Genomic DNA, 115,343 nt, shown 5'->3' with positions numbered 1-115,343 from the left:
AAGAAAAGTAGCAGAATATATTCAAGACATATTCATGACACCCAAACTTAGAGTATATACGAATCCAGATGTAGTAGGGGTAGAAATGGGTGGAGCGTTAAAAAATATAATAGCTCTTGGAGCGGGAATATCAGATGGACTTGGATATGGAGATAATACAAAGTCAGCTCTTATGACTAGAGGTATCACAGAAATAGGAAGACTAGGATGTAAGATGGGTGCAAGAGAAGTTACCTTTGCAGGGTTATCTGGTATAGGAGACTTAATAGTTACTTGTACTAGTATACATAGTAGAAATAGAAGAGCAGGGATACTTATAGGAGAAGGTAAAAATCTTGATGAAGTGTCAACTACCATAGGAATGGTAGTTGAAGGAACTAAAACAACTAAGGCTGCCTATGAATTATCAAAAAAATATAATGTAGAAATGCCTATAACTCAAGAAATATATAATGTTCTATACAGTGGTTCGGATGTAAAAAACTCTGTTGTAAATTTAATGATGAGAAACAAAAAGTATGAAATGGAAGATGTATATAAAGGAATAGAAATAGATTGGTAAACTGTAAAAGGACTTTCAATTTTATTAAGTAAAATAAATTGAAAGTCCTTTTTTATTATAAAAATATATAAATAAAATAGAATCATTATAAAAATTATCTATAAATAAGTAAAATACGATAGATATTATTTATTGGAGAGTGTAGTGTATTAATGGTAAAGTTAGAATATATCAGAATAATGTACAATTGGAGGAATACATATGAAGAAAATATCTAGCTTATTTTTATGCCTGTTGTTAGTATTTACATTAACTTTGACAGGATGCTCAAATCCCAATACTGATAAACAAAATAATATACCGCAAGAAAATGTAAAACAAGATAATGAGTTTAATGCTCAAGTTACATTTAATGGTTCATCAACTTTAGCACCTGTCATATCAGCTATATCTACGGATTTTATAGAAGAATATACAACGTGGAATAAGGTGGACTCTAAATTTCCAGAAAAAAATATAGCCATATATGTTTCAGCAGGAGGTTCTGGTGCTGGTGCTAAATCGATAATTGAAGGAACTAGTGACTTTGGAATGCTTGCAAGAAGTGTAAAAGATGAGGAAAAAAGAAAAATAAAGGATATAAAAGAGTTTAAACTTGGAATAGATGCATTGACTATATCTATAAATCCAGAAAATCCACTATATAAAATAAAAGATGATTTAAGTACAGAAGAAATCAAAAAAATATTTTCAGGCGAGTATAAAAAATGGAATGAAATAGACAGTAGCTTACCAGATAGAGAGATAGTAGTAGTTATAAGAGATTTAGGCGGTGGAGCTCACGAAGTTTTTCAAAAAAGTATTATGGGAGATACTGAAGTAAGAAAAGATGCAATACAATCACCTTCAATGGGTGCGCTTGTAACGAAAGTAATGGAAAACAAAGATGCCATAGGCTATGCTTCGTTTGGAATGGTAAATCAAAATCAAGGGAAACTACTTACACTAAAAGTTGATGGAGTAGAACCAACTAAAGAAAACATATTAAGTGGTTCATATAAAATATCTAGACCTCTTATAGTAGTCAAAAAAGGGGAACTAACAGCAGAACAAAAAGCTTTCATGGATGTAGTTACATCTGAAAAAGGATCAGAAATTATTGAAAAGATGGGATTTGTTCCAGTTAACTAAGGGGTTGTCTTAAATGACAACCCTTTTTATTGAGGTGATTTTATGCAAAATATGAAAGAAAATATATTTAAATATATAATAAGGTTACTTACACTAATTTCTTTATTGATACTTGTTTTTATAATTATATTTATATTTAAGGAAAGTTTTAAATTTTTTAAAGAAGTCTCTATATTAAGATTTATAACGGGGGAAACATGGAATCCATTAGGGTCACCAGAAAAATTATCCATACTTCCAACAATATTAGGAACCTTATATGTATCGTTAGTAGCCATTACTATAGCATTACCTATAGGTATAGGAAGTTCTATAGTAATATCAAGTTATATAGGTGGAAGTGGAAAAATATTTATAAATTTATTATTGGATATATTAGTGGGAATACCGTCTGTAGTATATGGATTTATAGGACTGATAGTTTTAGTGAAATTTTTAGAAACTAATTTTTCTTTTTCATCAGGGGAGTCGATATTAGCTGGAGGTATACTTCTTTCAATAATGATAATTCCATATATAATATCCACTTGTAGTGAGTCTATGAATAAAATAAATAAGAAATATTCTAAAGATTCAAGTGTATTAGGAGTTTCAAAGAGTTACATGTTAAGAAAGATATTGATTCCTCAAAGCAAAAAAAGTATAGTAGCAGGTGCAGTTTTAGCATTAAGTAGAGCAATGGGAGAGACTATGGCAGTTATGATGGTTATAGGAAATGCACCTATAATACCCAGACTATTAGGAAAAGGACAAACTATTCCTTCACTAATTGCACTTGAGATGGGCATGGCAGAAGTGGGTAGTTTGCATTATCATGCACTTTTTGCATCTGGATTTATACTTATGATTATATTGATAATAATTAATATGATATTTTATTCAATTAGAAAAAATATAGATATATAAAGAACTGAGGATTGAAGATATATGATTGAAAAAGTAAAAGAGTATTTATTTAAAATATGGATTACATTGAGCATATTAGTCTTATTTATTGCAATAAGTTATGTTATTATATACATAATAAAAAATGGCATAAATTCTATTAGCTTAGAGTTTATATTTGATAATCCTAAAGGTTTTCCATTAGGTTCAGAGGGTGGAATATTTCCAGCTATAGTAGGTAGCTTACTTCTAATGACTATAGCTTGTATATTTTCATCAATTTTGGCTATATCAACTGCCATATATATAGTATTCTATTGTGAATCTAAAAAAATAGAAAGTTTAATACATATGGTGATTCAATGTATGGCTGGAATACCGTCTATAATATTGGGACTATTCGGATATACTTTGCTAGTATTGTATATGAGGTTAGGAAGATCAGCATTAGCTGGTGGAATAACTTTAGGCATTATGATACTTCCTTATATTCAAGTAAGAATAGAAAAAATTCTAAGAGAAGTTGATATTAATATAATAAATTCATCTTATGTACTAGGAATATCTAAATACTATATGATTTTTAAACTTATACTTCCAATATGCAAAGAAAATATCATATCTACAATAACTTTAGCAGGAAGTTTTGCAATAGGAGCATCTGCGCCAATAATACTAACAGCAGCAGTTATATCTGCTCCGGTACCAAATTCGATACATTCCCCAGTTATGGCTTTACCATTTCATTTGTATATATTAACAGGAGAAGGTATTTCCTTGGAAAACTCTTATGCAACATCGCTTGTTCTTATAATGATAGTGTTAGTTATAAATATCATATCGGTGATTTTATTCATAAAGAAGAAAGGAAGATAGATGGATGGATATAATTAAAATAAAAAATTTAAATACTAAATACGGCAATAAGGTAATATCAAAAAATTTATCTATGGATATAAAGAAAAATAAAATAACTGCAATAATAGGTCCGTCTGGTTGTGGAAAATCAACTTTACTTATGAGCTTAAATCGCATATTGGAGGAAAATGGTGGAGACTCTAAAGGTGATATAGTATTTAAAGATAAAGACATACTATCTTATTCTAAGAATGAGATAAGAAAAAGTATAGGAATGTTGTTTCAAAAACCTGTGCCTTTTCCATTATCAATATATAAAAACTTAACATATGCTCCTATATATTACGGAATAAAAGATAAGGATAAATTAGATGAAATAGTGAAAGAAACTCTGAAGAAAGTACATCTGTTTGATGAAGTCAAAGATGATTTAGACATGTATGCTACGAATCTATCAGGAGGACAACAACAAAGACTATGCATGGCTAGAGCACTTACTGTAAATCCAGAGGTTTTATTACTGGATGAACCATGTTCAGCATTAGATGTAAAAAATACAGCTAATGTAGAAAAAATACTTTTGGAATTTTCTAAAAGCTATACGATAGTCATAGTTACACATAACCTATCTCAGGCAAAAAGAATATCCGATTATACTGCATTCTTACTTGATGGAGATATTGTGGAATATGGAGAGACAGAACAGATATTTAATAATCCAAAAGATATTAGAACTAGAGAATATATAGAAGGCATATATGGATAATTTAAAATAAAGGAGAATTGTATATATGATAGTATATGATATACCGGGAAGAGGAAAAGTTGAAATAGAAAATATAATATTAGACTATAATGGAACTATAGCAGTGGAAGGTCAATTAATAGAGGGAGTCCAAGAAAAACTATTAGATATGAAGGATAAACTTAAAATACATATAGTTACAGCAGATACTTATGGGACAGTAGAGAAACAATGTAAAGATATAGGGATAAATATAATAACTTTTCCAAAAGAAAACGCAGGAGAATCTAAGAAACTTATATTAAAAAGTTTAGGGAAAGAAAAAACAATATGTGTTGGAAATGGATTTAATGATATAGAAATGTTTAAAGATTGTAAAATATCTATAGCAATAATAGAAAAAGAGGGATGTTCAGGGAAGCTTCTACCATATGCCGATATAGTTACAAAATCTATAATAGATGCTCTAAATATAATATTAAACAAAAATATGATGAAAGCTACACTTAGAAATTGATGTATAATTCAGTATAAAATAGGGGGCACAATAACAGCTAACAGAACATTATAGAAGTTTATATAGCTATATTGAGTTTATATAATGATTGTATTATAATAAATTCAAGAGGTGATAAAGATGAAATATTATTCAATAGGAGAATTTGCAAAACGTATAGGTAAAAATCCTCAAACATTAAGAGAGTGGGATAAAAAAGATATATTAAAGCCACATCACGTTGCACCAACTGGATATAGGTATTATTCACAAGAGCAACTTAATCATTTTTTAGGTATTAAAGGTATTCAAACAAAAACTAAAAAAATAATAGGATATTGTAGAGTTAGTTCTCACAAACAAAAAGACGATTTGGAACGTCAAATTGAAAATGTTAAAACATATATGATAGCAAAAGGTTATCAGTTTGAAATAATACAAGATATAGGAAGTGGAATTAACTACAATAAAAAAGGATTAAATCAACTAATAGATATGATAACTAATTCAGAAGTTGAAAAGGTAGTAATTCTATATAAAGATAGGCTGTTAAGATTTGGCTTTGAAATAATAGAAAATTTATGTAATAAGTATGGAACTACTATTGAAATTATAGATAATACTGAAAAGACAGAAGAACAGGAATTAGTTGAAGATTTAATTCAAATTGTTACAGTCTTTAGTTGTAGACTTCAAGGTAAAAAAGCAAATAAAGCAAAGAAAATGATTAAGGAGTTGTTAGAGGATGATACTGGCGAAGAAGATTAGAATTATACCTAATACAGAACAAGAACAACAACTTTGGAAATCCGTTGGAACTGCAAGATATATATATAACTGGGCACTTGCAAGAGAAGAAGATAATTATAAAAAAGGTGGTAAATTTATAAATGATGGAAATTTAAGAAAAGAAATCATTTTAATGAAACAAGCAGAAGAATATAAATGGCTTAAAGAAGTGTCCAATAATATAGCAAAACAGGCTGTAAAAGATGCTTGTAATGCTTATAAAAGATTCTTTAAAGGGTTAGCAGATAAACCAAGATTTAAAAGCAAAAGAAAAAGCAAACCATCATTTTATAATGACAATGTAAAGCTAAAAGTTAAACATAAACAGATTCTTATAGAAAAAGTAGGCTGGATAAAAACATCAGAACAAATACCAATGAATGTGAAATACACTAATCCAAGAGTAAGTTTTGATGGGAAGTATTGGTATATATCGGTAGGCGTTGAGAAGCAAAATCCAAAAGTAGAATTAACTGATGAAAGTATAGGAATAGATATTGGAATTAAAGACCTTGCTGTATGTTCTAATGGAATGATTTTTAAAAATATTAATAAAACAGGGTCAGTAAAAAAATTAGAAAAAAGATTACGTAGGTTGCAACGTAAAGTATCAAGAAAATATGAATTAAATAAAGAAGGGAGGAAGTTCGTCAAAACAAGCAACATTATAAAACTAGAAAAGCAAATTAGATTACTTCATAGAAGACTATCTAATATTAGAAACAACCACTTACACCAATCAACTACAAAGATAGTGAAAACCAAGCCATCAAGAGTAGTAATGGAAACACTTAATATAAAAGGAATGATGAAAAATAAACATTTATCAAAAGCTATAGCCAAACAAGGACTATATGAGTTTAAAAGACAACTTCAATATAAAAGTGAATTCTATGGAATTGAGTTTGATGAAGCAGATAAATGGTATCCATCGTCAAAGACATGTAGTAAGTGTGGACATATAAAAGCTAAATTATCACTATCAGAAAGAACTTATATCTGTGAAGAGTGTGGTGCAACTATTGACAGAGATTTAAATGCATCAATTAATTTAAGCAGATATTCAGCATAACTACCGAAACAGTTATGTTTGAGGTGTAGGAGTCGTTGTATCCGAAGTTAAGCCCTCGGAGTGTTATATCAAACGAAAGTAGTAAGTTCTTAGAACAACAAAATCGGACATAATGAACAGGGAATTAAACAAGCTTTATAGAGTTTTATAAGGTTTTGGCAACGGTAAATAGATGAAAGATGAATCAAATAGAGAACACTGGTCAGAAAAGTATAGACAGCGTGATAATGAACTGAAGGAGCCATCGTTTTATATTAAAAACAATATTAGCTTTCTAAACAAAGGAAGCTTACTTGATTTAGCTTGTGGTGATGGTAGAAATGCAATATTTTTATCTAAGTATGGCTTTGATGTTACAGGAGTAGACTTTTCTGAAGAAGCTATTAAAAGATTACTATATTTTAGTGAACTAAACCATGTTTCTATTAATACAAAAATATTTGACTTAGATAATATAAGTGAGATCACAAGGTTAGGTAAATTCGATAATATTATAATCAGTTGCTTTAAGCCTACACTAGAGATGTTTAAAATATTACCTCAGCTATTAAATAAAAATGGAATTATAATACTGTGTTCTTTTAATTTCAGACAGGCAGAGGAAAAAGAATTTCCAAGAAAATATTGCTTAGAAGAAAACGAATTTATTAATGTAAGTGATGAATTAATACTGATTAAATATGATCATCTAATAGAAGAACGAGGATATTTAGATGGATATATCTTCAAACTTAAATAGTATAAAAGCTATGAAAAAATTAGCCTGATTTTTTATAATGGCTTATAAAAAAGATTAAAGTTCAAAGAGTTAGTGGTGGTAAAATGACATACAAAGGTTTATAATTTTTATATTAGAAAGATATGTTAAATCAAACTATTGTAAGTAACAAAAAATAGAAATACAAAGCTTGTAAGATATTTAAATAAAGAGGTGTAATTATGGCAGAAATAAAGTATGAAGTAAAAGAAGGTTTTGGAGTGTTATCTGAATCACCAAAAGGTTGGACAAAAGAATTAAGAAGTATAAGTTGGAATGGTAGAGAAGCCAAGTATGATATAAGAGATTGGGCACCACAAGATGAAAAGATGGGAAAAGGAGTAACACTGTCCACAGAAGAATTAAAGAGTCTTAGAGACATACTTAATGAAATGAAATTATAAAATCAATAAAAAAACGTAAGAAGTATTTTATTTTTAAAACTTCTTACGTTTTTTTATTTTAATCTGTCATAAACAGAACTATAAGACATATATATAAACAAGTAAAACTTTTTTGAACTAAAGTTATCCATATTTATATTACGAGGAGGGAAAATTTTGGATAAGTATAATATATATAAAGATATATCAGAAAGAACAGATGGAGACATTTACATAGGAGTTGTTGGACCAGTTAGAACGGGTAAATCGACACTCATAAAGCGTTTCATGGAAAAACTGGTTTTGCCAAACATTGATAACAAATATAAAAAGGAAAGAGCTAATGATGAGCTACCTATAAGTGGATCCGGTAAAACTATAATGACTACAGAGCCAAAGTTTGTACCAAATGAAGCGATAGAATTGACATTAAAAGATAATGTGAAGTTTCAAGTACGAATGGTAGATTGTGTAGGTTATTTAGTAAGTGGAGCATTAGGACATGAAGAAAATAGCACACCGAGAATGGTAACTACACCTTGGTATGAAAAGGAAATACCTTTTGAGGAAGCGGCAGAAATAGGAACTAGAAAGGTAATAGCAGATCATTCTACTATAGGTATAGTAGTAACTACTGATGGATCTATTACAGATATAGATAGACAAAGTTACATAAGTGCAGAAGAAAGAGTAATAAATGAATTAAAAGAAATAGAAAAACCTTTTGTAATTCTTTTAAACTCTAAACATCCAGAACTAGATAGTACTATAGCACTTAAAGAAAGTTTAGAAGATAAATATAAAGTTCCTGTAGTAATAATGGATTGCTTAAATCTAGAGATAGAGGATATTAATCAATTACTGGAAAAAGTATTATTAGAGTTCCCTATAAAAGAGATAAATATAGAATTACCAGAGTGGATAGAAGGACTGCCAAAAACTCACTGGGTAAAGTCAACAATACTAGACTCTATTAAAGACACAATACAAAATTTACAAAGGCTTAGTGAGATAGAAGATTCGTTATCGGGTCTTCATGATTTAGATATAGTAGAAGATGTACTAGTTAAGGAGATAAAACTGGGAGAAGGAGTTGCTGATATACAAATGAAAGTACAAAGCAACTTACTGTACCAAATATTAAACGAACTTACAGGATATGAAATAGAAGGAGAACACGAGATATTAGGACTTGTTACAAACTTAGCAAGATCTAAAAGAGAGTATGATAAAATAGAAAGTGCGCTGTTAGATGCTAAAATGTCGGGATATGGATTAGTACCTCCAAGTTTAGAAGAACTTGATTTAGCGGAGCCTGAGATATTTAAACAAGGAAATAGATTTGGGGTAAAATTAAGAGCTATGGCTCCAAGCTTACATTTAATCAGAGCGGATATAACTACAGAAGTTTCTCCATTGATAGGAACTGAAAAGCAAAGTGAAGAGCTTGTAAACTATCTATTGGAAGAGTTTGAGACAGATCCTTCTAAAATATGGGAGTCGAATATGTTTGGAAAGTCACTTCATGACTTAGTTAAAGAACAGCTAGAAGGTAAATTAAATATGCTGCCAGAAGATGCAAGAGGCAAAATGCAAAGAACTCTTCAAAGAATTGTCAATGAAGGAAGTGGAGGACTTATTTGCATAATAATATAGATTATTAATTGTAACTAAAGTTAAATAATAGCATAGAAAATAAAGTAGGATAGATTTTTATATTAACATAAAAGTCTATCCTACTTTATTTTTATATTCCAAATTTAAACTTATAAAAATTGAACATGTAAATGTATTTATGCTATACTGTAACTATATAACATAGAACTATAGAAAGTGGGTAAATGGGATGATATTTTTTGAATTACAGATATTTTTAATAACTATGTTTTTAGTCTGTATAATTGGGTATGTTCTTGTTGTGATAAAAGAAAAGATAAATTTAATGGATAATACCATAATAATAGATAAGAAGTCAGTTACTCAGGATTGCATAGATGAAGCTGAAATAAAAATATTTATGCTAGGTGGGCAAGAAATTAGATCTGGAGATGAAGTTAAAATAACACTACCTGGGAATGAAATGATAGAGGGAATCGTAATTGGTGCTAAGATTAAGCAAAATGAATTAATGCTGGTAACTCATAGGGATGAAGTGAAAAAGTTTAAGGTGGATAAAATAAAGAGGGTAAAGATTATAAGTAAGTATGGAAGATTTTTCAAAGCTTTTTAACTTTAGCTGAAAAAAATAAAGGAATATAAAAACTTGTGAAGAAATAATTTAAATAGGATGAGGTGACAAATCGGTGGACAAAAAAAAGAAGAAAAAAACTAAAAAGAAAAATATATTAAGACTTCTTCTAATTATAATAATATTAGTATATTTCACCATAAGGTCAATACCGATATTGATAGCTTCAAAGGCTAAAACAACCCCTATAGAGAATGGAACTATAGTAGAATCAGTAGATTGCGAAGGAATAGTGTTAAGAGATGAAGTTGTCTATAGGGCAGAATCGCAAGGTGACATATCACTTAAGGTGAAAAGCGGTACAAAGGTAAGCAAAGGAATAAACATTGCTGAAATCAAAAATGAAACTTTTAATAACTATAAAAAAGAACTTGAAGAAGTAGATAGAGAAATTGAAGAACACAAAAAAAGACTATCATCTCAAAATGATATGCTAAAGGAAGATATTAAAAAGAATCAAGATGAGATTGATTATATAATGGTGTCGTTACAAAACAATATATCAGAACAAAATTATGAGGAAGTAAAAAGACTTAAAGATAGATTATTAATCGTAACAAATAAAAAAGATGCAATATCTAGTGAAAAGAAACTAGTGGCTGATCAAATAGATACCCTGATGAAAAAAAGAAATGATATTGTTCAGAAAATGAAAAGCTCTAGTTTAACGTACTACTCACAAACAGCAGGTATTGTTAGTACTACCATAGATGGGTTAGAGAGCAAGTTTTCATCTAAAGAATTGGACAAGTATAAAATATCAGACTATAAGTTGTTAAAAGAAAATAAGACGACCGTAAAAGATAAGAATGCTGTGAAAATAGGAGATCCTATTTTTAAAATAGTAGAGGAACAAGAATGGTTCGTTATGTTTAAAGCTGACAATAAGCAGATAGATGAAATAAAAGAAGGAGATAATGTTTCAATAAACTTAGTTAAAAGCAATGAGAAACTAAAAGGAACTGTAGTAAAGTTAGATAAATCAAAAAAAGAAACGCTTTTAATAGTTAAATTTAAAGACTATTTACATAAATTTTATAATGAAAGATATATTGACTTGCAACTAATAAAAGAAAGTTATGAAGGACTTAAAATTCATAATAGTTCAATAGTAGAAAAAGATGGGGTGCAAGGAGCTTTTATAAAAGATGTAAGTGGTATAGTAACATTTATTCCAATAAAAATTATAGGAAAAGATGATGAATATAGCATAATAGAAGAAGGACTGAATAGTCAAATTGAAATAATGAATAATGGAAAAAAAGAGTTGGTTAGAACACTAAAACTTTTTGATGAAGTTTTTTTAGATGGGAGTAAAGTTAAAGAAGGACAAATAGTAGACTACAATGGAGGCGATTAAGATTAGCATAAAAGAAAACTTATTATATATAAATGACAAAATAAATGAAATAGCTAAAAACAAGGGCATTAGCTCTGAGGATATAACTTTAATAGGGGTTACAAAAACTATAGACGTTGATAGAATAAATGAATCAATAAGTCTAGGAATAGCAAATATAGGTGAAAATAAAGTTCAAGAAATTCAGGAAAAGTACGATAAAATAAAAGGAGATGTTAAGTGGCATATGATAGGGCATCTTCAAACAAATAAAGTTAAGTATATAATTGATAAAGTTGAGCTTATACATTCGCTTGACAGAAAGAGTTTGGCAGATGAGATACAAAAGAGAGCAAGTCAAAATAATATCGTGGCAAAAGTATTGGTACAAGTTAATGTAGCTGAAGAAGAAAGTAAATTTGGACTTAAGCTAGAAGAAGCAATATCTTTTATTGAGTCTATACAAAATTATAAAAATATAAAAATTAAAGGCTTAATGACGATGGCTCCATATGAAGAAGATACAGAGAAGGTAAGATTTGTATTTAGAGAGTTAAAGAAATTATTTGAAACTATAAAAGAAAAAATTAATGAAAATGTAGATATGAAATACTTATCAATGGGAATGACTAATGACTATGATATAGCTTTAGAAGAAGGGGCAAACATGATAAGAGTAGGAACAGGAGTTTTTGGAGAGAGAATATATAAATAATTAACAAAATAAAAGAATGGGGGAATAAAAATGAGTAACGGTATACTAAATAAAATCAAATATCTTGCAGGATTAGAGGATTTTGAAGAAGAAATTGAAGAGGTAGAAGAAGAGGTAGAAGAATTAGAGGTTCCTGTTACAAGAGGTATGGTTAAAAATAACAAGATAGTAAATATACATACACATACAAATAGTACTATAAAATTAGCAATTTATGAACCTAAAAAATATGATGAAGTAACAAGGATAGTTGAAGATTTAAAAGTCAAAAAACTTGTAGTTTTAAACTTAGAAAGTACTCATATAGAAATAAAAAAACAGGTATTTGACTTTGTGAACGGAGCAATATATGCGCTTGAAGGAAATATACAAAAAGTAACTAAGGATATATTTATAGTAGCACCAAGCAATGTAGAAATAGATTCAAATTTAAAAGAAGAACTTAAAAGCAAAGGAATATTTCCTTGGCAAAAACTATAGTGTAAAAGAAAATTCAGCTGGAATATTCCAGCTGGATTTTTAAAATATTCTAAATTCACTTTATGGGGTGTAAAATGATAGGAGATAAGACAAAATATATAGAACACATACAAGATAAAGAACAACATATAGTGATGAGAAAAATACTTGACAAAATTGAAAGTGTTCTGAGACATCACGACGTAGAATATACTGATTTTTTAGATCCTTATCAAAGAAAACTTTCCCACTCAATATTAAATAGATTAGACGTATCTTATTATGAAGAAGGTGGACTTGAAGATTCGGAAAGGAAGTCCATAATAATATTTCCAGAATACATGAGTAAAGAAAATATAGAAAATCCTATAAAAGCAATAAAAATTGAAGGAAATTTTAAATTTACAAACTTAAGACATAAAGATTACCTTGGTGCAATTTTAGGATTAGGGATTAAAAGGGAAAAGGTTGGAGATATAAACATATATGAAGATTTTGCTATTATATTATTACATAAAGAATTGTTGGATTTTGTAATTTATAATTTAAAAAATATTGGAAGAGAAAACGTTACTGTTAGACAAATAAGTTTAGGGGAAATAGAGAAAACTAAAGAGGAATTTGAAGATATACAAACTACCATTTCTTCTCTAAGACTAGATGCATTAATAAGCGGAGTATGCAATTTATCCAGAAGCAAGAGTGCTAATCAAATAGCTCAAGGTAAAGTAAAAGTGAATTGGCAACCTATATTAAATGCATCTTATGAAATAGGTGAAGACGATGTTATATCTATAAGGGGATTTGGAAGAATAAAAATAATAAGTGAACTAGGTAAAAGTAAAAAAGGAAAAGATAAAGTAACCGTTAGAATTTATAAATGATAGGGAGATGATAAAATGCTTACACCATTAGATATTCAAAATAAAGAGTTTACTAAAGGGCTAAGAGGCTATAAAGAAATAGAAGTAGATAGCTTTTTAGACGAAATAATAGTAGACTACGAGCAGGTGTATAAAGAAAACTTAGAACTTAAAGATAAAATATCCATGTTAAATGATCAGATAAAGCATTACGCAGCACTAGAAGATACACTTCAAAAAACATTAATAGTTGCTCAAACTACTGCAGAAGAAGTAATAGTAAACGCTAGAAAAAAAGGTGATCTTATAATAGAGGAATCTGAAGAAAAAGCTAAAAATGTTAGAAAAACAGCAGAAGAAGAATTAGTAGATGCAGGTAAGAAAGCAAATAATATAATAGAAGAATCTGAAAAAAGAGCTAGAAGCATGATTGAAAAAGCACAGGATGAAGTTGTAAAAATTAAAAATGAGTATGAAAGTACAAGAAAAGATATGATTGTTTTTAAGACAAGGTTTAAAGCTCTTTTAAATTCTCAAATAGAAACAATAGAAAGTTATATTGAAGAAGATGATGGAAGTAGAAAAAATCTTAACCATAGAGACAGAGATGATGAATTCGAATTTAAAGGTATTAATAGGCAAATAGATGGAGATATATTAGATACATACAAAACTACAGATGAAGAAAGAGTATTTAAAAATATTGAAATTGATAATTATGACCTAGATACTAAGGATAAAATACTAGATGGATCTATAAAAGAAGATGTCATTTAGTGCAAAAAACTAGAAAACAAACGTATAGTTTTCTAGTTTTTTTATATGAAAATGAATTAAAAATGAACTTATATGTTAATTACATACACTAATAAAATATATATTATAGGGAAAATTAATATTGTTAAAGGGGGATTTTTAGTAGTGAATAAGGAAGATGAACTTAGAAAAAAAATCGATGAATTAAATATAAGACTTGAAAAATCTAAGATTTTTGAATATGTAGATTTAGTAAGTAATACTAGAAGATTATTGTATGTAAACTTCTTAGGAGGAATAGCAAGAGGATTTGGAATGGCGATAGGATTTACTATACTTGGAGCTATAGTTATATATATGCTTCAGCATATTATAGCTTGGAATATTCCACTTATAGGAGATTTTATAGCAGAGATAGTAAGAATCGTTCAAAAAAATATATAGGAGGGAATATATGCATAAGGAAAAAACAAGTAAGTTTAGAAAAATACTATTAGAAGAAAGAAATAGTATATTAGAAACTATAGATCTTATGGATAAAAACTCTGGAGATAGACAAGAATTTAGTACGGAATTATCCCTTTATGATAATCATCCAGCAGATATAGGCACGGAAGTATTTATCGCAGGACACAATGCTAATCTTAGGGGAAACGAAGAAGTTCTTTTATCTAAAGTTGAAAATGCATTATCAAAGATTGAATCTGGTGAGTACGGAAAGTGCCAAGAATGTGGAAAAGAAATAGATGAAGAGCGATTAGAGATAATTCCTTATGCATCAATGTGTATAAAATGTGAAAATGAAGATAAAAAGAACGATACTTTTAGAGATAAATTAGGATATAGACCTATAGAGGAAGAAAATCTCAGATATCCATATGGAAGAACATTCAAAGACTCTTCCAGGAAAGAAGAAGTAATATTTGATGGTGAAGACAGTTGGCAAGCAGTGGATAGGTTTAATAGAGTAGCAGGAGATCCATCTTATGGAACAGGAGACCAACTTGGTATTTTAGATGAAGATGAAGATGTAGGTGCAGTTGAAGAAGTTGAAAAAATATCTGAAGATTACTATAAGCAACAACTATAAAACGACATAGATTTAAAATTAAAATAAGGTTGATTATAATATTAAATTAACCTTATTTTAGCTTTATATTGTAAATAAAACTAATATACCTTAAAATTATATAGTATAATGTATCAATAATATACTATTTCGAGGAGGGAAAAAATGTTAGCTACTTTACTTGTATTAGGAACTATACTTGTTGATCAAATAAGTAAGTATTTTGCGGTTATGTATCTAGAGAATCAAGAGCCTTTTGTTATAATAGATAACTTTTTAAAGCTAAATTATGTTAGGAACCCAGGAGCAGCTTGGGGAATACTTCAAAATCAAAGAACTTTTTTTATCATACTAACATCTTTAGTGATAATAGGAATATTAGTGTACATAAAAAGTAATAAGAATTTGACTAAACTAACAAGATATTCTCTTTTTATGATTATAGGGGGAGCTATTGGTAATTTAATCGATAGAATAAGACTAGCATATGTAGTAGATTTTATAGATGTGACATTTGGAAAGCTTTATGATTTTCCAGTGTTTAATTTTGCCGATACATTTATAGTGATAGGAACTTTTCTTATGATTTACTTAATCATGACTAATAAATATGAAATAGAGGTAGAGAAAGAGTGATTTTATTATGGAGATAATAGAGATATTCGTAGATGAAGAAGATGATGAAAGGATAGATGCTTATTTAACCCAACAGTTAAATGAAACGTCTAGAGCACATATACAAAGGCTAATAAAAGATGAACTAGTTAAGGTAAATAACAAAAATGTAAAGCCTAGATATATAGTTAGGACAGGAGATCATATAGTAGTATCTCTCCCACAAGAGCAAGAATTAGAAATAATTTCAGAAAATATACCTATAGACATGGTTTATAATGATGAAGATGTGGCTGTAATAAATAAACCACAGGGAATGGTTGTTCACCCTGCTCCTGGTAACTATAGTGGGACACTAGTAAATGCACTATTATATCACTTTAGGACATTATCCAATATAAATAACAAAATGAGACCAGGAATAGTTCATAGGATAGATAAAGATACATCCGGACTTTTGATGATAGCGAAAAATAACTTTGCTCATGAAGATTTAGCACAACAGTTGAAAGAACATAGTACTACGAGAAAGTACTATGCACTAGTAGAAGGAAATATAAAAGAAGATAGTGGAACGATAAATGCACCAATAGGAAGACATCCTATTGATAGGAAAAAAATGACGGTTACTGATAAAAATAGTAAAGAAGCTATAACCCACTTTAAAGTTTTAGAAAGATTTGAAAAATACACTTTAATAGAAGCACAACTAGAGACTGGAAGGACTCATCAAATAAGAGTTCATATGGCATTTATAAATCATCCTGTGGTAGGAGATCCTGTTTATGGATATAAAAATCAGAAGTTTAAATTAAAAGGACAGTTATTGCACGCAAAAACTTTAGGATTTATTCACCCTAGAACTAAAAAATATTTGGAATTTGACTCTGAAATTCCAGAATATTTTAAAAATATAATATTAAAATTAAGAAAATAAATAATTGTTGGACAAATATGTCGAACTATGTTAGTATTTTAATGACGGAGAAATGGACCTTTAAATTGACCCGAGAGGTTGATAAGGAATACGGCTTTATAGTAGGGAATTAATGCTATAATGTAACTTAGCTTCTTATCAACCGATAAGAAGCTTTATTTATTATATTGATTGGAGGACTATAAATGAAACCAAAGACAATCATAATGGATGAAAATGCTATAAGTAGAGCAATTACTAGATTAGCACATGAGATTATAGAAAGAAATAAAGGTACAGAGGATCTAGTATTAGTAGGAATAAGAACTAGAGGTATACCATTTGCCAATAAGCTAGCAGATAGGATAAGTCAAATAGAAGGTATACAAATACCAGTTTTAACACTTGATATAACTCTCTATAGAGATGATTTAACAGAAGTTAGTGATACCCCTATACTGAATGAAGAATTTGATCATGATATTACAAACAAAACAGTAATACTTGTAGATGATGTATTGTATACAGGAAGAACTGTAAGAGCAGCTTTAGATGCACTAGTAGATAAAGGTAGACCAAAAAAAGTACAATTAGCAGTCCTTATAGATAGAGGACATAGAGAGTTTCCTATAAGACCAGATTTTGTAGGAAAAAATGTACCTACTTCAGTAGAAGAAATAGTAAATGTTAAGTTTAAAGAAGTGGATGATGTAAGTGAAGTAGTTATAGAAAAAGATTGATAACTTTATACAGTTACCTTTTAAATCAGTCCAGAGAGGCTGAAAAGGGGAGATAATGTCTCCCTCCTAAAAGAATAAGGAGGTTTTTTTATGTCCAAAATAGAAAAAGTGAAAAGGTTAGTACTAGGAATTCAGCATGTTATTGCTATGTTTGGAGCTACAGTTTTAGTTCCTATTTTGACAGGCTTAGATCCATCAATTGCACTTATAACAGCAGGTATAGGAACTCTTATATTTCACTTATGCACTAAAAGAAAAGTACCAGTTTTCGTAGGATCAAGTTTTGCATTTATAACAGTTATACAGGTAGTAGCAAGCCAATTTGGAGATTTAAGATATGCACAAGGTGGAATAATAGTTGCTGGTCTTTTATATATATTACTATCTTTTATAGTTATGATATTTGGAGTAAATAGAGTAAAAAGTTTCTTTCCTCCTGTTGTAACAGGACCTATGATAATGGTGATAGGACTTAGCTTAAGCCCGGTAGCCTTAAGTATGGCATCAAAAAACTGGCTGGTATCATTTGTAGTTATAGTTACTGTAGCAATAACTTCAATATTTGCAAGAGGATTTTTAAAGATAATACCAATACTTGTTGGAGTTATAGTTGGATATGGTCTTTCTGCAGCATTAAATTTAATAGATTATGCACCAATTGTACAAGCTAAGATGTTTAGTTTAGCAAACTTTACATTACCTATATTTGATATAGGTGCAATAGCTATAATAGCACCAGTAGTGTTGGCAACGTTTATGGAACATATAGGAGATATAACAACTAATGGTGCAGTTGTTGGTAAGAACTTTTATGAAGATCCAGGACTTCACAGAACACTTATGGGAGATGGTTTAGCAACCACGTTTGCAGGATTAATAGGTGGACCAGCTAATACTACTTATGGTGAAAATACGAGTGTACTTGCAGTTACAAAAGTATATGACCCAAGTATACTAAGATTGGCTGCAATGATAGCTGTAATCCTTGGATTTTTAGGTAAATTTGGAGCTATATTACAAACAATACCTGAACCAGTAATGGGTGGGGTAAGTGTAGTTCTTTTCAGTATGATAACTAGTGTTGGGATGAGAACAATTGCAAGCTCAGATATAGACTTTACAGACAATAGAAATTTATTAATATCAGGACTTATATTAATAATAGGAATAGGATCTGAGATATTAAAAGTAGATCCAAACTTTCAAGGTGTAGTTGGAATTCAGTTTGGACAAAACATTAGTATCACAGGAGTAAGTTTAGCGGCACTAGTAGGAATAATTGTAAATAAGCTTTTACCAGAGACAAAGAAAATAGATGTAAAAAATATGGATTAATAAAAATAGGCATTCTATCAAAGAATAAATCTTTATAGAATGCCTATTTTTTATTAGTGTCTATGATGTCTAATCTAGTTTCTTAATCTTACTTATATTTTCTATTGAAGGTGTGATGTAAACAGTATTGTTAGTATCATAGATTACCATACCAGGTTTAGCACCACTAGGTTTTCTTACATGCTTTCTCTCAGCATAATCTATAGGAACATTGCTTGACATTTTTCCTTTACTATAGAATCCAGCTAAAAGGGCAGCTTCTAGTAAAGTGTCTTCAGGGATATCCTTGCCTTCAGATTTTATAATAACATGAGAACCAGGTATATCTTTAGTATGAAGCCAAATATCTTCTTTAGATGCAAATTTAAGAGTGAGATAGTCATTTTGTTTATTGTTTTTACCTACGTAAATATTAAATCCATCTTTAGAAATATAGTGATGAGGGCTAGAAGCATCTTTATTACTTTTCTTGACTTTTGAAGATGATTTTCTAATATAACCCTCACTCACTAACTCCTCTCTTATTTCATCTAGTTCTTCAACCTCAGTTGATGTATCAAGTGCTAATAATATATTCTCAAGATAATTTACTTCTTCTTTAGTCTTTAACAATTGTTCACTAACAACTTCATGTGCATTCTTTAATTTGTTGTATTTTTTATAGTATCTCTGAGCATTTTGGGAAGGTGTGCGATTTTTATCTAATCTTATTTTTACAGGTTCAAGGTCTTCGCTATAAAAATTTTCTAGCTCAACCTCCTCTAAGCCTTTCTCAAGTCTATAAATATTAGCAGTTAATAGTTCACCGTAAATTTTAAACTTTTCTCTTTTTTCAGCATCTAAAAGTTCTTGTTTTTGTTTAGATAGTTTGTTTAAAGCTCTTTCTAATTTAATGGATATAGACTTCCTTAAGTCATTAGATTTTTGCTTTATTCTGTCTATTTTATCTCTAGTTAAATAAAAGTAATCTAGAAGCTTACTTACAGAGTCAAAATAGTTTTTTGGAAGATCTCCAAATTGCATTAAGTTTAAACTTGAAAATTCTATAACTTCATAATCGCTTTTATCCTTTATAATAACAGGATTATATTTGTTATTCTTAACTAAGTTATAAATACTATTAAAATTATTAAATAGATTTTCTTTATCCTCATTTGATAAAAAATCTAATTTTACATTATCATCTATATTGGATAGAAAACATATTTCTTTTGCCACTAGAGGGCTTAATCCAATAAAGTTACTATATAAAAACTTATAAACTGCTGGATTATTACTAGAACTATCTATGAGATTAAAAAACTCTTGTTTAGTTATATCTATAGGATATAATTTGTTTTGAGAAGGTGGAAGACTATAGTTAAGTCCAGGGAGAACTTGTCTAATACTACTTACAGACAAGGGAATCCTTTTAATAGAATCTATTATTTTACCACTATCTCTATCTACCAAAATTATATTACTATGTTTACCCATGATTTCTACTATAAGTTCTTTTATAGTTAAGTCACCTAGCTCACTTAAAGATTGAATACTAATTTTTATTATTCTTTCCAAAGAAACTTGCTCTATATCTACAATTTTACCACCTTGAAGATGTTTTCTAAGTAACATGCAGAACATAGGAGGGTTTGATGGATTTTGTTTAGAAAAATCAGTAATGTATATTCTAGGATTATTACTACTAGCAGATATTAATAGTTTAATATTCTGCCCTTTGCTTCTTATACTAAGAAAAATTTCATCATTTTCTGGTTGATGAACCTTATCTATTTTTCCCTCAATTAATGTGCTTTTTAACTCAGCACAAATATTTTTTAAAACTATGCCATCTAAAGCCATATATATTCCTCCGTATTTAATATTTAATACTTGAATAATACTATATCTATTATATTATCATAAATAAAGAAAACACAAGGAAATAATAGTTTTTTCGAAAAAACATAAGTTAATTGACACTAGATTAATTTGTGGTAAAATTGATTATAATAGTTTAGGAAGGATGAGAAAATGTTAAGAAGTATGACTGGCTTCGGTCGTGGAGAAAATAACGATGGAATAAGAAACTTTACTGTTGAAGTGAAATCCATAAATCATAGATATAATGATATAATAGTAAAAGTGCCCAAACATATAAGTTATTTAGAAGAGAAGATAAAAAAAGAAGTTAAGAAATATGTTACTAGAGGTAGGGTAGAAATATACATAGGATTAGAGTATGTGAAAGACATAGAAATGGAGGTGAAAGTAAATATACCACTTGCACAATCCTATAAAAATGCTCTTGAAAAGATATGTACTGAGCTTAATATAGACAGTAACTTGAATATAGATTTAATAACAAAATTTCCAGACATACTTAAGACTGAAAGAAAAGAAGAAGATGAAGATGAAATTTGGAATACTCTAAAAGAAGGAGTTAGAATAGCATTAGAAGAATTAATAGCTATGAGACAAGAAGAAGGAGAACTTTTAAGTAAGGACATTAAAGAAAAAACTAATAAAATAGAATCTTTAATAAATGATATAGAAGAGAGAGCTCCGAAAGTAGTTTTAGAATATAAAGAAAAGTTAGAGAATAGAATTAACGAGCTTTTAGAAAATAAATATGATATTGATGAGAGTAAATTAGCAAATGAGGTTGCATATTTTGCTGATAAAACTGGTATCGATGAGGAAATAGTTAGATTTAATAGTCATATTATTCAGTTAAGAAAATCACTTGAGGGCAATGACTCTATAGGAAGAAAACTAGACTTTATGCTTCAAGAAATGAATAGAGAAGTTAACACTATAGGATCGAAAGTTGGAGATGTAGAAATCACTAATAAAGTAGTTGATATAAAGACAGAGTTGGAAAAAATACGAGAACAAATACAAAATATAGAGTAATCGGGAGGATAAACTTAAATGGGAATTAAACTTATAAATATTGGATTTGGAAATATAGTTTCTGCAAATAGAATTGTAGCTATAGTAAGTCCAGAATCAGCGCCTATAAAAAGAATAATTCAAGAAGCTAGAGATAGAGGGATGCTTATAGATGCTACTTATGGTAGGAGAACTAGAGCTGTAGTGGTCACAGACAGTGACCATATTATATTGTCAGCAGTTCAACCTGAAACAGTTGCACATAGACTAGGAACTAAAGAAAATAATGATGCAGAGTAAAATTTAAGAAAAAGAGGCGAATGAAAATGGGAAAAGGATTACTTTTAGTTATCTCTGGACCTTCTGGTGCTGGAAAGGGAACTATATGTAAGGAACTATTAGAGAGAGATCAGAATATAAACTTATCTATATCTGCAACAACTAGAAGTCCAAGAGTTGGAGAAGTAGATAAGGTAAACTATTTCTTTTTAGATAGAGATAAGTTTCAAGAAATGATTATAGAAAAAGAATTTTTAGAGTATGCAGAAGTATACGGAAATTATTATGGAACACCTAAAGAATATGTGCTTCAAAAATTAGACGAAGGAAAAGATGTATTGCTAGAAATTGATATACAAGGAGCACTAGATGTTAAAGATATATATCCAAATGGTGTATTTATATTTATAATGCCTCCTTCAATGGAAGAACTTAAAAATAGAATAGAAAAAAGAGGAACTGAAACTAAGGAAGCAATGATAAGAAGACTAGAAAGTGCATATAGAGAAATAGAATATGTATTTAAATATGATTATGCAGTTCTGAATGATGAAGTAAATTTAGCAGTAGATAAGATAGAATCAATAATAAAGGCAGAAAAGTGCAAAGTAAATAGACAACAAAATATTATAGAAAGAATATAAAAAAGGGGGAATTTTGGTATGTTATATCCTTCAACAGATGATTTATTAAAAAAAGTAGATAGTAGATACACTTTAGTGGTAATGGTGTCAAAAAGATCAAGACAATTAGTAGATGGAGTAGATCCTTTAGTAAACACTAAATCTATAAAGCCAGTTACAATAGCAGTTGAAGAAATAGCAGCTGGTGAAGTAACTTACTTTAGACCAGAAGAAGCTATGGATGAAGCTATAGAAGAAGCTAAAGAGGTGTAACAATTGTTAAAGGGAAAAAATATAGTATTAGGAGTAACTGGAGGAATCGCAGTATATAAGGCTGTAGATATAGTAAGTAGGCTAAAAAAATTAGGCGCAAATATAAATGTGATAATGACAAACTCGTCTACAAAGTTTGTAACTCCACTTACATTTCAATCTATGTCACAAAATCATGTTACTGTAGATATGTTTGAAGAACCTAAACAATGGGAAATAGAGCATATATCTCTTGCCAGTAAAGCAGATATATTTTTAATAGCTCCGGCTACTGCAAACATTATAGGAAAAGTAGCTAATGGCATAGCTGATGATATGCTATCTACAACTATAATGGCAACTAAAGCTAGGGTTGTATTTGCACCTGCAATGAATACTAATATGTATGTAAATCCTATATTTAAACAAAATGTTGAAAAGCTAAAATCACTGGGATATGAATTCATATCTCCAGCTAGTGGAAGGTTAGCTTGTGGAGACTATGGTGAAGGTAAATTAGCTGATCCAGTAGATATAGTAGAATATGTAGTTAATATATTTAATAATAATGAATTAGAAGGAAAAAAAGTATTAATAACTGCAGGCCCAACTATAGAGCCACTAGATCCAGTAAGATATATGACTAATTTCTCTAGCGGAAAAATGGGATATGCATTAGCTGAAGAAGCTAAAAGAAGAGGCGGAGAAGTAGTACTTATAACAGGACCTACAAGCTTAACTCCACCATCAGGTGTAAGTGTAAAAAAAGTAAATACTACTAGAGAAATGTACAAAGCTATAGAAGATGAGTTTGATACTTGTGATGTCTTAATAAAGTCTGCAGCACCACTAGACTATAGACCAGAAAGTGTAAGTGATCAAAAGATTAAAAAGAGTGATGACGACTTATGTGTAAGATTTGTAAGAAATCCAGATATAGTGGCTCACTTTGGAAATATAAAAAAGCATCAACTAGTAGTTGGATTTGCAGCTGAAACACAAAACATATTAGAAAATGCTAAGAAAAAAATAAAATCTAAGAATCTTGATTTTATTGTAGCAAATGATGTTACTAGTGAAAATGCTGGGTTTAGAACTGACAATAATACAGCTACAATTATAAATAAAAATGGTGAAGTGAAAGGCTTACCTAATATGAGCAAAGCAGACTTGTCTAAAGTTATATTAGATGAGATAGGTTCATTACTTAGAAGATAATTTTTAAAATCACGTAAGGGAGAAGGGATAAACTCTTCTCCTTTACGTTTTTATATTTTCGAGCAAACTGCTATAATATAATTAGCTTAATTCTGAAAGGTTGATTTAATGGAGAAATTCTTATATGCGGAAATTATAGTAGATAATACAAGCTTAAATACTGACAGACTATATACTTATAAAGTTCCAGAAAAATATATAGAAAAGATAAAAATAGGTATGAGATGTTTAGTTCCGTTTGGAAAAGGTAACAAACTTTTAGAAGGAATAATAATAAGTCTAAAAGATAATATAGACTTTAACCCTAATAGAGTAAAAGAAATAAAACGTTTAGTAGAAGATACACCGATAATATCTGAAAATATGATAAAATTAAGTTCATGGATGAAAGATGAGTATCTATGTACACACCTAGAAGTGTTAAAAACTATAATTCCAACAGGTATAACAAATAAATCTATAAAGTGTGTAACTATAGGAAAAAATATAAATAAATTAGATTATTTTAGTTTTCTTAATGATAATCAAAAAAAAATAATAGATTACTTAAATAAAAATAAGGAAGTAGAATTACAAGAACTCAAAAAACAATCTGATATAAAAAACATAGATAAGAACTTAAATGACTTAATAAATAAAAATATAGTAGAGATAGTTGAAAAGATAAGCCAAGAGATAAATAAAAAGTATGAAAAATACATATTTAAAAACTTCTCTGAACAAGAAACAGATAAGGTAATAGAGACACTGAGTAAATCAGCACATAAGCAAATTGAGGTATTGAAATATATCTCTAATAGAGAAAGTATATCTTTGAAAGAGGTAATGGAGAAAAACAATATACCTCTGTCATCAATAAAATCTTTAGAAGAGAAGGGCTATCTAAGGGTAGAAGAAAGAGAAGTAAGTAGAGAAGCTATAAATAAAGAAATAAAGGTATATGAAAAAGCAAAATTAACTTATGAGCAGCAGATATGTGTAGATACTATTTATAATAATTATATAAATAGCAAAAATAATAAACATCTTTTGCATGGAGTAACGGGCAGTGGTAAAACAGAAGTATATCTTCAGATGATAGAAAAAATTCTTAAACTAGAAAAGCAGGCCATAGTACTAGTTCCAGAAATATCATTAACTCCACAAACTGTTGAAAGATTTGCAGGAAGATTTGAAGGAAATGTTGCGGTACTTCATAGTGGACTTTCACTAGGAGAACGATATGATGAATGGAGAAAAATAAAAGAGGGTAGAGTACAGATAGTGGTTGGAGCAAGATCAGCTATCTTTGCACCTTTTGACAACTTGGGAATAATTATAATTGATGAAGAGCATGAAACTAGCTATAAGTCATCTACGAATCCTAAATATAATACTATAGAGGTAGCAGAAAAGAGATGCGACATAGAAGATGCCATTCTGATATTAGGATCGGCAACTCCCTCTATAGAAACTTATTATAACGCAAAATTAGGTAAGTTAAATTTATTAACTTTGCCTAGTCGAATAAATAATAGAGAATTACCTCCAATGGAAGTAATAAATATGAAAGAAGAATTGGAAAATGGAAATAAAACTATATTTAGCAAGAGACTCTATGAAGAAATTATATTTAACTTAGAAAATAGAAAGCAAACTATATTATTTTTAAATAGAAGAGGATTCTCCACTTTTATATCATGCAGAAAATGTGGTTATGTATTAAAATGTGAAAGTTGTGATATATCTCTTACCTATCATACAAGCAGTAATAATCTTAGATGTCACTATTGTGGACTATCTAGAAAGTTACCAGAGACTTGTCCTGAATGCGGAAGTAGTTATATAAAGCATTTTGGAATAGGAACTCAAAGAGTAGAAGAATTAGTAAAGAAAAGCTTTCCAAGCGCAAAGGTAGCAAGAATGGATGTAGATACAACTACTAGGAAAGGAAGTCATGAAAGAATATTAAATAAATTTAAAAATGGTCAAATAGATATATTAATAGGAACACAAATGATTTCAAAAGGATTAGATTTTCCTAATGTTACTTTGGTAGGAATTATAGCTGCCGATACTAGTTTGAATCTACCAGATTTTAAAGCATCAGAAAGAACATTTCAACTTTTGACTCAGGTAGGAGGAAGAGCGGGTCGAGGAGAACTTGAAGGAAAGGTAATATTACAAACCTATGAGCCTGACCACTATAGCATAAAAGCTGCGCAAAAGCATAACTATATTGAGTTTTTTAATGAGGAAATAGGTATCAGAAAAGCTTTTGAATACCCACCATTTATAAGTTTAATAAATATAATAATTTCATCGAAAAATGAAAATGAAGTATTTAAAGCATCAAATAAGGTCTTTCATGAAATAAGGGATGAAATTCATAAAAGATTAAGTACGTTTTCACATAAAAATATATTAGGGCCAAATCAATCTTTAATATATAAAATAAGAGATAGATATAGATGGCAAATTTTAATTAAATGTAGTCAAGAAGAATTAAAAAAAATTAAGAAAATTATAGAAAAAGTATGTATAATAGATAAAGAGAGCAATATTAAAGACATAAGAATAAATATAGATATTAATCCAGTATCGATATTATAGGAGGAATGAACATGGCGATTAGACAGTTAAGATTTGAAGATGATGAAATACTAAGAAAAAAATCTAGAGTCGTAGAAACTATAGATGAAAAGATAAAGATACTAGTAGAAGATATGATAGAAACTATGTATAAAGAAGAAGGAGTAGGTCTTGCAGCACCTCAAGTAGGTATATTGAAAAGAGTTGTAGTTGTAGATATTGGAGAAGGTCCAATAACTATGATAAATCCAGAAATATTATCTGAAGAAGGTGAAACTATAGATTTTGAAGGATGTTTAAGTGTTCCAGGAAAAAGAGGAAAAGTAAATAGACCTTTCAAAGTAAAAGTAAAGTTTACAGATATCAATGGAGAAGAGAAAACTCTAGAAGGTGAAGACTTCTTAGCGAGAGCTTTTTGCCATGAAATAGATCATCTAGATGGAATACTATATATAGATAGAGTAATAGGAGAAATTGAAGAATAGGAGTGTTAAAATGAAGGCAATATTTATGGGTACACCAGACTTTGCAGTGCCTACTCTTGAAGCACTTAATAAAGAGCATGAAGTATCATTAGTAATAACACAACCAGATAAACCTAAGGGAAGAGGAAAGCTATTATCTCCTCCACCAGTTAAAGAAAAAGCTATGGAGTTAGGAATAGAGGTATATCAACCGAAAGATATAAATACCGAAGAAAGCATAGCTAAAATAAGAGAAATATCTCCAGACATAATAGTTGTGGTTGCTTATGGGCAATTATTAAAAGAAGATATTTTAAATCTACCAAAATACAAGTGTGTAAATGTACACGCATCTCTTTTACCAAAATACAGAGGTGCAGCACCTATAAATTGGGTAGTAATAAATGGAGAAGAAAAAACAGGTGTAACTATTATGGAAATGAGCAAAGGACTTGATGCTGGAGATATGATTTCAAAAAGAGAATTGTTAATAGACAGCAATATGACAGCAGGAGAGTTGCATGATAAGCTCATGTATATAGGATCAGAACTTTTAGCAGAAACATTAAAGGAAATTGAAAATGGAACTGCTATCAAAGAACCGCAAGATCATAGTTTATCAACTTATGCTCACATGATGGATAAATCGCTAGGAAAAATAGATTGGAATAAAAAAGGAATAGAAATAAAAAACTTAATAAGAGGAACTCAACCTTGGCCAAGCTCTTATTTTCAATATGAAAATAAAAATATAAAAGTTTTAGATGCAGAAGTAGTTGATAAGTTTAAAGATGGTGAGAATGGAAAAGTTGTAGAAGTGAGTGAGAAAGGAATCGCTGTAAATGTAAATGACAGCTGCTTAATACTAAAGAAAATACAATTTCCTGGGAAAAAGCCTATGACTATAGAAGAATTTTTAAGAGGAAATGAATTCAAGACTGACATAACATTAAGGTAAATATTGGATGTGAATTAAATGATTAATGATAAAAAGAATTTTACCATGGCTATAGGAATAATTTTAATAGTACTGATGACCTTGATAACACTAACAGGAATGTTTTTAATACAAAAAGATATAGTAACATTAAAAGCAATATTAATAATTATACTTGTTACTTTAAGTTTATATATAATAAGTATTATACTAAGTTTAATATTACTATTTAGAGTAAAAAATGAGAAGAAAATAGAGGACTATAGCTATAAATTTGTGAAAGTAACTATGACATCTATATATCCACTACTAATTACAGTGGCAAAGTTGTTAGGAAAAGATAAAGATAGCATAAGAAGAATGCATGCGAATATTAATAATAAATTAGTAAAAACTAAATATATAAAATCAAATAGAGATAAAATACTAATATTACTCCCTCACTGCTTACAAAATGATAAATGTGCTATAAAAATAACTAATAATATAGAAAACTGCAAGTCATGTGGAAAATGTGATATAGGAGATATATTAAAACTAAAAGAAAAATATGGTATAAATATAGTTGTAGCTACAGGAGGAACTTTGGCAAGAGAATGGATAAAGAGAATAAGGCCTAAGTGCATAATAGCAGTAGCTTGTGAGAGAGATTTATCTAGTGGAATAAACGATGTTAAACATATTCCTGTTATGGGTGTATTAAACGACAGACCTAATGGTCCTTGCTTTAATACAAAGATTGATGTAGAAAAGATAGAAGAGGCAATAAAACTTTTTTTAAAGGAGGAGTAAAGTATGTATGGAATGGGGTATGGAGGCTTTGGGCCTGAAATATTACTAGTCATCTTTGCTATGATACTCTCAGTGTATGCTCAAGGAAAAGTACAATCTACTTTTAATAAATATTTAAAAGTAATTAGTGGCTCAGGTTATACTGGATCTGAAGTAGCAAGAAAGATATTAGATAGAAATGGGCTTTACAATGTACCTATAGAAATGACCCCTGGAAGATTATCAGATCATTACGATCCGTCTAAAAGAGTACTAAGGCTATCTTCAGAAGTATATAATGGAAGATCTGTGGCATCGTTAGGGGTAGCAGCTCACGAAGTTGGTCATGCAATACAACATGCTAATAATTATGCACCACTTTCTATCAGAAATAGTATAGCTCCTATGGTTATATTTGGGTCTAAATTTGTTTTTGCTATAATCTTCTTAGGATTTATGCTAAGAGCAACTGGGCTCATTCAATTAGGAATACTAATATATGTAGGTATTGTAGCTTTTCAACTTATAACATTACCAGTTGAGTTTGACGCTAGTAAAAGAGCTATAGTAAACTTACAGAATGGGATAATATCACAAAGTGAAGTAGAACCAGCAAAGAAAGTTCTAAGTGCAGCAGCATTAACATACGTAGCAGCAACGCTAGTTTCAATAGCTGAATTACTTAGACTTATAGGAATATCTAGAAGAAATGATTAAGGGGTTGAATACATCCCTTAATTTTTTTGCTTAAATTAAATCATAGGAGGAAATTTAATTGGCTAATAATTCAAGAGAAATCGCATTAAAAATTTTAAATGAAGTAAACGAAGAAAATGCATATTCTAATATATCTATAAACAGAAATATGCCTAAGGGCATTAATGATTTAGACTCATCTTTAATAAGAGAGTTAGTTTACGGAGTATTAGAAAATAAAATCTATATAGATTATGTAATAAAAAACTTTTCTACAGTAAGGCTAAAGAAGATAGCTCCAGTCGTAATGAATATTTTAAGGCTTGGAATATATCAATTAATATTTATGGACAGAATACCAGATAGTGCAGCTGTAAATGAGTCAGTAAAACTATCCAAAAAATATAGTCATAGAGGTAGTCAAGGCTTTGTAAATGGACTCCTTAGAAATATATCTAGAAACAAAGATAATATAAAGTTACCTAATAAAAACAAAGAAAAAGTAAAATATCTATCTGTAAAATATTCACACCCAGAATGGATGATAGAAAGATGGATAAAAGAATATGGTTTTGAGTTCACTGAAAGCTTATGTATAGCAAATAATAGTACTCCTAAGTTAAATATAAGAGTAAATACTTTAAAAATAGATAGAGATACCTTAGTAAATATATTAAATCAAAAAAATATAGATTGCAAAAAAACGAGATATTCAACAGATGGAATAATAGTTGAAAATCCAATAAATATAACAGAGCTAGATGAATTTAAAAAGGGACTATTCCAAATACAAGATGAAAGTTCCATGTTAGTGTCACAAATTATGGATCCAAAAGAGGGAAGTTTAGTTATAGATATATGTAGCGCTCCAGGTGGCAAGACTACACATATAGCTCAAAAAATGAATAATAAAGGCAAAATTATAGCAAGAGATATATATGAACATAAGATCAAGTTAGTAAAAGAGAACAGTGAAAGATTAGGGATAAATATAATACAATATGAACAGTTTAATGCTTTAGACTTAGACGAAAGCTTGATAGGGAAAGCAGATTACTGTCTAGTAGATGCCCCTTGTTCAGGACTTGGACTTATAAGACGAAAACCTGATATAAAATGGAATAAAGAGAGTTCAGATATAGAGGGTATATCAGAGCTTCAATACAATATACTTCAAAGTGCCAGTAAATATGTAAAAAGCAATGGAGTATTAGTATATAGTACATGCACTATAGAAAAAGACGAAAATATTAATCTAATAAATAAATTCTTAAGAGATAATGAAAATTTTGAATTGGCAAACTTCAATGACTTAATAGATAATTCGGAAGAAATAATAAAAGAAACTGGATATTTAGAGCTATATCCTAATATTAGTGGGACTGATGGTTTCTTTATAGCCAAGCTATTGAAGAAATAAATTTTTAATACTATGAAGTTGTATAACCACTTAAATCGAATATTATGGTATAATATTTAGTATTGTACTTGGAGGGATAATTTGAATAAGATAGATTTAAAGTCACTTGAAATAGATGAACTTAAAAAAGTATTTATAAATCTAGGAGAAAAAGAATTTAGAGGAAAACAGACTTTTGGTTGGATACATGAAAAATGTATAAATGATATAGATAAAATTACAGTTTTATCAAAGCCATTAAAACAGAAGTTGAATGAAAACTATAAAATTACCAACCTAAAAATAGTCAAAAGATATGATTCAAAAATAGATGGAACTAAAAAATACTTATTTTCCTTGGAAGATGGGAATATAATTGAGAGTGTAATGATGAAGCATAGGCATGGAGTAACTGTTTGTTTATCTACTCAAGTAGGTTGTAGAATGGGATGTTCTTTTTGTGCATCAACGAAAGAAGGACTTGTAAGAAACCTAGAGCCTTCTGAAATATTAGAACAATTTTATTCAATACAAAAAGATATAAATGAAAAAATAAGCAATATAGTGCTTATGGGAAGTGGAGAGCCTTTAGATAACTATAAAAATGTTTTAACATTTTTAAAACTTATACATGATGAAAATGGACAAAACTTAAGTTATAGAAATATAACTCTTTCAACTTGTGGAGTAGTACCTAAAATATATGAGCTAGCAGACGAAGGAATACCTGTGAACTTATCTATATCTTTACATTCACCATTTGATGATGAAAGAAAAAAGATAATGCCTATATCTAATAAATATAGTATAGAAGAGATTTTAGAAGCTTGTAAATACTATATAGATAAGACTAAAAGAAGAATAACATTTGAATATACACTGATAGATGGCGTGAATGATAGTGAAGAATATGCAATAGAGATTACCAAACTTCTAAAGGGAATGCTAAGTCATGTAAATCTAATACCTCTTAATACAATAAAAGAATTTAAACATACTAAATCACTGGATAAATCTATAGAGAAGTTTAAAAACATATTAGAAAAAAGAGGCGTGAATACTACCATTAGAAGGGAAATGGGATCAGATATTAATGCCGCATGTGGACAATTAAGAAGAGATTATATTAATTAAAAATATAAAACTACTTAAAAAATAAGATGAGGTGAAATATATGTTTATCTGTGCTTGTTCAGATATTGGAAAAGTGAGAGAAATCAATCAAGATTCTTACTTTTACTTTGATGATGAAAAGTTACCTATTTTTATAGTAGCAGATGGAATGGGTGGACACAAAGCAGGAGAAATTGCAAGTAACTTGGCAATATCTGTTATAAAAGAATACTATGAAAAAAATAAAGAAAATATAATAAATGGTGAAATGTTTGTGCCTAAGTTTATAAATGAGTCGATAGATTTAGCTAATGAAGAGATAATAAAAGAAGCTAATGAAGACGAAAGCTTAAAAGGCATGGGAACTACTGTAACTATGGGAATAATGTTTGAAAAGGATATATATGTAGGGCATGTAGGAGATAGTAGAGCATACTTACTTAGAGATAATAAACTTATACAGCTTACACATGATCACTCTTTGGTAGGTGAACTTCTTAGATCAGGAAGTATAACTAAGGAAGAGGCATTTAATCATCCTAAGAAAAATATAATTACTAGAGCATTAGGTACAAATTCTAATGTGAATGTAGATATAGTAACTAAAGAAGTAACAACTAAAGATATAATTATCCTTTGTACAGATGGACTAACTAATATGGTTAGTGAAGAAAGAATAGTAGATGTAGTAAATAACACAGAAAATATGACGGATAGTTGTAATATATTAGCTAATACAGCTAATGAACTAGGTGGAATAGACAATATCACCATTATGATTATGAGAATTAAGGAAGAATAGAGGTGACAAAATGAGTGATAAAATGATAGGTAGAGTCTTAGGTAATAGGTATGAAATAGTTGAAAAAGTTGGCTCAGGCGGTATGGCCTCAGTTTATAAAGCTAAGTGTAGCCTACTTAACAGATTTGTAGCAGTAAAGATATTAAAAGAAGAATATATAAACGATGAAGAATTTATAGAAAAATTTAGAAGAGAAGCGCAGGCTGCAGCTAGTTTATCACATCCTAATATAGTAAATGTATATGACGTAGGGGTCGAAGATGATATATACTATATAGTAATGGAGTATATAAATGGAAAAACGCTTAAAGAAATTATAGTAGATAAAGGAAAACTTGATACTAAAGAAACAATAGATATAGGGATGAAAGTAGCAGATGCGATAAGTCATGCTCATGCTAATAAAGTAATACACAGGGATATAAAACCACATAACATTATGGTTACAGAAGATGGAAGAGTAAAAGTGACAGACTTTGGTATAGCTAGAGCTGCTACTAGTTCAACTATTACTAGTACGAATAGTGTAATGGGATCTGTACATTATTTTTCACCAGAACAAGCTAGAGGAGGCTATACAGACGAAAAATCAGATATATATTCTCTAGGAATTATGATGTATGAAATGTGTACAGGAGTTTTACCATTTCAAGGGGATAGTCCAGTAGCTGTTGCAATAAAGCATATACAAGAAGAAGTAGTACCTCCTACTCAAATTGATAGCTCTGTTTCACCAGATTTAGAAAGAGTAATAATGAAATGTATTGAGAAGAATCAAAGTTTAAGATACAGTAGTGCAATAGAGCTATTACAGGATCTTAAAAATATAAGAGATGGTGTCAGAAACGTAAATACAGAAAAAGCATTAAATTTAAATGATTCCCCTACTCAAATAATACCTAAATTAGATGAAACTATGATAATGAACAGTGATAATGATAATGAGGGTAAAAATAATATGGATAATAAGAAAACTATAAATAGTAACAATAATAAGAAGAAAAAACCGAAAAAGAAGTCTAACAAGTGGGTAACCATAAGTGCAGTACTTTTAGCTTTTTTAGTTGTAGCATTAGGAGCTGGAGTAGCTTTAGGATTAAGCGGTATGCTATCAAATAACGATATACCTACTCCAGATTTAGTAGGCAAAACAAAATCTGAGGCCGAAATTGAAGTTCAAAAGCGTGGACTAAAACTTAAAGTTGAAAGTGAAAAAGAAAGTGACAAAAAGGAAGGTACTATAATAGAACAAATAGATGAAAAAGGTAAAAAAGTTAAAAAAGGCTATCCGGTAAGGGTTATTATAAGTAAGGGGAGATCTGTGGACTTAACAAAAGTTCCAGACGTAAGAGAAAAATCTATAGGTAAAGCAGAAGATATGATAGAAGAAGCTGGATTAGAGGTATTAAGAGTGGACTATGAATATAGTGATAAACCTGAAGGTATTGTTATAGACCAAACACCAAGAGCAGGAAAAGAAGTAGAACAAGGAACAGAAGTAATTATAGTGGTAAGTAAGGGTAAGAAAACGACTACTACAACGGTACCTAGTCTTAGAGATTTAAAGGAAGAAGAGGCTATAATAGAGTTATCAGCATATGGTCTTGGAGTAGGATCAGTAGATTATGAGAATAGTGATATTGAAAAGGGTAAAGTAGTATCCCAGAATCCTAAAGCAGGAAGAGAAGTAGAAGAAAATTCTAAAGTAAACATAGTTATAAGTAAAGGTCCTAAAGAAGAAGAAAAAGATAAAAATAAAAACAATGAATCAAATAACAATACGAATAATAATTCAAATAATAACTCAAATAATAAAGAAAAAACAATTATGGAATCTATAAAGTTACCTACAGCTAATGAAGAAGTAAATGTAATGATAGAAATGGAGCAAGATGGTGCATCTGGTATAATCCATAATCAAAATTACAAGACTTCTAATCCAAATATAAAGGTTCCGATAACGGGTAAAGGAACAGCCAAAATAAATATATATATAGATGGAGAATTGTATGGAAGTAGAGAAATAAAATTTTAGGAGGATATTAGATGCTAGAAGGAACTATAATTAAGGGTATTGGTGGATTCTACTATGTAAAAGTAGAAAATATAACTTATGAATGTAGAGCTAGGGGTTTATTTCGAAAAGAAAAGATAAAGCCACAAGTAGGAGATCGAGTTTTGATAAGAGTTAACGATCAAAATAAAACTGGATATGTAGAAAAAATATTTGAAAGAACTACAGAACTTATAAGGCCACCGGTTTCAAACGTAAATCAAGCTATTATAGTATTTGCAATAAAGAAGCCAGATCCTAATTTATGGTTGCTAGATAGATTCTTACTTCTAGCATCGTGTCAAAACTTAGATGTTGTAATATGTTTAAATAAAATAGATTTAGCTACAGAAGAAGAAGTAAAAGAGATATATGATATATATAGTAAGTCTGGATATAAAATAATTACAACAAGTAATAAGGACAATATAGGAATAGATGAAATAAGAGAAATATTAAAAGATAAGATAACGGTATTTGCAGGTCCTTCAGGTGTGGGTAAATCTACATTATTAAACAGTATACAGCCAAATTTAAAATTAAAAACTGGAGAGATCAGTACAAAAACTAGTAGAGGAAAGCATACTACTAGACACACAGAACTTATAGAACTCGATAAAGGAGGATTTGTATTGGATACTCCAGGATTCAGTTCATTAGATTTAGACTTCTTAACAGAAGAGACTTTAGAGGAACATTTCCATGATATACATGAAGCTAGTGAGATGTGTAAATTTGCAGGATGTAGGCATGATAAGGAACCATCTTGTAAAGTAAAAGAAAGTGTAGAAAGTGGAGAAATAAGTAAGTCAAGATATGATAATTACATTATGTTTTTAAAAGAAATATCAGAAAGAAAGAGGTTTTAATTAATGATAAAAATAGCACCTTCAATTTTATCGGCAGATTTTAGCGATTTAAGAGAACAAATAGGATTAATAGAACAGGGTGGAGCGGATCTAGTTCACCTGGATATTATGGACGGGCACTTTGTTCCTAATATTACATTTGGAGCACCTGTTATAAAAAAACTAAGAAAAGTTACTAAAATACCATTTGATGTTCATCTAATGATAAAAAATCCTGAGAACTATATAAAAGATTTTGTAGATGCTGGTGCAGATATAATAACAGTTCATGAAGAATCAACAATACATTTACATCGTGTTATACAACAAATAAAGAGTTATGGTGTAAAAGCAGCTGTTGCACTGAATCCTTCAACTCCTTTAGAAAGTTTAGAATACGTTATAGATGATCTAGATATGGTTCTTATAATGACAGTTAATCCAGGGTTTGGAGGTCAATCTTTTATACCACAAACTAAAGAAAAAATTAAAAAGCTTAAAAAAATGATAGAAGACAAAGGATTAGAAATAGATATACAAGTAGATGGTGGAATAAAGCTTGATAATATAAAAGAAGTAGTAGAATGTGGTGCAAATATAATAGTGGCAGGATCTGCTATATTTGATACAGAAGATATAGTAGGTACTACTAGAAAATTTAAGAATATATGATATAATGTAAATTAATATAATATAAATATAATATTTTAAATTACGTCCTAGGGGAGCTATTTAGCTGAGAGGAAACTGAAAGTTTTGACCCTTTGAACCTGATCTAGTTAACACTAGCGTAGGGAAGCGATGAGTTTGTGTTATTTACTCAGCTATATTAGCCTCCTTAATAAATTTGGGAGGTTTTATTTATGGAAAAAAGTAAAAATAGTGTAAGGTTTCTAACAGAAGCTGGTATAATGATAGCTTTAGCGACAGTTTTAAGTATGATAAAAGTCTTTAAAATGCCACAAGGAGGATCTATAACTGCAGGAAGTATGATACCAATTATACTTATAGCGTTAAGATGGGGAACACTAAGGGGAATTTTAGTTGGACTAGCTTATGGTGTATTGCAGTCAATTGTTGAACCATATGTAGTTCACCCAGTACAATATATTTTAGACTACCCTCTAGCATTTGGACTTTTAGGATTAGCTGGCTTAGGAAAAGAACTAGCTTTAAAATTAAACGCAAAAAAAGATAGTTTTAAAGAATATATATTTATAATAACAGGTATTTTCTTGGGGATATTAGGTAGATTTATATCGCATGTGTTAGCTGGAGTAGTATTTTTCTCGGAAAATGCAGAATCATTAGATTCTTGGACATACTCAATGGGTTACAATGGAAGCTACTTAGGTGTGGAGCTATTAATATCTATATTAATAATAATACTTATATGGGGACCATTAAAAAGACATCTTCCTAACTAACAGAAAATCAAAGAAAGTTGGAATAATTTTTGAGAGGGATAATAATATCTAGTGGAAACTTATGTATAGAAGTTTTAAAAAAGATAAAAGAAAATTCAGATATATTAATATGTGCAGACGGTGGAGCAAAGCATCTTTATAAGGCTGGTTTAGTGCCTAATGTGATAGTAGGAGATTTAGATTCCATAGATAAAGAAACTTTAGAATACTATAATAAGCTAAAAGTTCAATTTCATAAATTTCCTTCTGAAAAAGATAAGACAGATACAGAGATAGCTATTGATTACGCTGTAGAAAAGAATGTGAGTGAGATAATTTTTTTGGGAGTAACTGGAACTAGACTAGATCATACAATAGGAAACATAATGTTATTATTTAGATTATTAAATCAAAATATAAAAGCTAGGATAGTAGATGAGCATAATGAAATATATATAACGAATGGTGACTTGAAATTAGAAAAAGAAGATGGGGCATTTGTATCAATAATACCTATATATAAAGATGCTAAAGAGGTAACTTTAAAGGGATTTAAATATGAAACAAATAAATTAGAATTTAAGTTAGGAACAACGATTGGAATAAGCAATGAAATAGTATTAGAATATGGGAATATAAACATAAAAGATGGAACATGTTTAGTAATAAAGTCGAGAGACTAAGAAATATTATATTATTAATATTATATTATTTAAGTTATTTTATAAAAGAAATCTTAAAGTTAGACATAAATGCTAATAGTAAAGAGTATTTATGTACTTAAGGTTTCTTTTTTTCTCTTTGGAACTAAATTGAGCATTAAGGAATATAGTATCAATATACTATATTTTCAAAGAGGTGATACAAATGAAACGATTTATTTACAAGTGTAGAAAATATAATAGTTTAATAAAAATACTAGGTATTATACTAGGCATAATAGGAGCTATTTTAGTCTTAAAAATAATACCAGTAAAGATATGGCTATTTATATTAGGCTTGACTTTAATTGGGGTAGGATGGACTTTCTTTAGATTATATTAAAAAGGCTTCCAATCGTTAGGAAGCCACGTAATTATAAAGCTCTTTCTACTTTACCAGATCTTATGCATCTTGTACATACATCTATTCTTTTAGGAGCACCGTTAACGATAGCTTTAATTCTACGTACGTTTGGAGCCCAAGTTCTGTTACTTTTACGGTTAGAGAAAGTTACTAGATGTCCAGAAACTTTACCTTTACCACATACTTGACAATATTTTGCCACCTTCAACACCTCCTCGACAAAACTTTAAATTCAATGCATTGAACTTAAATAAATTACACTTTATTGTATCAAATATAAAACTAATTTGCAACATCAACATTTTAATTATATTAAATATAAGTATGTTTTTAAGTTGAAGGTAATAAAATTATAATGTAGAATAAATACTATAGCTTTAAATAAATCTTACTTCATTATAGTGTTTACTAAATAAATTAACAAGTTATAATAAACTTATTAATTTTTGTACTAGATACATAAATAGCTTCAATAATTTTGTCCTATAGCTTATAATAAAAAAATAGATAGCAATTGGATAAGTGAAACTTAAAGGAGGATAAGTACTAATGGCTGGAAAAACAATTAACAAATATGGAACTATAAATATCGATGATAGTGTTTTAGCTTCTATCGCTGGTTTAGCTACTATGGAGTGTTACGGGTTGGTTGGAATGGCTACTAAAAATGCTACTGACGGTATAGCAGAGTTGTTGAAAAGAGAACACTTAACTAAAGGTGTAAAAGTATATAGTGAAGATGATAAAATTATGATAGACTTATATGTTGTAGTTCAATTTGGAATAAGCATCTCTGTAGTTGCTAGCAATATAATAGAGAAAGTTAAATATACAATTGAAAACATAACAGGGTTAAAAGTAGATAAAGTAAACGTAAACGTGCAAGGAGTACGAGTTCAAAATTAGCAAGGAGGTACTAAATTGAAAATTGAATATGTGGATGGTTCTTTGTTAAAGAAGATGTTTATAGGGGCCACTAATTCACTAGAAAAAAACAAGGAAATGGTTAATGCCTTAAATGTTTTTCCAGTACCTGATGGGGATACTGGAACTAACATGTCTTTAACTATGCAATCTGCCACAAAACGTCTTAAAAGTTCAGACGTTGAAGATATAGAGGCAGTGGGTACTTTAGTATCTAATGGATCTTTAATGGGCGCAAGAGGAAACTCTGGAGTTATTCTTTCACAACTTCTAAGAGGACTTGCAAAAGGTTTAAAAGAATCTAAGAAAGTAAATACCAAAGTATTAGCATTAGCTTTTAAAGAAGGTGCAGATACTGCTTATGGTGCAGTTATGAAACCTATAGAAGGTACTATTCTAACAGTGGCCAGAGAGTGCGCAGAGAAGGCTGTAGAAGTAGCTAAAACACAAGATGATATAGTAGAGTTTTTAATACAAGTAATAAAACATGGAGAAGCTGCCTTGGATAAAACACCAGAAATGCTACCTGTATTAAAAGAAGCAGGTGTAGTCGATGCTGGAGGTAAAGGGTTAATAGTTTTATTAAATGGTGCTTTATCAGTATTGACTGGAAAAGAGGATATAACTTATGAAATTCAAGAACCTATAAAAGACGTAAGCTTAAATGAAATAAATACTGAAATAGAATTTGGATACTGCACAGAATTTATAGTAAATAAAAACAAAGAAGATAGTGAAGTTTTTGCTAAAAGAATAGGCGACTATGGAGATTCTATGCTAGTTATAGGTGGAGATGGATTTATAAAAGTTCATATTCACACAAATAATCCAGGATTAGTTTTACAGAAGGCTACTGATATAGGGGAACTTATAGATATAAAAATAGATAATATGAGATATCAGCATAGTAATAATATAGAAAGTGGACAAAAAATAACAAAAAAATATGGCTTTATAACTGTTGCAATGGGAGACGGGATTAAAGCAGTATTCGAGGATTTGAATGTAGACCATATAATATCAGGTGGACAAACTATGAATCCGAGTACAGAAGATATATTAAAAGCAGCACAAAATATTAATGCTGAAAACATAATAATACTGCCTAATAATAGTAATATTATACTTGCAGCTAAGCAAGCTAAAGAGCTTAGTAGTAAAAATATAGAAGTATTACCTACAAAGACTATACCACAGGGAATAGCAGCATTACTAGCATTTAATGAAGATATAGATCTGCAAGACAACGTGGAAAACATGACAAAGTCTTTTAGTGAAATAAAAACGGCTCAAGTTACGTTCTCAGTAAGAGATACTACTATAAATGAAAAAGAAATAAGAAAAGATGATATAATAGGAATCTGTGAGGGTGATATAACTTCTGTAGGTAAAGATATAGAAGAAGTTACCTTAGAATTAATAAAAAATTCTTTAACTGAGGAAAACGAACTTATAACTCTTTTTTATGGAGAAGATGTGTCTGAAGAAGATGGTAAAAAAATAGTAGAGACCTTGGAGGACAATTATCCAGATATAGACATAGAGCTATTATATGGAGGTCAACCTATTTATTATTACTTAATAGCAATAGAATAACTGTATTTAACTTTACAAACAATTTTAATTTTATATAATAATATCTATAATTCAAAATGCCAGGAGGATTAAAATGAAAAATAATGAACTTAAAGAAATAATAGAATTTGCAGTTAACAATGAGGTTGACTCATATCAATTCTACAAAGATGCTGCAGGAAAAATAGCTGATGAAAATCTTAGAAAAACTTTTGAAGAGTTAGCAGATGAAGAGTTAAAGCATCAGAAGTTTTTAGAAGATTTTTTAGCTAGTGGTGTTAATGAAATAGAAATAGATGAATTTAACGACTATAAAGTATCTGAATCAGTAGATACTGCACCACAACTTAGTATAGAAATGAGCTTTGCAGATGCTATTGGATTAGCAATGAAAAAAGAGGAAGAAGCTATGAATATGTATAAAAGTTTAGCAGAAGTTTGTTTAGATAAAGAAAAGAAAGAGATATTTGACGGACTTGCTAAAATGGAACAAATGCATAAAGCTAGACTTGAAGAAATTTATACTAATGCTTCATATGCAGAAGTTTGGTAATAAAAAAAGGTTCCGTTATTTGGAACCTTTTTTTATTATTTAAAAAAGCTACACAAAGTAGGTGAATTTATGGAAAAACTTAAAACATCAGTTCAATATTTAAAAGGAGTAGGCCCGAAAAGATATAAACTTTTAAACAGATTGAATATAGAAACTATAGAAGATTTAATATATTTTTTACCAAAGGCATATGAGGATAGAAGAGAATTAAAAAAAATCATGAGTTTGCAAGATGGTGAAAAGACTAGTGTTAAAGTTATAATAGAAAACGATCCATATGTATATAGGCCGAAAAGAAACATATCGATAACTAGAGTACTAGTAAAAGATGACACTGGAGTGGCACAACTAATATGGTTTAATCAGGACTATATAGTTAAAAGCTTAAAAAAGGGTGAAACTATAAAAGTAAATGGAAAGGTTAAAAAATCCGGAAAAATTATAGAAATTCATAATGGCGTATACGTAAAGGAAGGAGAAGAAAGTGATAAAATAGGACAAATTCTTCCTATATATAGCTTAACAGAAAAGCTTAAAAATAATGATTTAATAAAGATTATGGATACTGCATTGTATGAATACTTAGAATATGTTGATGATAAACTACCAGAATATATAATAGAAAAATTCAACCTACCTAATCTACAAGACTCATTAAGAAACATACATTTCCCTAAAAATAGAAGCCACTATATAAAGTCAAGAAAAAGGCTTGCATTTGAAGAGTTATTTACTCTTCAACTAGGACTTTTGCTAATAAAGAATAAATATAATATAAAAAAAGACTATATAGAATATCCACAAACACCAGAACTAGAAAATTTTATACAAGATCTTCCGTTTGAACTCACTAATGCTCAGGCAAAAGTATTTAAAGAGATATGTAATGATATGGAGTCTACTAAACAAATGAATAGGCTAGTGCAAGGAGATGTTGGATCAGGAAAGACTATCATTGCTGTCCTTGCTATGTATAAGGCCTTTAAGGGTGGATATCAGTCTGTAATGATGGCTCCGACAGAAATACTAGCAACACAGCACTACGAAAGCATAAGTAGCTTATTTAAAGGCTATGGTGTAAAATGTGAGCTTCTTATAAGTAGCATTAGTAAAAAGAAAAAGAAAGAAATAATTGAAAGAGTTAAAAATGGAGAAACTCACATATTAATAGGAACACATGCACTTATAGAGGACTATGTAGAATTTAAAAGCTTAGGGTTAGCTGTAACTGATGAGCAACACAGATTTGGAGTAAGGCAAAGAGCAAAACTATCTTCCAAAGGAGAAAGCCCAGATATCTTGGTTATGACTGCTACTCCAATACCTAGAACACTTGCACTTATACTATATGGTGATCTAGATATCTCTATAATAGATGAATTACCACCAGGGAGAAAACAGATAAAAACATACGTTAGAAATAACAGTAGCAAATATAAGATATATGATTTTATAAAAACACAGATTAAAGAAGGAAGACAGGCTTATATAGTATGTCCTCTAGTAGAAGAATCTGAAACTTTAAATATAAAATCTGCAACTGAATTATACGATGAATTAAAGGAAAACGAATTTAAAGACTTTAATATAGAACTACTTCACGGAAAAATGAAGTCGAGTGATAAAGATGAAATAATGATGAGATTTAAAAATGGAGATGTGGATATACTTATATCTACGACAGTAATAGAAGTAGGTGTTAATGTTCCAAACGCTAGTATAATGATGATTGAAAATGCTGAAAGATTTGGATTAGCTCAGCTACATCAATTAAGAGGTAGAATTGGAAGAGGAGAATATCAATCATACTGTATACTTATAAATGAGAGCAATAGTAAAGTTGCAAGACAGAGAATGGACATAATGGAAAAGACTAATGATGGATTCATAATATCAGAAAAAGATTTGGAAATAAGAGGTCCTGGAGAATTTTTTGGAACAAGGCAACATGGATTACCAGAATTAAAGATAGCTAAATTACCATCAGATATAAAAATTTTAAAAGTAGCTCAAGAAACTTGTTTTGAAATTTTAAAAATTGATCCCAATTTAGAACGAAAAGAACATGAAGGAATTAAACAAAAGATAAAAGAAATGTTTGATAAAGAAAATCTAATTATATTTAACTAAGTATAGAAATGATTATAAGATGGTTAAAAAATTGCGCAATTAAACTAGGATCACTATAAGAAAATATAATGACTATATGAACTGGATATAATAGAAAAAATTACTAGTTTAAAAACGCTTTCTTTTGCAGATATTAATACTACAAAGCAAAAGGAGGTGTAAAACATGCCAAGTACAAACAGTAGTAATAAAATAGTTGTTCCTGAAGCTCGTCAAGCTTTAAATCAAATGAAAACTGAGATTGCAAGTGAGTTAGGATTAAGTAACTATGAGTCAATAGACAAGGGAAACCTATCTGCTAGACAAAATGGTTACGTTGGTGGATACATGACAAAAAGACTAGTAGAGCAAGCTCAAAGATCATTATCTGGAAAATAGTTTTAAAATATAATTTTGTGTAAAAACAAAAAAAGAAGGATCTCTTTAAATAAAGGGATCTTTTTTTATGAGAAATTTTAGAACATTACTATTTAAAAAAGTAATAAGTAGAAAATTTGTTATAGATTCAATTTATACAACTATATGAAAACATATAAAAAGTAGTTATTTAATTAACATGACTGAGTGAAAATGATATTTACATTCTCATATAACGGTGATAGAATAATTATCGAATAGTTAGTTTATGAATAACGGAAACTGTTGCAAAATACACATAAAATACGCAAAAGTACTATTGTGATAAATAACGATATATTCTATAAAAATAACGATATTCATAATACTCCAAATACTATGAAAATTTTTCGGAGGTGCAAAAAGAATGATAAATATCATAATAGACGGAAAAAAAGTTCAAGTGGAAGAGAAAACTAGTATAATAGAAGCGGCTAACGGAATTGGAATAGATATACCAAATTTTTGCTATGATAAAGAACTTACATCTTTTGGGGGCTGTAGAATATGTGTAGTAGAAGTAGAAGGAGCTAGAAATCTTATGGCTGCTTGCTCCACAGAAGTAACAGAGGGTATGATTATACAAACAGAATCTAAAAAAGTTATAGAGACTAGGAAAAACCTACTAGACTTGATACTATCTAATCATCCACAAGACTGTTTAACATGTAGTAAAGTTGGAGAATGTAAACTTCAGGAGTATTGTATTAGATATGGAATCAAAGAATCTTCATTTATAGGGGAAAAGAAGAATCATCAAATAGATGACTTAAATCCTGTTATGGAAAGAGATCAAAATAAATGTATTTTATGTGGAAAATGTGTGAGAGTGTGTAAAGAAGTTCAGGTTACAGGTACTATTGAATTTACAGGAAGAGGATTTAATTCCAAGGTTACAACTGCATTCGACGACTCTATTGATTACAAGAATTGTAGAATGTGTGGACAATGTATAAGTGTCTGTCCAACTGGAGCACTTGTAAATAAACAATTAAAGAATGTAAGACCATGGGAAGTAACAAAAGTACGTACAACATGTCCATTTTGTGGTACTGGATGTAATTTTGATTTAAATATTAAAGGTGGAAAAGTAGTAGGCGTTACTCCTACAGATAATGCACCTGTTAATGAATCTGCGATGTGTGTTAAAGGGAGATATCATATAGATATTATGAATAGCCCAGATAGACTAACTAAACCATTAATAAAAAAGGATGGAACATTTATTGAATCAAGTTGGGATGAGGCTCTAAGTCTTATAGTAAGAAAAATAAATGATATAAGAGAAAAGCATGGTGCAGATGCATTAGCAGGATTAAGCTCAGCACGTTGTGTAAATGAAGATAACTATGTATTTCAAAAAGTTATGAGAGTAGCTATGGGAACAAATAATGTAGATCATTGCGCGAGAACTTGTCATGCACCGACTGTTGCTGGACTTGCGACTACACTTGGAGATGGAGCTATGACAAACTCTATTGGTGAAGTAGTAGATAATGAGGTGTTATTTATTATAGGTTGTAATGCTACAGAAGCCCATCCAATCATAGGAAATAAAATGAAGCAGGCTGCTAGAAAAGGGTCTAAGTTAATAGTAGTAGATCCTCGTCGTACAGAACTTGCAGAAATGGCCACTCTATACTTACCCTTACAATCAGGAACTGACGCAGCTCTTGTAAATGGTATGATAAATATTATAGTAAATGAAGGATGGCACGATGATGAATATATAAAAACTAGATGTGAAGGGTTTGAAAATATGTGGGATACCGTTAAAGGATATACACCAGATGTCGTAGAAAGAATTACTGGTATTCCAAAAGGCGACTTATATGAAGCTGCTAGATTATATACAGGTACTAAAAAGGCGGGTATATTCTATACGTTAGGAATTACCGAGCATACTACAGGAACTGCAAACGTTATGAATCTTGCAAACCTTGCTATGGTAACTGGACATCTAGGTATTGAAAATGCAGGTATAAATCCATTAAGGGGACAAAATAACGTTCAAGGATCTTGTGATATGGGTGCTTTACCAAATAATTTTCCAGGATATAAAGATGTTAGTGATTTAAAAAACTTAGAATTCTTTGAAAAAGCTTGGGGAGCTAAATTAAGATCTGAAAAAGGACTTAGGATTCCAGAAATGATAGATGGAGCATCAGACGGAACTCTTAAATTTATGTATGTTATGGGAGAAGATCCTGTGTTGACTGATCCGGATGCTAATCATATAAAGGCAGCTCTAAAGAAACTAGATTTTTTAGTTGTGCAAGATATATTCTTATCAGAGATAGCTACATATGCAGACGTAATCTTGCCTGCAACTTGTTATGGTGAAAAAGATGGTACGTTTACAAATACAGAGAGAAGGGTACAGAGGGTTAGAAAAGCGGTAAATCCACCAGGTAGAGCTAGATTAGATTGGGAAATATTATGTGATATAGCAAATCGTTTAGGACATGATATTAATTACTCTTCAGCAGAAGATATATTTAATGAAATAAGAAGAACTATACCTAGTTATGCAGGTATAACATATGAAAGACTTGATGAAGGTGGAATTCAATGGCCATGTCCAACTGTTGAGCATCCAGGAACGAAGTTTTTACACAAAGGAAAATTCTCAAGAGGACTAGGACTAATGTTGCCAGTAGAGTACGAACCACCAGCAGAACTTGTGTGTGAGGAATATCCTACACTTCTTGCGACAGGAAGAATGCTGTATCATTACTGTATTACCACTAGACATCTAGAAACTTTAATGAAAATAAGACCTCATGAGTTAGCTGAGATAAATCCTATTGATGCAGAAAAACTTGGAGTGAAAGAAGAAGAATTTATAAGAGTAACATCTAGACGTGGTTCTATATTGACAAGAGTAACTATAACAGAGAGAGTCAAGCCTGGAATGATGTTTATGACATTCCATTATAAAGAATCTCCTGTAAATGAACTTACAAACTCAGCTTTTGATCCTGTTACAAAGACACCAGAGTATAAAATTACTGCAGTAAAAATAGAAAAATTAGATGATAAAGAAGAAGTTATAGTTTAAGAGAGAGAACAAAAAAACAATATACAATAGATAAAAGCTTTTGATATGTTAGAAATTAACAGATTAAAAGCTTTTATCTATTGTTAAATAAAAATATTAATTTTAACCACAGATAGAATAAAATTCAAAAAAGTAAATTAAATTATATTAAAAAACACAGTAGTATATTTTAGAGTTGAAAAAAACCTATATTACTTTAGAATCAACTTAACAAGATAAATTAAAAGAAGGTGAGCAAAGTGATTAAAGGTATAGAACTTGAATTAGCTAAAGAAATATTGTTATCAAAAGTAAAGACTACAGAAGTTGAAAGTATTAATATAATGGAGTCATTAAATAGAGTATTAGCGGAAGATATATATGCAACTATAAATGTTCCGGAATTTAACAGATCACCACTAGATGGATATGCAGTTAAGTCCAATGATGTAAAGAATGCTTCGAAAGAGAATCCTATAAAACTTAAGGTAATAGGAACTGCTCCGGCAGGTCGTGTTTTTAAAGGAGAAGCTAAAGAGAACACTACTATAAAGATAATGACTGGAGCTATGATACCTCATGGATATGATACTATAATAAGAAAAGAAGATACTGATGAAGGTATAGAATTTGTAAACATATATGTAAGTTCAAAGGCATATGAGAATTTTGTAGATATAGGAGAAGACGTTAAAAAAGGAGAAAAATTAATACTTAAAGGAACTACGATAAATCCAGGATGTGTAGGAATGTTTGCTGCACTAGGAATGAGAGAAGTTAATGTTTATAAAAAACCTAAGATAGGGGTTCTATCTACAGGAACAGAGCTTAGAGATATAACACAGAGCTTAGATGAGGGTAAAATATACAATAGTAATATATATAGTATATCAGCATCTATCATTCAGCATGGAGGAATTCCTATAAGCTTAGGAATCGTAGAAGATGATCTAGAAAAAATATCAGAGATATTTAGAGAAAAGGTAAATGAATGTGACTTTATAATATCTACAGGAGGAGCATCTGTAGGGGATTATGACTTAATTCAAAATGCATATGACAAAATAGGAGCAGAAACTATATTCTCGAGAGTAAAAATGAAGCCAGGAACACCAGCATTAGCCTCAGAGTACAAAGAAAAGATTTTAATAGGACTTTCAGGAAATCCTGGAGCAGCTCTTATAACATTTGAAGTTATGGTAAGACCTCTTATAAAGAAAATATGTGGTAGTAGAAATTGGGAAAGAAATAAAGTTGTAGGAGTAATGATGGATGATTTCAAGAAGACAAGTAGTCAAAGAAGATTCATGAGAGTAAAAGTTGTAAAAAAGGAAGAAAGAGTGGAGATTTACTTGTCCGGAAAACAAAATCCAGGAGTGTTAAGATCTATGATAGATTGCAATGGACTAGTAGATATTCCTTCAAATAGTTCTCCTCTAGAAAAGGGACAAAAAGTAGATGTTATATTATTAGATGAAGAAGGAGCAAAATAAAATGATACCTGTTATTTCTATGGTCGGATATTCTAATTCAGGGAAAACCACTATATTAACTAAAATAATAAGCGAATTAAAAAATAGAGGGTATAAAGTAGCTGTGATAAAGCACCATTGTGGTGACTTTGATATAGATCATAAGGGTAAGGACACTTATATGCACATGGAAGCTGGAGCCGATACAGTTATGTTATCTTCACCCAACAAATTTGCACTTATATCGAATGTAGAAAAAGAAAAGAGTTTAGATGACTTAATAAGTTATATTAATGATGTAGATATAATAATTACTGAAGGATATAAGAGTGAGAATAAACCAAAGATTGAGGTCTATAGAGAATCAATAGGAAAAGGAAGAATTAAATGTAAAAGTGAAGAACTAATATGTATAATAAGTGATAGTTATATAGACGAAAATATACCTTACTTTAACTTTGAAAACGTAAAAGAGATAACAGACTTTATAGTGAATGGTTATATTATACAATCTATAACCATTGAAAATTAGTTATTTAACTAACATACTTATTTTAAAAATACTATTTACTTTTTAAAATATTGATGTTAGAATAACATCGAGGAACCCAAAAAGGAATAACGGAAGCAGCTTCCTGTTTTTTTTATGCCATCGTGATTCCCAAAAAGGAATAACGATAATGGCTTCAATAGTTAAAAATATAAGTTATAAATGCAATGCTAGAAGATTTATGTAGTTTGAATATTATAAATTGGAGGTGGGATTATGGTTACATTCGTTATAGACGGTAAAAAAGTTACAGTAAAAAAAGGAACTACTATACTAGAAGCTGCTAAAGAAAACGGAATAGATATTCCACACTTATGCTATGACAAAGAACTCTCATCTTTTGGTGGCTGTAGAATATGTGTAGTAGAAGTAGAAGGAGCTAGAAATCTTGTTGCTTCTTGTTCTGTAGAAGTATCAGAAGGTATGGTTGTACAGTCAGAATCTAAAAGAGTTGTTGAAGCTAGAAAGAATATATTAGATTTATTATTATCAAATCATCCAAAGGATTGCTTAACTTGTGATAAAGTTGGGAATTGTGGACTTCAATCATATGCTTATAGATATGGTGTAAGAAAACCTTCATTCGAAGGTGAAAGAAAGAATTATGCTATAGAAAGCTTAAATCCCGTTATGGAAAGGGATCAAAGCAAATGTATTTTATGTGGTAAATGTGTAAGAGTATGTAGTGAAATTCAAGTTACTACAGCTATAGACTTCGTAGGTAGAGGTTTTGATTCTAAAATAGCTACAGGGTTTGATGAACCAATAGATTACAAAAACTGTAGACTTTGCGGACAATGTATAAGTATGTGTCCTACAGGTGCGATTTCAAATAAACAATTAAAAGGAATAAAGCCATGGGAAGTAACAAAAGTTCGTACTACATGTCCATTCTGTGGTACTGGATGTAACTTTGACTTAAATGTTAAAGATGGAAAAGTGGTAGGGGTAACTCCAAATCCAGATTCCCCGGTAAATGGTAGATCTCTTTGTGTAAAAGGAAGATACCATATAGATCTTATAAATAGTGAAGAAAGACTTACTACTCCTCTAATCAAGAAAAAAGGAGAGTTTGTAGAAGCAAGCTGGGAAGAAGCTATGAAACTGGTAATTGGTAAATTAAAAGATACAAAAGAACAATATGGATCAGATTCAATAGCAGGATTAAGTTCGGCACGTTGCGTAAATGAAGATAACTTTGTTTTCCAAAAAATGATGAGAGTAGCAGTAGGTACTAATAACGTAGATCACTGCGCTCGAACCTGACACGCTCCTACAGTTGCAGGTCTTGCAACTACATTAGGAAGTGGAGCTATGACAAACTCTATCGGTGAGGTAGAGGGTAATGAAGTATTATTTATTATAGGATCAAATGCTACAGAGGCACATCCTATAATCGGAAATAAAATGAAAAAAGCTGCTAAAAATGGATCAAAACTTATAGTAATAGATCCTCGTCGTACAGAACTTGCAGAAAGAGCCACACTATGGCTTCCATTAAATTCTGGTACGGATGCAGCGTTAATAAATGGTATAATGCACATCATAGTGAGAGAAGGATGGCATGATAAAGAATTTATAGAAAGTCGTTGTACAGGATTTGAAAGTGTATTAGAAGTAATAGAAAATTATCCACCTGATGTAGCAACTAGGATAACAGGAATATCAGAAGAATTATTATATGAAACTGCTAAACTTTATACTAGTACTAAAAAAGCAGGTATATTCTATACACTAGGAATCACAGAACATACAACGGGAACAGCTAATGTTATGAATCTTGCAAATCTTGCTATGATTACAGGACATCTAGGAATAGAGAATGCTGGAATTAATCCAATGCGTGGACAAAATAACGTTCAAGGCGCTTGTGATATGGGAGCACTTCCAAACACATTCCCAGGATATCAAAACGTTGAGGATGAGAAAAACTTAAAGTTCTTTGAAGAAACTTGGGGAACAAAGTTAAATTCTAAAAATGGACTTAGAATACCAGAAATGCTAGATGAAGCACATGATGGAAACGTTAAGGCTATGTATGTTATGGGAGAAGATCCTGTTCTTACAGATCCAGATGCAAATCATGTTAGAAAATCTTTAAATAATTTAGACTTTTTAGTAGTTCAAGATATATTCTTATCAGAAACTGCTAAGCTTGCAGATGTAGTATTACCAGCAACATGCTATGCTGAAAAAGATGGAACATTTACAAATACTGAAAGAAGAGTTCAAAGAGTTAGAAAAGCAGTAGATCCACCAGGAGAAGCAAGACTAGACTGGAAAATACTATGTGAAGTAGCAAAAGGTTTAGGAGCAAAAGGGTTTGACTACAGAGATTCAGAAGAAATTCATGAAGAAATTAGAAAAACTACTCCTAGCTATAGAGGAATAAGTTATCAAAGAATAGACAAAGTTGGTATACCATGGCCATGTCCAACAGAAGACCATCCTGGAACTCCAATTCTTCATAAGGGAACTTTCCCTAGAGGAAAAGGATTAATGCTTCCAGTTGAATATGAGCCACCAGCAGAGCTTACTTGTGAAGACTATCCAATACTTCTTACAACAGGTAGAATGCTATACCACTACAATGTCATGACTAGATGGTCTGATAAACTAGATGGTATAAGACCACATGAACTTGCAGAGATAAATCCAGTAGACGCGAAGAGACTAGGATTAGAAGAAGGAGACTTTGCAAGAGTATCTTCTAGACGTGGATCTATAGTGACTAGAGTAACAGTAACTGAAAGAGTTAAACTAGGAATGGTATTTATGACATTCCACTATAGAGAATCACCAGTAAATGAACTTACAAACTCAGCTTTTGACCCAGTTACAAAAACTGCGGAATACAAGGTATGTGCTATAAAAGTAGAAAAAATTGAAGATATGCAAGAAGTAGTTATATAGTATTTAAAACTCCAAAAAGATAAAGTTAAGATATTTAAGCACTATCAGTTCATTAAAATAGAATACTGATAGTGCTTTATTATATTTATAATAAATATAGATAGAAATTTTAAATATTGAACTAATTTTACTTTAATAGTCTTTGTGCATAATAATTTAATATGTTAAAATACTGTTAGTAGTAAGGAGATGATACGAATGAGAGTTATAACAGGAATAGCCAGAGGACATAGTTTAAAGTCACCTAAAGGATTAAACACTAGACCGACCTCGGACAAAGTAAAAGAATCTATATTTAATATATTAGGATATATAGATGAAAAAAGTACTGTACTGGATTTATTTTCAGGTTCAGGAGGTATCGGTATAGAATTTTTAAGTAGAGGCGCTGAGACTTGCTACTTTGTGGACAGTGATATTAATAGTATTAAAATTATAAAAGAAAATCTTTCAAACACTAGGCTTTTAGAAAAGTCCTTGGTTTATAAAAATAATGTAAATAGAGCTATAAAAATATTAGGAAGTAAGAAAATTAGATTTGACTATATATTTCTTGATCCTCCTTATGCTAAAGAACATGTTATGTCTACCTTAGAAAATATAAGTGAAGAAAATTTGCTAAATAAAGAAGGAAAAATCATAGTAGAACACGAAACAAAACTAGAGCTACCAAATCAAAGTCATGGTTTTGTAAAAGCAGATTATAGAAAGTATGGAGATACTTCAGTTTCTTTTTATACTTATGAGGAGGTTCAAAATTAATGATAGCAGTATATCCAGGTAGCTTTGATCCAGTAACTAATGGACACTTAGATATAATAGATAGATGTTCTAAAAAATTTGATAAAGTGATAGTAGCCGTATTAAATAATTCTTCTAAAAATAGTATGTTTTCAGTAGAAGAAAGATCAGAACTTCTTGAAGAAGTTTTAAAAGATTATAAAAATGTAGAAGTAGATACTTTCTCAGGGCTACTAATAGACTATGTAAGAGAAAACAATATTGATGTAATAGTAAGGGGACTAAGAGCAGTTTCAGACTATGAATATGAAATGCAAATGGCTTTAACTAATAAAAGCCTATATAACGATATAGAGACTGTGTTTTTAATTTCAAGCACACAGTATTCTTTTTTAAGTTCAAGTATAGTAAAAGAAGTAGCTATGTTCAATGGAGACATTTCTTCTTTAGTTCCTAAAATTGTAAAGGATGCTATTAAAGAAAAAACTAAGGAGGGGCAAAAATAAAATGGATATTTTCAAATTATTAGATGAGATAGAAGACATAGTAGAGAGTGGATCTAGTATACCTTTTGCTAGTAAAGTATTGGTAGATAAAAATGAACTACTAGAAATAATTACAGAAATAAGAGTAAAATTACCTGACGAACTAAAGCAAGCTGAGTGGATAAAAGAAGAGAGACAAAGAATACTTGCTGAGGCGCAGAGCGATGCTGACACTATGGTTAAAGAAGTTCAGCTACATATAGAAGAAATGGTAGATCGTCATGAAATAGTAAGCCAGGCTCAGGATAGAGCTCAAGAAATAATGGCGAAAGCACAAAGTAATGCAAAAGAAATACGCATAGGTGCAAATGAATATGCTGATGATATATTGAAAAATATGGAGAACAATTTAAGAGAATTAGAAGGAAGAATAAAGGATACTATAGACGTATTAGAGATAAATAGAAGTGAGTTAAGCGAAAATAGATAATATAAAGACAAATCAATGAAAGACTTAATCTATGTGGAATTTTTATCACATGCATTAAGTCTTTATTTTATGTAAATTTGTTATTTACTTAAGTAATGCTTAATAGTATACAGAGTTCCTGTTACAATAGAAATGGCTATAATTGTAACGACTACAGTTGCTTCTAATTTTAATGCAAATTTAAAAGTTGATAATGGGTTAGATGGATAGGAAGAAGTTATATTAGATGTAGTAGTTGAAATTATATTTAGTTTATCCTTAAAGAAGAATGTATATATTAAGTAAGTATATAAACTAGATAAAACACCGTGTAATACTTTTGAAATCAAATATAACTTTGAACTTATGTCTGTTTTATTCATCATACTTATTGCTTGACTATGAACTGAAAATCCACCCCATCCTATTATAAAGCTAACAGAACATAACTTTAATATAAGACTTATATTTAATTCAGATATGGATTTACATCCATTGGTTAACTCTATTATACCAGACAAGAGAGATTTAACTAGCTCTGAATCAATGTTTAATTGAGTCAAAGAAATCAATAAGCTAGATACATAGTTCATTATATTAGTAACATCTAAAATTTCTATAATTACCGAGTATACTATAATAAAGCCTCCTACCATAGTTATAGAATTAAATCCAGACTTTATAGAGTCACTCATCATCAAGCTAAAAGAGCTTAAATCTTTATTTTTTAAATTTAATAGTGCGTTGAAAGACTTTTTTATGTAATTTATATTAGAATTATTTTTTCTAAATTTATCATATTCTCCTAAGTATCTAAAAAGAATTCCTACGCTAATGGCACCAAGATAGTGAGATATTGATAGTAAAGTTCCTGCCAATGGATTTTTCAACATACCAATTGAAACGGCTCCTATTATGAATAATGGTCCAGAGGTACTACAGAAAGAAATTAGTCTCTGAGCCTCACTCTTAGTAATGGAATTTTCAGACCTTAAGTTGGAAACTAAGCTAGCTCCTACAGGATAACCTGATGTAACACTCATAGCAAATACAAAGGATCCCTTTCCAGGAACTCTAAACAAGGGATACATTATTGGCTCAAGTAGTATACCTATAAAGTCAACGAGTCCTAACTTTGTCAGAAGTTCAGCTCCTATAAAAAAAGGTAGTAAAGATGGTAGAACTACGAATAACCAAGTTTGAACACCTTCTAATGCAGCATCTACAGAATGTTTAGGATAAATTATTATACTTATAACCAAAAATAAGACTAAAAAAATAACAATAAAGTTCCATATATAAGATTTATTTTTTAATAATATGGAGAATAATATAATAAACATTAATATAATAATAAAAGTTAAAATAGTCATAATGACCCTCCTGTGATATATGTTACATTATATTTAAATTAATTGGTTAATATGATAATAAAATTGAATGTTTAAAAGGGGTGAATGTATTGGAAAATAAACCTACTATAGGGATAGCTTTAGGGTCAGGTGCTGCAAGAGGATTGGCACATATAGGAGTACTAAAAGCCCTAGAGGAAAATAATATAGACGTAGATGTTGTGGCTGGATGCAGTTCAGGAGCTTTAATAGGAAGCTTATACTGTTGTGATATAAAACCTTCTATGATTGGAGATATTGCAGCACGTGTAGATAGAAAACTATGGGTAGATATAACTGTTCCGAAAAGAGGAATTATAAAGGGCAAAAAAGTAGAAGAAATGATAAAACTACTTACTAAAGGAAAGAGAATAGAGCAGCTAAGCAAAAAATTTATAGCAGTAGCTACAGATTTAAAAAGTTCTGAGAAATATGTGTTTGAAGAAGGTCCAATATGTGAAGCAGTTAGAGCTAGTATATCTATACCAGGTGTATTCGAACCTGTTAAAGTAAAAGATATGATATTGGTAGACGGTGCAGTTTTAGATAGAATACCTGTATCTGAAATAAAAAAAATAGGTTCAGACATTACCATTGCTGTAGACTTAGGATATACAGTTTTTCAATCTAAAAAAAATAATATATTAGATACCATTATACAGTCAATCGACTTGCTAACAAGAAATGCAACCTTAAATAAAAAGCTAGAGGCAGATATTATTATAGCACCTGACTTATCTCATATAGGACCAACTAGATTTGATTTAGTAGAGGAGTGCGTAGAAATAGGATATAAAGCTACATTAGCAAAGATGGATGATATAGTAAAAAAGATAAATGAATATGAATAATTCATTTATCTTTTTAAAAAATATGGAGAAGTATAATAGTCTAAGCCAATATTAGAATTATTACTAAATCTATTGAGACCTGTAAAATAGATATCAGTAGCTTTTTTTGTCTAGCTCGATCATTTCATTTAAAGTTTCATTATTAAATTTATTGTAATTAGAAAATTTAGTTATTATGGGAAGATTAGATTTATATTTAATATCACTTAAAATTTTGATACCATTTTTACTAGCACCAAGAACTCGAATATATTGAGGGCCATAAGAGTTTAATTTATTAAAGGTATCTTTTTTTAGTCCTACTAATATATGAGTTAAAATTCTCTTAATTCTAGTTAAGGGATATCTTCTAGTTCCAATTTCTTTTAATACATGGTTTAAGTCATTAAAGTTATTAAAAGCTTTTAAGATTCTGTTTTGCAGTCCTTCTTCCATATCCATAATATTACAAATATTATTATAATCCATAGTTCTAACTAAATATAATAATATATCTCTGAAGTTATCTACGGAATTAAATGATTTATTTATATTTAAAAATTCTAACAGATACTTATATGTATCGTTAGGTATAGTACCTTTTATCTTATCTAAGTTTTTACTTCTAAAAAATTCTTCACGTATAGCTGTAGCACTTGCTATACTTCCGTTAATATTCTTATCATGGTAATTAGAAGAAATTCTTTTTAGGGTAAAAGGTTTTATTTTACTATTAAGTCTTTTTAGCGACTTAATATACTCTATACCTAATATATTATTAGGATTTGAAACTACACTTTCTATTTCATTATAATTAATATAATTATTATTTTTAAAAAAATTAGTTAATGCTATACTTCTAGATTTAGGATAAGACAAACCTTTATTTAAGTTACTTTTCAAATGCTCACTAAACTCTTTAGGTTCACTTAATAGAACACTAGCTATATCATCTAGAATGTCAATATTACCTGCCTCACTTCCAAAGCATATACTATCTATAATATTCAGACTATCTAATATCTTTATTGCACCATTAGAAAAGAACTCCGCACTTTGACAAGAATATATAAATGGTAGTTCTAATACTAAGTCAACTCCATTGTCTATAGCCATTTTAGCTCTAGACCATTTATCCACAAGAGCAGGCTCACCTCTTTGCAAAAAATTTCCGCTCATTATAGCTACAGAATATTCAGAGTTAGTTATCTTTTTTGACTCCAATAAATGATGCAAATGTCCATTATGGAAAGGATTATATTCAACTATTAAACCAACTATACCCATTAAAACACCTTCCTTTAAATTAAACAAAAATCATATATAGTTTTTTATATTTTATCATAAAAATATCTTTAATGTTTTTTTAGTAGATTAATATCTATAAGATATAGTGATCAAAAAAAGACATGAATTGAATCAATATGACAATAAAGTATCTTTATCAACATAAATTAAAAAAAGTGTCGACAAATACTTAAAACACAATTTGAAATATATATTGTAAATACTATTTATATATACTAGAATATTCGTTATATGACGCAAGACGTATATAAGTATATCACGGATGATTTGGGAAGAGTTATTGATGTAGAGGCAGACAATCTGATATTAAAAGAAGCAAAGAGAAAACCGGCAATGCAAAGAGTTGCTGGTAGAGAAAACATATTACCTAATGATGATGGTGGCCACTTAATAGGAAGACAATTTCACGGTTCGGGTGATATTGATAATCTTTTTGCTCAAAACAGTCAAATTAACCGTGCAGGTGGGGAATGGTATACGATGGAAAAAGAGTGGGCTAATGCATTGAAGGAAATACTACCAAGAAAGGTTTCTGTAAAAATAGACCCGATATATTCTAATGATTTATCAAGACCAGATTCTTTTGAAATAACATATGAAATTGAAGGCAAAGGAATAGTTGAGAAAATAATAAAAAATCAATCGGGAGGGTGATATACTTGGAGAAAAGACTAAATGATATATATAGACAAATTGCTGAAACAGTTAATGAAATGATTCCACAAGAATGGATAAAGTTTTACTTTTATGCACAAATATCAGAGGATGGTGGGAGTACTTATTTTTACTACCTTCCTGCATCAAATCTTGAGAGTTACGAATACAGTCTTGAAATTCCTTATAAATATAAAGTTGATGAACAGAAATTCAAAACAAATAAAAGGAAATTGTTTGCATTAGCGGAATCGATGAGAGAAGTTTTTAAAAACGAGAATCAAAAACTATGGTACTCATTTACATTAATATTAGATAGAACGGGAAAGTTAAAAGTTCACTTTGACTATACGAATTTGCTTGATAGCGACTATAGTTTTAGTGATCAACTTATTATTTGGAAATACAAATACTTAAATGAGAGACCTCAAGAGGCTGCACTACAAAATTTGATAAAAAAAATATATAGAAGAATATCCAGATAACCCAATATAATTTTTAAATACATATTTACTTAATTAGAACTAGAAATTTAGTAAAGGAACATCAGTTTCTGGTACAAAAATAAAATGTGAGATATTATTGCGTATTAGAACATAATACAGAAAATAAAAAAGAGTAGGAAGCTATTTGATATCAATAAGGAAAATATTTAATAATATTGAATAACTTTTAAATTATAGCGATTATCTTATGGTAGCCGTTTTTTTATATAGAGGTTATTAGATGTGAAATAATCCCAATGTAGCTACTTGGATGAACATAATATTATCAGAAGATAATACCTATACAGCAAACAAAGACCTTTTAGCATTTAAAAAAGCAGGAGGAACAGAAGCAGGATTACATGATATGGACCTTTTCTACTATGAAGTAGAAACAAAAGAGCAATACACAATAGGAGATCAAGTAAACTTTAGAAATAAAGAAATGTATATAAGTGAGATAAAAGCCCCTAAAGCCCTAAGGAATAAAAGTACAAGATAGATTAAACTTTAAGTAGTTGAATAAATAATCTAATACACTTTAAAACATGGGCTTTAAGGACGATAAAAGAATTTTAAAAGTTAGGATAACAAGGCTTGTAAAAACACCGTAAGCTGAAAGCAGAGAAAATCCAATATATTTACAAAAAACAGAGAAGGCAAAGAAATGTATAGGATATGAACTAAATCTATATGCATATGTAGGGAATAATCCTATAAACTATATAGACCCTAGTGGATATGGTAGTGAGAAAAAAAGAGAACTTCTATGTGAAGTCAGCTTTCAAACAGTTATTTTTAGGTAATTATACAGAGGATGTAAACGCACTAGGAAGAGGGTTGTAGATAGTCTCAGGACTTTTAGGAGCAGACATATTAGGAGATATTAGAGATATAACCCATGATATTCAAAACTGGGAATGATCATGGAAACATGTAGGGAAAACTGCACTTGATGGAATAGGATTACTACCTCTTGTTGAATCACTAAAGTATGTTGATGAAGGGGCAGATATACTAAAGCGCGGTAAAAATGCTAAGAGAACGGGTGATGTTTACACAAGTAAAGACAGTGATGAAATGAGAGATAAAATATTCTTTGGACAACGTAAAAATCCAAACAAAAAGGAGTTAATTGGTGGACATTCACCAAAAATTATAAACAATAACTCCAAGTATGCGGTTGATGTGATATCAACTAATGCTAATGGTCAAAAAGTTAAGTTTATAACTCAGTTTTCCTATGGAAATCTTGCGAAAATCAAGACAAGCATACTTTTTCCAGATACATGGTTCAATGATAAGATTATTGATAGCATAAAAAAAGCAGGAGACACTCCAAGTCTGGGTCAATGTGCATCTGATGGAGCAACATTACACAGGGGTATTAAAGATGGTGTACAAATAGAAGTTATTAAAATTGGTGATAATGTAGTAATTGGATATTCAACTGGAGGATGGGCAACGTCACTCCTATCAGGATTTAATTGACATTGAAGAAAGTGAAAATAAACTATTTATTCATTCTAGTAGATATCTTAGCAAAAGGATTATTCAGGAGGATTTTAATATGTATGAAGAATTAGAAGAATATCTATCAGGATCATTTACAATAGACTATTGGTACGATGAAGGCTTTACAATTGCTAGAGAAATGTTAGAGAAGTTTAACAAAAATGATTGGGAAAAGTTACTAGATAACATTCTTTTAAAACCTATAGCCTGGCAAATTAGATTTGCTTATTGCGTTGATAGTAATATTAATGATGAAATCATAGTACAAAGTTTGATTTTACTTTCTAGTATAGATAATGACGAGCTGTTTGAAACCTGTATGGATTCATTAAGAGTGATTGTTAATTCAGATAATATAGGACTAATTTCGGGTGATAAAACAATCATGAAACGGATTGAAACTATACTTCCAAAAAGTGGTATAGCAGTACGGAAGATATTTAAGGATTTTATAAAAAAATTGCAATGCTAAAATTATGATATTTAAAATTTAAAGATAGAGAACTCAAAAAATATAGCTAATTTAAATTAAATAAGTAAGAGGATTTTATAATATAGCTAAAAAAATAATTTAATTGATTACAAAATTTCTGGGCAATTTAAGTTTAAGAAATATTAGTATTTAAAAGGAAATTTGATAAATCAAGCATAAAAAGAATGCTGCATAACTTCAAAAATGCAGTAAAATGTAACTAAAAGAAAATAAAAAATATTATTATACCAATGAAAAAGATCAATATTTCAAGTAAGGAATATTGTACTTTTTTTATTGTAAAGAAATAAAATATAGTAAGGTTAATGAAAGGAATAGTATAAGATTTCAAAGAAAGTTTAACTGAAGATAGAAAGAGTATTAAAGTCATAGAAAGCTATGCTGATGATATAAGTTCTCCTATATCTTTTAGTAATAAAGTAGCTAATTTTAATGGTAGCTTATAAAAACTATACATAACAAACTATAAGGTTTTTTATAGTAATTCAACACATCATAGAAGGTACTATGAATATGAAACACCGAAGGGAAAAAAGTTGTGGCTTACCATACAAATAATATAGAGAAAGATTCACATACTCATGGTGGTAAAGTTCCAGATGGTGAAGATATATTAAATTATGATTTTAAAAACCCTGACTTAAGGTATGATACAGTTAAAATAGATTGTGACCATCACATATATTTTAAAAAGTAAATATGAAAGGAAGATAAGGCAGATAATGAACGATAGAAAGTTATTAATACAAAAAAAAGCAAATTATATAAAAGCAAAAAATGAAATGCAGGAGATAACAGCATTTACAGTAGTAGAGTTTTTAGAGATAGATTCGATAGATATGTTGAAATATAGGGAGAAACTAAAAGACCTGACTAGTAGGAGGATATGTCCTTCTATTGCAACAATAGATGTAAAAAGTGATGTCAAGGAAATTGTTCAATGGCTAAAAAAGGAACTGCCTTTTTTAGCTAATGAAGCTATATGGATAATTCCATGTGGGGATATGGGATTGTGGTGGGCAAAAGTAAAAGTGCTAGATTATTGTGATGCTTTGGAGCAATTGTGGAATCAAAAACATGAAATAAGTATAATTAATGTTGACAATGGATCGTTATTTCGAGTAGGCATTGATGAAGATATTATTGAAATTGCTCTTGCAAAAACTGATTAATAACTCTATCCAGCGTCTAACAAAGCAAAGCCATTAATACTATAATGCTGAAAGAACTTTTTTGCAGGACAGTTAATCATAGATCTTGAATATAAAACCTCACATTTCGTGAAAAGCTCCCATAATAAAAATGAACTTAAACAAGGTCAACATACACCAAAAATAACCCTATCTTAGAATATCTTTCATTTATACAAGCTGACATCGTTTTTCATATGGTGTCAGCTTTGCTTTTAGTTTTATATACTAATGATTATAGAAATAAATATAGTCATCTATGAGCTAACAGCTTCATAAAAACTTTTGGGTCTAGCTCTATAGATACGTTTAGATTTTAATGTACCAACAACAGGTGTGAAAGTAATAAATAAGGTTGATAAGGTAGTAGATGTTGCTAAAATAATAGATATAGTTAGTTATCGCACTGTGATTTAAATGATACTAAAAAACTTAAGATCCAGTAGAAAGGAAGAAAATCGGAATTAAATTTAGATCTGAGGGTATAAGTGAAGTTAGAAGCTTAAACAGAAGACAAGCTTTAAACTGATTTAAAATTAGATCAGGTATTTCAGGGTCATAACAGCCAAAATGTCAATGGACTGTTTGAGATGATATGATTAAAAAGACTAGAATGTAAAGATTATGAAGATCGTAGTCTAACACATCACGGGAGATATTATGAATATGATGCCCTACAAGTAAAGAGTACTGAAGTTGACTATACTAAGGATTTAGGTAATATCGATGCTGGTAAGTGAAAAAATGGTATAGATAAATTAACTTATGACTTTAAAAAAGAAATATACTTTAATCTGTATGGTTCTATTATCAAACGTCATATTTATCATAATATAATGAAATAACGGGGAGATTACATGGAAAAAAGAGCTCAATTAATTAAAAGAAAATTAGCATTAATTAATGCAAAGAAAATCATGGCTCAATTTTCAAGTATAAAGTTAATAGAATTTGAGGAACGTAATTCGAAGTGGATTGAAAAATTTAGTTTAGTGATTAAAGAATTTATAAAAATAAATTCTACGCCTACTTACTCATTAAAGATTTGCAATAAAGCTAATAGTTATTTTCGATGGTTAGAGGAAAGTTTGATATTCTTAAAAGATAACAAGGAATGGCTAATAATTGTTCCTAACTGTAATGAAACAATATGGGCAAATGTAGTGGTAGACAGTTATAGCAAAGCTTTAAGAGAATTGCATAATATTTCTAGTGGACGTGAATTTATAGTAGCAGATAAAAATACAGAAATCATTGCAGCAATTTATCATGAAGAATGTGAATATGAAATTCATATCAAAGATATGAAAGAATAGCATGCATACTATTTGCTGACTTATAACTGATGAAGCTAATAACGGTTATATTAAAATAAGTGAATAAGAATGTTGAGACAGTAAGGGAGATACTAAAAAATAGTTAAATAAAGAAAAATCTAGGGTTATTAAAAACTACGCTAGATTTTTCTTTATATAAGTAATAAATAAAAGATGAAGAAAACTAGAGCGTTTATAACTAGAATGCACATATAAGTTATTAGAAAGAGAGCTATAAATAAAATATCATATATGATACTTCAAACATACTAGAAAAAGTAAAATACCAAGACCATAAAGAAAGATTTAAATGTGATAGAGTAGGAAACAGAATATGAAATATGGTCGAGTAAGCGGAAAAGAAGAAATTTGGTTTGAAAATGGGAATCTAAAATCAGTTGGTGAATATGAATTGGGTATCTGTTTAAAGCTAAATGAATGGGATTTAGAAGGAAAATTAATCAAAGAAAAGTTAGTTCCAACAGAAGAAGATATTAAAAATCTAAATAGAGAAAGAGAGTGGAATGAAAGATTGACAAGAGAATAATTAGTAAGAAAAATATAAGTTTAAGTATAAAAAATTCATTTAGGTAAATGACAGTAAATGGTTTCATATGGAACACCAAATGCATTTGGTAGTCTACCAGGTTCTATAATAACAAAGACAAGTTTTCACAAAATGGTAAGCAATTTTGTAGTGAAATGGCATTCACCTGACCAAGACATAGCTATAAGATATCCTAGAATTGAATCTGGAGGTAACTGAATGCGTTGGATAATGGTGGTTAAAAATCAGATGACTGGATGATATAATAAATTATACAGCCCATCTAATGAACTAACACATATTATCGTAGACATGTTAGAGTAAAAAGGAGAATAAAAATGGATTCAACTAAAATGGATGATTTACCAGATTACATGGATAAAAAGAGTTTATACAGTTGGTTCAATAATGTACTGAATTATGCTGAAAGTGATAAGAAATATGAAAGAGTAGAAGAGATTACAGATTCATTATATGAATTATCTTTAAGACAATGGCATATGTATGAACAGCTAGATAAGCAAATGAAAGAAAGAATAGAGATGTGGATAAAGGAAGTTTGGACATATAGAACAACAGATTTTCTTGAAGGAATTACGGGCATTATAGGGATGCTAGGACTAGGTAATATATATAGATATATTAAAAGCTCTTTAGAAACTGAAAAGAATGATAATATAAGAGAAATGATTAGATATGTTGTTAAAGAATTAGATGGACATGAAGATGATCCATATTGGAATCTATAATTGAATTCAACAGGCAATTAAGTTGGTCTATTATTATCAACTATTGTATCTATTTTAATATCATACTATACAAATGTAATATGCTATAATAATATGAATCCAGTTGCAAAAGCTACTCTTATAATAACACCAGTTATGATTATTGCTCTTTATGCAATTACTCATTGATTTGTATCCTTAATAGTAGAATTTATAAACAGAGTTTCAAGAACTAAGCTATTGATTTCAAGTGTTATAATGATTTTATTACTAAGAAAATTAGATACTATGTATAAAGGAGTATTAACTCATAAGACGGTTATTTTTAAAAAAGTAGCTGTCTTTTTCTATATCATTTAGGAGAAGGTACGACTATAACTATAGTATTGTAAGGATAAAATGGAACTCACATTCAAATTAGGGCATTAATAAGAACTAATATTTATAAATAATGATTTTGTGAAAATATAGAAAAAAGAAGTGATGAAGAAGTTGAATAAATGAGTAGAATTTAAGTGTGTATAGATAAATTAAATCTATATGTAAGTAATGAGTTTATAAATTATATAAATTTTAAATGAAAAGAAGCTACCATTTACCACGTATCATAAGAATGTTATAAAAATGTTTTCAGGAGAATTTAATTCTCAAAAATGGTTAGAATTTTGGAGGCAAGTATGTTAATTATTGATAACGAAAACAATTTTAAAAAAATAGCTATATCAAATGATAAAGAAGTAAAAAAAGAATTTAATGAAATTTATGATAACATTAAATTAAAGGTTAAAGCAAATCAGCAGACCCTAAGAGACAAAGAATTTGCGCTTGAAATAAAGCTTCCGAAGAACAACAGTTACTATGGATTGTTAGGAATTAAGTATAGTTACTATCAAAATGAAAATCTAGATGTGACAATCAATATTAATAATAGACAGTCTGTAATTTATACAGATAGTGCATTTGATAATATTGCACCTCTAATAATAGGATTACCTATTGAATATGCAAGTGGAATTATTGAAGCATTACAAGAATATGAAGAATTAAAGAAAATTCCACAAGGAAAATAATATTTAATTTTGCAGTGTACGATATTGTTGGCTCTAGCAAGATGGTGTTTAATAAGATTACTAAAGTATTAATTGAACTACTATATATTGAGATAGGCCAAGATAATATTGATAAAATTGAAAAAGTGATATTAGAAATAGTATAAATATAATATTTTAAGTACCCTAAAGTGCAATTTGATAAGGACTTCTTAATAAAATATTATAACTATATATGCAAAATACTTAAAATTAGAGATAGATTAAGATTATAAATAATATTATGGTGTAGTTAAGTACAGTTATGCTTATGTAACTAGGGTGAGGGATAGGTGGAGATAATGGTTGATTTCTAGTCTTCAAGTAACAGAAAATACACTGAGAAAATAAGATCTCATTATCCTATAAACTTTCTATCTAATCTTATGTTATAAGTAAAAAGGTGTGAATGCGAGTATGAATTATGATATGATGCTTGGAAAATATATTTCTTATGCTGAAAGGGTTCTACCAAATGATGAATTAAATGAAGTTAAGCATTATTATAAACACTGTGAGTATGAAATGGCTCTTGAAGGTTTATTAATAGAACTTATTAATACTGGAAAATATCCAGAGAATTTTAAATATGACAAATGGGAAGAGCTTGTTGTTTACTATGACTTAAATAATGAATCGGTTTTTAATGAGGATATATGGGATAAATTTGTTTTATGGGAAAAGAAATTTAATTAACTACTATGTATTTCAAAAGTGACTGTCTCAAAATGGAGTAAAAATTTAGAACTGAGACAGTCATTTTTGTGAGAATAAAAGGGAAAAGTTTTACAAGAAGATCCTTTTGATAGTAAAATAAAGGTATAACTAGTACCAACTTCAATACTAAGTACATCAAAGAATATGGAGCTTATATACAACCATTATATTACCTTTAAAATAAGTTAAGTAATATAAATAACTTTAGTTGATCAAACTAAATCCAAATTATGTTCTAAATGTAACATAAAAAATCAACAAAACAGAGATTGACAATGAAAATATATACCACTAATAGCCTTTCGTTTTGTATAAAAACAATGATGATAGAAAGACCTAGTAAGGTTAAAAATAAGGCACAAGAATCTAAAGAAAATATTAGTAAAAAAAGAAATTAATAATTATAACTAATCAAACTAGGGGGAAGTCAAATGAGATCTTTCGCAAAATATGTTTTAGCGAGCCTATTATTGTCAACTGCTTTATCTATTTTAATAGCATATTATACAAATGTAATATGGTACAGCAATATGAACCTAGTTGCAAAATCTACTCTTATGATAACACCAGTTATGATTGTTGCTCTTTATTCAATTACTCATGGATTTTTTCCCTTAATAATAGAGTTTATGAACGGAAATTTAAAAACTAAGCTATTGATTATAAGTATAATTGCTATTTTATTTAAGCTTAAAGCATCAGGATGGTAGTAAGGGGATGCATAAAACTATTAAGATCCCATATAAAATAAAGGGTTAGTAGTGCAGTGCATTAAAGAATGATTTTGTAGATGCAATTAGGAATGATAAAAATAAAATAATAAAAGAGTTCTCAGCAACTGCAAAGAGTTATGGATTTCTAGATATAATTGATAATTATACAGGAAGTGCTGAACACATAAAATTACCATATGAGTCTGATATGTCAATTTGTGACATGTTAAGAAGTATAACTTTTACTAGACTCACTATTTGTACTGGTTTTGAGCTAATATTTAATGAAAGTTCCTATATATCTAAATTATTTTTGGTCAACTAAAAATAGAATGGAGTTTATTAACCTTGAATCTAGAAGAATTTTTAGAAACTATTTATGTAGGGGATAGATTTATAAAGTCAATTATTATAGATTCTCAACAAAAAGAAGTAAAAATACAGTTTAATTTAATATCACGAATACGAAGTAGTAGTGGAGCTTGGGATTTTTATAATAATGAAAATATAGAGAATGGACTAATAGTATTTACTGATATAGAAACGTTTAGTTTTGATCCACCAGAAATTATTCCTAATGACGAGTTATATGACTGGAGGATAACGAAGATGGATGAAAGTGGATATGAAATAGATCTATATATGGGATCATACAATAATTATGGAGACCATCAAGAAGTAAAGCTTAAGCTAAAAACTAAGGGTATATATCTAGAAGATCCATTAAATCAAGGAACTAAAATATATAATTGACTTTATAAAAAAATGAAAAGAAGTTACAGTATCATAGATTTTATACAATAAAATTCTTTATACATTCAATTATAAAGCCAAAAAATATAAGAAAACTACTTGCAAATTAAATATTCGACTTAAGTGAAAATTTGTTGATATAGGTGTATTTGATGTAAATGAAATAGATTGTGATGATTTATAGAAGGTGGGTACATGATTATGTTTAAAAATGCAGAAGTTATAAAGCAAGGAACATGGAAATATACCAACTCTATTGAATGTAAAATCAGAATTATTAAATGGCACACTTTGTATGGAAGTGGAGATTATGAAGATTTAACGGAAATCCGCAATGACAGAAAAGTAGGGTGTTATTATGTACTATATGAATCGGTCACTGAAAAGGATCGATTTCCTATAATAAGAGGTGGTTTTTTATCACTACAAGAAGCTATCGAGAATACGGAGGATTCTATGATTCAGAAAATTTGGTGGGATTAAGTATAAATATGATTACTAGGTACTTAAGAAAAAACAGTAGGTAGAAATGATATTATGATTTTAATAATACGATTAATTATATTTATATTCATTATGTTATCAAGATAAAAATACATTAAAGAAGCTTTAAGAAAACTTAGTAATGGTGAGTATTAATAAGGTAAGTATTTTTAGTTAGCTATCTTATTGATAATGTAAATAACATTAATTATGGATATGTTTCATTTGAATATAATTTGTGGGACAAGATGTAGTACGATCAATAAAAGCATTTTTAACATAAGATTTTTAATAAGCAGAAAAATTTAGTTTAAATATAGATAGCAAATCTTTTTTATCAGAGCCTGATGTATGGGATACCTGTATGCACTATTTTGTTCAAATGATAGAGGATGAGAAAGAAGAGGATTAGGCAGAAAAATAATTATAGAAGATATGATATAGGAGGGAGATATTACTTGAAAGTAAATTATATTCATGATTTCAACCTAAAAACAGAAGAAGAACTTTTAAAAGTGCAGACTAGCTTAAAAGAAAAGATTAACTTAAATAAAAATGTTAGATTAGAAGATATAAACATATGTGCTGGAGTAGATTTAGCATATTGGGATGAGGATGAAAAGTCATATGGGGTATGTAGTATCGTAGTTATAGACTATAAAACAAACGAAGTTTTAGAGAAATGCCTTTAATTATAGAATCAGCTAAAAAATTAACTATATGTCCAGACGTATTTCTGTTTGATGGAAACGGATACTTGCACTATAACCATATGGGTATAGCAACTCATGCATCATTCTTTCTAAATAAACCAACAATAGGTATAGCTAAGAGTTATTTAAAAATTAAGGGAAAAGAATTTGATATGCCTGTAAATGAAAAAGGAGCATTTAACGATATAATAATAGGAGGAGAAGTTTATGGAAGAGCTGTGAGAACACTGAAGGATGTTAAGCCTATATTTGTATCCAGTGATAACTACATAGATTTAGATACTAGTTATAAAATAGCAATGAGCCTAATAAATAGAGAAAGTAAACTACCTATACCAGTAAGACTCGCAGATCTAGAAACACATATACTTAGACATAAGTTAAATAGGACAAGGTAAAATAAAAATACCATAAATATATAAATAATAATATGGTAGTAATAGAATAACAAATATATGCAATGAGGCTTAATAAAGCTATATTAATTATGTTAGTAGGCATTAAGAATAAATTTAATGATACCAATATAGAAAAATATAAAGCTACATTTATGTTAAAGAAACAATATACAACATGTTTGAATAAGCTATACAATCTAGTTAAATTAACAAAATTTATAGAAACTCTACTGCATATAAAAATAATTAGATAAAGTATCAACCAATAGGGTAAATTAATGTGTAGCGGAGTGTATTATATGACTAAAAAAAGTTTAGACTTATAAAGTGATAGATAATAGATATAAAGAGATGGGTATAGTTAATTTAATTTAATAGATTTATTTTAGACGTTACAAATCTTTAATAAAAAAGTATTTAATGAATTTTATGAGTTCACCTTGGATTAAGTAGATTAATTTGTATAATAAAAAGACTTTATAGAAAAAATTTTCAACTTTATATCAACAATGTTTTTAATATGATAGAATAGAAGTGTTATAATCATTTCTAAACTCACATTTAAAACAATAGACTTTACTTAGGAACAACATATATTTATTAATATAATAGGTAATTAAAAACAAGTTAAAAAACACATACACTATACTAAAGAGGATATTCTTACATAAAAAGCAAGGTGCTTTTTTACAAAAATCTACAAAAACTAATAATATTATTAAAGTTCTTTATAATTGTTGATTTTTTTGTCTGATTGTAATAATATGAGTATATAGAATAAAGTATAAAGTATACACATGGAGGGAATATTAAATGAACATATTAGTCATCAACTGTGGAAGTTCATCTTTAAAGTATCAATTATTAGACATGAGTAATGAATCAGTTTTAGCTATAGGATTAGCTGAAAGAATAGGGATAGAGGGTTCAAGAATAAAACATGAGCCGGCTGGAAAGGAAAAGGTTATCTTTGAACAACCAATGAGTGATCATAAAGTAGCTTTAGAGATAATAATAAATGCATTAATAGATAAAGAACATGGATCAATTTCTTCAATGGATGAAATTGATGCGGTAGGTCATAGAGTTGTTCATGGTGGAGAGAAATTCTCTAAATCAGTTTTAATTAATGATGAAGTTATGAAAGGGTTAAAAGAGTGTGCAGACTTAGCGCCGCTACATAACCCACCAAATATAATGGGAATAGAAGCGTGCCAAGATATAATGCCAAATGTACCTATGGTTGCAGTATTTGATACAGCGTTCCATCAAACAATGCCAGAATCATCATATATATATGCTTTACCATATGAATTATATGAAAAATACGGTATAAGAAGATATGGATTCCACGGAACTTCACACTACTATGTATCTAACAGAGTTGCAGAAATGTTAGACGTAGATTTAAAAGATATAAAATTAATTACTTGTCACTTAGGAAATGGTTCAAGTATATCAGCTATTAAAGACGGAAAATGCTTAGACACTAGTATGGGATTCACTCCATTAGAAGGATTAGCAATGGGAACTAGAACTGGAGATATAGATCCAGCTGCCATTCTTTATGTAATGGAGAAAGAAGGATTAAGTACAGCTGAAGCTAATGATTTAATAAACAAAAAGTCAGGAGTTTTAGGAATTTCGGGAATAAGCAGTGACTTTAGAGATATAGAAGATGCAGCTGAAGCTGGAAATGAAAAAGCACAATTAGCATTAGATGTATTCCACAACAGAGCTAAAAAATATATAGGTTCATATGCGGCACTAATGGGTGGAGTAGATGTAATAGTATTTACAGCTGGGCTAGGAGAAAATGCTGGATTAACTAGATCAGAAATATGTAAAGGATTAGAATTCTTAGGAGTAGAAATCGACCAAGAAGCAAATAATGTTAGAGGGAAAGAAACTATAATAAGTACTCCAAATTCTAAAGTTAAGGTAGTTATAGTTCCTACAAATGAGGAATTAATGATAGCTAGAGATACAAAAAATTAATATAAATAGTGTAGCTTCATGTAAAGATTAATTCTTGACAAAGTGGCTGCACCTTTATATAATGAAAATTGGCAAAGATTAAGAGGTGAGTCAACATGAAGCTTGATTTGTCACAACTTTTCGAGGGAACTGTTTATAAACTTGAACTTGAAGAAAAATTAGACATCAATGTATTTAATGAAAATATTACTAATCAACGTAATATAAAGTTGAAAGAGCCAGTTAGCATAACCGGAAATATGTATTATACAGAAGATGGTATATATTTAGATGCTAAATTAGCATATGAATATATTGAAGACTGTGCTAGATGTCTAACTGAGTTTTCAGAAAAGATAGAAACAGTTATATCGGGAAAGATTATGAAAAAATCAAATCAACCAATTGAAGAAGATGATGATGAGATCATAATTTACTATGATGGTGAAGAATTAGAGATAGAGGATAATATAATATCTTCTATACTGTTATCTTTACCTATGAAGTCTCTTTGCAAACAAGATTGTAAAGGTCTATGCGATAAATGCGGAAAAGATTTAAATGCAGGACAATGTGACTGTACTAAGGAAGATATTGATCCTCGTCTAGCGAAACTGAAAGACTTGTTTGATTAATTAAGGAGGTGTTTATAAATGGCAGTACCAAAGCGTAAAATATCTAAATCAAAGAGAGATAAAAGAAGAGCTTCTGCTCAAGTTTTAACTAAGGCAACTATAGTTGAGTGTCCACAATGTCATGAGACAAAATTACCGCACAGAGTATGTGGTTCTTGTGGTTACTATAAAAACAGAGAAGTAGTATCAGTAGAATAAAAAGATAGTGAATTTTCACTATCTTTTTTACTTTTTAAAGAATCATTTTTTCTTGATTTTTTGATATCTGTACTATATACTTAATATTAGTATCAGGTACTAAACACAAGAATTAGCTTGAGGTGAAAAAATGGCAAACAAAAGACTCAATAAAAAAGAGCGACAGAAAAAATTAATAGATAAGCTTAAGAACGACCCATTTTTAACTGATGAAGAGTTAATGAATATGTTTAATGTTAGCATACAAACGATAAGATTAGATAGATTAGAGCTTAGAATACCAGAGCTGAGAGAGCGCATAAAGAATGTAGCTGAAGGAAATTACTCTAAAGTAAGAACAATAGGTGAGACTGAGATCGTAGGGGAACTAGTAGACATAATTCTAGGGAAAAGCGGCATATCTATATTAGAAACTAATGAAAGTATGACCTTTAAGAAGACTAACTTTATAAGAGGTCAGAATATATTTGCTCAAGCAGAATCCTTAGCTTTAGCGGTTATAGATGCAGACGTGGTATTAACAGGAGTTGCAAATATAAAATATAAAAGTCCAGTTATGCCAGGGGAAAAGCTTATAGCAAAAGCTGAGGTAGTTAGAGAAAGGGGAAATAAATACTTTGTTCATGTATTTACCTATGTAGGTGAAAAACAAGTGTTTAGAGGTAAATTCATATTAGTTTCTACAGACTAGTTTTGGGCTTAAAGGAGAGAGTTAAGAATGATAATAGCAGTCGATGCTATGGGTGGCGACGAAGGATTAAAAGTTACAGTAAAAGGAAGCATAGATGCTATAAATGAACTAGGAGTAAAAATAGTTCTTGTAGGAAAAGAAAGCTTAATTAAAGAACAGTTAAATAAATATAAATATGATGTTAAAAACATTGAAATAGTAAATGCTGATGAAATTATTACAAATGAAGATGAACCTGCTATGGCAATAAGAAAGAAAAAAGACTCTTCAATGGTAGTAGGACTTAACCTACTTAAAGAAAAAAAAGTAGATGCTTTTATCTCATCAGGAAATACAGGAGCACTTTTAAGTGGTGGACTTCTTTTGGTAAAAAGAATAAAAGGAATAGAAAGACCAGCACTTGCTACTGTTTATCCTACTAAAAAGGGAGTATCACTTTTATTAGATGTAGGGGCTAATGCGGACTCAAAACCTAAATATTTACAACAGTTCGCAATAATGGGTTCAATATATAGTGAAAAAATATTAAATAGAAAAAAACCTAAAGTAGGTTTAGTAAATATAGGTGCTGAAAAAGGAAAAGGAAATGATCTTGTAAAAGAAACTTATGAGATATTAGAGAACACTGAAGGTATAAACTTCTGCGGAAACACTGAAGGTAGAGATATACCGAATGGTGATATAGATGTATTAGTATGTGACGGATTTGTTGGGAATATTATTTTAAAACTTACAGAAGGACTTGGACTTTCTATATTTTCTATGCTTAAAGATACTTTCATGGAATCTACAATGAGTAAAATAGGAGCGTTAATATTAAAACCAGGACTTAAAAAATTTAAAAAGCAACTAGATTATTCAGAATATGGTGGGGCGCCACTGCTTGGTGTTAAAGGTGCAGTTATAAAAGCCCATGGAAGTTCTAATGATATTGCCATTAAAAACGCTATTAAACAAGCTAAACTATTTGTAGAGAACGGGGTAATAGAAAAGATAGAAGAAAATATCGCTTTTGGGAGGGAACAAAATGAGTAAGGGAATAGGTATAGTAGGAACAGGAAGTTTTCTTCCAGAAAAGATATTAAGCAATTTCGATTTAGAAAAGATAGTAGATACTTCAGATGAGTGGATAACTACTAGAACAGGAATAAAAGAAAGAAGAATCTTAGAGAAAGATAAAGCTTCTTCTGACATGGCTGTTGAGGCCTCTAAAAAGGCTCTAGAGCAATCAAATTTAACTCCTTTAGATATAGATTTGATTATAGTTGCTACAATGACTCCAGACATGACTACACCTTCTACAGCTTGTATAGTCCAAGAAAAGTTAGGGTGTAGAAATGCGGCAGCCTTTGATCTTTCTGCAGCATGCTCGGGATTTATCTATGGACTTTCAGTTGCTTATAGTTTTGTAAAATCAGGGGTTTACAAGAGGATACTACTGATAGGAACTGAGTCTATGTCTAGAATATTGGACTGGGAAGATAGAAGTACTTGTATATTATTTGGAGATGGAGCAGGCGCTGTAGTTATAGGAGAAGTTCCAGAGGGAAAAGGAATTTTACAGACAGAACTAGGTTCTGATGGAAGTGGAGCAGAGCATTTACTTGTACCAGCTGGAGGCTCTAAATGTCCAATAACTAAAGAAGTACTAGATGAAAGGCTACAGTATTTAAAGATGGAAGGAAGCGAAGTCTTTAAATTTGCAGTAAGAAAAATAGAAGAAGTTTCTAAAAGTGTACTAGAAAAAAGTGAGTTAAGATCAGAAGATATAAACTACTTAATTCCTCATCAAGCAAATACCAGAATTATAGATTCTGCAATTAAGAAACTTAAAATTTCAAGTGAAAAAGTATACGTAAACTTAAGCAGGTACGGAAACATGTCTGCAGCATCCATACCAGTAGCCTTAGATGAAGCTGTGAGAGAAGGAAAAATAAATGATGGAGATAATATTTTACTAGTAGGCTTTGGTGGAGGCTTAACTTGGGGTGCTTCTACATTAAAATGGCATGGAAAATAGGAGGGGGATTATGTTTAGAACAGAAATATGTGATATTTTAAATATCAAATATCCTATAATTCAAGGCGGTATGGCTTGGGCTGCTACAGCTGAACTAGCAGGAGCTGTTTCTAATGCCGGAGGTCTTGGAATTATAGGTTGTGGACACGCTCCAGCTAGCGTTATAAAAGAAGAAATAAAAAAAGTAAGACAAATAACAGATAAGCCTTATGGAGTAAATGTTATGCTTCTTTCACCACATGTGGAAGAAGTTATAGAATTGCTTTTAGAAGAAAAAGTTCCAGTTATTACAACAGGAGCTGGAAATCCAGGGAAATACATAGATAAATTTAAAGAAATAGGAACTAAAGTAATCCCTGTAGTGCCTACTGTAGCTTTAGCTAAAAGAATGGAAAAAGTGGGAGCAGATGCTATTATAGTAGAAGGAACGGAGGCTGGAGGTCATATAGGAGAACTAACAACTATGACTTTACTTCCTCAAATTGTAGATGCGGTTAAAATACCTGTTATAGCTGCAGGTGGAATAGCTGATGGAAGAGGACTTATTGCAGCTTTAGCATTAGGTGCCAAAGGAGTACAAATAGGAACTAGATTTGTATGTACTAATGAATGTGTAGCTCATGATAATTTTAAACAAGTTATATTAAAGGCAGGGGATAGAGATGCTATAGTCACTGGAAGAAGCACGGGTCATCCTGTTAGAGCTATAAAAAATAAATTTACTAAAAGATTTTTAGATTTAGAAAAAGGCAATCTAGATCTAGAGGAACTGACTGAATTTGGAGCGGGTGCTTTAAGAAAAGCTGTTATAGAAGGAGATATAGATAACGGTACTATTATGGCTGGACAAATAAGTGGACTTATAAAAGATATTAAAAGTTGTGAAGAAGTCGTATCAGATATAATATCTGAAGCCATTGAAATTAGAAATACACTAATAAACATATAGGAGTGAGAAAATGAGTAAAATAGCATTTTTATTTCCTGGCCAAGGAGCACAATATGTAGGAATGGGAAAAGAAATATCAGATAATTATGAAAAAGCAAATGAGATATTTGATATTGCCAATGATGCTCTTGGACTTAATATAAAAGATATTTGCTTCAATGGACCTGACGAAGAACTAGTGAAAACAGAAAATACACAACCCGCAATATTGACTACTTCTATAGCAATGCTAAAAATACTAGAGTCAGAAGGAATAAAAGCAGATGTAACAGCAGGACTAAGCCTGGGTGAATATGCTTCATTAGTCTATAGTGGAGCTTTAGACTTCAAAGAAGCAGTTAAGTTAGTTCAAAAAAGAGGAAAGTATATGCAGGAAGCTGTTCCTGAAGGAAAAGGTACTATGGCCGCAATACTAGGGTTAGATAGAGATGTTGTGGAAGAAGTTATATCTGAAGCTAGTAAATCAGGTATAGTAGAAGGAGCCAATTATAATTGTCCTGGTCAAATAGTACTGTCAGGAGAGATAAAAGCTATAGAAGATGCAGTTAAAATTGCTAAAGAAAAGGGAGCTAAAAGAGCAGTAATTTTGCCAGTAAGTGCACCTTTTCATTGTAGCTTATTAAAACCTGCAGGTGAAAAACTAAAAAAAGAACTTGATCAAATAAATATAACTCCGCTAAATATAAAAACAATATCTAATGTGACTGGTAATTATATAAATAATGAAAGTGAAGTTAAAGAATTACTGATTAACCAAGTTTCAAGCTCTGTTCTTTGGGAAGACACTATAGAACTAATGCTGAAAGATGGAGTAGATAATTTTATAGAAATAGGACCAGGTAAAACATTAACAGCTTTTGTAAAGAAAATAGCTAAGAAAAATAAAGCAAATGCAAACTGCTTTAATGTTGAAGACATAGAGTCTTTGAAAAATACATTAGACTCTTTCAAATAAAGGGGGAGAAGAATGATAAGTTTAAAAGATAAAGTAGCATTAGTTACAGGTGGATCTAGAGGTATAGGTAAAGCTGTAGCTTTAAAGTTAGCAAGCTTGGGTGCTGATATAGCTATAGTAGATATAAATACTAGTGAACAAGTAGTAGAGGAAATAGAAAAGTTGGGTAGAAAAGCAATCTCATTAAAAGCTGATGTGTCTAAAATGGAAGAAACAAATGAAGTTGTGTCGGAAGTATTGAAAGAGTTTGGAAAAGTAGATATACTGGTTAATAATGCAGGCATAACTAGAGACAATTTATTAATGAAGATGTCGGAAGAAGACTGGGATAGTGTTATGAATATAAACTTAAAAGGAAGCTTCAATATGACAAAATCATTAATAAGACCTATGCTAAAACAAAAAATTTGTAGTATAATAAATATGGCTTCTGTAGTGGGAGTAGCTGGAAATGCAGGTCAGTGTAACTATTCTGCATCTAAAGCTGGACTTATAGGATTTACAAAATCTTTAGCCAAAGAAGTTGCTAAGAAAAATATAAGAGTAAATGCTGTGGCACCAGGATTTATAAAGTCAGATATGACAGATAAGTTAGATGATAAGATTATAGAAGGTTACTTAGCAAACATTCCATTAGGAAGACTAGGAGATATTGAAGACATAGCTGATACAGTTGCATTTTTAGCAAGCGATATGTCAAAATATATTACGGGTCAAGTTTTAGTAGTAGATGGTGGATTGTTTATATAAATTAAATATATTATAATAAAAAAGAATTTATGAAGGGAGGTGTTTTGAGTGATATTAGAAAAAGTGAAAAAGTTAATATCAGAACAATTAGACGTTGAAGAAGAAGAAATTGCATTAGAATCTTCATTCCAAGACGATTTAGAGGCTGATTCTTTAGATGTTGTTGAACTTATAATGGCTATTGAAGATGAATTTGATATAGAAATTCCAGATGAAGAGGCTGAAAAGATAGCAACTGTGAAGGATGCAGTAGACTATATTCAAAACAACGCTTAATAGTAAATTTAGAGAAGAGGTCCCGATATTTATCGGGACTTTAAAAATAGACGATATACTTTTATAGGGGGGAAATAATGAAGAAGAGAGTAGTAATTACAGGAATAGGTGTTTTAAGTCCTATAGGAATAGGTAAAGAAGAACTTTTCAATTCTTTACTAGAGGGAAAGAGTGGAATAGATAAAATAACTAGATTTAACACGGAAGGATTTACTACTACTATAGCTGGAGAAGTGAAAAATTTTAACCCTGAAGATTATATAGATAAAAAAGAAGCTAAAAAAATGGATAGATTTACGCAATATGCTGTGGTTGGAAGTAAAATAGCTATAGAAGATGCTAAACTAGATATAAGCAGTATTAACGCTGAAAGATTTGGAGTAATACTTGGTACAGGAATAGGTGGAATAGAAACTTTCGAGGAACAGTCTGAAAAATATAAGGAGAAAGGTCCAAGAAGAATTAGTCCATTTTTTATTCCTATGATGATAGGGAACATGGCTGCAGGACAAGTTGCTATAGCGTTTGGAGCACAAGGGATAAATGAAACTATAGTTACGGCATGTGCATCATCTACTAACTCTATAGGAGACTCATTTAGAGCTATTCAAAGAGGAGAAGCTGATGTAATAATAAGTGGTGGTACAGAAGCACCAATAACTCCAATGTCACTCGGTGGATTCTCTGCTATGAAGGCATTATCTACAAATAATGATAACCCACAAGAAGCTAGTAGACCTTTTGATAAAGAAAGAGATGGCTTTGTAATGGGTGAAGGTGCTGGAATTTTAATACTAGAAGAACTTGAACATGCACTAAAAAGAGGTGCTAAAATATATGCAGAAGTTGTAGGATATGGGGTTACATGTGACGCACATCATATAACTACTCCTGCAGAAGGTGGAGTAGGTGCTGTAAAATCTATGAAGATGGCATTAGAAGATGGTGGAGTAAGTCCAGAAGAAGTAGATTATATAAATGCTCATGGAACTTCAACAGAATATAATGACAAATTTGAAACGGCTGCAATAAAAACGGTTTTCAAAGACCACGCATATGACAAGTTAAAAGTTAGTTCAACTAAGTCGATGACAGGACACTTATTAGGTGCTGCTGGTGGTGTAGAAGGTTGTATATGTGCATTAGCCATAGAAAGAGGCTATATACCTCCAACAATAAACTATAAGAATGAAGATGAATCTTGTGATTTAAAATATGTACCTAATGTTGGAATTCATCAAGAAGTTAAGTATGCAATGTCAAACTCATTGGGATTTGGCGGTCACAATGCAACTGTTTTATTTAAAAGATATGAATAAAAAATAAGGCTAGATGTGTTTAAAAAAACGTATCTAGCCTTGGTTTTGTGGTAAAATAGATAGTAAGTAATATATAAATACAATTGGAGGAGTATATGTTAAGAAAAATTGATACAAGAGAAATTCTTTTAAAGGAGATACAGGAAAAAACAGAATACAAATTTTCTGATATTCACTTATTAAATTGGGCTTTAACACATAGCTCTTATGCCAATGAGCATAAAAAACAAAAAATAGTTTACAATGAAAGATTAGAATTTTTAGGAGACTCCATACTTGGACTTGTAGTGAGTGAATATATATTTATAAAATATCCTAATTATCCGGAAGGAGATTTAACAAAATTAAGAGCAACAGTTGTCTGCGAACCCTCATTATCTTATATAGCTAGACAAATAGACTTAGGCAAGTATTTACTTTTAGGAAAAGGGGAAGAGGCTACAGGCGGTAGAGAAAGGGTGTCTATATTAGCAGATGCTTTTGAAGCACTTATAGGAGCTATTTATCTTGATGGAAAAATAGAGAGTGCTAAAACTTTTGTATTAAAATATCTGACTCCTGTAATTGAAAATGCAGTAAATGGAGTAGAGTTATTTATAGATCATAAAACACATTTACAAGAATTACTACAAAAAAAGATTAAGTGTAAAATTGAGTACAGGGTAGTATTAGAAGAAGGTCCAGATCATAACAAGATATTTCATACAGAAGTGCTAGTAAAGGATGAAGTTCTTGGAAAAGGAATTGGTAAAAGCAAAAAAGAAGCGGAGCAAGATGCTGCTAGATCTGCTATAAATAGAATGGAAGATAATAATGAGTAATAAACATCATATTATACCTATATTTGTGCCTCATGTAGGATGTCCTCATGATTGTGTGTTTTGTAATCAGAAAAAAATTACAGGCGTAAGTACTGATATAACTAGTAAAGATGTTGACAACACTATAAAAAGTTATTTAGAAACTATACCAGAGAGCAATGAGAGGTTAGAAGTAGCTTTTTATGGTGGTAGCTTTACTGGAATAGACAGAAATATCCAACGGGAACTACTAAATGCGGCTTATAAATATAAAAAACAAGGATTAATAGATAGAATAAGATTGTCAACTAGGCCAGACTATATAGACATAGAAGAACTGAATCTTCTTAAAAATTACGGTGTAGATATAATAGAGCTGGGAGTACAATCCATGGATACAGAAGTATTATATAAAAGTAACAGAGGGCATTCTCAAGATGATGTATATAAGTCTTCTAAGCTTATAAAAGACTTTGGATTCAAACTAGGTCTTCAAATGATGGTTGGTCTTCCAGGAGATAATGGTGAGAAGTCAATAAATACAGCTAAAGAACTAATAAAGCTAAAACCAGACTTAGTGAGGATATATCCAACACTAATAGTAAAAGATACTTATCTAGAAAAGTTGTACGAAATAGGAGAATACTTGCCTATATCATTAGAGGAGTCCATAAATATATGCAGTGACCTTCTCATGTTGTTTGAACTTAATGACGTTAATGTGATAAGAATAGGACTACAACCTACAGACATAATAAGTTCAGAAAGTGAATCTGTTATAGGAGGACCTTTTCATCCATCGTTTAGACAACTAGTAGAATCAAATATATATAGACTTATATTATTACAATCGCTAGACAAAATAAACATTACAACTAGCAGTATAAGAATAAATATAAGTAAGAAAGAAGTATCAAATATTGTTGGACAAAAATCTATCAATATAAAGATGATTAAAGATAGATATAGATTGAAGAAAGTTAGCACAATAGGGCTAGAAGCTTCTAAAGATAGTTTTGATATAATCGACGGTGAGAAAAAATACAATATAAATAGGAAACAACATATAAGAGAGTATTTAGAATCTAAGAAATACTGCTAGATAAAGGGGTGGGAGTTTGTTTCTTAAGAAAATAGAAATTCAGGGATTTAAGTCATTCGCACAAAAAACTGAGATAGAGTTTCAAGGTGGAATTACAGGCGTAGTAGGACCTAATGGAAGTGGAAAGAGCAATATTTCAGACTCCATAAGATGGGTGCTAGGAGAACAAAGTATAAAATCTCTTCGCGGAAGTAAAATGGAGGATGTTGTATTTGCTGGAACTGATAAAAGAAAGCCTTTAGGATTTGCAGAAGTGACACTTGTTCTTGACAATAGTAGTGGTAGATTGCCAGTGGAATATTCAGAGGTTAGTGTAACAAGAAGAGTTTTTAGGTCAGGAGAAAGTGAATACTATATAAACAAAACCTCATGTAGACTTAAAGATATAAAAGAACTTTTTATGGACACTGGTGTTGGAAAAGATGGCTACTCTATAGTAGGACAAGGTAGAATCGATGAGATATTAAGTACAAAGTCTGAAGACAGAAGAAATATATTTGAAGAAGCTGCTGGTATAGTTAAATATAAAACTAGAAAAGAAGAAGCAGAGAAAAAGTTAGAAAGAACTCAGGAAAATCTTTTAAGAATAGATGATATAGTAAATGAAATAGAGAAACAAATAGATCCATTAAAGAGTCAATCTGAAAAAGCTATAAAGTACAAAGAAGTATCTGAGAAATTAAAAAAGCTACAAATAAACACATATATAAGAGAGATAGAAAGAATAAAAGAAGAGCTAAATCAAATAGACACTCAGAAAGATCTAGTAATAGATCAACTTCAGAGTAGCAAAAAAAGCAAGACTGAAATTGAGAGCAAATATAATTTAATAAAAAAAGAAATTGAAAAAATGGACTTTAATATAGAAAAGATACAAAGTAACAAATATGACGCTAAGAATAACATTGAAAAAAAGGATAGTGAAATAAAGTTAATTAATGAAAAAATATTATATCTTAATAAAGAAGTTAATAGATATGAAGAGGAAATGAAAAGCCTCAAAAATAATGTAGAGGAAATAGAAAATCAAATAAAAGAAAATGAAGAAAAAAAATTAGAATTAGATAATAAAATACTTGGATTTAACGAAAAGCTCAATGCAAAAGACAATGAATTTAAAGAACTAACTAAAGAAATAGAAACAAAAGAAAAATATATAGAGGATAGAAAAAGTCATGTAATAGAAGTATTCAACCTAATAGCAGATAAAAAAAGCAAAATAAATAGTCTTAATTCTTTTAAAGAGAATATAGAAAGAAGACTAAGCCAAATAAGTGATGAATTAGAACAATTAAATGAATACGGAGAAAAAATTGACAAAGATATATCTGATAATGGCGAGAAAATAGCTAGTAACAAAGACAAACTAAATGCTATTTTACTGAATAGAAATGAAATTTATGATAAAAAGAATAAAGAACTTTCAAGAATGGAAGACACGGCAAAAAATATAAACAATATAAGAGTAAATTTACAGGGTAAGACATCTAACTATAAGCTTCTTCAAGATATGAAAAAAGAATATGAAGGATACTACAGAAGTGTAAAAAATGCTTTAATAGCATGTGAAAAAGATAAAAACCTTGGAAAAGGCGTACGAGGAGTACTAGCCGAGCTTATATCTACTCCTAAAAAATATGAAAAAGCAATAGAAGTTGCACTAGGATCTGCAATACAAAATATAGTAACTGAGACCCAAGAAAAAGCAAAAGATATAATAGATTATTTAAAGAAGAATAAGCTAGGTAGAGTAACGTTTCTTCCTATGTCATCTATGTCTAAAAGGTACTTAAATACAAATGAACAAAAATTATTAAACCAAGAAGGTGTAGTGGGAGTTGCATCTGAACTTTTAAAATATAATGAAGAATATACTGGAATAATAGAGTATTTATTAGGAAGAGTTATAGTAGTAAATGATATTGAAGATGGTATAAAAGTATCAAAGATGTGCAACTACTCACTAAAAATAGTATCTTTAGATGGTGACGTTTTAAACCCAGGTGGATCTATGACTGGTGGAAGTTTAAATACAGGAAATACAAATCTTCTAGGTAGAGAAAGACAGATAAAAGAGTTAGAATCAGAAATAATTGAACTTAACAAAGAACAAGAAACTCTAACAGAACTACAGAAAGATTTAGAAAGCAATATAAAAACTCTAGAAAATAAATTAGTGGAAGAAGACAATAATATAGCAGATATAAAACTTTTACTAGCTAAAATAGAAAATAAATATGCCCAGAATCATGATGAAAAAGAAAAAAATAAAAACATGATAGATAAATATCTATTAGAACAAAAAAGTTTGATAGAAGAAAGTATAAGTATAGTAAAAGATACAGACTTTATAGATAAAGAGTTGGAAGATTTAAAAAATCAGAATAATATAACACAAAAAAATATAGAAGAACATATGAAATCTTTTGAAAGTGAAAAAATCAAGAAGGACAACCTTTGGAAAGAAATCACAGAATTAAGAGTGGATAAGGCATCCTTAGAACAAGAATTTAAGAACATAATTCAAACTTTAAATAGACTAGAAGAGAATAAAAAAGAGTCCTTAAGCAATATAGACAGTAAGTCAATAGAGAAAGATAAAACTTTAAAGGATATAGAAGACCTACAACTAAAACAGAAAGAAAGTATTGATGAAAAAAATTCATTTTCAGATTTATTTAGAGATTATGAGCTTAAACTTAATGATATAAGAGCCGATAAGAATAATTTTGTTCAGTCTCATTTAAACGAGGAACAAAAGTTAAATGAAATTAATGAAAGAGTAAGTGAGCTTGAAAAGGGAAAGAATACACTAGAACTTAAATTCGAAAGATATAATATTCAATATGAAAACTATAATAATAAGATGTGGGATGAGTATGAGTTATCTTTTCAAATGGCTTTAGATTATAAAATTGAAGTAGAAAATTTCAATGAAATTCAAAATGAGATTAAGGAATTAAAAAATATTATAAAATCATTAGGAAATATAAACTTAAATGCTATAGAAGAGTATAAGAATATAAAAGAAAGACATGAATTTCTGACTAGTCAAAGAGATGATTTAATAGAGGCTAAGGAATCTTTAAATTTAGTTATAAAAGATATGGATGCTAAAATGAAGGAACAGTTTAAAGAAAACTTTTATATTATAAGAAGCAATTTTATAGAAGTCTTTGCAAAACTATTTGGTGGAGGAAAGGCAGATGTGTACTTGCAAGATGAAGAAAATATACTATCATGTGGAATAGAGATAGTAGCTCAGCCACCAGGTAAAAAACTTCAAAATCTTTCATTACTTTCAGGTGGAGAGAGAGCATTAACTGCAATTGCACTTTTATTTGCTATACTTAAGACTAAGCCTACACCTTTCTGTGTACTAGATGAAATAGAGGCTGCCCTTGATGATGCAAATGTATATAGATATGCAGAATACTTAAGAGAGTTTTCGGATTCAACTCAGTTTATAGTTATAACCCATAGAAAAGGAACTATGGAGGGAGCAGATTCGCTATACGGTGTAACTATGGAGGAAGAAGGTATAAGTAAATTAGTATCAGTAAAATTATCAGACAAAGAAATAGGACAAGTAAGTTAGTATTGGAGGATTAGTTAATGTTTAAAAAATTTGTAAATTGGGTTAAAGGTAAGGATAAGAAACAAGAAGTAGAAGAATCACAAGTGGACTTAAATGAAGAACTAGATGAAAAGAAAAGATCTGAACCTGTATTAGAAGAAGTAAAGAAAGAAGACAAAGAAGAAGAACCTGAACTTATAATAGAAGAAGTTGTAGAAGAAGAGAAAGTGGAAATAGAAACAGAAGCAGAAGTAGATGAGAAAATAGAACAAGATATAGAATATGATGAAGTTAAGCAAGAACAAAGTGAAATAAAAGAAGTAGAGAAAGTAGAAGAAATAAAAGATGAAATTATAGTGGAAGATATTGAAGAAAACGTTGAAGCTATTGAAGAAGAGCCTGTAAAGAAAGAAGGTTTCTTTAGTCGTTTGAAATCAGGACTTTCTAAAACAAGAAAAGGAATTACAGAGAAAATAGATACCGTTTTAAGTTCTTATAGAAAAATAGATGAAGAGCTTTTTGAAGATTTAGAAGAAGTACTAATTACTGCAGATGTAGGTATAAATACTACATTGGATATAATAGAGAAAGTAAAGCAAAAAGTAAAAGAAAGAAAGATTACTGAGGTAAGTGATATAAAAGAAGTATTAAAAGAAGAGATGAAGGAAGTATTATTACAAGGTGGAGATACTAAATTAAATATAGAGCCTTCACCATCTATTATACTAGTAGTAGGAGTAAATGGTGCTGGGAAAACCACTACTATAGGAAAGCTTTCATCAAGATTAAAGAATGAGGGAAAGAAAGTACTAATAGCCGCAGGAGATACTTTTAGAGCAGCTGCTATAGAACAATTAGAAGAATGGTCAAAAAGATCGGGGGTGGAAATAATATCACACCAGGAAGGTGCTGATCCTGCAGCAGTAATCTATGATGGAATACAAGCTGCAAAAGCTCGTAAATCTGATGTTTTAATTTGTGATACAGCTGGTAGACTTCACAATAAGAAGAACCTTATGAATGAGTTAAATAAAATATTCAGAGTAGTAGAGAGAGAATATCCAGATGCTAAAAAAGAAGTACTACTTGTAGTAGATGCAACTACAGGTCAAAATGCTATATTACAAGCTAAGACATTCAAAGAAGCATGTGATATAACAGGAATAGTATTAACAAAACTAGATGGAACAGCAAAAGGTGGAGTGGTTATTGGCGTTCAATCTGAGATTCAAGTGCCTGTAAAGCTAGTTGGGGTAGGAGAAAAAATAGATGACCTACAAGATTTTGATGCAAATGACTTTATAAATGCAATATTTGAAGAATAAAAAATATTAATTAAAAATATTTATAAAAATGATTGACAACTAAAGAGATTTAATATAAAATAACTACTGTCAAGCAGAAAGCTTTACAAAAAAAAGATGGTGATTATATGTTTGAGAAAGTTTTTGAAATGGGAATGCTATTTGATTTCTATGGAAAACTACTGAGTGATACACAGTATACAGTAGTGGAACTTTACTATATACATGATTTATCTTTAAGTGAAATAGCAGAGGACTTGAAAATAAGTAGACAAGGAGTACATGATGCTCTTAAAAGGGCAGAGAATAATTTATACTCTTTTGAAGAAAAATTAGGATTAGTAAAAAAATTCGAAAATAATAAAACAAAAACAAGAGATATACTTAAATATATAGATGAAATAAGTAAAAAAGCAATAGAGTTAAATGACTGTACAATAGATGAAAATATTGAAAATATAAGAAGAACTGTACTAGGTATACTAGAAACTAGCTAGGAGGGTTAGCTATGGTTTTTGAGAGTTTAGCTGAAAAGCTACAGAATGCTTTGGGAAAACTTAAGAGTAAAGGCAAGCTTTCTGACAAAGATGTAGATATGGCTATGAGAGAGGTTAGACTAGCACTACTAGAGGCAGATGTAAATTTTAGGGTAGTTAAAAAATTTATAAGCTCTGTTAAAGAGCGATCTGTAGGACATGAAGTTATGGAAAGTCTTACGCCTGGTCAACAAGTAATTAAGATAGTTAATGAAGAATTAAAAAGTCTTATGGGTGAAACTGAAAGTAAAATAAATTTCGCTTCAAGTCCTCCAACGGTTATAATGATGTGTGGATTGCAAGGAGCGGGAAAAACTACTACTTCTGGTAAGTTAGGTGGACTTCTTAAAGGAAAAGGTAAAAGACCACTTTTAGTAGCATGTGACATATATAGGCCAGCGGCTATCAAACAGCTAGAGGTTGTAGGAAGTAAATTAGATATTCCGGTATTTAGCATGGGTGATAAAGAGAACCCTGTAAATATAGCAAAAGCAGCAATAGAGCATGGAAAGAAAAATGGAAATGATTTAATAATAGTTGATACTGCAGGTAGACTTCACATAGATGAAGAGCTTATGGATGAACTGCAAAATATTAAAGCGGAGGTAAATCCTAACGAAATACTTTTAGTAGTAGATTCTATGACAGGACAAGATGCTGTTACGGTAGCAGAAACGTTTAATGAGACACTGGATATAACTGGTGTAGTTCTTACTAAATTAGACGGAGATGCTAGAGGTGGGGCTGCGTTATCTATAAGAGCTGTTACAGAAAAGCCTATAAAATTTATAGGTATGGGTGAGAAACTTGATGATTTAGAAACGTTCCATCCCGATAGGATGGCATCAAGAATATTAGGTATGGGAGATGTTTTGAGTTTAATTGAGAAAGCTCAGGCGAACTTCGATACTGAGAAGGCCTTAGAACTTGAAAAGAAACTAAGAAATCAAGAATTTACATTTGAAGATTTTTTAGATCAATTACAACAAGTTAAGAACTTAGGGCCTATGAATGAATTGTTAGGAATGTTACCTGGAGTTAACTCTAAACAACTTAAGGGACTAAATGTAGATGAAAAGGACTTTAAGCGTTTAGAAGCAATTATACAGTCTATGACTAAAGAGGAAAGAATAAATCCAACTGTTATAGATGGAAGTAGAAGAAAAAGAATTGCTCAAGGTAGTGGAACTAATATTCAAGATGTAAATAAGTTGTTGAAACAATTTAAAGAAACAAGAAAAATGATAAAGAAATTTTCTGAAATGGAGAAAACTATGAAAAAGAAAGGAAGGTTTAGTCTTCCATTCTTTAAATAAATTAATACTTAATAATTTAAGGAGGTGAAAACATGGCAGTAAAGATCAGATTAACAAGAAGAGGATCAAAGAAAAAACCTTTCTACAGAGTAGTTGTAGCAGACTCTCGTTCACCAAGAGATGGTAGAATAATAGAAGAGATAGGTCACTATAATCCTATATCAGAACCAAAAGAAATCAGCATATGTGATGAAAAAGCAGTTAAATGGTTATCTAATGGTGCAAAGCCAACTGATACAGTTGCAAAATTATTCAAAGAAAATGGGATTTTAGATAAATTTGAAGAATCTAAAAAGCTTAAGTTTATCTTAGGGGGTGAAATAATTGGGTGAGTTAGTTAAAACGCTTGCTAAAGCGCTTGTTGATAACCCAGACCAAGTTCGAGTAAATGAGATAGAAGGAACACAATCGATCATTATAGAATTAAAGGTAGCCTCAGAGGATATGGGAAAAGTAATTGGAAAGCAAGGAAGAATAGCTAAAGCTATAAGAACACTAGTTAAAGCTGCAGCTATAAAAGAGAATAAGAGAGTAGTCGTTGAGATTATTCAATAAAAAGGGATTAGTATATCTAATCCCTTTTTGGCTATATTAAAATAAAAATTGGTAGGTGTATTTTATGGAATATATACAAATAGGTAAGATTATAAATACACACGGAATAAAAGGTGATGTAAAGGTATTACCATTAACAGATGATATAAAAAGATTTGATAGTTTAAAAAAAATATTTGTTGGAAAAGATAAAATAGAGTTAGAAATATCTAAAGTTTGGTATAATAAGCAAAATCCTATGCTACATTTTAAGGGATATGACAATATAAATGATGTTGAAAAGTTTAAAAATAGTGATATTTGGATTGATGAAAAAGACAAAATAAAACTGCCTAAAGATTCTTATTTTATACATGACATTATAGGTTTAGAAGTATATTTAAATGATGATTCGTATTTAGGTAAGATAAAGGAAGTTCTTCAACCTGGAGCTAATGACGTATATGTAGTAGAAAATGAAGACAAACAATACTTGATACCTGCTATAAAGGATGTTATAAAAGAAGTAAATATGCAGGATAAAAAAATAATAATTGAACCTATAAAAGGATTGTTAGAGTAATGAAAATAGATGTTTTAACACTTTTTCCAGAAATGTTTGAAGTCATGAATACTAGCATAATAGGAAGAGCTATAGAAGATAATCTTATATCTGTTAATTACACAAATATAAGAGACTTTTCTGAGGATAAGCATAGAAGAGTAGATGATTATTCTTATGGTGGTGGACCAGGTATGGTAATGAAGCCTGAACCAATATATAGAGCTATAATGAATGTGAAAAAAGAAAATAGTAGAATAATATATTTGAGTCCAAAAGGCAAGGTGTATGACCAAAATCTTGCTAATGAATTATCTAAAGAAGAACATTTGGTTTTACTTTGTGGACATTATGAGGGAATCGATCAAAGAATAATAGAAAACTGTATTACCGAGGAAATATCTATAGGGGACTACGTACTAACAGGTGGGGAATTAGCATCGATGGTAATAATAGATTCCGTAGCTAGACTAATACCTGGAGTGTTGGCTGGAGAAGATTCCTTTACTGAGGAATCTCATTACAACGGATTATTGGAGTACCCACAATACACTAGACCCCAAAATTTTAACGATCTAGAAGTGCCAGAGGTACTTTTATCAGGAAACCATAAGAAAATTGATGAATGGAGAAAATATCACTCACTAAAAGATACTTATCTAAAAAGACCTGATTTATTAAAGAATATAGAATTAACTAAACAGGAAAAGCTTATGTTAGAAGATATAATAAAGGAATTAGGTACAATAAAATAAAAAATCAGTTGTCTTATAGGAATATATATGATACAATTTAATCTGGTAAAACGGGCGGTCCTCTGTCAAGTTACAAGAACGTCTATGAATAAGGAGGAGTATAAATGGATATAATTAAATTAATTCAAGAGGAACAAATTAAAGAAATTCCAGCATTTAATACTGGAGATACAGTTCAAGTACACTACAGAATCAAAGAGGGAACTAGAGAAAGAATTCAAGTATTTGAAGGTACTGTTCTTAAAAAGCAAGGTGGAGGAATTGGATCTACATTCACTGTAAGAAGACTTTCATATGGAGTTGGAGTTGAAAGAACATTCCCAATACACTCACCTAAAATTGAAAAACTTGTAGTTACAAGAAAAGGTAAAGTAAGAAGAGCTAAACTTAACTACTTAAGAGATAGAGTAGGAAAATCTGCTAAAGTTAAAGAAAAATTATATTAATTAATAATGGGACTGTATTATCAGTCCCATTATTTGTTTATATAGTTTATAATATAAAGAAATGAGGAAATGATTAAAATGAATATAAATTGGTATCCAGGGCATATGAAGAAAACAAAAGAACTGCTACAAGCAAATCTAAAGCTAGTAGATATAGTTATAGAGCTTTTAGATGCTAGAATACCTATAAGTAGTAAAAACCCTATGATAGATGAAATAATAAGTAATAAGCCTAGGTTAGTTATAATGAATAAAAGTGATCTAAGTAGTGAAAAAGGAAACAAACTTTGGAAAGAATATTTTGAGTCAAAAAACATTCCTGTAGTATTTATAACCGCAACAAATAATAATGGAATAGATAAAGTTACAAATGAAGTTCAAAAAGTACTTAAGGACAAAATGCAGAAAAGAAAAGAAAAAGGAATAAAAAGTACTAGTGTAAGAGCCATGATAGTAGGAATACCTAACGTAGGAAAGTCTACACTAATAAATTCATTGGCAGGAAGAAAAGGTGCTAAGACGGGTAATAGACCAGGTATAACTACATCTAAGCAATGGATAAAATTAAAAGGTGATATAGAACTTCTAGATACACCAGGAATACTTTGGCCTAAATTTGAAGATAAAAGGGTTGCATTAAATCTTGCATTTACAGGAGCTATAAAAGATGAAATATTGGATACAGAAACACTTGCTTTAAAACTTGTTGAGAAACTATGTGCAATAGATACAAGTTTAATTGAAGGAAGATATGATGTACAAGTGAATGATAGTACTCCTTTAGAAGTTATGGAAGAGATTGCAGAAAAAAGAGGATGCATAATAAAAGGTGGAGAGATAGACTATACAAGAGTTAGTGGAATATTACTAGATGAATTTAGAAGAGGCATAATGGGAAAAGTAACATTAGACTTTCCAGAGTAAGAAAGAACCTTCCTTAAACGGGAAGGTTTATTTATGTTATAATATACACAGAAAAACCACATGCAAATGATTGACTATTTAATAATAGAAGAGAATGATTTTTTACTTAGATAAAAGGAAGTGTAAATATGATACAAATTGAAAAAAAACTCTGGAATGAAGGATACAAATATATAGCTTGTATAGATGAAGTGGGAAGAGGATGTTTATTAGGAGATGTAGTAGCATGTGCTATTATAATGCCTATAGATGAACTTATAGAAGGAATAAAAGATTCTAAAAAAATATCACAAAAGAAAAGAGAAAAACTGTACGATAGTATAATAGATAGATCATTAGGAGTAGGTATTGGAAGAGTAGATGCAAAAACTATAGACGAAATAAATATAAAGAAAGCTACACTATTAGCAATGAAAAAAGCAATAGGTAATATAAAAGATAAAGACGGAAATAAAATAGAACCAGACTATTTATTAATAGATGCAGAAAAGCTAGATGTAGACATCCCTCAAGAAAATATTATAAAAGGAGACGAAAAGTGTTATGGAATAGCTTCAGCTTCTATAATAGCTAAAGTATATAGGGACAGATTATGTGGTGAATGGGATAAAGACTATCCAGAGTATGGAATAGAAAAGCATAAAGGATATGGAACTAAACAGCATAGAGAAATGATACTAACCTGTGGTATAACTCCTATTCATAGAAAAACTTTTTTAACTAAAATACTATCACAGAAATAATAAGAATGTAGGTGATAATATGAGAATAGATATTCAACCTTCTGGAAATTTAACTAAAAGTGATTTGAAAAAGTTAGATAAATTAAAGCAAGGTGATGTAATAAAAGGAACTATAATAGAGGTAAATGGAAATATAGCTAAAATTGATCTTGGAAATGGAGAAATTGCTTACGGTAAATTAGAAATTCCACTAAGCTTACTTAAGGATAAAAGTTTAAAGTTTGTTATAAAAGATATAAAAGAAAATCTTCTAATATTAAATCCAGTATATGAAGATATTGATTTTAATAAAGAATTTGTATTAAAAAATAAAGATTTAATATTAGATAGGATTTTAAATTTAAATAACTTAGTTAAAAATGAAAAAAATTTAAATATTTTAAAAGAGATGATAGCATTTAGAATGCCATTAAGTGGTGAGAACATAGAATCTATAGCTAAACATATTGATAAGCTACTTTCAATCTTAAACTTACAAGAAGATGAAACAATTCAAATATTGTCTACAATAAAAGAACCCCTTAGTGAAGATATAAGCAAGCTTGTAAAGATAAAAGGTGAAACAGAATCGTTAAGAGGAAGTAATAATGGTGAAGTTGTTTTTAAAGAAAATATAAATAACAATACCCAGTTAGAAAAAAAGATTTGTCAGATATGAAGGTTCCAATTGAAACTGGATCTAAGGATGCCAAAACTCTAGTAAATACTCAAGCTGGAAGCGAAAAAATACAGTCAGCAAATCAAAGTGAAGAAATAAATATCATGAAAAATGTTAAGCCAGAAGTTGCAGTTAATATATCTAAAGTATTAATAGATAATAATACAGAGCTACATGAAAAAAATAATGAATTTATAAAATTTGAAGAAGTAGTAAAACATATTACAGAAGAAAAGAGTGAAGTTAGATTTAAGGATATAACTGAAAGTGTTAAAGATATACTTAAAAATGTGTTTTCTGAAAATAATATATCTAAAAACAATACAACTGAAAGTATAATACAAAAAATAGTTTTCTTGACTAAATCAGGAATAGATATAAGTATAAATAACTTAGATAAGCTTACAAGGTTGATAGAAAAAGGAGAAACTCTTAATAATCAACTAGAGGAAGTAGTTAAAATAGCTGCAAAAGATGGAATAATAGATGAAAAAACTAAGGAAGATATTTTAAGCAAAACTAAAAATTTAAACATAAAGTTTGATAATAATGATGCTATAAGAATAAAAGACTATTATAGAGAATTAAGTGATACCATGGAAAAACTTTTAGCTAATATTTCATCCAAAGAAAAAGTAAGTGAGGAATTAAATTTAAAAGCTAGAAGTTTAAATGATAATATAGATTTTATTAATAAAATAAATGATAAATCAACTATGATGCTTATTCCATTTAACTTAAATAATAGGGAAATACAGAACAATCTATACATACTCAGTAAAAGAAAAGTAGCTAAAAAAGTCTGATAACATAAAAGTGTATATATCCTTAAATACTACAAATCTTGAAAATGTTAAAATACTGTGTGATTTCATGTACGATAGGCTTAGTGTAAACTTTAAGGTGAAAAAAGAATATTTAAATCTCTTTGAAGAAAATATAAATGATTTAAAAGAAAGTTTACAATCTAAAGGATATGAGAATGTATTTATATATATTAATAAGCATGAGGAAGAAAATATTCTAAACTTGATATCTTATGAGAATAGTATTAACTATATGCTTAATGTTAAGGTGTGATTGATGTGAAAGAAAAAATAAAAGAAAAGTTGCAGTTGCACTAAAATATGATAAAGATTTAGATGAAGCTCCAAAAGTTATTGCTAAGGGCTTTGGTGAGGTTGCAGAAAACATAATAGAAAAAGGAAAAGAAGAAGGTATTAAATCACTAGAGAATGAATCATTGGCTAATGAATTAGTTAACTTAGAAATAAATGATGAAATTCCAGAGGAACTATATACTGCAGTTGCAGAAATATTAAGTCATGTATATAGGTTAGACCAAGAAAAGAAATATAAAGATAGTTATCTTATTTAGTTTTGGATAAAAACTTAAAGTATAGATTAACATAAAAAATATAAAAATTTAAAGAGCATAGTTATAAAAATTGAAAAGGGAATAAAGGTAATTCAAAATTGTGTAATGTAAAAAATAAAGTAAATAAAATACAGATTAAATTTAATAGAAATATTTTTATATAAAAATAATAAAATTAATCATATATATGATGATTTTAACTTTAATTAATTATATAATGTTATATTGTATTGATCATTACATTATAAAGAATGAGAGGATGAAAACTAATGAGTAAAAACCCTATAGTTACAATTGAAATGGAAAATGGAAATAAAATAAAAGCTGAGCTTTATCCAGAAATAGCTCCAAATACAGTTAAGAATTTTATATCACTAATAAATAAAGGATTTTACGATGGTCTAATATTTCATAGAGTAATTCCAGGATTCATGATTCAAGGAGGATGTTCAGAAGGTAATGGAACTGGAGGACCAGGATATTCAATAAAAGGTGAATTTAGTGATAATGGCTTTAAGAATGATCTTAAACATGAAAAGGGAGTATTATCAATGGCAAGAACTATGATACCCGATTCTGCAGGTTCACAGTTTTTTATAATGACCGAAACTTCACCTCATTTAGATAGACAATATGCTGCATTCGGAAAAGTTATAGAGGGAATAGAAGAAGTAGATAGAATAGTAAGTGTTGAAAGAGACTATAGTGATAAACCATTCGAAAATCAAGTAATGAAAAAAGTAACAGTAGATACATTTGGTCAAGAGTATGAAGAACCAGAAAGAGCATAATTAAAAGTAATCATAAAAATAGAGGAAGTGACTCCTCTATTTTTATTTTTTGTTTTCTTCGACCCATTCCTTAGCTTCTTCCACATTTTCTAAACTAGGAACAGGAACCTTAGCTTCAGTTTCTTGTTTTTCAATTTCAGCCCACGCTGCAGTTTCGTGACTTTCAATTTGAGAATTATTCTTTTTTCTATTTACATAATTACATGTATTATTTTTAACATTATCTTTAGTCATTAGAACCACTCCTTTTTTGTATTATTCCCATAAAATTAGATTTAAATCATGTAAAATTATTTTATTCATTTTAGGGTGTGAAATTATTTTACAGAAAAAGAAAATATTTAAAGGTATATAGAGTGAAATATAGAATAATAAAGTTAACTAAAATATATAAAATTGACAATATAAAGTCTTTATCATAGAATAAATGCAAATTATAATAAAAACATAAAATTAGTAGCTGAAATTAAGATTAGATTTTATAAAGGCTATACAAATAAAAGAACATATACAAAGTGAATGTTTTAGTGATTAATAGTAGAATCTTAGAATGCTTCTATGAAAAAGCTTAAAAATATATAAAAAAATTGCTGGCTCAAATTTTTTATATCTGAAATAATCATCAGATTTATACTATTAAAATTTAAAACAGATAGAAAGCTATAAAACAAACATATATAATAACGGTAAAAAGTCTTAAATAAGTCGCATCTTTCCTAAATAGTGAAGTAAAGATTGATGTCTATGAGACTAATATAGAAAATATGTTTGGTATAAAAAAGGAAGCTAGTGAAGAATTTTATATATTAAAAGCAAAAAATGTGTAAAAGAACTATGAATATGTCTGATTAATGGTATAATAACGTTTTAATAATAAGATATTTGTTTTATAAAAAACTATAAGTACTAAGAGAATATTTAAATATATAATATATATGAAGTATTGAAAATTAAATGGTTTTATAAACGAAAAGTTTTTTAGATATTCTATCATACTATATAATCAGTATGACGAACTAGTAAGTGCTGAAATCATATTAAGATAATGAAAGACTTCTCTTGCATACAAGAATATTACTTCTAGACAAATTTCCCTAAGTAGCTAAAAATTAATAGAAGTTTTAACATAACCTATCAAAGATATATTAATAGCAGCTTATATTAAATATCATTATTACTTTATATTATTATAATCGAGACTGATTATAAATGTGGTTTTTAGATGATTTTTTAGAAATAAGATTTAAATTAAGAGGTGTATATATAAATAATATATAAACTTGATAAAACTTAGTCCTTCAAAAAAATAAAAATATGAAAAATAAAGTTTAAATTACTAAATCAGAGTTATATAGAAATGATGATGTAATGAATTTAGTGATATACAGTATAGAAGTTATAGTAGAGGACATTGGTAAATTAATTATATTAAAAGGCAGGTATTGAAATGAATAATAAAGATACTTTAATATGGCTTAATAACTTAAGAGGTGTTACCAATAAATCTATAAGTAAGTTGGAAAAATACTATGATAATATAGGTGATGTATGGCTATCCTCTGATGAGGAAATATTGAGTATAACAGGAATATCCGATAAAGTAAAGCAACAAATAATAAATTATAAAGATAAGTCATATTTTGAAAGTATAATGGAAAATATAGAGAAGAAGAACGTAGAAGTAGTAACAATATTAGACGAAAAATTTCCAGAAAAATTAAAATATATTTACGATTGCCCAAAAGTCCTGTATACTAAAGGAGATTTATTGAAGGAAGAAGAAAAAACAATAGCAATAGTTGGCGCAAGAAAGGCAACACTTTATGGTAAATGGGTAACAGAAAAATTATCTAGTGAATTATTAGACTTAGGTATAACTTTGGTAAGCGGAATGGCTAGTGGGGTAGATACAGAAGCCCATATATCAGCAATTCGAAAAGATAAAAGAAACATTGCAATATTAGGATGTGGCGTAGATGTGGTATATCCTAAGGCTAATAGAAATATATATGAAAAAATCATAGAAAACGGATGTGTTATTTCTGAATTTCCACTTGGAACAGAACCATTAAGATATAATTTTCCTCAAAGAAATAGAATAATAAGTGGGCTATCTTTAGGTGTAGTGGTTATAGAAGCGAGTGAAAAGAGCGGATCATTGATTACGGCTCATCATGCTATAGAACAAGGAAAAGAGGTGTTTGCAGTTCCTGGAAACATTAATAGTATATATAGTAAAGGTACTAATAAACTAATAAAAGATGGTGCAAAAATGGTGCTAGATGTAGAGGACATAATAGAAGAGATAAGAGAGCTTAAAAATATAAAAATCTTGAGCAGTAAAGACAAGTTTAAATATAATTTTTTAAGCAATGATGAAAGAAAGATTATATCATATATCGAAGAAGATCCAATGCACATAGAACTGATATGCCACAAAGTTAATATGGATGTATCTAGTGTGAGTAGTATACTTACTATATTAGAGATGAAAGGGATTGTAAAAAGATTACCTAATCAACTTTTTGCAATAATATAAAAGTTAAAATAGATATTTTCGGAGGTAGATAATGTGACAAAAGCTTTAGTTATAGTTGAATCTCCAGCAAAGGCAAAGACTATAGAAAAATTCTTAGGAAAAAACTACAAAGTAAAAGCCTCTGTAGGACATATTAGAGATTTACCTAAAAGTAAATTAGGTATTGATATAGATGAAAAGTTTGAACCTCAGTATATTACTATAAGAGGAAAAGGCCCAGTTATAAAAGAACTTAAAAATGAGGCTAAGAAGGCAGATAAAATATTTTTAGCAACTGACCCTGATAGAGAAGGAGAAGCTATATCTTGGCATTTAGCTAATATATTAAATATGGATCAGGATAAAGAAATAAGAATAGAATTTAATGAGATAACTAAAACAGCTATAAAAAATGCAATAAAAAAACCTAGGAAGCTAGATAAAGACTTAATAGATGCACAACAAGCAAGAAGAGTTTTAGATAGACTGGTAGGATATAAAATAAGTCCTTTACTTTGGAAAAAAGTAAGAAAAGGTCTTAGTGCAGGAAGAGTTCAATCAGTAGCGACTAAACTAATATGTGATAGAGAAAAAGAAATAGAGGAGTTTATACCAAAAGAATACTGGAGTATAGATACAGTGTTTACTAAACAAAGAAAAATACAAAGCATCTTTTTATGGAAAAAAGATAATGGCAAAGAAGAGAAAATGGAACTTAATAACGAGGAAGAAGTTAAAGAAATATTAGATGATATTAAAGATGAGAAGTTTATAATTGAAGAAGTAAAAAAAGGTAAAAGAACAAGAAATCCATATCATCCATATACAACTAGTAATTTACAACAAGATGCATCTAGAAGAATTGGCTTTTCTACAAAGAAAACTATGATAGTAGCTCAGCAATTGTATGAAGGTATAAGTATAAAGGGAGAGGGAAGTGTAGGACTTATATCTTATATTAGAACAGATTCAACTAGGGTTTCAGAGGAAGCTAGATTAAATACAAAAGAATTTATAAAAGATGAATACGGTGAAAATTACTTAGGTAAAGGAAACTTAAAGACTAAAAATAAAAAAGAAGCGCAAGATGCACATGAGGCTATAAGACCTACTTCGGTTTTAAGAACTCCAGAGTCTATAAAAGACTCATTAAAACCAGAACAGTACAAACTATATAAACTTATATGGGAGAGGTTTGTAGCTAGTCAAATGAGTCCAGCTCAATATGAAACTCTGACAATAAAGATAAAGTGTGGTGAATATATTTTTAGGGCATCAGGATCAAAAATAATATTTGATGGATTTTTAAAAGTATATAATATAACTGATGAAAGCAAAGACACACTTTTGCCAGATTTAAAAGAAGGCGAAGAATGTAAGTTATCAGAGTTAGTACCAGAACAGCATTTTACACAACCACCACCAAGATACACAGAGGCATCCCTAGTAAAAACATTAGAGGAAATGGGTATAGGAAGACCAAGTACTTATGCTCCTACTATATCAACTATATTGGCTAGAGGGTATGTTAACTTAGAAAATAAAAGCTTTAGACCTACTGAATTGGGTGAAATAGTTACTGATATTCTTAAAGAGTTTTTCAAAGATATAGTTAATGAAGAATTTACAGCAGATATGGAAGAAAAACTAGATAGAATTGAAGAAGGCGAGTTGCAATGGAAAAGCGTAATTGAAAAATTTTATGATGACTTTAAAAAGGAACTAGATGTTGCAGAAAATGAAATGAGTAAAATAGAAATTAAAGAAGAAGTCACAGATATAGAATGTGAAAAATGTGGACGATTTATGGTAGTTAAGTTTGGAAGATATGGTAAATTCTTAGCTTGTCCAGGATATCCTGATTGTAAAAATGCAAAGCCTATAGTAAAAGATTTAGGTATAGATTGTCCTAAATGTGATGGACAAGTGATCGAAAGAAAATCTAAAAAAGGTAGAAAATTTTATGGATGTAGCAATTATCCAGAGTGCGATTTTGTTTCATGGGATAAGCCAATGAAAGAAAGTTGTCCAAAATGTAAAGGTATTCTCACTGAAAAAGGAACTAAAAAAGGTACATTAGTAAAATGTATAAATAAAGATTGTGACTTTAAGAGAGAAGAGAATATATAATAATAGAATTAAAAAGAATTATCTTGATACAAGAGTAATATATATTAGTATGGAATAAAATTAAAGATGAGTGATGTAATAGATAAAATCACTCATCTTTTATAATTTATATTACATAACTATTAGAAACAAAGGAGTGAAATAAATGCTAAAAGGAACAACTATCATAGCAGTAAAGAAAGGTGAAAAGATAGCTATAGCAGGTGATGGACAGGTTACAATGGGTGATAAGACAGTAATGAAGCATACAGCAAAAAAAGTTAGGAAACTATATGATGGAAAAGTTATAATAGGCTTTGCAGGTACTGTGTCTGATGCATTGACTTTGGCAGATAAACTTGAAGAAAAATTAGAACAGTTTGGTGGAAACTTAAGACGTGCAGCTGTAGAACTTGCAAGAGATTGGAGAAGAGATAGAGTGATGTCAAAATTAGAGGCTATGCTTATTGCTGCAAATAAAGAAGAGCTTCTAGTTGTATCTGGAACAGGAGAGGTAATAGAACCAGATGACGGAATAGTAGCAATAGGTTCAGGTGGAAGTTACGCACTAGCTGCAGGTAAGGCTTTATTAAATCACTCTAACTTAGATATAAAAGACGTAGCTAAAGAATCTTTACTGATAGCATCTTCAATATGTGTATATACTAATAGCAATATATCTATAGAAGAACTATAAAGGAGTGTATTAAAATGAAAGAATTGACACCTAAAGAAATAGTGACTCAGCTAGATAAATACATAATAGGGCAAAATGGAGCTAAAAAGTCAGTAGCAGTAGCGCTAAGAAATAGATATAGAAGAAGTCTTTTAGATGATGAATTTAAGGAAGAAGTAAAGCCTAAAAATATACTTATGGTAGGACCAACAGGAGTTGGTAAAACGGAAATAGCAAGAAGACTTGCAAAACTAGTAAAAGCACCGTTTATAAAAGTAGAAGCTACTAAGTTTACAGAAGTAGGCTATGTTGGTAGAGATGTTGATTCTATGATAAGAGATTTGCTGGAAACTTCTATAAGAATGGTTAAGTCTGAAAAGGTAGAAAAAGTATATAGTAGAGCGAAAGAATTAGCTGATGAGAAAATTATAAAAATACTAGCTCCTAATTCATCATCCAAAGATCAGAGTGTAAATCCTTTAGAAACACTATTTGGTGGTAGCTTTAATGGTGAGTCTAAAGTAGATGATGCAGATATAGAGAGCATAGTTGAAGAAAGAAAAAGAATTGCTGCAAAGCTTAGAAATAAAGAGTTAGAAGATCAACTTATAGAAATTGAAGTTGAAGAGAATAACAATTCTACTATAGAAATGTTAAGTGGAACAGGATTGGATGAGTTGAATATTAATTTTAACGATTTATTTGGGGGACTTATACCTGGAAAAGTAAAAAAAAGAAAGGTAACTATAAAAGAAGCTAGACGAATAATATCTGAGCAAGAAGCACAAAAGCTCATAGATATTGATGATGTAGTAAATTTAGGTATAAAAAGAGCCGAGGAGCATGGAATAATATTCATAGATGAGATAGATAAAGTAGCAATAAAAGGACATGGATCGGGTCCAGATGTATCTAGAGAAGGAGTACAAAGGGACATATTACCTATAATAGAAGGTAGCACTGTTATGACTAAATATGGTCCAGTTAGAACGGATCATATATTGTTTATTGGAGCAGGAGCTTTTCATGTTGCAAAAGTTACGGATCTTATACCTGAGATTCAAGGAAGATTTCCTATAAGAGTAAACTTAGAAAACTTAACAGAGGAGAACTTCAAAGAGATATTGATAAAACCACAAAACGCAATTATAAAGCAATATCAACTATTATTAAAAACTGAGGGAATAAATATTGAATTTAGTGAAAAGGCTATTGAAGAAATAGCTAGAATTGCATTTATTTTAAATGAAGAAACTGAAAATATAGGAGCAAGAAGACTTCATACTCTTTTGGAGAAGCTACTAGAGGATATATCTTTCCACGCTCCAGATATAGATGAGAAAAACATAGAAATAGATGATGGGTATGTAAAAGAAAAAATTCAAAAAAGTTCAAATATAACGGATGTATCAAAATACATAATATAGGAATGTATCATAAAATTAATTCAAATGAAAAAATACTGGTTCGGGGTGAAAAAAAAACCAGTATTTTTATTGCTTTTTATAATCATGCACTATATTATATATAGTGTGTGATTATAAAAAATAAAAAAAATAAAAAAAATAAAGGAATATGAGAAAAAATGTAGAAAATATAATATTCAGAATCAAATTGAAGCAAATTAAAGCAAAAAAAGCAAAATATAATGAAAAAATGAAAAAAATTTCGAAAAATTAAGTAGAAAAACGTTTACACAAATAATAAGGGGGTATATACAGTTAATATTATGAATTAAAAATGTAAAATGGGAGTGTAAAAAAATGTTGAGTAAATTATATGGGAATATGGATGTTTTAAAGACTGCCTTAGATGGATCCTCTTTAAGATATGAAGCTATAAGCAATAACCTTGCTAATGTCAATACACCGAACTATAAAAGAACAACGGTAGAATTTGAAAATGAGTTACAAAAAGTTATTTCAGGTGAAAATACAAAGCTAACTTTAGCTAAAACACATAATAAACATATGGGAAAAGGAAAACTCAGTATAGAAAATTTTGAACCAACTGTGACTAAACTTAAAAACATATCGACAAGAAAAGACAAGAACAATGTCAATCCAGACATAGAAATGATAGATATGGCTAAAACAATAATAAAATATAATGCATTAACAGATCAAATTAGCAGAAAGTTTAACGGTATTCAAAATGTTATAAGTGAGGGAGGAAAATAATATGGGTATGTTCAGTTCACTAAATATAAGTGGAACAGCTTTAACTGCAGAAAGAACTAGAATGGATGTAATAACTAAAAATATTGCAAATGCAAATACTACAAGAACAAGTAGTGGAAAGCCTTATAGGAGACAGATGCCACTATTTAGAGAAATTGAAGGACAATCCTTCTCTGCACTCCTAAATAAAGAAAATGAAAAATTGAATGATAAGAAGGGGGTAAAGATAACAGCAATAGTTGAGGATAGAAGTCCATTTAAGAAAGTATATAATCCTGGCCATCCTGATTCAGACAAAGATGGATATGTTCTTATGCCAAATGTAGACATAGTAACAGAAATGGTAGATATGATATCAGCTTCTAGAGCATATGAGGCTAATATGACTGCAATAAATTCAGCGAAATCTATGGCAATGAAAGCGCTAGAAATAGGACGTTAGGGGGGTGAAATATGAATATAAATAACATAGGAAGCATAGATAATATACTTAATAATCTTGAAAGTCAAAAATCGACAGAAGAAAAAAAGGAAAATACATACTTATTTGAAAACTACTTAAGAGATTCACTGCAAAAAACAAATAACTTACAGTTAGAAGCTGAAAGACAGAGCAATTTATTAGCAACAGGTCAGGTAGAAAACATACATGATGTAACTATAGCATCAGCTAAAGCAAAAATATCTTTAGATCTTACAATGGCGGTTAGAAATAAAGTCGTAGAAGCATATAAAGAAATAATGAGAATGCAAGTATAAAATATAGACGTGATAGAAGATGAGGTGATTCAGTGGGGGAGATAATTGGACGAGTTAGGAATCAGCTGAACGACTTTTGGCAAGGTCTTGATAAAAATAAGAAAATAAAACTTGGAATAGGCGTACTAGTAATTATAATAGTAGCTGGAATTATTCTTTATACGACTAGAACAAAGTATGAGCCTATATTTGATGACTTAGCTCCAAAAGATGCTGGTGAAGTTACTAAAAAATTAGATGAAAAGGGAATTCCATGGAAAGAAGGAAAGAATGAAGGAACCATATTAGTACCAGAAGAAATGAAGTCAAAAGCTAAAATGGAGTTAGCTATGGAAGGAATGCCAAAAGAAGGATATACTTTTACAGATGCATTTGCAGACATAGACTGGACAACCACAGAATATGACAAGAAACAAAAAATGAAATTTGCGTTGGAAGAAACGTTATCAACAGACTTAGCGAAAATAGACGGAGTAGAAAGTGCTAAAGTATATCTTAATATTCCAGAAGATACAGGATATGTTTTACAAGAAAAGAAAAGCCCTACAGCTTCAGTACTTTTAACTTTAAAAAATGGATCTATAAATAAAAATAAAGTTGAAGGTATACAGTATTTAGTCGCCCATGCTATAGGTGGAGAAATGACACCAGAAGATGTGTCTGTAGTAGACAATAACGGAAAACTACTTACTAAGAGTGAAGATCAAAATCTTTATGAAGCAAATGATCAACTGGGACTACAAAAGATGAAGGAAGACGCACTTAATAAAAGTATAAAAGAATTTTTAGAGACTCCTCTTGGAAAGGGGAATGTTGAAGTAAGAACAAGTATAAAGTTAAACTTTGACTCAGAAATCACAAATGTAAAAGAATATGCACCTCCAGTAGAAGGGTCGGAAGAAGGAATAGTAAGAAGTTTGGAAGAAATGTCAGAAAAGAATGAAAACTCATCGAGTGGACAAGTACCTGGAACTGAACCTAATACTGAAGATGAAATAGTTGATTACGCACAGGTGGATCAACAAAGTAGCAATAATAGTGAAAAAAATGGTAGAACAGTGAACTATGAAATAAATGAAACAAATAAGCAAATAAAAAAGGGAATAGGGCAGACTGATGCAATTACAGTAGCAGTAATAATCGATGAGAATGCTATTGGAGGAAGTCTAACAGAAGAAAGAAAAAAAGAAATAACGAGCTTAATATCTTCTGCAACAGGAACTGATACGGTTAAAGTAGAGATAAGTACAATGGCATTTAACAAAGGAGAAGTCGAAGCTGATGAAGCAGTTGAAGAGAGTACAACACCAATGTGGACTTGGATGTTAATCGGTGCGGCATTAGCAGCAGGAGTTGTTGGTGGAACAGTAGTATATAGAAGAAATAAATTAGCATCTGAAGAAGCATTAGATGATGAGTCAACACTATCACAACTAGATGAAATGATAGAAAATGCAGCTAGTGATCTAGAAGACTTAGACTTTGAACAAGAGAAGTCCGTTATGAAAGATCAAATATCAAAGTTTGTTGAGAAAAAACCAGAAATTGTGGTTCAGTTACTAAGAACTTGGATGAATGAAGAATAGGAGGTGAAACCATGTCTAAACGGGATAAAGAATCAAAATTAACGGGAAAAGAGAAGGTAGCAATACTATTAATTACGCTAGGATCTCAAAAGTCTGCCGAAATATTTAAACATTTAAGTGATGAAGAAATAGAGGAATTAACACTTGAAATAGCAAATATGAGAATGGTTTCTCCGGAAGAAAAGGAAAGTATCTTGGAAGAGTTTTATGAAATTTGCTTAGCACAGGAGTACATATCTGAAGGTGGAATAAACTACGCAAAAGATATACTTGAGAAAGCATTAGGTTCAGATAAAGCGGTGGATATAATAAGCAAGCTTACAGCATCATTACAGGTAAGACCATTTGAGTTTGCTAGAAAAGTTGATCCTAATCAACTCTTAAATTATATGCAAAATGAGCATCCACAAACTATAGCTCTTATACTTTCATACTTAAGTCCGGCCCAATCGGGACAAGTATTGGCAAAGCTTCCTATGGACAAGCAGGCGGAAGTTACAAGAAGAATAGCAACTATGGATAGAACATCACCAGATGTAATAAAAGAGGTGGAAAGAGTTATAGAAGCTAAATTCTCAACAATGGTGTCTCAGGACTATACTAAAGTTGGTGGAGTAGATGCAATAGTGGACATATTAAATGCTGTTGATAGAGGAACTGAGAAGCATATAATGGAAGAACTTGAAATACAGGATACAGAGCTTAGTGAAGAAATTAGAAAGAGAATGTTTGTATTTGAAGATATTGTCAATCTGGATCCTAGATCTATACAAAGATTTATTAGGGAAATTGATAATAGTCAATGGGCCATTGCTCTTAAAAGTGCCAGTGAAGACGTTAAGGGAGTTATCTTTGGAAATATGTCTAAGCGTTTAGTAGAGATGATAAAGGAAGATATGGAGTTTATGGGGCCAGTTAGACTTAAAGACATAGAAGAAGCTCAGCAAAATATAGTTAATACAATTAGAAAATTAGAAGAGTCAGGAGAAATTATAACTCCAAGGGGAGGAGATGAGATGATTGTCTAGTGTCATAAAATCCTCTCAAGTTAAATTAACAGTAAATAATATAGTAGAAGATAAGTTGTGCAAACAAAAGCAGTCAATAGAGCAAAAAAAAGAATTTTTAAATAAGACTAAGCACGAGTATGAGAAAATAATAAATACAGCAAAGCAACAAGCGGATGATATATTAAGTAAAGCGATACATGAAGCTAGTGAGAGTAAAGTTTCAATAATAGAGTTAGCAAAGAAAGAAGCAGAGAATATCAAAGAAGAAAAAAAGAAAGAAGGGCATGATGAAGGATATAAGGGAGGGTATGACGCAGGTTTCCATGAAGGAAGCTCTAAAGGATATGAAGAGGGATTTAGTCAGGGAAGAAGTGAATCTGAAAAGTTAATAGAAGAGGCTAATAAGATAAAAAGGGAATATCTACAGGAACGTGAGAGAACATTAGAGTCTATTGAGAAAGATGTAATAAATTTAGTTCTTCATACTTGTGAGAAAATATTAAATCAAAATTTAATCGAAAATGAAGAAACTATAGTAAATTTAGTTTTGAAAGGTATAGCAAGCTTGGACAATAAGGATAGTGTTACAGTAAGAGTCTCTAAAGAAGACTTTGAAAAGGTGCAAGGGTCTAAAGAGAATATACTTTCAAAAGCAAGTTTAATAGAAAGCCTAGATGTAAAAGTGGATTCTAATTTACAAAAGGGAGAATGTGTGGTGGAATCTTCCAAAGGAAGTGTAGAGGTAAGTATAAGTACTCAAATAGATAAAATGAAGGAAATGATAGAAGAACTGCTAGATAGTGAGTGATAATATGGTAAATATAAATATGAAAAAGTATATAGAACTAGTTAAAGATAGTGAATTCATTAAATACAGTGGAAAAATTACTAAAGTCACTGGATTAACTATTGAATCTGAGGGTCCACTTTCAAGCATAGGTGAACTTTGTTATATATATCCATTTAATGAACAAGAACCTATATTAGCAGAGGTGGTTGGGTTTAAAGAAGATAAAATACTTTTAATGCCATTTGGAGAAATGGAAGGAATAAGACCTGGGAGTACCGTAGTAGCTAGCGGACATTCTTTGAGAGTAAATGTTGGGGATCAGCTAATAGGTAGAGTTATAGACGGATTAGGAAATCCTATGGATGGAAAAGGATCAATAAAAACAGAAAAACATTACTCTGTATCTAATTCTCCACCAAATCCGTTAGAGCGTAAGACAATAAGAGAAGTACTTCCTTTAGGGGTAAAAGCAATAGATGGCCTTCTAACTTGTGGAAAAGGACAAAGGATAGGTATATTTGCAGGTAGTGGTGTCGGAAAAAGTACACTTATGGGAATGATAGCAAGAAATGCAGAAGCGGATATAAATGTTATAGGACTTATAGGTGAGAGGGGAAGAGAAGTTAGAGAGTTTATAGAAAATGACTTGAAAGAAGAAGGATTGAAAAAGTCTGTACTAGTTATAGCTACATCAGATCAGCCAGCATTAGTTAGAATGAAAGCTGCTATGTTAACTACTGCTATAGCAGAATACTTTAGAGATAAAGGAAAAAATGTAATTATGCTAATGGATTCATTAACCAGGTTTGCAATGGCTCAAAGAGAAATAGGATTGGCTATAGGAGAACCACCTGTAACTAGAGGATATACGCCTTCTGTGTTTGCAGTATTCCCGAAGCTTTTAGAAAGATCAGGCGCTTCATCAAAGGGAACGATAACAGGTCTTTATACGGTACTTGTAGATGGAGATGATATGAATGAGCCTATAACAGATACTGTAAGAGGTATACTAGATGGGCATATAGTTTTAAGTAGAAAACTAGCAAGTCAAAATCACTATCCTGCAATAGATGTACTTCAAAGTATAAGTAGGGTTATGAGCAATATATGTGATGAAGAACAGATATCCACAGCCAATAAAGTGAAGGATCTAATGGCAACATATAAAGAGTCAGAGGATCTTATAAATATAGGTGCATATAAAAAAGGAACTAGTAAAAAAATAGATCAATCTATAGACTCTATAGATAGTATAAATAATTTTTTAAAGCAAAATGTTCTAGAAAAATATAACTTTGATGAAACAACTAGTATGTTAAAATCTCTTGTAGAACAGGAGTAGTGTTATGTCAAAATTTAATTTTAGATTACAAAAGATATTAGATCATAGAGAAACTGTAGAAAATGTAAACAAGGGTAAATACGGCACTGCTAAAAGGATGTTAGAACAAGAGCTAGAGAAATTAGAGAATATAGAAGAGATGAAAAACTTTTTAAATAAAGAAAAAGAAAATATAGTAGAGAAAACAACTACTATAGAAAGTTTAAAAATATATAATTCTTGCCTAACAGATATTGCAGAAAAAATAAAAGTACAAAATAAAAAAATAGAAGAAGCAGAGCATGTAGTAGAGAAAACAAGATATGAGTTAATAGAATCAACTAAAGAAAAAAAATAATGGAGAAATTAAAAGTAAGAGATTATCATGAGTATATTTATGAACAAAAAAAAGAGGAAGAAAAAATTAATGATCAATTTGTAAGTTACAGTAGTTCTACTAATATAACGGGGGATTAAAATGCCTATTAACGATGAAATAAATGAAAAAGAAGAGGTAAGGAAAAAAGGGTCTGCAAAGAAGACGCTATTAATTATTTTCGTGGTGATTCCACTATCCATAATGACGCTTTTATACTTAGTTAGTGATAGCTTTAAAGAAAGTGCTAATAAGATACTACGGAAGATACCAGTAGTTAAAAGTGTAATAGGAAGTTATCCAACTAAAGCGGAGCTAGTAGATAGAGAACTCTCTATCGCAAAATACTACATAGAAGAATTAGATAAAAAAAGTGCTGCAGATAAACTATATATTGTAAAAAAAGAAGATGAAAAATTATATAATACATTAGTTAAGCGTATGAATAAACTATCATCTAAAAAAACGGAAGAAATATTAAAAGAAGTAAGAAATTTAGAGCTTAGAAAAGATCTGTTATCTAATCTATATGAAGAAGTAGAAAGTGATAAAACTTTGCAAATTAGAGAGTTAACATCTAAGTTAGAGGGTATGAAAACTAGAGTAGCTGTAGAAGAAATAAATCGTGGAGATATAGTAACAGAAGAAGAATTTATTGAAGCATTATCTTATATGAATGATTCTGCGGCGGTGAATATACTTTACTACCTTGATGGAGGCTCGAGAAGCAATATTCTATTCAAGTTATCGAGTGAAAATATGAGTAGAAAAAATCAGCTACAGAACCTACTAAATGAAAAAAGAGCTGAAGAAGAAGAACTGAATTTTATGGGACAAAAATTAGCACAAGTATATTCTGTAAAAGATCCTAAGGATTCTATAAAAGAAATAGGAAATACAGACAAATATTCTATAAAGGCATTATCAAGAATATATATGAACTTAAGTCCACAAAAATCAGCTGAAGTATTGGTAAATTCTAAAGATCCAGAGTTTATAGAGGAGCTTTTCTCTACTATAAAAGAGGAGGAAGAATTGGTTGGAGTACAAGAATCGTCTGTAGTGGAGATTAGTAGCATAATGACTTTTCTTAAAGAATATAACAAAAAAGTAGATGATCTAGTGGTAGTTTATGATAAAATGGCTCCTTCAGAAGCTGCAAGGGCTATAGAAAAACTCCTAGAAAATAAACAGGAGATAACTGTATTTACTATAAAAGAGCATCCAGGATATAAGCTATCAGATTATAAAGTAGCTGTTGAAATTATGAAGAGGCTTAAAAAGCCTAAATTAGCAAAAATATTTAGTAATTTAACTCCAGAAAAAACAGCACAAATTACGAAAATATTAGCTATAGAATAATTGAAAGGGGGTGAATAAGATGATGATACAAAACTTTATGTTTCAAGGAATGAATAATATAGGAAATAAGGCATCAAAAAGTGTAAGGACTGAATCTAAAGGATCTAGTAATGACTTTAATAAAGTTTTAGATATGAAAAATAAAGAAGCATACATGCAGTCAAAAAACAATGCTGAAAATAAAATTCAAAAAGATAGTAATCATGTAACAAGAAATTATGAGGTTCAATCTAACACACGAAAAATCAATGTAAAAGAAGATGGAAAAAATACTAAGGAGTCATTGAAAGAAAGTGATGATGCTAAAAGTAAAAAAGAACAAGTAATAGATGAACTAGTTCAAAGTATAAGTAATATACTAGCTATATTTCAAGACATAAGTGATTTGAACCTTGAGAATATGGAGAACTTGAACTTAGAAATGTCTGTTGAAGATTTAGAGAAACTAAAAATAGCACTAGAAAGCATAATTAATAGTCTTGAATTAAAAGAAAATAATGTACCAATGCAAGAGATAGCAAAAGATATAAATAATATGATAATTTCCGCACAAGAAAAAGGAAACATAGAAATTGATGCTGAAAAATTCTTACTAGATTTAAAGAAAATTATAGGTTTAGTAGAAACTGAAGGCAGTGGTGGACAATACTCATTAAAAAGTGAAGAGATGCTTGAAAATTTGAAAAAACTAATAAATATTGATGAAGAGTCTAAACCTATTGATCAAACTAAAGATAATACAATAGTTCAGAAAGATGATTCTAGTGCTGAGTCAAGAAAAACTGATGTAAAAATAACAGTATCAAATGACAAAGGAAATGAATTAGAAAATGATTTTAGAGTTGGGTCTGAAAACATTGTTCTAGAAGATTCTTTGGATATAAGCATAAATCAAGATAAAGTTAATATTGAAAAAGTAGTTTCAAATGAACTAACTAATATGCAAAATAACTTACAGCTAAATAATCAACAAGATGTAAGTATAGATAAAAACACCTTAAATCTGCAGCAGTATTTAGATATAGATAAAGCTGACTTGATAAAGCAAGTAACAAGTAAAGTAAAGGCAGATTATGATAATGAAATTAATGAAATCAAAATAAAATTAAGCCCTGAGCATCTTGGAAATTTGACTATAAAAGTTACTCTAGAAAGAGGAATAGTAACAGCCAGAGCTTTAGTTGAGAACTTAAATGTGAAGCAGATGCTAGAGTCAAATGTAAGTGAGTTAAAAGATAGTCTAAAAGAACAAGGTATAAATTTCGAAAGTATAGATGTTTCAGTAGGACAAGACTCAGAATATGATCAAGGAAACTCACAAGCTTTTGCAGAAAGTAAAAAGATCAAAGTACCTAAAATTAACATAGATAATTCAAATTCTATGAATCTATATGAAGATATAGAAGAAAACCTGCAAAATCAGAATGCTTCAGTCGGAGAAGGAAGTGTAGATATTACAATATAAGGGGGTAGAAATATGCCTGTAAATAATGTTAGTAACGATTATAAACCACTAGATTATAATATAGCGGATCAAGAGAAAAAAGCACAAGAAAAAGATAATGCTTCAAGAGTGCCAAATGATTACCTGGGAAAAGATGCTTTTTTACAGTTAATGATAGCACAACTTAGATATCAAAATCCATTAGAGCCAATGGATAATAAAGACTCTATAGCACAAATGGCACAATTTAGTGCATTAGAGCAAATGCAAAATTTAAATACAAATATGCAAATGCTAGGATTAGGAATAGAGTATACAATGTATGAATTGTCAGAGCAACTTGCAAGCAGCCAAAAAGAAGTTATAGAAGGATTAAGTGCAATCAAAAAAGCAATAGAAGCTTACGGTGGAAGTCCTAGTCAAGATAAAGGTGAAGAGGATACTACCATACCAGATAAAAGCGAAGAGGATATTACCGTACCAGATAAATCTGATGATAAAACAGAAACTGCATAATAAATATAAAAATGTGATAAATAAGATATGGAGTGAAGAACATGAAAAACATAAACTTATATAGGATAAATAGTGGTTCATTAACTCAAAACTATATAAAAAACAACTCCATTCAAAACAAAAATAGCAATACTAATAAAAATAACTTTGAAGAAATGCTAAGTAATATTCAAAGTGAAAATAAAAGTATAAAATTCTCCAAACATGCTAAAGAAAGAATGGATAGCAGAAATATAATTTTAAATGATGAAGACATAGAAAAGATAGAAGGAGCTATAGGAAAAGCTGAGGAAAAAGGAGTAAAAGAAGCACTCATACTTATGGAAAACAAAGCTTTTATAGCAAATATCAAAAATAAGACGATAATAACTACAGTTACACAGGAGCAGTTAAAAGATAATTTATTTACGAATATAGATGGAGCAGTAATAATATAGCTGGACCTTAAGTTAAGGAGGCTAAAGTACATCTGACTGATAGAAGATGTACATGCTCTAATAAAAAAAGGGGGAAAATAAGTAATGTTAAGGTCAATGTATACAGCAGTATCAGGTCTTAGAGCTCACCAGTTCAAAATGGATGTTATAGGTAATAATATAGCCAATGTAAATACAGTAGGTTTTAAAAAATCTCAAGTAGCGTTTCAGGAAGTATTCAGTCAAACACTAAGAGGTGCATCAGCTCCACAAGGAGGAAGAGCAGGAACAAACCCTCAGCAGGTAGGCTTAGGTGTAAATGTAGGATCAGTAAGAGTAGTTCATGAAGGAAGTACTCCACAAAGAACTGATAATCCACTAGATTTCTATATGAGTGGAGATGGATTTTTCATGGTATCAGGAGATCCTAATTTTAATAATAGATATTATACTAGAGCAGGAAACTTCGAGAGAGATGAATATGGGACTCTACATTTAGGAGGACTTAAAGTATTAGGATATCAAGTGGATGAAGATGGAAGAATAACTGATCAAATTGGAGATATAAAAATAGATAAATCAACAACAGTACCGCCTTCGACTACTAAAAATATGGCATTAGGTGGTAATCTAGATTCAAGAACAGAAGTTGGTGGAGAACATATTACAGATACAGTTATATATGATAGTCTAGGTAATCCATATAACGTTAAATACAAAATTACTAAAACTGCAGAAGGACAAGATGGTAGCACTTGGAAAGCTAGTATTGTAGAGATAGATGGTGCAACAGTTCCTAGTAACGCTGAATATGATATAGAATTTGACAAAGAAGGAAATCTAAAAAGCCCAACTACACCACAAGCTTTAATTATAACTAAAGATGGGGTAGAATTTGGAGATGCTGGTGGAAGTATAAGCATTGATTTTTCTGGTCTCACACAATATGGAAATGATACTACTGCTAAAGCAGAGAAAAAAGATGGTAATACAAGTGGGAGTCTAGACAGTTTCTCTATTAGCCCCACAGGAGAAGTCGTAGGTACATTCACGAATGGAGAGCAAGCAATTTTAGCACAAATTGCTGTTGCAAAATTCGATAATCCAGAAGGACTTCTAAAACAGGGCTCTAATCTTTTTTCATATACTAGAAACTCAGGGGAGCCTCAAGTTGGTAAAGCAGGTGGCTCAGGATATGGTGAGATTATAGGGGGAGCACTGGAAATGTCGAATGTTGACTTATCGTATGAATTTACAGAAATGATTACTACACAAAGAGGATTCCAAGCTAACTCAAGAGTTATAACTACTAGTGATGAGATATTACAAGAGTTAGTTAACTTGAAGAGATAGTAAGCTAAGATTTTAAGCAAAAGATAGTATGCTTGTAAAGTACAATTGCTAATATTAAGTCATAAAATATAATAAAAAATCTGGATAGCTAAGGAATTAGCTATCCAAGATTTAAAAATAAGGGTGATCTCATGATAAAATTAAATAGACTAAATGGAGAAGAATTTGTAGTTAATAATGATTTAATAGAAACTATAGAGGAAACTCCTGATACTGTAATTACTCTCATTACAGGGAAAAAGATTGTGGTACAAGAAAGTATAGAAGAAGTTATAGAAAAAGCTGCTATATTTAAAAACAAAGTGTTTGTGTACAGTAAAAAGGAGGTGTAGAATTTATGGATATAGGAACACTCATTGGATTTTTAGCAGGAATTGGGTTTATGATATATGGGATAATTTCATCAGGGAGTACTCTAGGGGAATACATACATACTCCATCTATGATTATAGTTTTAGGAGGGACATTAGCTTCAACAATTATGTCATACCCTCTAAGTAAGATGAAAAATATATTAGCTATAACTAAAAATGCTTTTTTAAATAAAGACCTATCTCCTATAAAAATTATAGAGCAACTTACATCACTAGCAAATGTAGCCAGAAGAGAAGGACTTTTAGCATTAGAAGAAGCAGGACAAAAAGCAGAAGATACGTTTTTGAAAAAAGGTATAATGCTAATAGTAGATGGTACAGATCCTGAGTTAGTTAGAAATATACTGGAAACAGAATTAAACTTTGTGGAAGAAAGACACTCTGATGGTAGGGGACTATTTGAAATGATAGCTGCATATGGTCCTGCATTTGGTATGATAGGTACTCTTATCGGACTTATTAATATGCTTGGACAGCTAGACGATCCAAGTACTCTTGGTCCTAGTATGGCTGTTGCACTTATAACTACTCTTTACGGTTCAGCTATAGCAAATGTATTTGCTAGCCCTTTAGCAGCAAAGCTTAAGTTTAAAAGCAGGGAAGAAGTATTGATAAAAGAGATAGTAGTAGAAGGCCTTCTATCTATTCAAGCGGGGGAAAACCCTAGAATAATAGAAGAAAAGCTAAAAACATTTTTACCGCCTGAACTTAGAGAGAAATTCCAAAATTCTAGCGAAGGAGCGGAAGCTTAATGTCAAGAAAAAAGAGAGAAGAAGATGGTGGTATTAAAGGAGATGCTTGGCTTGCTACCTATGCGGATTTAGTAACGCTTCTTTTATGTTTCTTTGTACTATTATTTGCATTTTCAAATCTAGATGCACAAAAGTTTCAAGCATTTATTAGTTCATTCCAGGGTGGTGCAGGAATTTTACCTGGAGGAAATGTAATGATTGATCCTCCTATTCAAGGAGAGCTTCCAGAGGAAGAAATTGAAGAAATCAAAGATTTGTCTATGATGAAAAAATTAATAGATGAATATAGTAAAGGCGAAGGTATGGAGTCTGAAATAGAAACAAAAATAGAAGAAAGGGGTCTATTAATAAGATCTTTAGACAATGTATTCTTTGACTCAGGAGCAGCTGATGTAAAAGACGAAGCTAAAGGAATGCTAAATTTTATCTCTGAGCTACTAAATAATGAAGAGTTTAAGGAAAGACAAGTAAAAATAGAAGGGCATACAGACTCAGATCCAATAAAAAATATTAATAATAAATATCCAACTAACTGGGAACTTTCAGCTATTAGAGCAACTAATGTATTAAGATATCTAGTTGAAGTACAAGGAATAGAAGGAAGCAGGATATCTACATCTGGATATGGTGATAAAAGACCAGTTGTATCTAATGATACTTTTGAGAATAAAGCAAAAAACAGAAGAGTAGATATAATAATATTAAAATCATCTTATAGTGAAACAGAACCTAACTAATAGTAAAAGGAGTATGGGATATGAGCACAAAAAAAATAATAATAATAGGTGTCTTTGTACTATTAGCAATAGTAGCTATTATATTTGGAGCTATATTCGGGCTTCAGATGTCGAAAAATAGTGCAACGAGTGGTATGGAAAGTGCAATGATAAATAAAGATATATTTAAATATGATGTAGGAGAGATGTACTGCAATTTATCAGAAAGCAGAAAATTAGTAAAGATAAATATTACTGTAGAAACTGCTAATGAGAAGTTTCTTGAAATTTTAGAAAATAAAAATTACATAATACGTCATGAAATAAATGAAATTATTAGAAGTAAAAAAGAAGATGAGCTTTCAGGAAGCGAAGGACAGAAAGCTATTCAAAAAGAAATATTAGGAAGACTTAATGAGGTGTTTAACACTAAATTGATTTCAGATGTGTATTTTAATGATTTCATAGTACAGTAGGGGGGTAAAAATAGTGAGCGAAGTTTTTGTCTCAAAATGAAATAGATGCCCTACTCAATGCACTTAGTACTGGGGAAGTAGATGTTCAAGAAATTAAAGAGGATACCGTAGAGAAAAGAGTAAAGAAATATGATTTTAGAAATCCTCAAAAAATAGCTAAAGATCAATTAAGAACTTTAGAGATAATACATGAAAATTTCGCGAGACTTCTTCAGACTTTTTTATCAGGATATTTAAGGGCTTCCGTAAAAGTAGAAGTAATAACAGTAGATCAATATGCATATAGCGAATTTAGCAACGCGATATCAAACCCAGCCTTTTTATCTATAGTAAAGTTTGAACCTTTAAGTGGCCAGATACTTTTGGACATTTCACCAAATGTTGCTTTTACTGTAATAGATAGACTTCTTGGTGGTGAAGGAGACTCGGTTAGTGAAATAAGAAACTTTACTGAAATAGAATTAATACTTTTAAAAAGAATGATGGTAAAAGTGGTTGATATAGTATCTGAAGCATGGGATAATGTTATAATATTAACACCATCGCTTGAAAAAATAGAAACTAATGCTCAATTTGCACAAATAGTACCACCAAGTGAAACCATTAGCTTAATAACTATGAATATTAGTGTAGGTGAGATAGAGGGACTTTTAAATGTTTGTATACCTCACTTGGTAATAGAACCTATATTAAATAAACTTAATACAAAACTATGGTTCTCTACAACTAAAAAAGGAAT

126 protein-coding genes, 2 pseudogenes and 1 riboswitch (2 of these 129 only partly in view) are annotated in these 115,343 nt (G+C 29.9%); of the genes and pseudogenes, 123 read left to right on the top strand and 5 right to left on the bottom strand.

The window, feature by feature from the left end; all coding sequences use genetic code 11:
- The 23 genes from CURI_RS08580 to CURI_RS08470 all read left to right on the top strand — a co-directional run.
- Nucleotides 1–562, top strand: partial view of an NAD(P)H-dependent glycerol-3-phosphate dehydrogenase gene (locus tag CURI_RS08580; protein ID WP_014967857.1) — the 3' portion only. 467 nt of this gene lie to the left of the window's left edge; 562 of the gene's 1,029 nt are visible here — the last part of the coding sequence; the start codon falls outside the window, past its left edge; its stop codon occupies nucleotides 560–562.
- A 201-nt stretch (nucleotides 563–763) separates the two neighbouring features.
- A complete protein-coding gene (locus CURI_RS08575) occupies nucleotides 764–1,693 on the top strand; it encodes a phosphate ABC transporter substrate-binding protein (RefSeq protein ID WP_014967856.1) in 930 nt (309 codons plus the stop codon).
- Between the two features lie 42 nt (nucleotides 1,694–1,735).
- A complete protein-coding gene (gene pstC, locus CURI_RS08570) occupies nucleotides 1,736–2,599 on the top strand; it encodes a phosphate ABC transporter permease subunit PstC (protein ID WP_014967855.1) in 864 nt (287 codons plus the stop codon).
- A gap of 21 nt (nucleotides 2,600–2,620) precedes the next feature.
- Complete coding sequence (locus CURI_RS08565) at nucleotides 2,621–3,454, top strand: PstA family ABC transporter permease (protein WP_014967854.1); 834 nt, start codon at nucleotides 2,621–2,623, stop codon at nucleotides 3,452–3,454.
- Nucleotides 3,455–3,458: 4 nt separating this feature from the next.
- Nucleotides 3,459–4,202: a phosphate ABC transporter ATP-binding protein gene (locus CURI_RS08560; protein ID WP_014967853.1), complete on the top strand. Its 744-nt coding sequence runs from the start codon at nucleotides 3,459–3,461 to the stop codon at nucleotides 4,200–4,202.
- Nucleotides 4,203–4,227: 25 nt separating this feature from the next.
- Entirely contained in the window at nucleotides 4,228–4,698 is a 471-nt protein-coding gene (locus CURI_RS08555; RefSeq protein ID WP_014967852.1) for an HAD family hydrolase, read from the top strand.
- Between the two features lie 120 nt (nucleotides 4,699–4,818).
- Entirely contained in the window at nucleotides 4,819–5,445 is a 627-nt protein-coding gene (locus tag CURI_RS08550; protein ID WP_014967851.1) for an IS607 family transposase, read from the top strand.
- Nucleotides 5,423–6,538 carry an RNA-guided endonuclease InsQ/TnpB family protein gene (locus CURI_RS08545; RefSeq protein ID WP_014967850.1) on the top strand — a complete coding sequence of 372 codons (1,116 nt, stop codon included), beginning with the start codon at nucleotides 5,423–5,425 and terminating at the stop codon, nucleotides 6,536–6,538. Before CURI_RS08550 ends, CURI_RS08545 begins: the two co-directional genes overlap by 23 nt.
- A 172-nt stretch (nucleotides 6,539–6,710) precedes the next feature.
- Nucleotides 6,711–7,277: a class I SAM-dependent methyltransferase gene (locus CURI_RS08540; protein WP_014967849.1), complete on the top strand. Its 567-nt coding sequence runs from the start codon at nucleotides 6,711–6,713 to the stop codon at nucleotides 7,275–7,277.
- Between the two features lie 200 nt (nucleotides 7,278–7,477).
- A complete protein-coding gene (locus tag CURI_RS08535) occupies nucleotides 7,478–7,699 on the top strand; it encodes a YdbC family protein (RefSeq protein ID WP_041701704.1) in 222 nt (73 codons plus the stop codon).
- Between the two features lie 156 nt (nucleotides 7,700–7,855).
- Nucleotides 7,856–9,334 carry a stage IV sporulation protein A gene (spoIVA, locus tag CURI_RS08530; protein WP_014967848.1) on the top strand — a complete coding sequence of 493 codons (1,479 nt, stop codon included), beginning with the start codon at nucleotides 7,856–7,858 and terminating at the stop codon, nucleotides 9,332–9,334.
- A gap of 190 nt (nucleotides 9,335–9,524) precedes the next feature.
- The gene (locus CURI_RS08525) at nucleotides 9,525–9,908 is read left to right on the top strand and encodes a hypothetical protein (protein WP_014967847.1); all 384 of its coding nucleotides are present in this window, start codon (nucleotides 9,525–9,527) and stop codon (nucleotides 9,906–9,908) included.
- Nucleotides 9,909–9,981: 73 nt separating this feature from the next.
- Complete coding sequence (locus CURI_RS08520) at nucleotides 9,982–11,286, top strand: biotin/lipoyl attachment domain-containing protein (protein WP_014967846.1); 1,305 nt, start codon at nucleotides 9,982–9,984, stop codon at nucleotides 11,284–11,286.
- Nucleotides 11,273–11,980 carry a YggS family pyridoxal phosphate-dependent enzyme gene (locus CURI_RS08515; RefSeq protein WP_014967845.1) on the top strand — a complete coding sequence of 236 codons (708 nt, stop codon included), beginning with the start codon at nucleotides 11,273–11,275 and terminating at the stop codon, nucleotides 11,978–11,980. The genes CURI_RS08520 and CURI_RS08515 overlap by 14 nt, the downstream gene beginning before the upstream one ends.
- Before the next feature lie 30 nt (nucleotides 11,981–12,010).
- A complete protein-coding gene (locus CURI_RS08510; protein WP_014967844.1) occupies nucleotides 12,011–12,460 on the top strand; it encodes a cell division protein SepF in 450 nt (149 codons plus the stop codon).
- 74 nt (nucleotides 12,461–12,534) lie between these two features.
- Complete coding sequence (locus tag CURI_RS08505; RefSeq protein WP_014967843.1) at nucleotides 12,535–13,323, top strand: YlmH family RNA-binding protein; 789 nt, start codon at nucleotides 12,535–12,537, stop codon at nucleotides 13,321–13,323.
- A gap of 15 nt (nucleotides 13,324–13,338) precedes the next feature.
- Nucleotides 13,339–14,079, top strand: coding sequence for a DivIVA domain-containing protein (locus CURI_RS08500; RefSeq protein ID WP_014967842.1), 741 nt, complete (start codon nucleotides 13,339–13,341; stop codon nucleotides 14,077–14,079).
- A 144-nt stretch (nucleotides 14,080–14,223) separates the two neighbouring features.
- The gene (locus CURI_RS08495; RefSeq protein WP_228370408.1) at nucleotides 14,224–14,502 is read left to right on the top strand and encodes a DUF5665 domain-containing protein; all 279 of its coding nucleotides are present in this window, start codon (nucleotides 14,224–14,226) and stop codon (nucleotides 14,500–14,502) included.
- A gap of 10 nt (nucleotides 14,503–14,512) precedes the next feature.
- On the top strand, nucleotides 14,513–15,148 hold the full coding sequence (locus CURI_RS08490; protein WP_014967840.1) for a TraR/DksA C4-type zinc finger protein: 636 nt from the start codon (nucleotides 14,513–14,515) through the stop codon (nucleotides 15,146–15,148).
- A 144-nt stretch (nucleotides 15,149–15,292) separates the two neighbouring features.
- Entirely contained in the window at nucleotides 15,293–15,763 is a 471-nt protein-coding gene (lspA, locus tag CURI_RS08485) for a signal peptidase II (protein ID WP_014967839.1), read from the top strand.
- A 7-nt stretch (nucleotides 15,764–15,770) separates the two neighbouring features.
- Nucleotides 15,771–16,679, top strand: a complete 909-nt coding sequence (locus CURI_RS08480) for an RluA family pseudouridine synthase (RefSeq protein ID WP_014967838.1) — start codon at nucleotides 15,771–15,773, stop codon at nucleotides 16,677–16,679.
- 185 nt (nucleotides 16,680–16,864) lie between these two features.
- Nucleotides 16,865–17,398, top strand: a complete 534-nt coding sequence (gene pyrR / locus CURI_RS08475) for a bifunctional pyr operon transcriptional regulator/uracil phosphoribosyltransferase PyrR (protein WP_014967837.1) — start codon at nucleotides 16,865–16,867, stop codon at nucleotides 17,396–17,398.
- 90 nt (nucleotides 17,399–17,488) lie between these two features.
- A complete protein-coding gene (locus CURI_RS08470) occupies nucleotides 17,489–18,733 on the top strand; it encodes a uracil-xanthine permease family protein (protein WP_014967836.1) in 1,245 nt (414 codons plus the stop codon).
- 69 nt (nucleotides 18,734–18,802) lie between these two features.
- On the opposite strand, the gene CURI_RS08465 is transcribed toward CURI_RS08470, so the two are convergent.
- Nucleotides 18,803–20,575 (bottom strand): Rqc2 family fibronectin-binding protein, encoded by a 1,773-nt coding sequence (locus tag CURI_RS08465; protein WP_014967835.1) that lies wholly within the window; start codon nucleotides 20,573–20,575, stop codon nucleotides 18,803–18,805.
- A gap of 171 nt (nucleotides 20,576–20,746) precedes the next feature.
- On the opposite strand from CURI_RS08465, the gene CURI_RS08460 reads away from it, so the two are divergent.
- The 19 genes from CURI_RS08460 (at nucleotide 20,747) to CURI_RS15865 (ending at nucleotide 38,083) form a co-directional block, all read left to right on the top strand.
- Nucleotides 20,747–21,628: a YicC/YloC family endoribonuclease gene (locus CURI_RS08460; protein WP_014967834.1), complete on the top strand. Its 882-nt coding sequence runs from the start codon at nucleotides 20,747–20,749 to the stop codon at nucleotides 21,626–21,628.
- 24 nt (nucleotides 21,629–21,652) lie between these two features.
- Nucleotides 21,653–21,907, top strand: a complete 255-nt coding sequence (gene remA / locus CURI_RS08455) for an extracellular matrix/biofilm regulator RemA (protein ID WP_476701400.1) — start codon at nucleotides 21,653–21,655, stop codon at nucleotides 21,905–21,907.
- A gap of 26 nt (nucleotides 21,908–21,933) precedes the next feature.
- A complete protein-coding gene (gene gmk / locus CURI_RS08450; RefSeq protein WP_228370407.1) occupies nucleotides 21,934–22,530 on the top strand; it encodes a guanylate kinase in 597 nt (198 codons plus the stop codon).
- Between the two features lie 18 nt (nucleotides 22,531–22,548).
- Nucleotides 22,549–22,782: a DNA-directed RNA polymerase subunit omega gene (rpoZ, locus tag CURI_RS08445; RefSeq protein ID WP_014967831.1), complete on the top strand. Its 234-nt coding sequence runs from the start codon at nucleotides 22,549–22,551 to the stop codon at nucleotides 22,780–22,782.
- 3 nt (nucleotides 22,783–22,785) lie between these two features.
- A complete protein-coding gene (gene coaBC / locus CURI_RS08440) occupies nucleotides 22,786–23,979 on the top strand; it encodes a bifunctional phosphopantothenoylcysteine decarboxylase/phosphopantothenate--cysteine ligase CoaBC (RefSeq protein WP_014967830.1) in 1,194 nt (397 codons plus the stop codon).
- 108 nt (nucleotides 23,980–24,087) lie between these two features.
- The gene (gene priA, locus CURI_RS08435) at nucleotides 24,088–26,571 is read left to right on the top strand and encodes a primosomal protein N' (RefSeq protein WP_014967829.1); all 2,484 of its coding nucleotides are present in this window, start codon (nucleotides 24,088–24,090) and stop codon (nucleotides 26,569–26,571) included.
- Between the two features lie 11 nt (nucleotides 26,572–26,582).
- On the top strand, nucleotides 26,583–27,035 hold the full coding sequence (gene def / locus CURI_RS08430; protein ID WP_014967828.1) for a peptide deformylase: 453 nt from the start codon (nucleotides 26,583–26,585) through the stop codon (nucleotides 27,033–27,035).
- Nucleotides 27,036–27,045: 10 nt separating this feature from the next.
- Nucleotides 27,046–27,972, top strand: a complete 927-nt coding sequence (fmt, locus tag CURI_RS08425; RefSeq protein WP_014967827.1) for a methionyl-tRNA formyltransferase — start codon at nucleotides 27,046–27,048, stop codon at nucleotides 27,970–27,972.
- Nucleotides 27,973–27,990: 18 nt separating this feature from the next.
- Entirely contained in the window at nucleotides 27,991–28,743 is a 753-nt protein-coding gene (locus tag CURI_RS15545) for a DUF116 domain-containing protein (RefSeq protein ID WP_014967826.1), read from the top strand.
- Nucleotides 28,744–28,746: 3 nt separating this feature from the next.
- On the top strand, nucleotides 28,747–29,439 hold the full coding sequence (locus CURI_RS15540) for a zinc metallopeptidase (protein ID WP_014967825.1): 693 nt from the start codon (nucleotides 28,747–28,749) through the stop codon (nucleotides 29,437–29,439).
- Between the two features lie 58 nt (nucleotides 29,440–29,497).
- Entirely contained in the window at nucleotides 29,498–30,838 is a 1,341-nt protein-coding gene (gene rsmB, locus CURI_RS08410) for a 16S rRNA (cytosine(967)-C(5))-methyltransferase RsmB (RefSeq protein ID WP_014967824.1), read from the top strand.
- An 81-nt stretch (nucleotides 30,839–30,919) separates the two neighbouring features.
- Entirely contained in the window at nucleotides 30,920–31,951 is a 1,032-nt protein-coding gene (gene rlmN, locus CURI_RS08405; protein ID WP_014967823.1) for a dual-specificity RNA methyltransferase RlmN, read from the top strand.
- 40 nt (nucleotides 31,952–31,991) lie between these two features.
- Nucleotides 31,992–32,732 carry a Stp1/IreP family PP2C-type Ser/Thr phosphatase gene (locus tag CURI_RS08400; RefSeq protein WP_014967822.1) on the top strand — a complete coding sequence of 247 codons (741 nt, stop codon included), beginning with the start codon at nucleotides 31,992–31,994 and terminating at the stop codon, nucleotides 32,730–32,732.
- Nucleotides 32,733–32,742: 10 nt separating this feature from the next.
- Nucleotides 32,743–34,767: a Stk1 family PASTA domain-containing Ser/Thr kinase gene (pknB, locus tag CURI_RS08395; RefSeq protein ID WP_014967821.1), complete on the top strand. Its 2,025-nt coding sequence runs from the start codon at nucleotides 32,743–32,745 to the stop codon at nucleotides 34,765–34,767.
- A gap of 11 nt (nucleotides 34,768–34,778) precedes the next feature.
- A complete protein-coding gene (gene rsgA / locus CURI_RS08390) occupies nucleotides 34,779–35,654 on the top strand; it encodes a ribosome small subunit-dependent GTPase A (protein ID WP_014967820.1) in 876 nt (291 codons plus the stop codon).
- Nucleotides 35,655–35,657: 3 nt separating this feature from the next.
- Nucleotides 35,658–36,305 carry a ribulose-phosphate 3-epimerase gene (gene rpe, locus CURI_RS08385; RefSeq protein WP_014967819.1) on the top strand — a complete coding sequence of 216 codons (648 nt, stop codon included), beginning with the start codon at nucleotides 35,658–35,660 and terminating at the stop codon, nucleotides 36,303–36,305.
- A gap of 39 nt (nucleotides 36,306–36,344) precedes the next feature.
- Nucleotides 36,345–36,447: riboswitch (TPP riboswitch) on the top strand.
- 49 nt (nucleotides 36,448–36,496) lie between these two features.
- Nucleotides 36,497–37,060: an energy-coupled thiamine transporter ThiT gene (gene thiT, locus CURI_RS08380; protein ID WP_014967818.1), complete on the top strand. Its 564-nt coding sequence runs from the start codon at nucleotides 36,497–36,499 to the stop codon at nucleotides 37,058–37,060.
- Nucleotides 37,061–37,089: 29 nt separating this feature from the next.
- A complete protein-coding gene (locus tag CURI_RS08375) occupies nucleotides 37,090–37,722 on the top strand; it encodes a thiamine diphosphokinase (RefSeq protein WP_014967817.1) in 633 nt (210 codons plus the stop codon).
- Nucleotides 37,723–37,906: 184 nt separating this feature from the next.
- Nucleotides 37,907–38,083, top strand: a complete 177-nt coding sequence (locus tag CURI_RS15865; RefSeq protein ID WP_187287392.1) for a hypothetical protein — start codon at nucleotides 37,907–37,909, stop codon at nucleotides 38,081–38,083.
- Between the two features lie 31 nt (nucleotides 38,084–38,114).
- Here the strand turns inward: CURI_RS15865 and rpmB are convergent, their stop codons facing one another.
- Nucleotides 38,115–38,306, bottom strand: coding sequence for a 50S ribosomal protein L28 (gene rpmB / locus CURI_RS08370; RefSeq protein WP_014967816.1), 192 nt, complete (start codon nucleotides 38,304–38,306; stop codon nucleotides 38,115–38,117).
- Nucleotides 38,307–38,653: 347 nt separating this feature from the next.
- Between rpmB and CURI_RS08365 the strand changes: the two genes are divergently transcribed.
- The 12 genes from CURI_RS08365 (at nucleotide 38,654) to CURI_RS08305 (ending at nucleotide 53,373) form a co-directional block, all read left to right on the top strand.
- Nucleotides 38,654–39,010: an Asp23/Gls24 family envelope stress response protein gene (locus CURI_RS08365; protein WP_014967815.1), complete on the top strand. Its 357-nt coding sequence runs from the start codon at nucleotides 38,654–38,656 to the stop codon at nucleotides 39,008–39,010.
- A 15-nt stretch (nucleotides 39,011–39,025) separates the two neighbouring features.
- Complete coding sequence (locus tag CURI_RS08360) at nucleotides 39,026–40,624, top strand: DAK2 domain-containing protein (protein ID WP_014967814.1); 1,599 nt, start codon at nucleotides 39,026–39,028, stop codon at nucleotides 40,622–40,624.
- Between the two features lie 73 nt (nucleotides 40,625–40,697).
- Complete coding sequence (locus CURI_RS08355) at nucleotides 40,698–41,156, top strand: ferritin-like domain-containing protein (protein ID WP_014967813.1); 459 nt, start codon at nucleotides 40,698–40,700, stop codon at nucleotides 41,154–41,156.
- Nucleotides 41,157–41,225: 69 nt separating this feature from the next.
- Nucleotides 41,226–43,286, top strand: a complete 2,061-nt coding sequence (gene recG / locus CURI_RS08350; RefSeq protein WP_014967812.1) for an ATP-dependent DNA helicase RecG — start codon at nucleotides 41,226–41,228, stop codon at nucleotides 43,284–43,286.
- 165 nt (nucleotides 43,287–43,451) lie between these two features.
- Nucleotides 43,452–43,664 carry an alpha/beta-type small acid-soluble spore protein gene (locus tag CURI_RS08345; protein WP_014967811.1) on the top strand — a complete coding sequence of 71 codons (213 nt, stop codon included), beginning with the start codon at nucleotides 43,452–43,454 and terminating at the stop codon, nucleotides 43,662–43,664.
- Nucleotides 43,665–44,049: 385 nt separating this feature from the next.
- Nucleotides 44,050–46,743 (top strand): formate dehydrogenase subunit alpha, encoded by a 2,694-nt coding sequence (gene fdhF / locus CURI_RS08340; protein ID WP_014967810.1) that lies wholly within the window; start codon nucleotides 44,050–44,052, stop codon nucleotides 46,741–46,743.
- Nucleotides 46,744–46,982: 239 nt separating this feature from the next.
- Nucleotides 46,983–48,215, top strand: coding sequence for a molybdopterin molybdotransferase MoeA (locus tag CURI_RS08335; protein WP_014967809.1), 1,233 nt, complete (start codon nucleotides 46,983–46,985; stop codon nucleotides 48,213–48,215).
- Nucleotide 48,216: 1 nt separating this feature from the next.
- The gene (mobB, locus tag CURI_RS08330) at nucleotides 48,217–48,726 is read left to right on the top strand and encodes a molybdopterin-guanine dinucleotide biosynthesis protein B (protein ID WP_014967808.1); all 510 of its coding nucleotides are present in this window, start codon (nucleotides 48,217–48,219) and stop codon (nucleotides 48,724–48,726) included.
- Nucleotides 48,727–48,960: 234 nt separating this feature from the next.
- Nucleotides 48,961–51,657 carry a formate dehydrogenase subunit alpha gene (gene fdhF / locus CURI_RS15380; protein WP_014967807.1) on the top strand — a complete coding sequence of 899 codons (2,697 nt, stop codon included), beginning with the start codon at nucleotides 48,961–48,963 and terminating at the stop codon, nucleotides 51,655–51,657.
- Between the two features lie 189 nt (nucleotides 51,658–51,846).
- Nucleotides 51,847–52,419 (top strand): 16S rRNA (guanine(966)-N(2))-methyltransferase RsmD, encoded by a 573-nt coding sequence (gene rsmD, locus CURI_RS08315; RefSeq protein WP_081580429.1) that lies wholly within the window; start codon nucleotides 51,847–51,849, stop codon nucleotides 52,417–52,419.
- A complete protein-coding gene (gene coaD / locus CURI_RS08310; protein ID WP_014967805.1) occupies nucleotides 52,419–52,904 on the top strand; it encodes a pantetheine-phosphate adenylyltransferase in 486 nt (161 codons plus the stop codon). Before rsmD ends, coaD begins: the two co-directional genes overlap by 1 nt.
- 1 nt (nucleotide 52,905) lies before the next feature.
- Nucleotides 52,906–53,373 carry a hypothetical protein gene (locus tag CURI_RS08305; RefSeq protein WP_014967804.1) on the top strand — a complete coding sequence of 156 codons (468 nt, stop codon included), beginning with the start codon at nucleotides 52,906–52,908 and terminating at the stop codon, nucleotides 53,371–53,373.
- Between the two features lie 80 nt (nucleotides 53,374–53,453).
- On the opposite strand, the gene ylbJ is transcribed toward CURI_RS08305, so the two are convergent.
- Nucleotides 53,454–54,725: a sporulation integral membrane protein YlbJ gene (ylbJ, locus tag CURI_RS08300; protein ID WP_014967803.1), complete on the bottom strand. Its 1,272-nt coding sequence runs from the start codon at nucleotides 54,723–54,725 to the stop codon at nucleotides 53,454–53,456.
- 80 nt (nucleotides 54,726–54,805) lie between these two features.
- On the opposite strand from ylbJ, the gene CURI_RS08295 reads away from it, so the two are divergent.
- Nucleotides 54,806–55,594 (top strand): patatin-like phospholipase family protein, encoded by a 789-nt coding sequence (locus CURI_RS08295; RefSeq protein ID WP_266353317.1) that lies wholly within the window; start codon nucleotides 54,806–54,808, stop codon nucleotides 55,592–55,594.
- Nucleotides 55,595–55,687: 93 nt separating this feature from the next.
- Here the strand turns inward: CURI_RS08295 and CURI_RS08290 are convergent, their stop codons facing one another.
- The gene (locus CURI_RS08290; protein WP_014967801.1) at nucleotides 55,688–56,860 is read right to left on the bottom strand and encodes a nucleotidyltransferase; all 1,173 of its coding nucleotides are present in this window, start codon (nucleotides 56,858–56,860) and stop codon (nucleotides 55,688–55,690) included.
- A gap of 252 nt (nucleotides 56,861–57,112) precedes the next feature.
- On the opposite strand from CURI_RS08290, the gene CURI_RS08285 reads away from it, so the two are divergent.
- The 46 genes and pseudogenes from CURI_RS08285 (at nucleotide 57,113) to CURI_RS08070 (ending at nucleotide 93,870) form a co-directional block, all read left to right on the top strand.
- Nucleotides 57,113–57,535 (top strand): DNA/RNA non-specific endonuclease, encoded by a 423-nt coding sequence (locus CURI_RS08285; RefSeq protein ID WP_081580428.1) that lies wholly within the window; start codon nucleotides 57,113–57,115, stop codon nucleotides 57,533–57,535.
- Nucleotides 57,536–57,540: 5 nt separating this feature from the next.
- Nucleotides 57,541–58,020 carry an antitoxin YezG family protein gene (locus tag CURI_RS08280; RefSeq protein WP_014967799.1) on the top strand — a complete coding sequence of 160 codons (480 nt, stop codon included), beginning with the start codon at nucleotides 57,541–57,543 and terminating at the stop codon, nucleotides 58,018–58,020.
- A 271-nt stretch (nucleotides 58,021–58,291) separates the two neighbouring features.
- A complete protein-coding gene (locus CURI_RS08275) occupies nucleotides 58,292–58,522 on the top strand; it encodes a hypothetical protein (protein ID WP_014967798.1) in 231 nt (76 codons plus the stop codon).
- A gap of 578 nt (nucleotides 58,523–59,100) precedes the next feature.
- Entirely contained in the window at nucleotides 59,101–59,511 is a 411-nt protein-coding gene (locus CURI_RS08270) for an EndoU domain-containing protein (RefSeq protein ID WP_014967797.1), read from the top strand.
- 79 nt (nucleotides 59,512–59,590) lie between these two features.
- Nucleotides 59,591–60,007: a hypothetical protein gene (locus CURI_RS08265; RefSeq protein ID WP_014967796.1), complete on the top strand. Its 417-nt coding sequence runs from the start codon at nucleotides 59,591–59,593 to the stop codon at nucleotides 60,005–60,007.
- A gap of 559 nt (nucleotides 60,008–60,566) precedes the next feature.
- Entirely contained in the window at nucleotides 60,567–60,725 is a 159-nt protein-coding gene (locus CURI_RS15860; protein WP_014967795.1) for a hypothetical protein, read from the top strand.
- Nucleotides 60,726–60,750: 25 nt separating this feature from the next.
- Entirely contained in the window at nucleotides 60,751–61,200 is a 450-nt protein-coding gene (locus tag CURI_RS08260) for a hypothetical protein (protein ID WP_014967794.1), read from the top strand.
- An 875-nt stretch (nucleotides 61,201–62,075) separates the two neighbouring features.
- Complete coding sequence (locus CURI_RS08255; protein WP_014967793.1) at nucleotides 62,076–62,534, top strand: hypothetical protein; 459 nt, start codon at nucleotides 62,076–62,078, stop codon at nucleotides 62,532–62,534.
- Nucleotides 62,535–62,868: 334 nt separating this feature from the next.
- Nucleotides 62,869–63,081, top strand: a complete 213-nt coding sequence (locus CURI_RS08250) for a hypothetical protein (protein WP_014967792.1) — start codon at nucleotides 62,869–62,871, stop codon at nucleotides 63,079–63,081.
- A 57-nt stretch (nucleotides 63,082–63,138) separates the two neighbouring features.
- Nucleotides 63,139–63,300 (top strand): hypothetical protein, encoded by a 162-nt coding sequence (locus CURI_RS15855; protein ID WP_014967791.1) that lies wholly within the window; start codon nucleotides 63,139–63,141, stop codon nucleotides 63,298–63,300.
- A gap of 119 nt (nucleotides 63,301–63,419) precedes the next feature.
- Nucleotides 63,420–63,830, top strand: coding sequence for a hypothetical protein (locus tag CURI_RS08245; protein ID WP_014967790.1), 411 nt, complete (start codon nucleotides 63,420–63,422; stop codon nucleotides 63,828–63,830).
- A gap of 656 nt (nucleotides 63,831–64,486) precedes the next feature.
- A complete protein-coding gene (locus tag CURI_RS08240) occupies nucleotides 64,487–64,879 on the top strand; it encodes a hypothetical protein (protein ID WP_041701690.1) in 393 nt (130 codons plus the stop codon).
- Nucleotides 64,880–65,314: 435 nt separating this feature from the next.
- Nucleotides 65,315–65,593: a hypothetical protein gene (locus tag CURI_RS08235; protein ID WP_014967788.1), complete on the top strand. Its 279-nt coding sequence runs from the start codon at nucleotides 65,315–65,317 to the stop codon at nucleotides 65,591–65,593.
- A gap of 452 nt (nucleotides 65,594–66,045) precedes the next feature.
- Nucleotides 66,046–66,324 carry a hypothetical protein gene (locus CURI_RS08230; RefSeq protein WP_014967787.1) on the top strand — a complete coding sequence of 93 codons (279 nt, stop codon included), beginning with the start codon at nucleotides 66,046–66,048 and terminating at the stop codon, nucleotides 66,322–66,324.
- A 351-nt stretch (nucleotides 66,325–66,675) separates the two neighbouring features.
- Nucleotides 66,676–67,080, top strand: a complete 405-nt coding sequence (locus CURI_RS08225) for a DUF6258 family protein (RefSeq protein WP_014967786.1) — start codon at nucleotides 66,676–66,678, stop codon at nucleotides 67,078–67,080.
- Nucleotides 67,081–67,281: 201 nt separating this feature from the next.
- Nucleotides 67,282–67,563 carry a hypothetical protein gene (locus tag CURI_RS08220; protein WP_041701687.1) on the top strand — a complete coding sequence of 94 codons (282 nt, stop codon included), beginning with the start codon at nucleotides 67,282–67,284 and terminating at the stop codon, nucleotides 67,561–67,563.
- A gap of 392 nt (nucleotides 67,564–67,955) precedes the next feature.
- A pseudogene (locus CURI_RS16550) lies at nucleotides 67,956–68,674 on the top strand (endonuclease V).
- Nucleotides 68,675–69,487: 813 nt separating this feature from the next.
- On the top strand, nucleotides 69,488–70,672 hold the full coding sequence (locus CURI_RS08210; RefSeq protein ID WP_014967783.1) for an acetate/propionate family kinase: 1,185 nt from the start codon (nucleotides 69,488–69,490) through the stop codon (nucleotides 70,670–70,672).
- Between the two features lie 95 nt (nucleotides 70,673–70,767).
- On the top strand, nucleotides 70,768–71,286 hold the full coding sequence (locus CURI_RS08205; RefSeq protein ID WP_014967782.1) for a YceD family protein: 519 nt from the start codon (nucleotides 70,768–70,770) through the stop codon (nucleotides 71,284–71,286).
- An 18-nt stretch (nucleotides 71,287–71,304) separates the two neighbouring features.
- Nucleotides 71,305–71,484 carry a 50S ribosomal protein L32 gene (rpmF, locus tag CURI_RS08200; protein ID WP_041701685.1) on the top strand — a complete coding sequence of 60 codons (180 nt, stop codon included), beginning with the start codon at nucleotides 71,305–71,307 and terminating at the stop codon, nucleotides 71,482–71,484.
- A 130-nt stretch (nucleotides 71,485–71,614) separates the two neighbouring features.
- The gene (gene fapR, locus CURI_RS08195) at nucleotides 71,615–72,175 is read left to right on the top strand and encodes a transcription factor FapR (protein ID WP_014967781.1); all 561 of its coding nucleotides are present in this window, start codon (nucleotides 71,615–71,617) and stop codon (nucleotides 72,173–72,175) included.
- Nucleotides 72,176–72,202: 27 nt separating this feature from the next.
- Entirely contained in the window at nucleotides 72,203–73,210 is a 1,008-nt protein-coding gene (gene plsX, locus CURI_RS08190; RefSeq protein ID WP_014967780.1) for a phosphate acyltransferase PlsX, read from the top strand.
- The gene (locus tag CURI_RS08185) at nucleotides 73,203–74,195 is read left to right on the top strand and encodes a beta-ketoacyl-ACP synthase III (protein WP_014967779.1); all 993 of its coding nucleotides are present in this window, start codon (nucleotides 73,203–73,205) and stop codon (nucleotides 74,193–74,195) included. The genes plsX and CURI_RS08185 overlap by 8 nt, the downstream gene beginning before the upstream one ends.
- 10 nt (nucleotides 74,196–74,205) lie before the next feature.
- Complete coding sequence (gene fabK / locus CURI_RS08180) at nucleotides 74,206–75,144, top strand: enoyl-[acyl-carrier-protein] reductase FabK (protein ID WP_014967778.1); 939 nt, start codon at nucleotides 74,206–74,208, stop codon at nucleotides 75,142–75,144.
- A 10-nt stretch (nucleotides 75,145–75,154) separates the two neighbouring features.
- Nucleotides 75,155–76,099, top strand: a complete 945-nt coding sequence (gene fabD, locus CURI_RS08175) for an ACP S-malonyltransferase (RefSeq protein WP_014967777.1) — start codon at nucleotides 75,155–75,157, stop codon at nucleotides 76,097–76,099.
- A 12-nt stretch (nucleotides 76,100–76,111) separates the two neighbouring features.
- Nucleotides 76,112–76,849 carry a 3-oxoacyl-[acyl-carrier-protein] reductase gene (gene fabG / locus CURI_RS08170; RefSeq protein ID WP_014967776.1) on the top strand — a complete coding sequence of 246 codons (738 nt, stop codon included), beginning with the start codon at nucleotides 76,112–76,114 and terminating at the stop codon, nucleotides 76,847–76,849.
- 48 nt (nucleotides 76,850–76,897) lie between these two features.
- Entirely contained in the window at nucleotides 76,898–77,125 is a 228-nt protein-coding gene (acpP, locus tag CURI_RS08165; RefSeq protein WP_014967775.1) for an acyl carrier protein, read from the top strand.
- Nucleotides 77,126–77,202: 77 nt separating this feature from the next.
- Nucleotides 77,203–78,444 (top strand): beta-ketoacyl-ACP synthase II, encoded by a 1,242-nt coding sequence (gene fabF, locus CURI_RS08160; protein WP_014967774.1) that lies wholly within the window; start codon nucleotides 77,203–77,205, stop codon nucleotides 78,442–78,444.
- 95 nt (nucleotides 78,445–78,539) lie between these two features.
- Entirely contained in the window at nucleotides 78,540–79,265 is a 726-nt protein-coding gene (rnc, locus tag CURI_RS08155; RefSeq protein WP_014967773.1) for a ribonuclease III, read from the top strand.
- Nucleotides 79,258–80,346 carry an elongator complex protein 3 gene (locus tag CURI_RS08150; RefSeq protein ID WP_014967772.1) on the top strand — a complete coding sequence of 363 codons (1,089 nt, stop codon included), beginning with the start codon at nucleotides 79,258–79,260 and terminating at the stop codon, nucleotides 80,344–80,346. The genes rnc and CURI_RS08150 overlap by 8 nt, the downstream gene beginning before the upstream one ends.
- 16 nt (nucleotides 80,347–80,362) lie before the next feature.
- Entirely contained in the window at nucleotides 80,363–83,944 is a 3,582-nt protein-coding gene (smc, locus tag CURI_RS08145) for a chromosome segregation protein SMC (protein ID WP_014967771.1), read from the top strand.
- A gap of 17 nt (nucleotides 83,945–83,961) precedes the next feature.
- Nucleotides 83,962–85,248: a signal recognition particle-docking protein FtsY gene (gene ftsY / locus CURI_RS08140; protein ID WP_014967770.1), complete on the top strand. Its 1,287-nt coding sequence runs from the start codon at nucleotides 83,962–83,964 to the stop codon at nucleotides 85,246–85,248.
- A 107-nt stretch (nucleotides 85,249–85,355) separates the two neighbouring features.
- Nucleotides 85,356–85,724 carry a YlxM family DNA-binding protein gene (ylxM, locus tag CURI_RS08135; RefSeq protein WP_014967769.1) on the top strand — a complete coding sequence of 123 codons (369 nt, stop codon included), beginning with the start codon at nucleotides 85,356–85,358 and terminating at the stop codon, nucleotides 85,722–85,724.
- Nucleotides 85,725–85,735: 11 nt separating this feature from the next.
- Nucleotides 85,736–87,079, top strand: coding sequence for a signal recognition particle protein (gene ffh / locus CURI_RS08130; protein WP_014967768.1), 1,344 nt, complete (start codon nucleotides 85,736–85,738; stop codon nucleotides 87,077–87,079).
- 32 nt (nucleotides 87,080–87,111) lie between these two features.
- Nucleotides 87,112–87,411, top strand: coding sequence for a 30S ribosomal protein S16 (gene rpsP, locus CURI_RS08125; RefSeq protein WP_014967767.1), 300 nt, complete (start codon nucleotides 87,112–87,114; stop codon nucleotides 87,409–87,411).
- Nucleotides 87,404–87,634, top strand: coding sequence for a KH domain-containing protein (locus CURI_RS08120; protein WP_014967766.1), 231 nt, complete (start codon nucleotides 87,404–87,406; stop codon nucleotides 87,632–87,634). The genes rpsP and CURI_RS08120 overlap by 8 nt, the downstream gene beginning before the upstream one ends.
- A 64-nt stretch (nucleotides 87,635–87,698) precedes the next feature.
- Complete coding sequence (gene rimM / locus CURI_RS08115; protein WP_014967765.1) at nucleotides 87,699–88,196, top strand: ribosome maturation factor RimM; 498 nt, start codon at nucleotides 87,699–87,701, stop codon at nucleotides 88,194–88,196.
- Nucleotides 88,196–88,930, top strand: a complete 735-nt coding sequence (gene trmD / locus CURI_RS08110; protein ID WP_014967764.1) for a tRNA (guanosine(37)-N1)-methyltransferase TrmD — start codon at nucleotides 88,196–88,198, stop codon at nucleotides 88,928–88,930. Before rimM ends, trmD begins: the two co-directional genes overlap by 1 nt.
- Before the next feature lie 104 nt (nucleotides 88,931–89,034).
- Nucleotides 89,035–89,376 (top strand): 50S ribosomal protein L19, encoded by a 342-nt coding sequence (gene rplS, locus CURI_RS08105; protein WP_014967763.1) that lies wholly within the window; start codon nucleotides 89,035–89,037, stop codon nucleotides 89,374–89,376.
- Between the two features lie 78 nt (nucleotides 89,377–89,454).
- Entirely contained in the window at nucleotides 89,455–90,300 is an 846-nt protein-coding gene (gene ylqF, locus CURI_RS08100; protein ID WP_014967762.1) for a ribosome biogenesis GTPase YlqF, read from the top strand.
- 128 nt (nucleotides 90,301–90,428) lie between these two features.
- Nucleotides 90,429–91,043: a ribonuclease HII gene (locus CURI_RS08095; protein WP_014967761.1), complete on the top strand. Its 615-nt coding sequence runs from the start codon at nucleotides 90,429–90,431 to the stop codon at nucleotides 91,041–91,043.
- A gap of 19 nt (nucleotides 91,044–91,062) precedes the next feature.
- On the top strand, nucleotides 91,063–91,701 hold the full coding sequence (locus tag CURI_RS08090; protein WP_014967760.1) for a hypothetical protein: 639 nt from the start codon (nucleotides 91,063–91,065) through the stop codon (nucleotides 91,699–91,701).
- The gene (locus CURI_RS08085; RefSeq protein WP_144276013.1) at nucleotides 91,689–92,507 is read left to right on the top strand and encodes a hypothetical protein; all 819 of its coding nucleotides are present in this window, start codon (nucleotides 91,689–91,691) and stop codon (nucleotides 92,505–92,507) included. Before CURI_RS08090 ends, CURI_RS08085 begins: the two co-directional genes overlap by 13 nt.
- A gap of 10 nt (nucleotides 92,508–92,517) precedes the next feature.
- Nucleotides 92,518–92,781, top strand: coding sequence for a flagellar hook-length control protein FliK (locus CURI_RS08080; protein ID WP_144276012.1), 264 nt, complete (start codon nucleotides 92,518–92,520; stop codon nucleotides 92,779–92,781).
- Nucleotides 92,782–92,815: 34 nt separating this feature from the next.
- Nucleotides 92,816–93,079: pseudogene (locus CURI_RS08075) on the top strand (EscU/YscU/HrcU family type III secretion system export apparatus switch protein); the annotation flags it as partial.
- A gap of 269 nt (nucleotides 93,080–93,348) precedes the next feature.
- Nucleotides 93,349–93,870 carry a peptidylprolyl isomerase gene (locus CURI_RS08070; protein ID WP_014967757.1) on the top strand — a complete coding sequence of 174 codons (522 nt, stop codon included), beginning with the start codon at nucleotides 93,349–93,351 and terminating at the stop codon, nucleotides 93,868–93,870.
- A 42-nt stretch (nucleotides 93,871–93,912) separates the two neighbouring features.
- Here CURI_RS08070 and CURI_RS08065 read toward each other — a convergent pair whose 3' ends face one another.
- Nucleotides 93,913–94,104: a CDIF630_02480 family spore surface protein gene (locus CURI_RS08065; protein ID WP_014967756.1), complete on the bottom strand. Its 192-nt coding sequence runs from the start codon at nucleotides 94,102–94,104 to the stop codon at nucleotides 93,913–93,915.
- 1,213 nt (nucleotides 94,105–95,317) lie between these two features.
- Between CURI_RS08065 and dprA the strand changes: the two genes are divergently transcribed.
- The 22 genes from dprA to fliM form a co-directional block, all read left to right on the top strand.
- Entirely contained in the window at nucleotides 95,318–96,409 is a 1,092-nt protein-coding gene (gene dprA / locus CURI_RS08060; protein ID WP_014967755.1) for a DNA-processing protein DprA, read from the top strand.
- A gap of 33 nt (nucleotides 96,410–96,442) precedes the next feature.
- Nucleotides 96,443–98,518, top strand: a complete 2,076-nt coding sequence (gene topA, locus CURI_RS08055; RefSeq protein ID WP_014967754.1) for a type I DNA topoisomerase — start codon at nucleotides 96,443–96,445, stop codon at nucleotides 98,516–98,518.
- 145 nt (nucleotides 98,519–98,663) lie between these two features.
- Nucleotides 98,664–99,194, top strand: coding sequence for an ATP-dependent protease subunit HslV (hslV, locus tag CURI_RS08050; RefSeq protein WP_014967753.1), 531 nt, complete (start codon nucleotides 98,664–98,666; stop codon nucleotides 99,192–99,194).
- A 14-nt stretch (nucleotides 99,195–99,208) separates the two neighbouring features.
- The gene (gene hslU / locus CURI_RS08045) at nucleotides 99,209–100,600 is read left to right on the top strand and encodes an ATP-dependent protease ATPase subunit HslU (protein ID WP_014967752.1); all 1,392 of its coding nucleotides are present in this window, start codon (nucleotides 99,209–99,211) and stop codon (nucleotides 100,598–100,600) included.
- 336 nt (nucleotides 100,601–100,936) lie between these two features.
- Entirely contained in the window at nucleotides 100,937–101,353 is a 417-nt protein-coding gene (flgB, locus tag CURI_RS08040; RefSeq protein ID WP_014967751.1) for a flagellar basal body rod protein FlgB, read from the top strand.
- A 1-nt stretch (nucleotide 101,354) separates the two neighbouring features.
- On the top strand, nucleotides 101,355–101,795 hold the full coding sequence (gene flgC, locus CURI_RS08035) for a flagellar basal body rod protein FlgC (RefSeq protein WP_014967750.1): 441 nt from the start codon (nucleotides 101,355–101,357) through the stop codon (nucleotides 101,793–101,795).
- 11 nt (nucleotides 101,796–101,806) lie between these two features.
- On the top strand, nucleotides 101,807–102,112 hold the full coding sequence (gene fliE / locus CURI_RS08030; RefSeq protein WP_014967749.1) for a flagellar hook-basal body complex protein FliE: 306 nt from the start codon (nucleotides 101,807–101,809) through the stop codon (nucleotides 102,110–102,112).
- A 32-nt stretch (nucleotides 102,113–102,144) separates the two neighbouring features.
- A complete protein-coding gene (fliF, locus tag CURI_RS08025; RefSeq protein ID WP_014967748.1) occupies nucleotides 102,145–103,698 on the top strand; it encodes a flagellar basal-body MS-ring/collar protein FliF in 1,554 nt (517 codons plus the stop codon).
- 11 nt (nucleotides 103,699–103,709) lie between these two features.
- On the top strand, nucleotides 103,710–104,726 hold the full coding sequence (gene fliG / locus CURI_RS08020) for a flagellar motor switch protein FliG (protein WP_014967747.1): 1,017 nt from the start codon (nucleotides 103,710–103,712) through the stop codon (nucleotides 104,724–104,726).
- The gene (locus CURI_RS08015) at nucleotides 104,719–105,516 is read left to right on the top strand and encodes a FliH/SctL family protein (RefSeq protein WP_014967746.1); all 798 of its coding nucleotides are present in this window, start codon (nucleotides 104,719–104,721) and stop codon (nucleotides 105,514–105,516) included. The genes fliG and CURI_RS08015 overlap by 8 nt, the downstream gene beginning before the upstream one ends.
- Entirely contained in the window at nucleotides 105,509–106,840 is a 1,332-nt protein-coding gene (gene fliI, locus CURI_RS08010) for a flagellar protein export ATPase FliI (protein WP_014967745.1), read from the top strand. Before CURI_RS08015 ends, fliI begins: the two co-directional genes overlap by 8 nt.
- Nucleotides 106,841–106,844: 4 nt before the next feature.
- Nucleotides 106,845–107,177: a flagellar export protein FliJ gene (locus CURI_RS08005; RefSeq protein WP_014967744.1), complete on the top strand. Its 333-nt coding sequence runs from the start codon at nucleotides 106,845–106,847 to the stop codon at nucleotides 107,175–107,177.
- Between the two features lie 120 nt (nucleotides 107,178–107,297).
- Entirely contained in the window at nucleotides 107,298–108,557 is a 1,260-nt protein-coding gene (locus CURI_RS08000) for a MotE family protein (RefSeq protein ID WP_014967743.1), read from the top strand.
- A 19-nt stretch (nucleotides 108,558–108,576) separates the two neighbouring features.
- Nucleotides 108,577–110,022 (top strand): flagellar hook-length control protein FliK, encoded by a 1,446-nt coding sequence (locus tag CURI_RS07995; RefSeq protein ID WP_014967742.1) that lies wholly within the window; start codon nucleotides 108,577–108,579, stop codon nucleotides 110,020–110,022.
- Between the two features lie 12 nt (nucleotides 110,023–110,034).
- Entirely contained in the window at nucleotides 110,035–110,517 is a 483-nt protein-coding gene (locus CURI_RS15045) for a flagellar hook capping FlgD N-terminal domain-containing protein (RefSeq protein ID WP_014967741.1), read from the top strand.
- 41 nt (nucleotides 110,518–110,558) lie between these two features.
- Nucleotides 110,559–110,954 carry a TIGR02530 family flagellar biosynthesis protein gene (locus CURI_RS07985; RefSeq protein ID WP_014967740.1) on the top strand — a complete coding sequence of 132 codons (396 nt, stop codon included), beginning with the start codon at nucleotides 110,559–110,561 and terminating at the stop codon, nucleotides 110,952–110,954.
- Between the two features lie 84 nt (nucleotides 110,955–111,038).
- Entirely contained in the window at nucleotides 111,039–112,286 is a 1,248-nt protein-coding gene (locus CURI_RS07980; RefSeq protein ID WP_014967739.1) for a flagellar hook protein FlgE, read from the top strand.
- 131 nt (nucleotides 112,287–112,417) lie between these two features.
- Entirely contained in the window at nucleotides 112,418–112,618 is a 201-nt protein-coding gene (locus CURI_RS07975; RefSeq protein WP_014967738.1) for a flagellar FlbD family protein, read from the top strand.
- A 5-nt stretch (nucleotides 112,619–112,623) separates the two neighbouring features.
- Nucleotides 112,624–113,412 carry a motility protein A gene (locus CURI_RS07970; protein ID WP_014967737.1) on the top strand — a complete coding sequence of 263 codons (789 nt, stop codon included), beginning with the start codon at nucleotides 112,624–112,626 and terminating at the stop codon, nucleotides 113,410–113,412.
- Nucleotides 113,412–114,149: an OmpA/MotB family protein gene (locus CURI_RS07965; protein WP_014967736.1), complete on the top strand. Its 738-nt coding sequence runs from the start codon at nucleotides 113,412–113,414 to the stop codon at nucleotides 114,147–114,149. Before CURI_RS07970 ends, CURI_RS07965 begins: the two co-directional genes overlap by 1 nt.
- A gap of 20 nt (nucleotides 114,150–114,169) precedes the next feature.
- Nucleotides 114,170–114,604 (top strand): flagellar basal body-associated FliL family protein, encoded by a 435-nt coding sequence (locus CURI_RS07960; RefSeq protein WP_014967735.1) that lies wholly within the window; start codon nucleotides 114,170–114,172, stop codon nucleotides 114,602–114,604.
- Between the two features lie 26 nt (nucleotides 114,605–114,630).
- A protein-coding gene (fliM, locus tag CURI_RS07955; protein WP_014967734.1) for a flagellar motor switch protein FliM crosses the window boundary here: on the top strand, nucleotides 114,631–115,343 show its 5' portion. Its footprint extends 271 nt past the window's final position; the window shows 713 of its 984 coding nt (coding positions 1–713); it begins with the start codon at nucleotides 114,631–114,633; its stop codon lies beyond the right edge, outside the window.

Source organism: Gottschalkia acidurici 9a (genome assembly GCF_000299355.1).
Lineage (GTDB): Bacteria > Bacillota > Clostridia > Tissierellales > Gottschalkiaceae > Gottschalkia > Gottschalkia acidurici.
This window is presented reverse-complemented; position numbering and strand designations above follow the sequence as displayed.

Excerpts from the sequence above, each read along its gene's own strand:
- CURI_RS08575 (WP_014967856.1), top strand. The coding sequence starts at position 764 with ATGAAGAAAATATCTAGCTTATTTTTATGCCTGTTGTTAGTATTTACA.
- pstC (WP_014967855.1), top strand. The coding sequence starts at position 1,736 with ATGCAAAATATGAAAGAAAATATATTTAAATATATAATAAGGTTACTT.
- CURI_RS08565 (WP_014967854.1), top strand. The coding sequence starts at position 2,621 with ATGATTGAAAAAGTAAAAGAGTATTTATTTAAAATATGGATTACATTG.
- CURI_RS08560 (WP_014967853.1), top strand. The coding sequence starts at position 3,459 with ATGGATATAATTAAAATAAAAAATTTAAATACTAAATACGGCAATAAG.
- CURI_RS08555 (WP_014967852.1), top strand. The coding sequence starts at position 4,228 with ATGATAGTATATGATATACCGGGAAGAGGAAAAGTTGAAATAGAAAAT.
- CURI_RS08550 (WP_014967851.1), top strand. The coding sequence starts at position 4,819 with ATGAAATATTATTCAATAGGAGAATTTGCAAAACGTATAGGTAAAAAT.
- CURI_RS08545 (WP_014967850.1), top strand. The coding sequence starts at position 5,423 with ATGATACTGGCGAAGAAGATTAGAATTATACCTAATACAGAACAAGAA.
- CURI_RS08540 (WP_014967849.1), top strand. The coding sequence starts at position 6,711 with ATGAAAGATGAATCAAATAGAGAACACTGGTCAGAAAAGTATAGACAG.
- CURI_RS08535 (WP_041701704.1), top strand. The coding sequence starts at position 7,478 with ATGGCAGAAATAAAGTATGAAGTAAAAGAAGGTTTTGGAGTGTTATCT.
- CURI_RS08525 (WP_014967847.1), top strand. The coding sequence starts at position 9,525 with ATGATATTTTTTGAATTACAGATATTTTTAATAACTATGTTTTTAGTC.
- CURI_RS08515 (WP_014967845.1), top strand. The coding sequence starts at position 11,273 with ATGGAGGCGATTAAGATTAGCATAAAAGAAAACTTATTATATATAAAT.
- CURI_RS08510 (WP_014967844.1), top strand. The coding sequence starts at position 12,011 with ATGAGTAACGGTATACTAAATAAAATCAAATATCTTGCAGGATTAGAG.
- CURI_RS08505 (WP_014967843.1), top strand. The coding sequence starts at position 12,535 with ATGATAGGAGATAAGACAAAATATATAGAACACATACAAGATAAAGAA.
- CURI_RS08500 (WP_014967842.1), top strand. The coding sequence starts at position 13,339 with ATGCTTACACCATTAGATATTCAAAATAAAGAGTTTACTAAAGGGCTA.
- CURI_RS08490 (WP_014967840.1), top strand. The coding sequence starts at position 14,513 with ATGCATAAGGAAAAAACAAGTAAGTTTAGAAAAATACTATTAGAAGAA.
- lspA (WP_014967839.1), top strand. The coding sequence starts at position 15,293 with ATGTTAGCTACTTTACTTGTATTAGGAACTATACTTGTTGATCAAATA.
- CURI_RS08480 (WP_014967838.1), top strand. The coding sequence starts at position 15,771 with ATGGAGATAATAGAGATATTCGTAGATGAAGAAGATGATGAAAGGATA.
- pyrR (WP_014967837.1), top strand. The coding sequence starts at position 16,865 with ATGAAACCAAAGACAATCATAATGGATGAAAATGCTATAAGTAGAGCA.
- CURI_RS08470 (WP_014967836.1), top strand. The coding sequence starts at position 17,489 with ATGTCCAAAATAGAAAAAGTGAAAAGGTTAGTACTAGGAATTCAGCAT.
- CURI_RS08465 (WP_014967835.1), bottom strand. The coding sequence starts at position 20,575 with ATGGCTTTAGATGGCATAGTTTTAAAAAATATTTGTGCTGAGTTAAAA.
- CURI_RS08460 (WP_014967834.1), top strand. The coding sequence starts at position 20,747 with ATGTTAAGAAGTATGACTGGCTTCGGTCGTGGAGAAAATAACGATGGA.
- gmk (WP_228370407.1), top strand. The coding sequence starts at position 21,934 with ATGGGAAAAGGATTACTTTTAGTTATCTCTGGACCTTCTGGTGCTGGA.
- rpoZ (WP_014967831.1), top strand. The coding sequence starts at position 22,549 with ATGTTATATCCTTCAACAGATGATTTATTAAAAAAAGTAGATAGTAGA.
- priA (WP_014967829.1), top strand. The coding sequence starts at position 24,088 with ATGGAGAAATTCTTATATGCGGAAATTATAGTAGATAATACAAGCTTA.
- def (WP_014967828.1), top strand. The coding sequence starts at position 26,583 with ATGGCGATTAGACAGTTAAGATTTGAAGATGATGAAATACTAAGAAAA.
- fmt (WP_014967827.1), top strand. The coding sequence starts at position 27,046 with ATGAAGGCAATATTTATGGGTACACCAGACTTTGCAGTGCCTACTCTT.
- CURI_RS15545 (WP_014967826.1), top strand. The coding sequence starts at position 27,991 with ATGATTAATGATAAAAAGAATTTTACCATGGCTATAGGAATAATTTTA.
- CURI_RS15540 (WP_014967825.1), top strand. The coding sequence starts at position 28,747 with ATGTATGGAATGGGGTATGGAGGCTTTGGGCCTGAAATATTACTAGTC.
- CURI_RS08400 (WP_014967822.1), top strand. The coding sequence starts at position 31,992 with ATGTTTATCTGTGCTTGTTCAGATATTGGAAAAGTGAGAGAAATCAAT.
- pknB (WP_014967821.1), top strand. The coding sequence starts at position 32,743 with ATGAGTGATAAAATGATAGGTAGAGTCTTAGGTAATAGGTATGAAATA.
- rsgA (WP_014967820.1), top strand. The coding sequence starts at position 34,779 with ATGCTAGAAGGAACTATAATTAAGGGTATTGGTGGATTCTACTATGTA.
- rpe (WP_014967819.1), top strand. The coding sequence starts at position 35,658 with ATGATAAAAATAGCACCTTCAATTTTATCGGCAGATTTTAGCGATTTA.
- thiT (WP_014967818.1), top strand. The coding sequence starts at position 36,497 with ATGGAAAAAAGTAAAAATAGTGTAAGGTTTCTAACAGAAGCTGGTATA.
- CURI_RS15865 (WP_187287392.1), top strand. The coding sequence starts at position 37,907 with ATGAAACGATTTATTTACAAGTGTAGAAAATATAATAGTTTAATAAAA.
- CURI_RS08365 (WP_014967815.1), top strand. The coding sequence starts at position 38,654 with ATGGCTGGAAAAACAATTAACAAATATGGAACTATAAATATCGATGAT.
- CURI_RS08355 (WP_014967813.1), top strand. The coding sequence starts at position 40,698 with ATGAAAAATAATGAACTTAAAGAAATAATAGAATTTGCAGTTAACAAT.
- recG (WP_014967812.1), top strand. The coding sequence starts at position 41,226 with ATGGAAAAACTTAAAACATCAGTTCAATATTTAAAAGGAGTAGGCCCG.
- CURI_RS08345 (WP_014967811.1), top strand. The coding sequence starts at position 43,452 with ATGCCAAGTACAAACAGTAGTAATAAAATAGTTGTTCCTGAAGCTCGT.
- fdhF (WP_014967810.1), top strand. The coding sequence starts at position 44,050 with ATGATAAATATCATAATAGACGGAAAAAAAGTTCAAGTGGAAGAGAAA.
- mobB (WP_014967808.1), top strand. The coding sequence starts at position 48,217 with ATGATACCTGTTATTTCTATGGTCGGATATTCTAATTCAGGGAAAACC.
- rsmD (WP_081580429.1), top strand. The coding sequence starts at position 51,847 with ATGATACGAATGAGAGTTATAACAGGAATAGCCAGAGGACATAGTTTA.
- coaD (WP_014967805.1), top strand. The coding sequence starts at position 52,419 with ATGATAGCAGTATATCCAGGTAGCTTTGATCCAGTAACTAATGGACAC.
- CURI_RS08305 (WP_014967804.1), top strand. The coding sequence starts at position 52,906 with ATGGATATTTTCAAATTATTAGATGAGATAGAAGACATAGTAGAGAGT.
- ylbJ (WP_014967803.1), bottom strand. The coding sequence starts at position 54,725 with ATGACTATTTTAACTTTTATTATTATATTAATGTTTATTATATTATTC.
- CURI_RS08290 (WP_014967801.1), bottom strand. The coding sequence starts at position 56,860 with ATGGGTATAGTTGGTTTAATAGTTGAATATAATCCTTTCCATAATGGA.
- CURI_RS08285 (WP_081580428.1), top strand. The coding sequence starts at position 57,113 with ATGACGCAAGACGTATATAAGTATATCACGGATGATTTGGGAAGAGTT.
- CURI_RS08275 (WP_014967798.1), top strand. The coding sequence starts at position 58,292 with ATGAACATAATATTATCAGAAGATAATACCTATACAGCAAACAAAGAC.
- CURI_RS08270 (WP_014967797.1), top strand. The coding sequence starts at position 59,101 with ATGAGAGATAAAATATTCTTTGGACAACGTAAAAATCCAAACAAAAAG.
- CURI_RS08265 (WP_014967796.1), top strand. The coding sequence starts at position 59,591 with ATGTATGAAGAATTAGAAGAATATCTATCAGGATCATTTACAATAGAC.
- CURI_RS08260 (WP_014967794.1), top strand. The coding sequence starts at position 60,751 with ATGAACGATAGAAAGTTATTAATACAAAAAAAAGCAAATTATATAAAA.
- CURI_RS08255 (WP_014967793.1), top strand. The coding sequence starts at position 62,076 with ATGGAAAAAAGAGCTCAATTAATTAAAAGAAAATTAGCATTAATTAAT.
- CURI_RS08250 (WP_014967792.1), top strand. The coding sequence starts at position 62,869 with ATGAAATATGGTCGAGTAAGCGGAAAAGAAGAAATTTGGTTTGAAAAT.
- CURI_RS15855 (WP_014967791.1), top strand. The coding sequence starts at position 63,139 with ATGGTTTCATATGGAACACCAAATGCATTTGGTAGTCTACCAGGTTCT.
- CURI_RS08245 (WP_014967790.1), top strand. The coding sequence starts at position 63,420 with ATGGATTCAACTAAAATGGATGATTTACCAGATTACATGGATAAAAAG.
- CURI_RS08240 (WP_041701690.1), top strand. The coding sequence starts at position 64,487 with ATGTTAATTATTGATAACGAAAACAATTTTAAAAAAATAGCTATATCA.
- CURI_RS08235 (WP_014967788.1), top strand. The coding sequence starts at position 65,315 with ATGAATTATGATATGATGCTTGGAAAATATATTTCTTATGCTGAAAGG.
- CURI_RS08230 (WP_014967787.1), top strand. The coding sequence starts at position 66,046 with ATGAGATCTTTCGCAAAATATGTTTTAGCGAGCCTATTATTGTCAACT.
- CURI_RS08220 (WP_041701687.1), top strand. The coding sequence starts at position 67,282 with ATGTTTAAAAATGCAGAAGTTATAAAGCAAGGAACATGGAAATATACC.
- CURI_RS08210 (WP_014967783.1), top strand. The coding sequence starts at position 69,488 with ATGAACATATTAGTCATCAACTGTGGAAGTTCATCTTTAAAGTATCAA.
- CURI_RS08205 (WP_014967782.1), top strand. The coding sequence starts at position 70,768 with ATGAAGCTTGATTTGTCACAACTTTTCGAGGGAACTGTTTATAAACTT.
- rpmF (WP_041701685.1), top strand. The coding sequence starts at position 71,305 with ATGGCAGTACCAAAGCGTAAAATATCTAAATCAAAGAGAGATAAAAGA.
- fapR (WP_014967781.1), top strand. The coding sequence starts at position 71,615 with ATGGCAAACAAAAGACTCAATAAAAAAGAGCGACAGAAAAAATTAATA.
- plsX (WP_014967780.1), top strand. The coding sequence starts at position 72,203 with ATGATAATAGCAGTCGATGCTATGGGTGGCGACGAAGGATTAAAAGTT.
- CURI_RS08185 (WP_014967779.1), top strand. The coding sequence starts at position 73,203 with ATGAGTAAGGGAATAGGTATAGTAGGAACAGGAAGTTTTCTTCCAGAA.
- fabK (WP_014967778.1), top strand. The coding sequence starts at position 74,206 with ATGTTTAGAACAGAAATATGTGATATTTTAAATATCAAATATCCTATA.
- fabD (WP_014967777.1), top strand. The coding sequence starts at position 75,155 with ATGAGTAAAATAGCATTTTTATTTCCTGGCCAAGGAGCACAATATGTA.
- fabG (WP_014967776.1), top strand. The coding sequence starts at position 76,112 with ATGATAAGTTTAAAAGATAAAGTAGCATTAGTTACAGGTGGATCTAGA.
- fabF (WP_014967774.1), top strand. The coding sequence starts at position 77,203 with ATGAAGAAGAGAGTAGTAATTACAGGAATAGGTGTTTTAAGTCCTATA.
- rnc (WP_014967773.1), top strand. The coding sequence starts at position 78,540 with ATGTTAAGAAAAATTGATACAAGAGAAATTCTTTTAAAGGAGATACAG.
- CURI_RS08150 (WP_014967772.1), top strand. The coding sequence starts at position 79,258 with ATGAGTAATAAACATCATATTATACCTATATTTGTGCCTCATGTAGGA.
- ftsY (WP_014967770.1), top strand. The coding sequence starts at position 83,962 with ATGTTTAAAAAATTTGTAAATTGGGTTAAAGGTAAGGATAAGAAACAA.
- ylxM (WP_014967769.1), top strand. The coding sequence starts at position 85,356 with ATGTTTGAGAAAGTTTTTGAAATGGGAATGCTATTTGATTTCTATGGA.
- ffh (WP_014967768.1), top strand. The coding sequence starts at position 85,736 with ATGGTTTTTGAGAGTTTAGCTGAAAAGCTACAGAATGCTTTGGGAAAA.
- rpsP (WP_014967767.1), top strand. The coding sequence starts at position 87,112 with ATGGCAGTAAAGATCAGATTAACAAGAAGAGGATCAAAGAAAAAACCT.
- rimM (WP_014967765.1), top strand. The coding sequence starts at position 87,699 with ATGGAATATATACAAATAGGTAAGATTATAAATACACACGGAATAAAA.
- trmD (WP_014967764.1), top strand. The coding sequence starts at position 88,196 with ATGAAAATAGATGTTTTAACACTTTTTCCAGAAATGTTTGAAGTCATG.
- rplS (WP_014967763.1), top strand. The coding sequence starts at position 89,035 with ATGGATATAATTAAATTAATTCAAGAGGAACAAATTAAAGAAATTCCA.
- ylqF (WP_014967762.1), top strand. The coding sequence starts at position 89,455 with ATGAATATAAATTGGTATCCAGGGCATATGAAGAAAACAAAAGAACTG.
- CURI_RS08095 (WP_014967761.1), top strand. The coding sequence starts at position 90,429 with ATGATACAAATTGAAAAAAAACTCTGGAATGAAGGATACAAATATATA.
- CURI_RS08090 (WP_014967760.1), top strand. The coding sequence starts at position 91,063 with ATGAGAATAGATATTCAACCTTCTGGAAATTTAACTAAAAGTGATTTG.
- CURI_RS08070 (WP_014967757.1), top strand. The coding sequence starts at position 93,349 with ATGAGTAAAAACCCTATAGTTACAATTGAAATGGAAAATGGAAATAAA.
- CURI_RS08065 (WP_014967756.1), bottom strand. The coding sequence starts at position 94,104 with ATGACTAAAGATAATGTTAAAAATAATACATGTAATTATGTAAATAGA.
- dprA (WP_014967755.1), top strand. The coding sequence starts at position 95,318 with ATGAATAATAAAGATACTTTAATATGGCTTAATAACTTAAGAGGTGTT.
- hslV (WP_014967753.1), top strand. The coding sequence starts at position 98,664 with ATGCTAAAAGGAACAACTATCATAGCAGTAAAGAAAGGTGAAAAGATA.
- hslU (WP_014967752.1), top strand. The coding sequence starts at position 99,209 with ATGAAAGAATTGACACCTAAAGAAATAGTGACTCAGCTAGATAAATAC.
- flgB (WP_014967751.1), top strand. The coding sequence starts at position 100,937 with ATGTTGAGTAAATTATATGGGAATATGGATGTTTTAAAGACTGCCTTA.
- flgC (WP_014967750.1), top strand. The coding sequence starts at position 101,355 with ATGGGTATGTTCAGTTCACTAAATATAAGTGGAACAGCTTTAACTGCA.
- fliE (WP_014967749.1), top strand. The coding sequence starts at position 101,807 with ATGAATATAAATAACATAGGAAGCATAGATAATATACTTAATAATCTT.
- fliG (WP_014967747.1), top strand. The coding sequence starts at position 103,710 with ATGTCTAAACGGGATAAAGAATCAAAATTAACGGGAAAAGAGAAGGTA.
- CURI_RS08005 (WP_014967744.1), top strand. The coding sequence starts at position 106,845 with ATGTCAAAATTTAATTTTAGATTACAAAAGATATTAGATCATAGAGAA.
- CURI_RS08000 (WP_014967743.1), top strand. The coding sequence starts at position 107,298 with ATGCCTATTAACGATGAAATAAATGAAAAAGAAGAGGTAAGGAAAAAA.
- CURI_RS07995 (WP_014967742.1), top strand. The coding sequence starts at position 108,577 with ATGATGATACAAAACTTTATGTTTCAAGGAATGAATAATATAGGAAAT.
- CURI_RS15045 (WP_014967741.1), top strand. The coding sequence starts at position 110,035 with ATGCCTGTAAATAATGTTAGTAACGATTATAAACCACTAGATTATAAT.
- CURI_RS07985 (WP_014967740.1), top strand. The coding sequence starts at position 110,559 with ATGAAAAACATAAACTTATATAGGATAAATAGTGGTTCATTAACTCAA.
- CURI_RS07980 (WP_014967739.1), top strand. The coding sequence starts at position 111,039 with ATGTTAAGGTCAATGTATACAGCAGTATCAGGTCTTAGAGCTCACCAG.
- CURI_RS07975 (WP_014967738.1), top strand. The coding sequence starts at position 112,418 with ATGATAAAATTAAATAGACTAAATGGAGAAGAATTTGTAGTTAATAAT.
- CURI_RS07970 (WP_014967737.1), top strand. The coding sequence starts at position 112,624 with ATGGATATAGGAACACTCATTGGATTTTTAGCAGGAATTGGGTTTATG.
- CURI_RS07965 (WP_014967736.1), top strand. The coding sequence starts at position 113,412 with ATGTCAAGAAAAAAGAGAGAAGAAGATGGTGGTATTAAAGGAGATGCT.
- CURI_RS07960 (WP_014967735.1), top strand. The coding sequence starts at position 114,170 with ATGAGCACAAAAAAAATAATAATAATAGGTGTCTTTGTACTATTAGCA.